We start from the raw sequence: 80,879 nt of genomic DNA, 5'->3' as shown, positions 1-80,879 counted from the left end.
ACACCGGTTCGCGTGAAGAAAACGCGTCAAAACAAGAATCTAGAGCTTCGGTTCTGATTCAATCAGAACCGAAAATGCTCTGGTGCGCAGATTCACGCGGAGCGAGAACGAATTGCGGGGAGGGAAGGCCGCGTGTGGATGCACTCTGCGCCAGCCAGAACAACACGAATTGCGTCTTACGCAATTCTCAGCGTGAGGTCGTTCGCTTCCGTCTCGGCAAAGCCCGCCTGCAGCACCTCTTCGCGCTTGTGGCGCAGATGCGCGCGCAGAATATGGGAGAGTCCGGCGCCATCGCGCCTCTGCAGCGCGTTCAGGATGGCTTCGTGTTCCCTCACCGCGAGCGCCCACCGCTGCGGCGTCATCGGCGTGACATAACGCGCGCGGCGGATGCGCGCCGTCACGGATGTGTAAAGCCCCGCGAGCACGGGGTTTCCGGCCGCCGTGACGATGGCTTCGTGGATGGCGCGGTTGCCGCGATAGTACTGGATCAGATCACCCTCGCGATAATGCTGCACCATGTCCGCATGCGCCGCGGCGATCGCGTCGATCTCCGCGTCGGTGATGCGTTCGCAGGCGAGCTCGCCGGCGAGGGCTTCGAGACCCTGGCAGACCTCGAACAGGTCGCGCATGTCCTTGTCGGTCAGTTTCGCCGCGCGCGAGCCGCGATGCGGCAGCAGCTGCACGAGACCCTCGGCGGCCAGCACCTTGAGCGCCTCGCGCAGCGGCGTGCGGGAGATCTCGAGCCGCTCGCACAGCTCGCGCTCGGGAATTCGCGCGCCCGGCGGGATCTCGCCGTCGAGCAGGATGGCGCGGATACGCCCGACGACCTCCTCATGCAGCATGGGATCGGCACTCCAATTTGAATGCAAAGCTTGGATATTGGTCTGAAATCTGGAAGTTCCAGCTTGCTAATCGCAAATTTTGCATTCAAAAATGAAAAAAAAAACGAGGATATGAGGAAATGGACCTGGCGGCGGAGGCGGACGACCTCGTTTTTGAATGCAATGACGGTATCGGGCGGGTCACCTTCAACCGCCCGCAGGCGCGTAACGCCTTCACCTTCGCCATGTATGAGCGGCTCGCCGCGATCTGCGAGGAAGCCAATCGCGACCATGCGATCAAGGTGCTGGTGCTGCGCGGGGCCGGCGACAAGGCTTTCGCCGCCGGCACCGACATCAATCAGTTCCGCGAATTCAGGACGCCCCAGGATGCGATCGACTACGAGAACCGCATCGATCGGATCCTGACCACGCTCGAACAGTGCCGGGTGCCGACGATCGCTGCGATCAACGGCTTCTGCACCGGCGGCGGGGCCGGAATTGCCGCGGCCTGCGACCTGCGCATCGGCACGAAGAGCGCGAAGATGGGTTTTCCCATCGCGCGAACGCTCGGCAACTGCCTGTCGATGTCCAATGTCAGCCGTCTCATCGCGCTCATTGGTGCCGCGCGCGTCAAGGACCTGATTTTTACAGCGCGTCTCGTTGACGCCGCCGAGGCCGCCAGTGTCGGGCTGCTCGGCGAGGTGGTCGAGGATCTCGCCGCGCTGGACAAGCGGGCTGACGAGGTCGCCCGGCTCGTCGCCAGTCACGCGCCGCTGACGCTGAACGCGACCAAGCAGGCGGTCGCCCGCCTGCAACAGCGGCTGACGCGCGACGAGGGCGAGGACCTCATCCTGATGTGCTACACGAGCCAGGATTTTCGCGAAGGGCTCGATGCTTTCCTCAACAAGCGCGCGCCGCAATGGCGCGGCCAATAGGACGCCCCTGATGCAAAGCCCGCCATCCACCTCTCGCCATCAGGGACCGCTCGCCGGCCTCAAGGTCATCGATCTCACTCACGTCATGGCGGGACCGACCTGCACCCTGATGCTCGCCGACATGGGCGCCGACGTCATCAAGATCGAGAAGTCGCCGAACGGCGACGACACCCGTCATTCGGTGCCGCCGAAAATCGGTGATGAAGCGGCCTCCTTCCTGATGATGAACCGCAACAAGCGCGGCATCGTGCTGGATCTCAAGACCGATGGCGGCAAGCAGGTGCTGCGGCGCCTGATCGCGGACGCGGACGTGCTGGTCGAGAACTTTGCGCCGGGCGCCATGGAGCGCCTCGGCTTCGGTTATGAAGAGCTGCACAAGCAATTCCCGGCACTGATCTATTGCTCGCTGTCCGGTTTCGGCCGCACCGGTCCCTACAAGCACCGCCGGGGATTCGACCTCGTCGCGCAGGCGATGAGCGGCATCATGAGCTTCACCGGCGAACGCCCGGACGGCCCGCCCGTGAAATGCGGCCCGCCGCTGTCCGACATCACCGCCGGCCTGCTCGCGAGCATGGGCATTCTCGCTGCCTACACGCACCGCCTCAAGACCGGGGAAGGGCAGTGGGTCGAGACCTCGCTCTACGAGGCTGCCTTGGTGCAGACCTATTGGCAATCGACCATCGCGCTCGCCGCGGGTACGGCGCCACGCGCGATGGGCTCGGCCCATCCGCTCAACGCGCCGTACCAGGCCTTTGAGGCCTCGGACGGCTGGCTCGTGGTCGGCGGCGCCAACAAGAAGCATTGGTTGTTGATGCTGGAGGCGCTCGGCGCCGGCGAGCTCGCGGCCGATCCGCGCTTCGTCAATGGTTCCGACCGCATGGCCAACCTGAAGCAGCTCGAAGCCGTCCTGAGCGAGCGCTTCCGCACCAAGTCGCGGGCACACTGGCTCGCGGCGCTGGGCGAGAAGGGTGTGCCCTGCGGCCCCGTGCATGACATGCTGGAGGCCCTGAGCGATCCGCAGACACTGGCGCGCGAGATGGTCGTCGAGGTCGAGCACTCCACGCTCGGCCCGGTGAAGACGATCGGGCTTCCCGTGAAGTTTTCGGAGACCCCAGGCAAAGTGCTGTCGGGCGCGCCGGTCTATGGTGAGCATACGCGCGAAGTGCTGGCCGAGCACGGGTTCGATCAGACGCAGATCGAAGCGCTCGAAAAAGAAGGCGCAATCGTCTCGGCCCTGGAAAGACGCGAGGAACGCGTCGCCTGACCGGACGTCGATGCGACGAGACCAAACAGAAAAATACAAAAGACAAAAATCAGCTGGAGGAAATCATGGGTCGGACGTCAACATTTCTGCTCTCCGCAGCCGCGACCGTGCTCGCCGGCACGATGCCGGCGCTCAGTGCCTGGCAGCCGCAAAAGCCGATCGAGTTCGTCGCCACCGCCGGCCCCGGCGGCGGCACCGACAACCTCGCGCGCGCCGTGCAGAACATCATCACCAAGCACAAGCTGACGGAGCAGCCGATCGTCGTCGTCAACAAGGGCGGCGGCAGTGGCGCCGAAGGCTACGTCTACGGCAAGGCGTCCTCGGGCGATCCCTACAAAGTGATCTTCGGCACCTCGAACGCCTGGCAGCAGCCGCTCGTTTCCAAGGTCGCGTTCAACTACACCGATCTCACCCCGATCGCGGCGATGGCTCAGGACGAGTTCCTGCTCTGGGTCAAGCAGGATGCGCCCTACAAGAACGCGGGCGACTATCTGAAGGCGGCCGCGTCGGGCGAATTCAAGATGGGCGGCGCGCAGTCCAAGGACACCGACGAGGTGCTGACGCGCATGATCGAGAAGGCCGGCAAGGTCAAGCTGACCTACATCCCCTTCAAGAGCGGCGCCGAGACCGCCGTGCAGCTCGCCGGCGGACATCTCGACTCCCACGTCAACAATCCCAGCGAAAGTCTCGGCCAATGGCGCGGCGGCACGCAGCGCCCGCTCTGCGTCTTCAGCCCCAAGCGCCTGCCGCAGGGGCCGAAGGTCACCGCGAGCGAGGGCTGGAGCGACGTTCCGACCTGCATCGAACAAGGCCTCGACATCAAGCAATATGAACAGCCGCGCACGGTGTGGCTGCCCGGCAAGGTCACCCCGGACCAGGCCGCGTTCTATGTCGACCTCATGAAGAAGGTGCAGGCAACGCCGGAGTGGAAGGACTACATCGAGAAGACGTCCCAGGTCGACACGTTCCTGACCGGTGCCGAGTTCGACAAGTTCATCAAGGAGGACCTCGAGCACGTCAAGCAGGTCGCGGGCGAGCAGGGCTGGCTGGTCAAGTGAGGCGGGGTTATTGCAACGACGGGGACCGGTTGGGCAGAACCGCGCCACAAATGTCGTCCCTGCCTAGCGCGCAATTGCGCGCGGAGGCGCAGGGACGACGGCGAACCCGGGGGAAGATGCGTGCCTACAGCCGGCAATTGCCCGACGTCTGACCGGAGCCCTCCATGATCTCGCGCCGCGCCCTCGAGCTCGCGACTGCCGTTCTCACCGGCGGCTTTGGTGTCGCCGTGGTGGTCCAGAGTCTCGACAACGGCATCGGCTGGTCCAGCGCGGGCGTCGACGCCGGCACGTTTCCGTTCCTGACCGGCATCATCATCGTGCTCGGAAGCCTCTACAATCTCGCGCGGGGCGTGCTGCCGGTTGCGACATTGGCAAACGTCCCCATCGCGATCACGCCGATCGAGCTGCGTCGGCTCGCCGGCTTGTTCGTGCCGGCCGCGATCTTCGTCGCCGCGATTCCGCTGGCGGGGATGTACGTCGCCTCCGCGCTCTATGTATTTGCGGTGCTGGCGATTCCGCGGCACCAATCCTTGCCTCGAGCCCTCGCCATGGCGGGGGCAACGGCGCTCGCGCTCTACGTCGTGTTCGAGCGCATGTTCCAGGTCAGCCTGCCGCACGGCGCGCTCGCCGCCGCACTCGGCTTCTGAGGGCGAGTCCGATGGACAATCTCGGGGAACTCCTGCACGGCTTCAGCATCGCGGTCACCGTGCCGCATCTGGTGCTGATGGTCGTCGGCGTGCTGCTCGGCATTCTCGTCGGCGTGCTGCCGGGGCTGGGCGCACCCAACGGGGTCTCGCTGCTGCTGCCGCTGACCTTCGGCATGCAGCCGGTCTCGGCCATCATCCTGCTCTCCAGCATGTATTGGGGCGCGTTGTTCGGCGGCTCGGTCACCTCCATCCTGTTCAACATTCCCGGCGAGCCTTCGTCGGTCGCGACCACCTTCGACGGCTATCCCATGGCGCGCGACGGCCGGCCAACCACGGCGCTCGCCACTGCCTTCGGCTCGGCCGCATTCGGCGCGCTGGTCGGCGTCATCCTGATCACCTTCCTGGCGTCCTGGGTGGCGCAGGTCGCGCTTGCTTTCGGGCCGGCGGAATATTTTGCGGTCTATTTCCTGGCATTCGCCAGCTTCGTCGGCATGGGTGGCGCCGCGCCGATCAAGACGGTCGTGGCGCTCGCGATCGGCTTCGCCATTGCCGCGATCGGAATCGATACCGTCTCCGGCAGCGTCCGCCTCACCATGGGCGTCGACGAGCTCGTCAAGGGCGTCAGCTTCGTCGTTGCCGTGATGGGCCTGTTTGGAATCGGCGAGCTCCTGGTTGCCGTCGAAGAGGAATTTCATGCCCGTGCGGTCTCCTCCAAGATCGACTGGGCCGAGGTGTTTCGCGCCGTCGGCCGCCTGCCACGCCATGGCGTGGCGCTGCTGCGGAGCGCTGCGATCGGATGCTGGATGGGGATCACGCCGGGCGGTCCGACCGCGGCCTCGTTCATGAGCTATGGCATCGCCCGCCGTTTCTCGCGTCGCGGCCGCTATTTCGGCACCGGCGAGGTCGAGGGCATCATCTCGCCGGAGACCGCCGATCATGCCGCTGGCACCAGCGCGCTTCTGCCGATGCTCTCGCTCGGCATTCCCGGCTCGGCGACCGCGGCCGTCATGATGGGCGGCTTGATGATCTGGGGCCTCAATCCCGGGCCGATGCTGTTCGTGGACCAGAAAGATTTCGTCTGGGGCCTGATCGCCTCGATGTATGTCGGCAACATCGTCGCCGTCGCGCTGGTGCTGCTGACCGTCCCGGTCTTCGCCGCGTTGATGCGGATCCCCTTCGTGGTGATCGCGCCGCTGATCGTGATCATCTGCGTCGTCGGCGCCTATTCGGTGTCGAACTCCTATCTCGACGTCGTCATGATGCTCGGCTTCGGCGTCATCGGCTATCTCTTCAAGAAGCTGTTCTACCCGCTGGCGCCGCTCGTGCTCGCCATCGTCATCGGCGACAAGGCCGAGGATGCGTTCCGGCAGTCGATGCTGATGTCGAAGGGATCCCTCGGCATCTTCTTCGCCAACAAGCTGGTGACCTGCCTGATCGTGGCCGGCATCGCGCTCTTGCTGCTGCCGCTGGTGTTGCAGCTCGCGCGCCTCTGGCGCAAGCCCGCAGTCCCCGCGGCCGACACAACAGCCCAGGAGAAGGTGATCATATGACCGCAAAGCCGCTCATTGCGTTGGCAATGGGAGATCCCGCCGGCATCAGCCCGGAGCTGACGGCGAAGCTCACGGTGCAGCAAGATATCCGTGCGAGCTGCCGGCTCGTCGTCATCGGTGACCGCCGCGTCTTCGAAGAGGGCGCGCGCATTGTCGGCGTCAAGCCGGAGCTGACCATGGTGGAGCAGGGGACCGACCATCGCGCGGCGCAGGGCGATGCGTTGTTTGTCGATCTCCGCCACCTCGATCCCAGAGACGTCGAGCCGAAGACCGCCACCCTTGCCGGCGGGAAGTTCGCCCTGGCCAATTACAGGCACGCGCTCGAGCTTGGTCGCGACGGACGTGCCGATGCGGTGTGCTTCACCCCCTTCAACAAGCAGGCCATGCGGCTCGCCCGCGCCGAGTACGACGACGAGATCGCATTCTCCGCGGAGGTGGTCGGCCTCAAGACCCCGGCGAGCGAATTCAACGTGCTGGACCGGCTCTGGAACGCACGCGTCACTTCGCATATCCCGCTCAAGGACGTCGCCGAACGACTGTCCAGCGACCGCATCCATCGCGCGCTCGAGCTGACCGACGTCTGCATGCGCAAGGCCGGCTTCGCGCGGCCGCGCATTGCAGTTGCCGGTCTCAATCCGCATGCCGGAGACGGCGGCAATTTCGGTCGCGAGGAGATCGACGTCATCGCGCCCGTGGTCGCGGCCGGTCAGCGCGAGGGCATCGCCGCGGAGGGACCGTTCCCCGCCGATACCGTGTTTCTGCGCGCAAAGAGCGGCGCCTTCGATGCGGTGCTGACGATGTATCACGACCAGGGTCAGATCGCGATGAAGCTGATGGGCTTCGATCGCGGCGTGACGTTGCTCGGCGGCTTTCCGTTCCCGATCTGCACGCCCGCGCACGGCACCGCCTACGACATCGCAGGCCAAGGCATCGCCTCGATCGGCGCCAGCCGTGCGGCGGTATTGCTGGCGGCGGAGATGGCCGCCGCCGGAAGGCGGCTTGGGTGAACGCTACTTCGCGATCGGCGTCGTCAGCTCCTTGTCCGTCGTGTCGACCACGAAGACGGCAAGCAGCTTCGCAGGCTCGGTATCGCTGGCATTGGCGCTGACGGCATGGCGGTCACCGGGATGTTCGGAGAAATTCTCTCCCTTGTGAAAGACCTTAGCGGGGCCGTCATTGACCTGACTGCGGATCGCGCCTTCCAGCACCGTGGCGTAGATGAAAGCGGAGGGCGCGTGGATGTGGGCCGGCGACGAGCCTCCGGGGCCGTACTCGACCAGCACGCCCTTCATGCTCTTGCCGGGAACGTTGGGCAGTGGCTGGTCGAACACGACCGTGACTTTTGCCAATGGCGCCGCCGGCTCGGCTGCGTGGGCCGTCAGCAATGAGGCGGCATAAATCGCTATCGCGGTCAGCAATCTGCGCATGGGAGCTCCTTTTCTGCGGTGTCTTGTGATCATCAGTCTCAGAGGCGCGCGAGCCATGTTGCGAGCGGGGTTGTTCCGAGCCGTGCCTCGCCGAGCGGGTTCAGCGATTTGTCGTCAATGAGACCGCCGTAGTACGGCGCCTTCGGGTCTCCAACCACGGGTCGGGTGTCGCCGGACGCCTTCAGGCGGCGTGCGATGAATTCATTGAAGGGAGCCTTCTCAGGACCTGCGATGTCGATCGTGCCGTTGAGCGGCCTGGCTGTTGCGACCTCGGCGAGGCGGGCGGCGACGTCGTCGGCCGCGATCGGTTGAAACATTGCCGAGGGAACGACGATCTTGCCGTCAGTCGCGCCCATTTCGGCGATGGCGCCGAGGAATTCGAAGAACTGGGTGGCGCGCACGATCGAGTAGGGGACTGTGGCAGCCTTGATGATTGTCTCCTGGGCGAGCTTGGCACGGAAATAGGCGTTGTCGGGCGACCGTTCGGTTCCGACAATCGACAGGGCCACGTGATGCTTTACGGCCGCCGCAGCTTCTGCAGTGACCAGATTCTTGCTCGAACGCTGGAAGAACTCGAGCACGGCGTCCGGCTCCCAGGACGGCGCGTTGGCGACATCGACGACAACATCCGCGCCCGCCAGCGCCGCAGCGAGGCCTTCCCCTGTCACGGCATTCACGCCTGACTTCGGTGAGGCGGCTACGGCCTCGTGGGCTTGCTGCCTGAGCCGCGCCACGAGCTTGGACCCGATCAATCCGGTTCCGCCGATCACGACGATCTTCATGGCTGTCTCCTTGGCATGTGACGAGCGCGAGATGGCCAATGCCAGTGCGAATTCGCGCGCTCACGTCGATGAACGTGATGCGAAGCGACTCTATTCGAACAAGGGCGCCGGGCTCTTGCCCGTAACGGGCGCGGCTTGCCGGAAAATGCTTCAGAAGGCGGGGTGTGATTTCACAAAGCCGCCAGAGCGTTTTCGAGCGAAGCGGACACCGGTTCGCGTGAAGAAAACGCGTCAAAACAAGAAGCTAGAGCTTCGGTTCTGATTCAATCAGAACCGGAAATGCTCTAGGGGCATCCCCTCGTGCCGCAACACACTCCGCGATGATCGCAGATTGCCAGTGTTTTGCCCGTCGTGTCAAAATCTTCGGAAAATCAGGCGGAAATTTCAGCTGAAAAGATCAATGAAAACAACCCTCTGGCTACTGTGCATGGGGTTGTTTTCGCATTTTTTGCTAGCCTGCCGCTTCACGCCCCGCAGATGATCACGCCGTACCAGCCCAGGCCCCGATAGGTCTCGTAACCCGGCGTCGCGTGGAAGGCGACCAGCGCGCCCGTGCGGTCGTGATAGAAGCCGGAGCGCTGGCCGTTCAGCGAGATCGAGATGCGCTCGCTGAGGATGCCCTGGCCGTCGGACGCCGCGATGACGCGCAGATTCGAATCCACCAGCAGCACGCGGGCCTTGTCGCTGTCGCCGACGCGCACGCCCTGGACGATGGCGCGGGCCTGCGGTTCCCAGTCGAAATGGATGGCGAGCACGCCGATCGGGGCACCGCTCGCCTGGCCGCCGGCGCGGACGCTGGCGCAATAGGTCGCGACCTGCGCGTTGCCGAGCAGCGGCTGGTTCTCCACGTCGCCGGCGACGTAGTCGTCGCCGGAGCGCAAGCCCTTCGCCTCGCGGAACCATTTGGTGTGGGCGACGTTCTGGCCGACGACGCGGAAGCGGTCGGCGCGGCCGTTGGCGATGACGTTGCCGTCGAGGTCGCAGAGCCAGAGGTCGAGGTAGACCGTGTAGGCGCCGAGGATCACGCCGAGGCGCTGCGACGCATAGGTCACCGCGGCCGGCGCCGGCGAGGCCGCGCATTCGACCACGGCGGAATCGGTCGCCCACCAGCGCACGTCGCAGGTGCGCTCATAGAGGTTGCGGTCGATCAGCTCGACCGCGTTCAGCGACAGGTCCATCATGCGCTCGCCGCGCGAACGCTGGCTCATGCGCTCGATCGAGGAGACGAGGTCGCCGGTGCGCTTGGTCAACTGGGTCTCGAGCTCGCGTGCGATGGTCTCGACCTGCTGGCCGACGCCGCGCACCTCCTGGGCTACCACCGCAAAGCCCGCACCTTGCGCGCCGGCGCGCGAGCTCTCGATCAGCGCGTTCAGCGCCAGCATCTTCATCTGGTTGGTGATCTGCTGGATCGACTTGGTCTTGTCGACCGCGATCTGGTTGACCTCCGCGGTGAGGCGATTGATCAGCGCGGAAATGTCGGAATCGTCGTCAGCGGGTTCGGTGGCGATCGGCTTGGCCTTCAGACCCAGCGCAGCAGACATCGGGGATTTCCCTTTGGCAATGAGGTCTGATCTGCAATGAACCCGGAACCAGAAATTACAGATCGAATACGATTCTTTTTCGAGGATTCCACCTAACGCCTGCTTAATTTGCTGTTCTGTGGAATGCCTAAATGATAGTCAGGCGGCGCCGCAAATCAGCAATCCACCGCTTTGTGCGGCGCGGAGATTGCAAATCCCTGGGGATTCCGGGTCAATCGTCCTGCAAGCCGGACCGACGCGATACCGTCGATTGCGGGTTCCTCAAACCAACTGCAACCCATGACGCCGCCTGCAACCGCCTTGCCCGTCGAAGCGCCCCAGGCGTTTCTCGGTGTCGCGCGCTCGCTGACCGACAAGCTCTGGCGCGACCGGCTGGACGCCCGCGGGGCGGCCCAGGCGCTTGCCATCGTGCAGCGGCACCAGCTGCCGGAACTGCTGGCGCGGGTGCTGGCGGGCCGCGGTGTCGACATCGACGCGGTGCCCGACTTTCTCGATCCGACCATCCGCAAGCTCATGCCGGACCCGTTCACCGTGACGGAGATGGAGGCCGCGTCGAAGCGGATCGCGGATGCCGCCGTGAAGGGCGAAAAGGTCGCGATCTTCGGCGACTATGACGTCGATGGCGCCACCTCGGCCGCGCTGCTCGCCTGGCACCTGCGCCATTGCGGGCTCGATCCGCTGATCCACATTCCCGACCGCATCTTCGAAGGCTACGGGCCCAATGTCGAAGCGGTTCGCGGGCTGGCCGCAAAGGGCGCCACGCTGCTTGTCACGGTGGACTGCGGTACCACCAGCATCGAGCCGCTCGCCGAGGCCAAGCGCCTCGGCATGTCCGTCGTTGTGATCGACCATCACCAGGCCGGCACGGAGCTGCCGGAGGTGGACGCGCTGGTCAATCCGAACCGGCTCGACGATCTCTCCGGCCTCGGTCATCTCGCCGCTGTCGGCCTCGTGCTGGTGACGCTGGTCGCGGTCAACCGCGAGCTGCGGCAGCGCGGCTTCTGGAGCGCGGAGATGCCCGAGCCGGATCTGCTCGGCATGCTGCATCACGTCGCGCTCGGCACGGTTGCCGATGTGGCGCCCCTGATCGGCCTCAACCGCGCCTTCGTCGCCAAGGGCCTGATCGCGATGCGGCGGCGCGACCATGTCGGCCATACCGCGCTGATGGATGTGGCGCGGCTCAACGGGCCGCCGGAGGCCTGGCATCTCGGATTCATGCTGGGGCCTCGCATCAATGCCGGCGGCCGCATCGGCCGCGCCGATCTCGGCGTGCGGCTCTTGCTGGAAGGCGACAGTGTCGAGGCCGCCCGGATTGCCGCCGAGCTCGACCGCCTCAACAGCGAGCGCCGCGTCATCGAGCAGGCCGCCGAGGCGCAGGCCGAGGCCGAGGCGCTGGCCTCGATCGGGCTGGAGGACAAGCTCGGCGTCATTGTCACGGCGTCCGAAGGCTGGCACCCCGGCGTCGTCGGCCTCGTGGCCTCGCGCCTCAAGGAGAAGTTCTCGCGGCCCGCTTTCGCCATTGCGCTCGAGCCCGGCGGCATCGGCACCGGCTCGGGGCGCTCGATCGCCGGCGTCGATCTCGGCAAGGCGGTGCGGCAGGCGGTCGCCGACGGCATTTTGCTCAAGGGCGGCGGACACGCGATGGCCGCGGGCGTGACGCTGCGCAAAGAAAAACTCGCCGAATTCCGCGCCTATCTCGAGAGCGCGCTGGCGCAGGACGTCGCCGAGGCGCGGCACGTCAACGAGCTCTTCATCGACGGCGCGGTCTCCGCGCGCGCGGTGACGACCGAGCTTGCGGCGACGCTCAATCGCGCAGGTCCCTTCGGCAGCGGCAATCCGGAGCCGGTGCTGGCGCTGCCGGCGCATCAGCTCGTTTTTGCCGACGAGGTCGGGCAGGCGCATCTGCGTCTGCGCTTCAAGTCGGGCGACGGCGCGATCGTCAACGGCATCGCATTCCGCTCGATCGGCCAGAAGCTCGGCAATGCGCTGCTCGCCAATCGCGGCCAGCAGCTGCACGTCGCGGGCTCGCTCTCGGTCGATCGCTATCAAGGCGCAGAGCGCGTGCAATTCCGCGTCATCGACGTCGCGCTGCCGGACCAGGGGCCATCCGTGATTAGATAACGCAAGATCCCTCGCGACAAACGCGGTACGCGTTTGCGCGGAGATCATGCCTCGACAATAGATCGCGCAAACAACAAAAAAGGGAGTCAACATGGCAGGGCAGGTTGAGGGCAAGGTCGCGCTGGTCACGGGCGGGGCTTCCGGTATTGGCGAGGCCATCGTCGAGCTGTTCGCGCGCGAGGGCGCGACTGTTGTCATCACCGACATCGACGAGCTGCGCGGGCCCGAGCTCGCCACGCGCGTGACGAAAGCCGGCAACAAGGCGATCTTTCTCGAGCAGGACGTCACCAGCGAGGAGCGGTGGATCGAGATGGTCGCCGAGATCGCCAAGCGCTATGGCCGGCTCGACATTCTCGTCGCCAATGCCGGCATCGGCATTGCCGTGCCCTCGATCGTCGACATGACGCTCGCCGACTGGCGCAAGCAGAATGCGATCAATCTCGATGGTGTGTTTCTTTCGGTCAAGCACTGCCTGCCCCTGATGCGCAAGACCGGCGGCGGCTCGATCGTCATGATGTCCTCGCTCGCAGGCCTGCGCGGTTCGCCGGGCCTCTCGGCCTATTCGTTGACCAAGGGCGGCGTGCGGCTGTTTGCCAAATCGATCGCGATGGAGTGCGCGGCGGCAGGCGACGGCATCCGCGTCAACTCGGTTCATCCCGGGATCATCGACACGCCGATCTGGGGCAAGATCCCGACCGGGGCGACCGGCGCCGGCCAGAACGCGCCGATCGATCCGGAGGAGCGGGCAAAGCTCGTAACCCCGCTCGGCCGCGCCGGGCAGGCCGCGGAGATCGCCAGCGGCGTGCTGTATCTGGCCTCCGATGCCTCGCGCTACGTCACCGGCAGCGAGCTCGTCATCGACGGCGGCATGAATGCCGGCGGCGTGCCAAGGCGGGCCTGAGCCGCGCAGGGCAGGGTGGCAGGCGCGGGGGCTGACGCGCAGGCGTCGGCCCTGTAGAACGCGGGGGAGCTTTCCGACCGACAGAGGTGTCCTTCGCCATGGCGCACAGCCTTCACGCTTCCTCACCCGCGTCAGCGCCATTCCGCTCGAACCGCCCGGACCTCGCCAGTGATGCGATCCGCACCGCGCGGGAGGATTTGGCCGCCTGCTTCCGCATGGCCGCGCGCAACGGGTTCGAGGAAGGCATCTGCAACCATTTCTCGGCCGTCGTGCCCGGCCATGACGATCTGTTTCTCGTCAACCCCTATGGCTACGCCTTCCGCGAGCTCACGGCCTCGAAGCTCTTGATCTGCGATTTCCACGGCAATGTGCTCGACGGCGAGGGCGTGCCGGAGGCGACCGCGTTCTACATCCACGCCGAGATGCACAGGTTGCTGCCGCGCGCCAAGGTCGCGTTCCACACGCACATGCCCTATGCCACGGCGCTGTCGATGACCGAAGGCGAGCCCTTGATCTGGGCCGGCCAGACCGCGCTGAAATTCTACGGCCGCACGGCGGTCGACCGCGACTACAACGGCCTCGCGCTCGACAACCAGGAAGGCGCGCGCATCGCATCCGCCGTCGGCAATGCCGACATCATCTTCATGAAGCATCACGGCGTGATGGTGCTGGCCCCGACCATCGCGGAAGCCTGGGACGATCTCTATTATCTCGAGCGCGCCGCCGAGGTGCAGGTGCTGGCGATGTCGACGGGGCGGAAAGTCCTGCCGGTCGATCCTGCTGTCGCGGCCGAAACCTACCGGCAAATGCGCGAGGGCGATTCCGAATCCGCGCGGCTGCATCTCGCCGCGATCCGTCGGCAGCTGGATGCCGAGGAGCCGCAGTACCGGCATTGACCACGGTGTCATTCCGGGGCGCGCCACTTGGCGCGAGCCCGGAATCCATTTTTCCGCGTCGCTTGCTGCCCAATGGATTCCAGGTTCTCGCTACGCGGGCCCCGGAATGACGGCCGCGGCCTACGATCCCTGCCGCAGCTTCGCCAGCACCTTCAGTCCGCCATAACCGTCCGCCGGTGTGATGCCTGCGCGCTGCTGGAAATCCTTGACGGCCTTCATGGTGTCGTTGCCGACGCGGCCATCGGTGCCGCCGGTATCGAAGCCGGCCTTGGTCAGGCGTGTCTGCATCTCCTGCACCTCCGCCAGCGTCAGTGCGCGCTCGGAGCCCGGGAAGGGCTGGATGAAAGGCGGCGCTCCGAGGCAGCGGTCGCCGAGATGGCAGATCGCCAGCGCATAGTTCATGGAAGGATTGTAGCTCTTCACCGAGTAGAAGTTCGGTCCCAGCAGAAACGTCGGTCCGCCCGCGACCGGCGTCCACATCTGCGCGGATGCATTCGGTTGCGGAAAGGGCTGGCCGTCGGCGCGGGTGACGCCGGCCGCCTGCCAGGCCGCATAGGTCCGGCTGCCGCTCATATTGCCGGCCGCGCGCACCTCGTAGCCCCAGTGCTCGCCGCGACGCCATTTGCCGCGATTGACGAGATATTTGGCCGTCGATCCCAGCGCGTCGTCGGGCTTGCCGAATGGCGACACCTTGCCGTCGCCGTCATAGTCGATGCCGACATTGAGCCAGACTTCCGGCATCCATTGCGAATGGCCCATGGCGCCGGCCCAGGATCCCTGCATCTGCTCCGGCGTGCTCCAGCCCTTGTCGACGATGCGCAGCGCGTTGATCAGCTCGGTTTCCCAATAGGCCTTCCGGCGCGGCTCGTTCCAGGCGAGCGCGGCGAGCGAGGGAAACACCGGCGTCATGTGGTTCTGTTGCACCAGGGGATCGCCATAGGCGGATTCGACGCCCCACAACGCCAACAGCGTGCCGCGCTCGACGCCGAAATCGCGCTCGATGCGTGCGAGCAGCGCCTCGTTGTTCTTCAGGGCAATCTTGCCGTTGATGATGCGCCAGTCGGAAACGCGGCGATTGATGTATTGCCAGACCTGCTCGTGGAATTCGGGCTGGCTGCGCATCTGCTTGAACACGCTCATGTCGGGCTCGACCCGCGCCATCGCGCGTTGCCAGGTTGCGGCAGAAATTCCCTTGGCCATCGCCCGTGCGCGAAAGGCCTCGCGCCATTCATCGAAGCCTGGAGGCGCGGCGAGGACGCGTGCCGGTGAGGCGAGGACAGCGGCCGCGCCGAGCACGGACTTCAGCAATGTGCGCCGCGTGTGATGGGCCGAGGAATCAGCTTGTTTCATGGGTCCAGTCTAGCCGGAAACATGACCGGTGTGAGCCGGTTCCGGGTACGCCGGAACAGGCCGTTCATGCGGAACAAAGTGTCGCAGTCCTGCATTCCCTCCCCACGACAACGAGGAGGACAAGATGAGGAAATATCTGTTTGCCGCCGCCATGGTGACCGTCATTGCGGCCCCTGCATTCGCCGATGAAGTTGGTGTTCACGTCGGCCCGGTCGGTGCCGGCGTCACGGTCGGCCAGTCGCCGGACTATCGCGTCCGCGAGCGTGACCGCACCACAGTCATCCGGGAACGCGAGCCGTCGAGCCGCACCACCGTGATCAAGAAGGAAGACGAGTACGGCAATCGCAGCAAGACCGTGATCCATCACGACAACGACTGACGGAATTGGCCCCGGCACGAGCGCCGGGGCCGCTCCCTTTCATCGAGAATTCGGCGTGGAATGAAGATACGCGCGCATGCGGAAAGCCACGTGGTCGAGCTCGACGACGGGTCGCAATGGCAGATCTTTCCCGGCGATCTCGCGACAACGCTGAGCTGGAAGCCCGAGACCGATTTGCACCTCGAGCAAAGCGGCGACCGGGTGAGTTCGCATGTGCTGGTGAACGGCGCCGACCAAAGCCGTGTGCGAGTGATCGCGGCGGGCGAAGCCTGGCCCGACGGTGAAGTCGAAAAAGCATTGAAGGGCGGCTAGCCCAACATCTACTCCTCCTGCAGCTCCGTCGCGACGTTGGCGAGCCAGCGGCGAATGCTCGCCTCGGCCTTGGCGTCGAGGCCGCTGGCCAGCCGCTTTTCCAGCGCGATCACGCGTTCCCGGCACGCAGTCAGCAGCGCCGTCCCCCGTTTGGTCAGCGTCCATTGCTGGATGCGGCCGTGGACGGGATGAGGCGTCATCACAATCGCGCCGTCGCGTTCGAGGTTGCGGATGATGACCCCGACCGTCTGGGGGGTGAGGAAGGTGAGGCGGGCGACGTCGGCGCCCGATAGGCCCGGATAGGCGTTCAGCATCGTCAGCACGGCAAATTGCGGCGAGGTCACGCCGAGATCGGCGAGCGTTCGCTCCAGCGTCAGGCGAACCGCGGCGTGGGCCTGGCGCAGGAGATAACCGAGATAGCCGTCTTCGCCGCGCTTGCCTTCGCCCGGGGCGGGCACGTGCACGGCCTCCGGCCCGGCGGGTTTGCCCCGGGATTTCGATCTCGTGATGGCGGACGCCTTGCGCAACATATAAGTGCTCTTATAATATGTAAGCAGTCTTATAATAGCACGAGGTAAACGGCAATGTCACACGCCCGCAGCGAGTACGAGGATTTCAAACGGATCGCGCCCGATGCGTACGATGTGGTGCTTGCGCTGGGCCAGCTTGCGGCCAAGGCCGGCCTCGACAAGCAGTTGCTCGAGCTCGTCAAGCTGCGCGCCTCGCAGATCAATGGCTGCGCCTTCTGCGTGCAGCATCACATTCTCCTCTCTGAACGCATCGGCGTGCCCGTGGACAAGCTCAATCTGGTCGCGGTCTGGCGCGAGGCACCGATGTTTTCGCCGCGCGAGCGGGCCGCGCTGGCCTGGGCCGAGGCCCTGACTTTCCTGCCCGACGGCGTCAGTGACGAGGTCTATGCGCAGGCTGCCCGCGAATTTTCCGAGACCGAGCTGATGTACCTGACCTCGGCGGTCGCCTCGATCAACGTCTGGAACCGGTTTGGTGCTGCATTTCGCTGGACGCCGGCGGCCCGGCCGGTGGCCGCGAATGCCGTGGCATCCTGATCAGCACGAGGGGAGGTCGTCATGACAGCAATGAGCCTGGCCAACCCGCAACGCCCGGTGCCGTCGCGCGCGATGGCATTGGCCGCTGTCGCGGGGCTCTCCTGCGCGCTTGCGATCGGCAAGGCGCTGCCCGTGACCATGGATGCGATATCCAGTGCGTTGGTCCCACTCTGTGCCACAGCTGCGGAGAGCTCGCCTCTCGACAAGGTCGAGCCGATCGGCTCCTACGCGCTGCCCAATGTTCCGGGCAAGCGCGTCACGGTCGTTCGCGTATTCTACGGACCGGGCGGATTTTCGCGCCCGCACCGTCATGCGGGATCTGTTACCGCCTACATCACCAAGGGCGAGATCCGCTCCCAGCTCGGCGGCGGCCCGGTCGAGACGTTCGGCGTCGGCCAGTCCTTCTTCGAGCCACCGGGCTCGACGCATCTGGTGTCGGCCAACGCGAGCATGACGGAGCCGGCGGAATTGATCGCCGTGTTCGTTGCGGATGAGGGCGCGCAGCTCACGACGCTCCTGGAGTGATCCGTAGCCTGGATGGAGCGCGGCCGGCCGACTGCGCTCCGGTCAGGCCGAACGCGATCGCCTCAGCCGTTTCCAGGCCGGCGCGAGGCCGTATTCGACGGCCGGGATCGCAAGCGCACCTATCATCAATCCAAACACGCCTGAGATGGCCGCCTCGACCGACCATTCGACGATGCCGGCAGCGGATGGAAGTGCGTGTGCCGCAGCCTCGGTCGCGGCATGAACCATGCGGCCGACCACCGGCGGGCCGTATTTTTCGATGCCGTGCAGGATGATGCCGCCGCCGACCCAGATCATGGCGGCCGTGCCGATGGTGCTCAGCACGGTCAGGAAGGGAGGCATGCCGCGAACGAGCGCGCGTCCAAGTGCGCGGATCGCGGCGCCAATGGCTGAGGCACCCTCATAGCGCGCAAGGGCCAGCCCGGCATCGTCCGCCTTCACGATCAGAGCCACCACGCCGTAGACCCCGACCGTGATGCCGAACCCGACCAAAGCCAGCACCAGCGCCTGCGTCCAGATGCTGCCCGACGGGATTGCCGCCAGCGTGATCGCCATGATCTCCGCCGACAGGATGAAATCCGTCTTGATGGCGCTCGCGACCTTCTCGTCCTCGACCGTCCCGGCATCCACCGCAATCGGTTGCGGTTGAGCTGCGTGGGCGTGCGCATGATGCGGCATCACGGCTTCGAGCACCTTCTCGGCGCCCTCGTAGCAGAGAAAGGCTCCGCCCAGCATCAGCAGCGGCGTGACCGCGGCGGGAAGGAAATAGCCGAGCAGCAGGGCAATCGGCAGCAGGATCAGCAATTTGTTGCGCAGCGATCCGATCGCAATCTTGCCGACGATGGGCAGCTCGCGCGTCGAGGCAAAACCGATGACGTAGTTCGGCGTGACGGCCGCGTCGTCGATGACCACGCCTGCGGCCTTCGTGCCCGCCTTGGCAGCCTGGCCCGCGACATCGTCGAGCGAGGCTGCTGCCACCTTTGCAATCGCCGCGACATCGTCGAGGAGACCGATCAATCCGACACTCATCAACCCGGTCCCTTCTTGGTTCGAGCTGGCGGTGTCCGCGACTGTCCGCGCTTGCACCGCCCTTCATTGGAGCGTGCAAGCGCTCAGTTCTCCTCGCCGCTCGCTCCCTCGCGCAGGTCCGGCTTGATCACGTCGTCCGGCAGCGCATGGGCGACCGGCTGGGCCGTGACTGCCATCTCCGGGCCGACCTCGCGGCCGCGGGCGTGGATCAGGCGTTCATAGGCGGAGACCAGGGTGACGTAGGGGCTCACCCAGATCCAGCCGTCGCGGGTGAACACCTGCACGTCGAAATGCAGATGCATCGACGTTCCCGCGGGATGGTCGAGATAGTTGGAGATCACGCCGATCTTCTCGCCTTCGGTGACAAGGCGGCCATTGAGCACGCCATCGGCGTTCATCGCCTGCGGGTTCATGTGCATGTAGCGAAAGCGGATGTGCTCGGTGCGGCTGTTGACGTGAAGCGTCGCGGCCTGGTCCTTGGCTCCGCGGATCACGATCGCGTCGCGCACGGCGACGACGGCACGCTGCTTGGGATCGCAGGGCTCGCGGCCTTCGCCGGGGGGCGGGCAGTCCGCGGCGCGGATGTCTTCGCCCTGATGGCCGTAGCCTCCGCCACATTGCCAGACCTCGAAACTGCGCGACTCGCAGAAATTGTCGCGCCAGGGATAGGCGGTCGGACCTTCGCTCTTGTCGCGCTTGCCGTAGGATTGCGAGCGCACGAAGGCCGGGGCCTTTTCGAGCGGAAAGCGGATCTGGGCATAGGCCATCACGTCGGGATGACCGCCTTGCTTGCGGTAGCCGGTGTTCGGGATGATGTCGCCGCTCGGCCGGTAGCTGAAGTCGGCTGAACGCTCCGCCGGACGATCGAGGATGTTGGAGGCGATATCCGCCAATGGCCGCATGCGCTGGCCGCCGGCGACGCGGAGGGCCTTCAGGAAGCGCTCGGCAACCGGATAGGCTTCCTTGCAGGCGAGCCGCCGCGGCTTGGCGACGCTGTCGAGGCACTGGATCGAGACCACATAGGCAACGCCAAAGCGCGTGAAGGCGTAGCGTACATAGCCCTCGCGGATGAACTTTCGCAGGTCCGGATAGAGCGCCGCGAGCGGCTTGACCTGCTCGCCCTTGCCCCCCGAGGGATCGGCGATGTCGTAAACGAGCGCAGAGCCCGTGATCTGCACTTCGACCGGCCTTGCGAACACCCGGGCCGGCATGCCGTCGCCGGCGCCGGGCTCGAGCGAGAAGGTCGCGCTGTAGCCGGCGGGGCCGGCATCGAACATATCGACGGGATTGAAGTCCGCCTGGTAGCGCGAGAGTGCAAGTATCGCCGGCGCGCCGCTGCGCTGCGCCTCGAGGTAGGCGGCGGCGTCGAACGGCAACAGCACGGGCACCGGACTGCGGGTGATGCCCGTGAAGAAACGCGAGGAGACCGCGTTGAGCTGCACCAGTGCGGGCGTCGCGCGCGGATCGTAGCGCGGCACTGACCGGCGAGGTACGAAGGTGAAATCCTCCGCGACCCGGGGACGGCTGCCGATCTCGGTGCGGAGCTGGTCGAGCGCTGCGCGCCAGTCGACGCGCAGGGCTGTGAGCGAGGGGCTGCGGAATTCATCCGCAGCGAGCGGAGAGGCCGTGAGGAGCGAAAGCAACGCCAGAACTTGCGAGACGAAGCGGAAACCCTTCCCAACCACTGTCTCGCCCCCCGGCGCCACCTGTGCGACCGCTCTGTTCCCCGTTAGTCCTTGGCGCGCTCGGAATAGGAGCCGTCTTCGGTCATCACCACGATGCGGGTGCCGACCGAGATGTGCGGCGGCACGGTGGTGCGCACGCCGTTGGACAGCACCGCGGGCTTGTAGGAAGACGAAGCCGTCTGGCCCTTCGTCACCGGCTCGGTCTCCACCACCTCAAGCGTCACGCGCTGCGGCAGTGCGATCGACACCGGGTTGGTGTCGTGCATCGACAGCTTGACGGTCATGTCCGGCGCAAGATAGGCAGCGGCATCGCCGACGACGTCCTTGGAAACCTGGACCTGGTCGTAGGTCTCGGGGTTCATGAAGTGGAAGCCGTCGCCATCTTCATACAGGAAGGTGTAGTTGCGTTCCTCGATCGTGGCCTTTTCGACCTGGTCGGTGGTCTTGTAGCGTTCGGAGATCTTTACCCCGTCCGAGATTCGGCGCATTTCGATCTGGCTGACGGGGGTGCCCTTGCCGGGATGGATGTTCTCGGCGCTGACGACGACATAGAGCTTTCCGTCTTGCTCGATCACGTTGCCCTTGCGAATAGAACTGGCGATGACTCTCAAAGTTGTATTTCCTGCTTGCTTGGCCCGGCACCGGCCAGGACGTGATCAATTCGATGGGGGACTTGGGGCCTCAAATCGGACCTCGGCGCCCGTTTCGGGCCGCAACATACTGATTTTGCCGTTAGATGCCAGCGTTTTGCGTGGGGCTGGGGCGGTGGGTTAATGGCTGGGGACAAGCCCATTTCACCGTTCTGGTCGCCCGACCGGCACCTCGACCGGCGGCCTTTCCTGAGGGCGCGGGGGGCCATTATTGCAGCAATACGGGGCTTTTTCGCCGAGCAGGGCTTCGTTGAGGTCGAAACCTCGGTCCTCCAGGTCTCCCCGGGCAACGAAACCCATCTGCACGCCCCCCGAACCGAGCTGATGCGGCCGGACGGCAGCCGGGTCAGCCGCTATTTGCGGACCTCGCCGGAATTCGCCTGCAAGAAGCTGCTGGCGGCGGGCGAAACGCGCATTTTCGAGCTCGCCCGGGTGTTCCGCGACCGCGAGCGCGGCGACCTGCATCTGCCCGAATTCACCATGCTGGAATGGTACCGGGCCGGCGCGCCCTATGACGCCATCATGGCCGATTGCGTTGTCGTCATCGCCCGTGCGGCGCAGGCGACCGGCATCGGGACCTTCTCCTTCCGCGGCCGGACCGCCGATCCCTTCGCCGAACCCGAGCTCCTGACGGTCGCGGGCGCCTTCGAACGGTTCGCCGGCATCGACCTGCTGTCGACAATCAGGGGCGGGGAGGGTAACCGTGCCGCGCTCGCCGAGGCGGCCAGTGGCAAGGTCCGGGTGGCCGGGGACGACACCTGGTCGGATATCTTCAGCAAGGTCCTGGTCGAGCATGTCGAGCCGCATCTGGGGCAGGGGCGTTTGACCATCTTGTTCGAATACCCATCTCCGGAGGCGGCACTGGCGCGGGTGACGACGGCGGATCCCAGGGTCGCCGAGCGCTTCGAGGTCTACGCCTGCGGCGTCGAGCTCGCCAACGGCTTCGGGGAACTGACCGATGCCGAGGAGCAGCGAAAGCGCTTCACGGACTCGATGACGGAGAAGCAGCGCCGCTACGGCGAGGCCTATCCGCTCGACGAGGACTTTCTGGCCGCGGTCGCCGCAATGCCGGAGGCGAGCGGCGTCGCGCTCGGCCTCGACCGGTTGGTGATGCTGGCAAGCGGCGCATCGCGGATCGATCAGGTGGTGTGGACACCGCCTGCGGGTGAGAAATGACGAAGAGTAGTCTTGCACGGACATTGCGCGAGCCGGCCGAGCTCGTGGCCGAAGGTCTGGCGCCGGCGGCTGCGCTGCCCGCGCTCGAGCGCGTGGCCGCGCGCTATGCGGTGGCCATCACGCCGGCACTGGTCGAGCTGATCGATCCGTCCGACCCGGACGATCCCATCGCCCGGCAGTTCGTTCCGACCGCCGCGGAGCTGGAGATGCAGCCGGGCGAGAACGCCGATCCAATCGGCGATCACCCGCACTCGCCCGTATCCGGCATCGTGCACCGCTATCCCGATCGCGTCCTGTTCAAGCTCGTTCACGTCTGCGCGGTCTATTGCCGCTTCTGCTTCCGCCGCGAGATGGTGGGCCCGGGCAAGGAGAACGCGCTGTCGGACAGCGCCTATCGCGCTGCGATCGATTACATCCGATCGCATCACGAGATCTGGGAAGTGATCCTGACCGGCGGTGATCCGCTGATGCTGTCGCCGCGACGGATGGGCGAGATCATGACCGAGCTCGCTTCCATCGATCACGTCAAGATCATCCGCCTTCACACCCGCGTGCCCGTGGCCGATCCCGCGCGCATCAGCGACGAGATGGTGGCGGCGCTCAACGTCGAGGGCGCGACCACCTGGGTGGCCGTGCATGCCAACCATGCGCGCGAACTGACTGGGCCGGCGCGCGCCGCCTGCGCGCGGCTCGTCGATTCCGGAATTCCGCTGGTGAGCCAGTCCGTGCTCTTGCGCGGAATCAACGACAACATCGCCGCTCTCTCGGATTTGATGCGAGCTTTCGTCGAATGCCGGATCAAGCCTTATTATCTGCATCACGGCGATCTCGCCCCGGGCACCGCGCATCTGCGGACGACGCTGGCGGAGGGGCAGGATCTGATGCGGCAGCTGCGCGGCCGCGTGTCAGGCTTGTGTCAGCCGGACTATGTCATCGATATTCCCGGCGGCGCCGGCAAGTCGCCGGTGGGGCCTAGCTATGTGTTGGCGGAGCAAAATACCGCAGCCGATGCACGTGAAGCGGGAGCGAAAACGAGCTATCGTATCGTCGATTATTGCGGCGACGTTCATCTCTATCCGCCCGAGACGTGAGCGGTGAGAAGCGCCGGTTTGAGAATGGAGGATCGGACATGAAGAAGATCATGCTGGCAGCATCGCTCGTGGTCTTGCTCGGCGGCACGGCGATTGCGCAGACCGGCGCCAAGGGTTCGACGTCGAGCGGTGCGAGCTCCGGATCCTTGCCGCAAGCTCCCGTGGGCCATCGTCAGCCGCGCGCCTCGGACGTGCCGAGCGAGAAGAATTTGACCGATCCGAACGATCCGCTCAGCAAGGAAAACCAGGCGCTCGACAAGAAGATCAAGAGCATCTGCCGCGGCTGCTGATCCATGATGGTTGCGGGCAGGGCGCCACGACTCGCCCCGCCCGCATTCGCTTCCAGCCTTATGCCGACCGCTCGTGCAGGCCGGCGCGCCGGACGTTGCGGCGGACCTCGACCGCGTCGGCGAGCTGCTCGAGTACGGTCGCCGTAGACGCCCAGTCGATGCAGCCGTCGGTGATGCTCTGGCCGTAGACGAGCGGCTTGCCGGGCACGACGTCCTGGCGGCCGGCAACGAGATTGCTCTCGATCATCACGCCCATGATGCGGTTCTCCCCGGCGGAGATCTGGCTGGCGATGTCGGCCGTCACGAGCGGCTGGTTCTCCGGCTTCTTGCTCGAATTGGCGTGGCTCGCATCGACCATCACCAGCGGTGCGACGCCCGATTTGGTCAGCTCGTTGCAGGCCGCCGTGACGCTTGCCGCGTCATAGTTCGGCTTGGCTCCGCCGCGCAGGATGATGTGGCAGTCCTCGTTGCCCGCGGTCGAGGCGATCGCCGAGCGGCCGAGTTTTGTGACGGCCATGAAATGATGCGGGTGTGAGGCCGACTTCACCGCATCGGCGGCAATGCGAACATTGCCGTCGGTGCCGTTCTTGAAGCCCACCGGACACGACAGCCCCGAGGCGAGCTCGCGATGGATCTGGCTCTCGGTGGTGCGCGCCCCGATCGCGGCCCAGGACACGAGGTCGGCGATGTACTGCGGCGTCGTCATGTCCAAGAACTCCGTGCCGGCGGGCAGGCCGAGATTGTTCACCGCCGACAGCACGTTGCGCGCCAGCCGCAGGCCCTTGTTGATGTCGAAGCTGCCGTCGAGATCGGGATCGTTGATCAGGCCCTTCCAGCCGACGGTGGTGCGCGGCTTCTCGAAATAGACCCGCATCACGATCTCGAGCTGATCGGCGAGATCCTCGCGGAGCTTTGCGAGGCGCTCGGCGTAATCGAGCGCAGCCCGGGGATCATGCACCGAGCAGGGACCGACGACGACCAGAAGACGGTCGTCCTGGTTGTTCAGGATGGCATGGATGGCATTGCGTGCGGCCATCACGACGCGCGTGGCGGTGAGCGTGCGCGGGACCTCCCGCATCACCTCTTCCGGGGTGCTCAGTTCTTTCAGTTCGCGGATGCGAAGATCGTCGGTCGTGCTCAGCACGGCGGGCTCCTGTCAATTTGAGAACCTGCCGGCCAATAAAAAAAGCCGCCAGGTCTGGCGGCTTGTTCGGACGTTTGCTTCAATATTCAGATTGAGCGCGATCCTCCTGCCGCCAGCGAGCTGTCGTAGCTAAAGTACCAAAAATAGCTGGTGGCGACAGTGATCATGGCAGGCCATATAGCGCGCCATTGGCGGCTTGTCACCCCCCCCATCGGCGCGGCAGGCGACGAGGTGCCTCAGGTGTTGCTGTTGCGCGCCGCCAGCGCCATGCCGATCAGGCTGGCGCCGCCGAACAGCAGATTGATACCGACGAGGATGCCGATGGCCCATTCCGCCGAGCTCGGCAGCCCCGTGATCACCATGAACGAGATCGCGATGTCGACGAGGCCAGAGATGAGCAGCCACGACCAGCGGCTGCTCAGCTCGCGGCGGTGCTCCAGTGCGTACATGATGGTGGCGACGCCCTCGGCGAGGAAGTAGGCGCCAAGCACGATGGTCAGCGTCAGCACGGCCTGGATCGGGCGGGCCAGCAGCAGTATGCCGGTGAGCACGGCGAGCGCGGCCGAGATCAGCGACCACCAGAAGCCCGGCGTGCTGCGCGCCCAATAGGTCACGATCAGCCCGCCGATGCCGCTGATCAGGAACATCCAGCCGAGGAAGATCGCGATCGCAAGACTCGCGAGCGGCGGCAGGATGAGCGCTGCGACGCCGAGAACGACGAGCAGGATGCCTTCGAACAGGAAGGCCTTCCAATGCGTCTTGACCGTCCGGCTCATGACGGATTGCAGCCGTGAGAAATCATCGGGCGAGGTCATGGGCAGGCTCCAGGTCGAAAGGTCGACGCTCAATCTACTATGCGCGCGGCGCGCTCACCATCCCGCGAGCTCACCCGCTGCCGGGCGCCGAGGAAAAACCTTCCGCGCTGGTACGGATGCGGTTGCGGCCGAGAATGTAGATCGCGGTCGTGACAACCAGAAGCGCGAGGCCGAGCAGGATCGACACGAAGCCGATCGGGATCAGGGCCAGCGTCAGGTTGCGCTCGGGATTGATCAGCCAGTGATGGATCGAGGTCAGCACGAAGGCGAGGCCGAGAAAGCCGACCCCGCCGCCCGCCAGCAGCAGCGCCCACATCCGGCGGAGCTGGCTGAGCCGCTCCCGCGCAACATCTGTCCGGGGCGCGTGGTGGCGGGCGACGCGCCGGACCAGGCGGATCGCGAAGGCGATCGAGCCAAAGCCGACCAGCAGGCTCGCAGCCCCCAGCCACATCCGCAACGTCGGATCGAGATCGGGCATTCTTTGCAAGGTCAGCAGCGGAAAGTCGAAGGCCGAATGCAGCGCGAGGGGGCCGGCGAGCATCAGGAGGCGGCTGGAGAGGCGGGCCCAATCGCGATGGTGGCGGTTCGCGCCGAGCGCCGTGCCGGCGCGCGCGATCGTGAGGTAGGCGCCGGCGATGATGCCGAGCGCGCCGTGGAACGGCACGGTCAGCACGCTGCGCAAGGCGGCCAGCGAGCGCCACATCTCGGCGTGCTGAACCAGATAGGCGAGGTTCTCATAAGCGGCGAAGCCGAGGCCGACCGCGGCGCCATAGACCACGGTGTCCATCGGATTGGCAAAGGTCCGCCGCTTGGTCGAGGAAATCAGAACGATGGCGATGACCTTGACGGCCTCCTCGGGCAACGCGACGCCGAAGATCGAATGCATGGCCAGGGCTGCCCAGGGGTTGTCGGGTGCGGCGACCATCTTGGCGAAGGGGGCGCGGGCCAGGCCCAGCAGCGAGATGCTGGCGGCGCCGAGCAGGAAGGCGGTCCAGACCTGGGCGGGTGGCCCCGGGCGTTCTTCGGCGGCGATGACGAGCCACAGCATCAGCAGCGCCGGGGCGATGGCAGCAGTTCCGATGACGGTGGGCAACGCTTCAATCAGGTACATCGGCGCCGAAAATAGGTTCCATTGGTCCGCTTATCCACATTTTACCGATGCGACCATGTGTCATGCGCCCGCTGTCGGCTCGCTTAACGCGCACGACAGCTTCCGTTCATCTGCCGTCGCCGCGAAAACGTAGAATACAAGCGCAATCAATTGCATGACAGAACTCGTTCGTCATCCATGGCAACGATCGCGCGACGTCCGTTCGGGCGTGATTGGTAAGTCAGATCAAGGAAGTGCAGAGGTTTTTTCGATCTGCCGCTTAGATGTCTCTTCGAGGCAGCCAACGCAGGATTGGCCGGCTAACGGCGGGCCGTTGGGCGCCCAGGGGGTGGCGAGGCGATCCGGCGCATCCGCGCCTGCTCGAGCTCCCAGAAGGCGCACACGAGGCACGTGCCAAGGCAGAACACGATGAGGAGCAGCAGGAAGGCTTGGTCGACGGCGGGGATGTGCATCATGGGATTGACAAAGCAACGCGCATGCCATGCGTTCCCGCAATGGAAGCCGCTTTCCGCCGTCAGTGGGCGGTGAACGGCGGCGGCGCGCCGGGGGCGACGTCGAAGGCACCGAGATGGAATTCCTCGCCAAGGGATGGATCCGGCTCGCCCGGTTGCGCCAGCAGCGTGAAGGCGGCTTCGGGGTAGAGCTTCCAGATCTCGAGATCGCCGGCGGTGATGGTGAGCCAGCCGAACGTGTACATGTAACGCCCGGGCTCGGAGACCCGGCCGACCCTGTCCCAGGTAATCTTGTTGACTGCCATCCGGTCCCCCGATCGCAAGTCCGCAAATCACGTCCGGCGTGAGGCACGGACGTGCAAAAGCTGATCCTGCAATGGGGCCGCGATAGGGCGGCGATGCGGAGGCCAGACGGCCGGGCGGCGGCCGCTGCCTGCCGGCTTAGTCTAGCGCGCGAGGGACCTCACCTTCGGCGTTCGGTTAAGAAAGAGTCGAGGCTGACCCGGTTCAGGCCGACTGCTGCAGCGGCGAGCGCACAATGAGGCGCACGAGGTCGTCTCGAGACTGCTTCTCGGCGAATTTGACGGCAAAGCCATTGTCGAATTTGCGGATGACGCGCCCGACACAGGCGCCGACGGCAAGCGCGGTTCCCACTGGCGGGTCGTACTCGCAGGATATGGCGACGCCGGCCGTGGAGACGTCGATGATGAAGCAGGGATGGATACTGCCGTCGGCAAGAGTCAGGAGGGTGTGCGAGACCTGGGGAACGAAACGGGCGTCGCGCCGCAGTTCCTTGACGCTGTCATCCTTCTGCTTCTTCTCGAGCCAGGTGAGCTTTTCCGACATCCAGGCGCGCCGCGCCCGCGTCATGTCGAGCTCCATCAGGAAGCCCGATTTCAGCGTCGCGCTGATGGTGCACTGGAATTCGCCGAAATCCTGGAAGTAGGAGGTCAGGCGTTCGCCGACCTTGCCGACGACAGGGACGTCCACGATCATGCGGAAGGGCGAGACGCGTTTGGTGCGACAGGCAAAGCTGCGCAGCTTGCCCTCACAATCGTACCAGCGCGGCAGCGAGTAGCTGCCGTTCACGCTGACGTCCACTGCGCGCTGCCTGAGGAACTCTGCGACGGACATGAGGTGCCAATGATGTTCGGGATCGCTTCCGTATTTCCACGGTACCGGTCAAATTCTAAGTAAATGATACCAGCACTCAAAAGCGGGGGTAAATTTCCGGTAAACGCGCGCCTCGGCCACGCACCGAAAAGCGCGGCATTTGGACCCTTTTTGCCGGAGGACTGCTCACAACATCGTCATCTTGGGGCGATGAAGCGACCGCACAGCGCGACGTCTAGGGAAATCCGGACAGCACCAGCAAAGCGAGCGCGCCAACGGCCATGGCGAACTGGATCATCGCCCATGTCAGGCCGTTCGGGCTGATCTCCACGCCCAGCGGCGGCAAGGCGCGTCGCATTCCGAACGCCGTGAATGCTTCGACGACGGCGAGCAGAAGGCCAATGCCGGCGAGGGAAGGCCAAGACTCCGCCGGAGGCATCCAGGGTGCGAGCCAGGCGGGGACGGCGCCCCTCAACAGGCCGAGTAACGCGAACCATCCGAACCAGAATGGGAAGCGCTTGATGATGTCGGCGCCGATCGTTTCGGACTCGAGCCGGATACCGATCATTGCGAGGACGCTCTCAATGCGCTCGCCGTTGGTCAGGAAGACAAATGCGCCGAGACAGAGGGGAACGCGCGACTGGAAGATCGAGGCGACGACACCGAACAGGATGACGTGGCCGACGACCTCGCCGAGAATGTCCTTGGCGCTCTGGCCTGACGTCGCAGCCGCGGCTGGCGCAAGATCTGCCCGACGCTGCGGACGTGATCTGACGCGCGCCATGTGCTCCAGCATTTTGGCGCGCCGGTCCGCCGAATATGGCGCCGTGCGGCGCATCCATGCCGGTGGCGCGGTCGTAACGGAGGGGAGGCCGGACTGACTTTCCGGGGCCGACTTGCCTTGCTCCATGGCCAACCAGATCCCCTTCAATCCGTGATGCCGATCGTGGCGGGCGACGCGGCTTCTTTCGGACGTTGGTCGGAGGTGAGGGCCGGGAAGGTTCATGCCGGGTGGCGGATATTTGCCGCTGGTCGCCCCTGGCCGAGTACGAGTTGGCGCCCGATTTCCGCAAATCCGCAGGGTCTGATTTCGTGCCGCTCCGGAAAGGTCCTCCTTCATGGGCCCGACGCCAGACATATCCAGCTTGTCGACGATCTTCCTGTTGCTCTCGCTCCCCAGTTGCGCTTGAGTGCCGACAGGTCTGGGGGGACCATATTGATGTCTGATTTCTTGGCTGCGGCGACTTGGGCCGCCGCGAAATATTTTGCGGTCGATTTCAGTTCCGGCAGGCTCAGTGCGACCTGTGTCTTGCCATGGATTTGACCGTCATGTCCGGCTGCCTGTCTCCGCGGAAAGCAGGTATTCTCGATCACGCTGATCGCATGGCCACGGATCGCGTGGCATGGCGCGGGAAGAACAGCTTTTTCCACGCCGAGGATGAACGCTATCTCCGGTTTCTGATTCCGCCGGGAAGTCGCGTTCTCGACATCGGCTGCGGCATTGGCGATACGCTCGCAAGCCTCGCGCCATCACATGGCGTCGGGGTCGATTTCTGTCGCAAGCAAATCGCGATCGCGCGACAGCGCCACCCCGATCTCACTTTCGTCGAAGGCGATGCCGAGGATCCCGCCACGCTCGACGCGCTGCAAGGTCCGTTCGACTATATCCTCGTCCTCGATACGATCGGCTCGATGGAGGATTGTCAGAAGTTCATCGCGCAGCTGCATCCGTTCTGCACGCGGGATACACGGCTGGTGATCGGCTATTTCTCGCATCTGTGGTATCCCCTGCTGAAATTCGCGGAGCTCGTTGGCCTGCGGATGCCGCAACCGGACCAGAACGTGCTGTCGCCGCCTGATCTGCGCAACCTTGCCAGGCTTGCGGATTTCGATCCGGTGAAGTCGGAGCAACGCGTGCTCTCGCCGGTCCGGATGTTCGGGCTCGGGCGATTTCTCAATCGTTTCGTCAGCGTGCTGCCGGGAATCCGCCAATTGGCGCTTCGGCATTATCTGGTCGCACGGTCCAGCCGCAGGGCGAGGGAAGACTTTGCCTCGGCTACCGTCGTCGTCCCGGCGCGCAACGAGCGCGGCAATATCGAGCCTGCGGTCCTGCGAATTCCCGACTTCTGCAACGATGTCGAGATCATCTTCGTCGAAGGCCACAGCCAGGACGGTACCTTCGAGGAGATGGAGCGGGTCAGGCAGGCCTATCCATCCAAGGACATCAAGGTGATGCGCCAGCCCGGCAAGGGCAAGGCCGACGCCGTCTTCGCCGCGTTCGACGTGGCGCGCGGCGACGTGCTGATCATTCTCGACGCCGACCTGACCATGCCGCCGGAGCAGATTCCGAAATTCGTCGAAGCGCTGCTGGCGGGCAAGGGCGAGTTCGTCAATGGCTCGCGGCTGGTCTATCCGATGGACGATGGCGCGATGCGCTTTCTCAATCTGATCGCCAACAAGATCTTTTCCTACCTGTTCTCCTGGCTGCTCAATCAGCGTTATACCGACACGCTGTGCGGCACCAAGGTCCTTCGCCGCAGCGATTATCAGCGCCTGAAGGCCGGCAAGGCCTATTTCGGCGATTTCGATCCGTTCGGTGACTTCGACCTGATCTTCGGCGCATCGAAGCTCAACCTGAAGTCGGTGGATCTGCCGATCCGCTACGCCGCGCGCACCTATGGCGAGACCCAGATCTCCAGGTTTCGCCATGGCTGGATGTTGTTGAAGATGGTGGCTTTCGCCTTCCTCAAGATCAAGGCGATCTAGACACGGAAGCCACGGTTGGGCGACGATGATCTCAGACCATTACTGTTTTCCCGACGCCCGCGTGAGCGGAAGGATCAGAACGCTGCTGATCCTCATCGTGCCGTCGCTGTATCTGGCGGCGACGCTGCTCTATTCGGCCCATCAGGCCGTCTGGGGCGTCCAGGTCGATCCGGAATCGGCGTACACGATGAACGGGCTGGCGGCGGCGGCGGGATACGGCTCGCTGAAATTCGATCATCCGGGAACGACCACGACGCTGCTCGTCGAGCTGATCGTCAGGGGCTGGGCCGTGATCGCCCGGGCCGAGGATATCGTCGCGTTCGGGCTCGAGCATTACGACGCGATCACATGGGCGGCGCGCACCGGCGAGGCGCTGGTGCTCACCGGCGCGCTGCTGGCCGGAGGGCTCGTCGTCGGTCGGACGACGCAGAGCGCGATCGCCGCGATGCTGTTTCAGGCCGGCGCGTTCGTGCATCCCGATGCGTTTCACTTCCAGACGGTGCTTGCGCCGGAAAGCCTGATGGCCGCAATCGCCCTGTTCGTCATGGCGATCGTGATCAAGGCTGCGCTCGATGCGCATCCGCCGGCGACGAATATCGGCGTCGGGTGCGGGATCATTTTCGCGCTCGGGTTCTCGACGAAATATCTCTATCTGCCGCAGGGGCTGCTCGCGGTGTGCTTGCTCAGAAACAGGCGCGCCTTCGTCGCTGCCGTGATCACCGGGGCGATCGGGTTCGTCGGCTTCAGCCTGATCTTCAATCCGGGAACGGTCACGCGCGGGTTCGGATGGCTTGTGCAGATCGCCACCCACAAGGGAAATTACGGCGAGGGCGAGCCGGGGTTCATCGATTTCGGAATATTCTGGTCGAACATGGCCGAGATCGTCAAAGCCGCGCCGCTCGTGCTCGGCGTGTACATCGCAGCGGCGGCCGTGGCGCTGGCTTGGTGCGTCAAGAACCGGAGCTGGCGGGATCCGAACAGCCTGACGCTCTGTGCTGCCACTCTCATCTATGCCGCGCATCTGGTGGCGACATCGAAGCACTACGCGCTCCATTACATGATGGCGCCCTGGGTCCTGACCGGCGGCGTGCTGGTCCTGGTCGTGGTGCAGCTCAAGCGGCTGGCCCCGGCCGTTCCGTCGACCGTGTTGAGCTTGGTTGCGGGCGGCCTTTGCGCCGCCATGAGCGCGGCGACGCTGATCGACGCCCGTGCCGCAGCGCTGCATGCGTTCCGCGCGAATGAGATCGGGGCCCGGCTTTCGAAGGCCGTGGCCGCGGCGGGTCCCGCCTGCGCCAATGTCTCCGGCATGTTCGTGCGCGCGCCGGAGAACGACATGAACCACGGCTGGGACATGACGGTGCAGCTCTGGGGCGACCAGGCGATGCGGGAGCGGTTCTCCACGGCCTATGCGAACGCTTTTCCGGCCCGGCTGCTGGACCACAACACCTACACGCGCGTCCTCAAGAACAACTTTCGACCGTACAGCTATGCGACTCTCGGTGCGGACTATCCCTGCATCGTCGTCCGCTCGGCCGTGGCGCTCGAGGCCGACAATGCGATCGGACTCCTGGCGCTCAATCCGGACCATTGCGTCATCGAGGGGATTCACGTCTATACCGTCGGGCTTGCCTGCGCGAAGGTGCGCAGCAGCTTTCTGGAGCAGCGGGGAGGGGAACCCGGGCTGGGTGGCGCTCCCTAGCGGAATCGAACCGCTCTCTCCACCGTGAAAGGGTGGCGTCCTAACCGATAGACGAAGGGAGCAACGCAGGGCCCCGCCGTTTTCCGGCACGGCCACTGGCCGGCCGAACAGGGCCCGGCGGCTTGCAGCGGGCGAACGTATAGTGGCCTTTCCGCCTCCGGGCAAGCCGTTCGGGACGGTCTTTTGGGGCCGGTGGATAGTGTTGCCCCCGGAATGATCTGGGGGCGATTTCAACGGTTTCTTAGGGTTCCGTGAGTAGCGCTGGACTGGGAGATTTCCAATGCCACCGCCGAAAAAGCGCGCAGCCCGCAAGCTGCTGTCGCAGCACGCCTGGATCACGCTCGACGGCGGCTTCGCCGCGCGTCATTGCCTGGTCCAGGACATTTCAGCTTCGGGCGCCAAGATCACGCTGGACGAGGATGCCGGCCAGCTCCCGGGCGTGATCCGGCTCGCCTTCGCACGCGATGCGCGCACCGGGCGGAGCTGCCAGGTGGTATGGCGCCGCGGCAAATCGGCCGGCATCAAGTTCATCTGATCGCGGCCGCGGGAGGCCCGATGGCGCGCGATGTCCGTCCGGGCTAGAACGCCGCCATGCGTCTGCCGCTTCTCATCCTGATCCCGTTGCTCGCCGGATCCGCTGCCCCTGCCGCAGCCGAGGCCCTGCGTCTGCCGCCTGCGGAGCGGCCCAAGACGGGCACGACCGTGCCGCTGAAGGGGGAGGCCGGCAAGGCCCGCGCCGGCTCCTGCGCCTCCTATGGCCCGCGCTTCGTCATGGTCGAGGGCACCGGCACCTGCGTCAAGGTCGGCGGCTCGATCAGCGTCGACACCACCATGAGGCGCTGATGCCGGCGGATCTGCTGCGCCTCGACCTCATTGTTCCCGTCCTGATGTACTGCGCGCTGCTGTGGTGGGTCGGCCGCGGCCTCAGCTGGACGGCGCGGTTGGCGACCGCGGCGGTGACCTTGGTGCTGATCGTCTGCGTCCTGCTGGTCGAGCGCGGCTGGGGCTGAGCCAAAACAAAAAACGCGAAAACAACCCCATGCACAGTAGCCGTCAAGCGCCGACGTGACGCACCCGGCTTGCGCCGAAACACGGATTCATCCCGCGCTCAGCACAGCTTACGCCGCGCCGCCGGCTCACGACATCGGCGGTGCGACAAACTGTGCAAAGCCGGGCCGCTTGCCGAGCTCGGCGAGCCAGCGGGTCAGATGCGGCTGTGCCGGCCGGGAGATGCCCTCGACGCCGAGCCAGCGCCGTGCATAGGAGCCGAGCGCGATGTCGGCGAGCGTGAATGCATCGCCCTCCATGAAGCGGCGCGAGGAGAGCAGGCGGTCGGCGATGGCCCAGACCTCGGCGGCGGCATCGGCATCGCGCTGCACCTGGATCATGTCGCGCTCGGCGGGTGCGGTGCGCACGATGCCCCAAAACACCGGGCGGTCGACCGGCTGCACCGTCGACAGCGTCCAGTCGAGCCAGCGGTCGACCGAGGCGCGCAGCTTCGGCGCTTCGGGATAGATCGCCGTGCCGCGTCCATGCGCGAGGCAGAGATAGCGCATGATCGAATTGGATTCCCACAGCACGAAGTCACCCTCGACCAGCGTCGGGATCCGTGCATTGGGGTTCATCGCCAGATACTCGGCCTCGCGCGTCTTGCCGTAACTCATGCCGGCGTCGATGCGCTCGTAAGCGAGGCCGAGCTCGGTGAGGCACCACAGCACTTTCTGCACGTTGACCGAATTGGCGCGGCCCCAGATCGTCAGCTTGGTGTCCGGCATGAGGTGTCTCCCGCGGCCTTGTCTCTTGTCGCGGGTGATAGCGGAATTCGCACGTCGGAGCGATGCGCGATTGTCGCGCGCCCCTCATGCAAAAAGCTCCGCCCGGGGCGGAGCTTTCATTGCAACGTCGAAGCTGACGTCAGCGGCCGAAGAACAGCCACAACAGAATGATCACCGGGATCGGCACGCCCAGTAGCCACAGCAAGATTCCGCGTCCCATGGTTTTCTCCTCCAATCGCATTGTCGGAGAGTGAACGCGGGTGGCGAAGGCTTGTTCCAGAGACGAGGGGCTACCAGTGGCCGGTGTTGGGCATCGACAACCACGGTTCCTGCGGCGGCTTCGGGTCGCCCTTCTGCAACAGCTCGATCGAGTGCAGGTCCGGCGAGCGCACGAACGCCATGTTGCCGTCGCGCGGCGGGCGGTTGATGGTGACGCCGGCCTTCTGCAGCCTCTCGCAGGTGGCGTAGATGTCGTCGACCTCATAGGCGAGATGGCCGAAGAAGCGATCCTCGCCATACTTCTCCTCGTCCCAATTATAGGTGAGCTCGACCAGCGGCGCGCCGCGCGTCGGCGGCTGCTTCTTCAGCGCCTCGAGATCGTCCGCCGAGCACAGGAACACCAGCGTGAATCGCCCCTTGTCGTTCTCGATCCGCCGCACCTCCTTCAGCCCGAAAGCATCGACATAGAATTTCAGCGCGACATCGAGATTGCGCACGCGCAGCATGGTGTGGAGGTATCGCATGGGTGGGGCTCCCTGGGTGGTGGAGGGTTTTGCTTTCGGCCGGGACGGCGGGGGTAGGAGATAGCAGGAAAAGAGGAGGAGGGGCAGGGGGCAGATCGCGGCGGAGTAGTGCGCGCTAAGTGCGCCGGAGCAGCTTACGCATCATCACGTGCGGTATCCCTGCATCATCGAACTCAGCTCCTTCTTCGACGTATCCAAGTCGCTCATAAAATCCGCGTGCTGTAACTTGCGCACCGAGAATGATTTCGTCGGCGCCAGCGCCAAAGGCAGCGGCCGCTGCGTGCTCCATCAATTCTCTTCCAATCCCTAGCTTCCGTGCGGAAGCTAGAATCGCCATTCTACCGATCTTGGCCTTTCGTTCATGGTACACGATACGTAGCGTTCCAATGACTTCGCCATCAGAAAGTGCAGCAAGATGAACGGCGACCTTGTCGTCTTCGTCGACTTCAAGGTCTTCTGGAATTCGCTGTTCGACGACGAACACCTCGTGTCGCAAGGCATAGACTGCAGACATCAGTGGATCCGAGGCGAGGATCTCGACGATCTTACTCATTTTATCTGCTCTCGCCCGTCCAGTGCCTCACACAGTGTCGAACTTGCTTACCTTGAGCAAGGAGAACGCGTTGGAAGAGGTCAGAGTTGGCCTGACTCAATCTGTATTTCTTGCGCGCACGCACGGGGCGGATCCACTGAGACACGGAAATTGCGGCCGAGGCGGTCGCGGTTGGACCCCAACTCCAACGGCGGAACTCATCCATATGCTCCAGGCCTTGCTCGGCGCAATCGTGGATAGTTATCGTTAACAAGCTCGACCTGAGGGACCAGGGGCAGCTTGACGATTTCGAAGCCGAAATTTCAAGCGCTCGATCGACCGACTAGGCCGCGCTCATCAGAAAGTGCTCGGACCAATTGGCGATGCAGAATTCGGTTTTCTCCCCGAGCATGTCGCTGGCGGACATGTACCAGCCGATCTCCAAGTCCAGTTCGTCGTCGATATCGAGGTCCGGCCGCGATGCCTTCAGCGCCGCGACTGTGTTCGACAGTAGCCCGGTATCGATAGACAGGTTGACCGCGTAGCCGCCTTCTGCGAGCAGCAGGTGCGGCGGCAGCTTTTCATGGTCGCTCCAATCGACCGTGTACTGATGCGCGAGCGGTTCGATGAAGTCATCGTAGACGTTGCTGGTCGCGTTCGTGAATCCATCCTGCAGCCGGCATATCCTCTCGGAGTAGACCCGGATCGTGATGGGGCCGATTTTTGGAACCATATCGTCCGAAATCTCATCTTCGCCGCGCTCGTAGAAATCGGCGAGGAAATTGTGCTTGAGCGTTGTGACGCGGATATTGCGCGCGGTCGCTACGATGCGAATCTTGCCATGTCGCTTGATGACCGCACGCTGCTCCAGCGCGCTTGAGTATTCCGCTGCGGTGACGTTGTCCCTGCTGTAGCGGAAGATGTCGCCGATCGCCACGACCCTCCCGGCCCAACTCGAATCCAACAGAAGCTCATTCCGGGATCGGCGCGTCAAGGCGAAGATCTCTTTCATCAATTCCCAGGCATTGTTCCCGTGAATGACGGCGCCCGGGTAGCGAAATCCTTGCGCGCCGGGTGTGATGCTGTTTTCGTCGACGGCGACCACGATCGCGGGCGAATTGTATGCGGTGGCGACGAGCTGGGCGAGGTTGCGGGCCTTGTCCGACAATGACGTTCCCTTCACGTAGAAGTACGCGTCGTCCGTCGACGTGAGATCGTCGATCGAGGGCAGGCTGAAATCCAGGCGTTTTTGCCAGGGATTGCCCTTGTGGTCGGCCATTTCCTTCAGCTGGCGTCTGATCTCCCGCGCGGCGGCTTCGATCGCGTACTGGGGTGTCCGAAGTCTTTCGAAGCACAGATTCCAGCGTGCGAGCGCCTTGTATTCCGCAAGCGTCTTTCGCGGTGGCGGATCCGGATATTTCGCCATTTCCAGATCCAGCGCATATCGTTCCGCCGCCTGCCGGTTCACCAGCTCGTCGTCGCCGGGCTCGCTGGTCAACCCGTGCGCCAATGCCGTGTCGACCTGGATCTGGGCGATGCCGATCGAGCCGTTGATCTTCCAGGCTTCCTGCAACTCGTCGATCCAGTTGATCTGCGCCAGCTCGTTGAGGACCACGACGGCCAACAGGTCCGGCGGAATCTTTTGAGACCTGGCGCTTGCGTTGATCTGGGCAATGTAGCCACCGAGCTTTCGCTGATACCAGGCGAGGCGGTCCTTCGCGGCCATCTCCTGAACCGTGCGGGTCTCCATCCGCTCCAGAGTGATCTGCGGGAGCGGGCTGCCTTGCTGCTTGGACTCCTCGATCGTCGGTTCCTGCTTGGGAAGAGTCTCGAACCCGAGATCGAGTGCGCTCTCGTCGCCGTCGACGAGATGCTCCGAGATTTCCTTGAGATCGCTGGAGTAGATCGCCTTCGCCATCGAACCGGCCCCCCTGCCGGTGCGGACGAGAATCGCCGCCTCGGGAGGCCATTTTATCCGTGTATCGGAAGCCGCTTTGCGGCAGATCAAGGATTGCTGTGACGGTCCAGCACTGTCGGTGGCGACGGTGTTAGCAGCGCCGGAAACAGCGGGCCGATGACGTCGAGAGCACTATGCCTGCCCAACTGCGGGTTTATCTCTCGAGCGATTACGGCGCACTGTCTCCGTAGTTGGTTCGCATTTGACCGCGCAAATTTCCCCTACTTGCACTCAAAGCTCGCCGCGCTCTCCGGATCGCCTTGGCCCTTGTACTGCGCATGTTGCGGATAGGCGCACAGTGGCCGAGTACGGCCGGGAAAGGCTGGTCCCGTCGCGACCACCGCATCGGGTGCCTTGCCGTCTTCCACCCAGTTCACCACCGCGCTGAGGAGATCGAAACGGTCGAGCGTTGCGCCGCTCGAGCAGTGGCCCATGCCGGGGACGAGGAAGGCCCGGCTCGATTTCTCCCGCACCAATTCCATGCCGCCGGAATCCGCCGCCATGCGCTCGTAGTAATTCACCGTGTCGTGCGCCGAGAACCAGGGATCGCTCACACCGTGGTAAAACAGCAGCTTGCCGCCATGGCCGAAGTAGCTCGACAGGTTGGTCCAGTAGGCGGTGTTGGTGAGTCGTTCCAACCCGCTCGCGTTGACCCGGTCTTCGAGTTGATCGACGTTGATGCTTTCCCAAACCGGCGGTCCGACCGGACTGCGCGCGCCTGTTGTCAGGATGCCGGGAATGGCAACGCCTTCGGCGGCTACGCCGCTGTCCCACGGGAACGGCGGGTAGACCTGCGTGCCGCGTGAATTCTTCGGTCCGGCAAAAGCTTTCTTCAAGGCGTCGACCTGCGGCGGCGCCAGGCAGGAATCGGTCTTGTCGCCGTTGCAGGTGAGGACCGCGGGATCGAATTGACAGGCCTTGCCGTCGAAGATCAGGCCATCCTTGACGCCGTCCTTGGCGTCGCAGGCATCGAGGATCGCCTTCGTGATCAGCTTGCGCTCGTCTGCGGAGAAAGTCCTGGCGGGCTCCGGCTTGCCGGACGGATCTTTCGGCGCGATCTGGCTGAAGGCCGCGTTGGCCCAGGCGAGACCGATATTGGAGTTGCCGGTGCGCATCGCAGGCGCGCCGGCGACAATGCCGTCGAATTGTTCGGGATAGCGCGCCGACGCCAGCATGCCTTCGCGGCCCCCGGTCGAGCACCCCGTGAAATAGGAACGCTTTGCCGGCTGGCCATAGTAGTGCGCGACGATCGCCTTGGCGGCCATCGTCACCTTGCCGACGGATGCATTGGCGAAGTTGAGCGCGGCTTCCTGGTCCTTCAGGAACGAGGCATCGAACACCGCGCCCTGATGACCGCTATCGGTCGTAACAACGGCAAAGCCGCGCGCCAGCGCCGGCACCTCGCCGGCCGCCTGGTAACCCAGCGGCGGCCGGATCGAGCCGTTCAAGCCGCCGCCGCCCTGAAACAGAAATCGTCCATTCCAGCGATCGGGCAGGGCAACGGCAAAGCCGATCGCGTAGGACTTGCCCTCGACGCCGACGCGCTGATCGATCACGCCATCCGCGCGGCAGTTCGGCGGCAGCGCCACAGAGACGGTGGCCGGTGCCGGCGGCGCCGGCTGCACGGTCCCCGGCGCTGCCTCCGGCACCATTTCGGCCTTGATGACCGTTGCCGTCGATCCCGGCATCTTCCAGCCGGTCAGGTCAGCGCATTTGAGCGCGGGCGGTATGTTGGCTGAATCGTCGGCGCTCGCCGGCGCGATCGCCATGACCATGATGGCCGCGACCAGACCCAGGCCAGCCATCGCATCACCAAGCGCCACGTTTCCTTTTCGCCGCATCGTTCCTCCCTGCCGCTTTCTGGTTTTTATTGCGGCGCACTTAACTTACGCTGGCCGCCGTCCGATCTGCTGCACTGACCTGAACTATCTTGTGTTATTCGAAAGGTGCAGTCCAGCGGCGCAGGCTTTCATCTTTGCCCTTGCCGATGAAGTCGATCAAATAGGAGGGCGGAATGCTACGCCGCTTGCAGACGTCGGTTACAGAAGGACGCCGCAATTTTTCCAGCTGATAGGATCAGGAGAGCACTTGCGAAACCCGTCATGTTTCGTCTCGCAACAAGGCTCGATGGGTTCCGCTTCGCTCGCCCCATCCTACGTGCTCGAGGCTGCCTGGTGGAAGATTGACATCAGAAAAAATGCCGTGCCAGTGCACTCAATTGACGCTGTCCCTGAAGGTTGGAGCGAAGGCGAGAGCCAGCAGGCCACTATGGAGACGGCTAGCAACGCCTGGAGTCTGGGAATCCCGGGTACGAAATTGGGGCAGGACGGCGTGGCAAAGCGATAAGAACGTGGTAGATTCGAATAATGCCAAAGGAAAAGCAACAGGCCGGAAGGACCGGCAAGGGTGGCTTCGTGGTTGGTCGCGCCGGCTTTGCGAAGATCAGCGCGGTCGAAGGCATTCGGCTGAAGCCGGCGATGACGAAAAGGGCCGCCGAAGCCACCGCCAAGGGCCTCTCCGCAGAAGAGTATCGCCGCACAATCTTGCGCAGCTACCGCAAGAGCTAAGCGCAATCGCATGTACGATGCGGTTGACGATCCCTACACCTACGAAAATTCCACTGTTCTCGTTAACAAGCTCGACCTGAGGGACCAGGGGCAGCTTGACGATTTCGAAGCCGAAATTACAAGCGCTCGATCGACCGAGCCGTTGCCCGAAGGAGCGTTGGATTTCGCTCACTACTGCGCGGTTCATCATCATCTTTTCCAGGACGTCTACGAATGGGCAGGGACACCGCGAACGGTTCGCATCTCCAAGCAAGGTAGCCCATTTTGCTTCCCTGAACATATCGGAGCCCAGGCGACCAAGCTTTTTGAAGAACTGAAGTCCAACCGGTTCTTCGAAGGCCTTCCCGTAACAGAATTCGCAGCGAAAGGTGCGCATTTCCTTTCTGAATTGAATGTCATCCACGCGTTCCGTGAAGGAAACGGGCGGTCTCAACTGTCGTTCTTTGCGATGTTGGCTGAGCATGCCGGCCATCCGCTCGATCTGGAAAGGCTCAACCCTGATGCCATGCTGAATGCCATGATTGCGAGTTTCGACGGGGATGAAACCGATTTGGCCCAGATCATAGCTGACCTCGTCACAGCCTAACGTGGGGCGACGGCGGAGGATCTAGACCGTCGCGATGGACGAGCCGTGGTCGAGTTGGCGCGGCGCGTTGCCTCAGACGACCGTGATGGCGGTCACGGCGCCGGCACGCCGATATCGGCACGCTCCAGCGAACCGAGTGTGTCATGCGATATGCCGCGATCGCCTTGCTTGGTCTCGCCAGCCTCAGGCTGTGCGCGGCGGATATCTCAGGGCTCCGCTCTTCGTTCTCCTGGCGGTGGACGGTTGTGTCGGCACGATCGTGCTGAGGACGTCATGATGGATCTTTACGCCACGGCCGTCTTCGATATCGCGGTCCGAGGGGAGTAACCAGACTCCGTGATCTGCGACGACGCGGTTGAACCCCAACTCCGCCGGCACGACCAATTCTCATGCTTCAAGCCCTGCTCAGCGCGATCGTGGAAATTCTGCTGTCGGCCGCATGGAGCGCCGTGGTCAGGTTCTTCGGTCTGGAAAACGTCGTCGAGATCGCGGCGGCCATCTTCGGCCTTGGCTGCATCGTGATCGGCTCTGCAGTGTTGCTGCTGGGCCACGGATGAGGAAAGCGCCGTGAAGACGATCACGCTGCTTGCCGTGGCGGCCATGCTGCTGCTCGAGGTCTTCGGCCCGACGTCGAGCGTCGGCGGCTCGATGAGCTTCATGCTGGTCTTCCTCGTCGTGACGCTGGCGGTTGCGATTGAAGAGGCGTGGTCGAACGGGCGCGGGGCGTTCGGATGGATCGTCAATGTCTTTGCGTCAATCTTTGGCGGCCTGACAACGATTGCTCTGGTCGGAATGGGGATGGAGGCGATCCTGCCGTATCTCCACTTCGAAGGCTCGCTCGCCTCGTCGCAGCAGCCGCTGAAATACGTCGTGGTCGCCGTGATTGCGATCTTGATGGTGGCGGGATCGTGGATCCCGCTCCAGATCGTCAACCGGCTCCGCTGACAAGGCGCTCGGCAGCCCACGGAGACAGCCAAGGCCGAACCTTGGCCGCCTGCAGTTACGCCGCAATCCGCTGTTCGACCGGAGCCGTCAGGATCTTGAGCGCCTGGGCATGCTGCAGGTCGGGGACCGCGACCGCCGTATGGCTGTAGACCGCATGCGTCCTCGAATTTGCAATCGTGTCCAGGATCTGTTTGCCCTTGATGACATGGAGGCCCATGCCTTCGTCGATGGGGAAGATCGCCAGCACCACGTCATAGGCGGCGATGATGGCTCTGAGCGCTTCGGCCTTGTCTTCGGCGAGCTCGACAAAAACACGAACATCGGCCGCGAGTTCACGCAGCTCGTCAAAATCCAGCACTGTGGGGGTACTCCAACGCAACGAGACTGGTTGGAGCTTGGCGGCGTTGGGTTACTGAAGTGTCAACAAGACGGGCGGAGCCACAAGTTTCACGACGAGGTGACGTCACATGCTAGCGTTTGGCTTCCGTCTTGCGAAGCCGGGCCTCGGCGGCCTCGTCGACGAGGTCCAGGGCGAGGCCGTCATAGCTCAGCTTGAGCCCGCGTCCGACGATCCACATCCAGCCCTCTCGGTCCTTGATGGCTTGCGCGTTGAACTGCTCGGAGATCGATTTCACGGCACTCTCCTGCGACCCCGCATTCTTCACCGTTGCATTGACGCGCCAGATCGGGCGTCTGGCGTCAGTCCCGTCGCTGTCGACAGTGACCTTGGCGCCGTTGATGTCACATTCGAGGGTGTCCGAACCGCGGCCCTGGCGGCAGAGATAATGGCGTTGGCTGACGAGCTTGCTGGTCTCGTCGAATGTCATCCCGGGCGAGAAGCCGAAGATGTCGGACTTCTTCACGAGGGCGAGGGAGGCAGGCTTCAGGAAGCTCGGCTGGAGCGCGACGATGGCTGCGACAGCAACGACGATCAAGCCTGCAATGACGATAGCGACCTTCATGAGCCCCCCGCGAGAAACCTTCAGACATTACAGGCCGCCGGGGCGTTCTGCCATGCCCCGAAAGCGAAAACCCCGCCTGGGGGAAGCGGGGCTCTCTGGTGGGGTGAAGCTTGGGGACTTCATGAGTAAGACGCGTCAGCGGCAAAATGGTTCAAAAGGAAATTGCGTGTCCCTGCGGCATCTTGCACAGGAAGTCGGGAACCCCGGGAGAACCCCTGCTTGCGTTTTGAGCCTCGATAGGCTCTAAGCCCGGTCACTTCATGACCTCTGGCATGAATCAGAAGCGCGCCTCCGCGGTCCGGCCGCGTCACGGCAGAGTTGTTCGCGCGCACCCTTCAAAGGAATTCAGACATGGCGAAGATGACGAAGACCCAATTGATTGATGCGATTGCCGAGGGCACGCAGCTTTCGAAGAACGACGTGAAGTCGGTGATCGAATACATGGCCACCGTCGGCTACAAGGAGCTCAACGAGTCCGGTGAGTTCGTCATTCCCGGCTTCGTGAAGATGTCGGTCGTCAACAAGCCGGCGACCGAGGCCCGCATGGGCGTCAATCCTTTCACCAAAGAGCCGATGCAGTTTGCGGCCAAGCCCGCGAGCAAGTCGGTGAAGGCCTCGCCGCTGAAGGTTGCCAAGGACGCCGTCTGAGGCGCAGACGCCGTTGTCGCGGCCGGGAGATGCCGCACGCCAGGACTGAAGACAGGGCGATGCTCGGCGATTGCGATGCCGAACATCACCGTGACGATCGGGACGAACCACAGGGCCCGCCGCACCATTTCAGCCAGACACGGCTTCAAAAGAAAAACCCCGCGCTTTCGCACGGGGCTCTTCTGGCTGACGGCGTTGGGATTTCAGCGCCTGGCCGTCAGCCATCTCTAACAAGATATCTGGCTCTAACTTAAGGTTGAAAATCCAAAAGGCAACAGCGCCGCGATGACGGAATATGTTCGTCCACCGCGGCGCTGCCCTGTGACTGGGCGCTGAAATCCCCAGCTTGCATGGGTCCGCGACGCGCCGAAAAGGTTCAAGGCGACATCTCCGGAGGAAATCGCGCAAAGGGCTGGACTTTTTGTTCTCATTTTGTTCTAATGAGTTGCTCTGGTAATCCCTTTCTGATGTTCCCTTGGAGGCTACTCATGACCGTCGAGAAACAGCGCGAAGTGATCAGGCTCTGGAACGAGCTGAGAAAGCTCGAGGGCCCGGCCGCAGAGGAGCTTCGCATTCAGATCCTGGAGTGCTTCGCGAAAGAGGGCAAAGCGAAGCGGGCGGCCTGATCTGCGCCAGCGAACGCCGACGACGTCCCCGGCACGCGCGGTCTCCTTCTGGAGCAGCGCTTGAGCGGCGTTAAAGGGGGCGCGGGGAGGCACGACATGATCCATCCGAGGCCCGCTCTGGCGTGTGTCGTTGGTCGGCCGTAGCCATTCGCCACCGATCACTGAGGAGCGAACGTGCAGGAACGAACACGTGTCGTCAGCGTTCGGCCTGCATGACATGCGCGTGATGCGCCCAGCCGATGACGGCGATCTCCGCCAACAGCTTTCGATGCGAACCCTGCCGCGAGATCGTCATCGTGTTTGCGGTCGTGTCGAAATTCCTGTCGCCGAAGATTGTGCCGACGACCGCTGAAGACGTTGCGTCGCGCGCCTTCATCGATCGTTAGGAATCGCCCAGCGCCGATTTTTTCGACTCCGATTCGTTCTTCGAGAACGAAATGGAGTCGGATGCAGAACAAGTCGCGCCTGTCGGCGACGAAGTGGCGCCGTGTGTCAGAACGAGCCAGCGTGAGGCTTCGCACAGTCTCGTCCACGCCTCTTCGTTAAGGGGTGAGGCGAGGAGAGCGACATGGATGCGTGCTGGTTTCTCGCCGAGATCGCGAAAGTGTTTTGGTACGATCGGCATCCGCGCTTGCGCAGAGGCAAGCCGTCGGTGCCGCAAGTGCCGGCGCCCGCGTCGACGTCTCCGGATGCCAAATCTTCCGACGCCAGATCTTCCAATGCCAAATTTTCCAAGGCCAATTCTTCCAAGGCCGGGTCTTCTGATGCAACGTGATGGGATCGCTGCGTGCTCCGCATGTTTTGTTAAGAACTGCTCCGCACCGGTTTCCTGAAGTCCGATTCGTTCTTCGAGAACGAATGGTGTCGAAACTGGAACAAAGCCGGTCGGCGGGCCGCGGACCGTCGCAGCCTCGGCGTCGTGCAACTCGGCGTCGTGCAATAGGAAGGCGGATCGTCGCGATCGATAGGCGCCGCAAAACGCCTAACGATTGCTTGCGCGGAAGCCGATAACCCTATTCGGTTAGGTTAAAAGCCCAATCGCGTTGCGCTTGCCGCGGCTTGCGGTAGGTGTCTGGCAAAGACAAGCAAGAAGCGACTTTGCCAAGAAGCCATTTTGTCATGACACCTTTTTCAGAGCCGTCCTTCTACCAGGGCGACCGGCACACCTATCGCCGCGTCGCCATCGTCGGCACGCTGTTCTGTCTCGCTTTCGTGGTGATCAGCTTTTCGCTGCGACCGCAGATCGAGGACACGCGCATTGCGGTCAAGGCCGACCGGCTGGTGCGGACGGCGGGCCAGGCGCCGCACGCCAATTAGCGCGCTGCACGCCGCTCAGCGCTCGCCGCAGACGTGATCGTCAGCCGGCGTCTGAGGGCTCGCGGTCCCGCGCGAGGCGAGCGCCACGAAGCCGGCATAGCCGGACAGGTTCAGCAAGACTTCGAGCCACGCGGGCATGTCGGCCTCTTCCGATCTGCGCAAACGATCTGCGCGAAGAAGAATTCAACGTCCGCGCGCAATCCGGGGTTCCTTGCTCCCGCAAAGAAGCTCAAACCGGAGAGGACGGGTCGAGCCGACGCCCGAGGGTCGCAACGGATTCGCTCGACGGCTGCTCTCTCAGGAACTCGGCGATGGCCCGCGCCAGCTCGCGGTCGCTCATCGGCGTCGGCGGCGGGTGCAGGGTGCCGACCCCGAAGCTGCGGACGATCTCGTCGTAATGCCGATCGTCGGATCTGGGAACCATCCTGCGGATACGGGCCAGCAAAGCGGATAAGGGCAAGGCTTCCTCCTCCTCGATATTCCGCCCCGCTGGCAGCCGTCGGTTTCTGCTGCCACGCGTTCCCGTGAAACTGAAAACCCCGCCAGCATCGCGGAGATGCTGACGGGGTCTTCGTGCTGTTGCCTCAACCCGGATGGCGGAGGCTCCCGCACTTGGAAAGTCAATCTGCGCGGAGCGACTTCGTTCCGCAGGCCGCGAACTTTTTTCCAGGGGCCGGTTCCGCACCATGCGCGCAACCATCGCAGGTGCTCGTCGTTATCTCCAGGAGACGCGAAGGAGGAGAGCATGAAGAAGACACTGGCAGTTCTGGCCACCGTCGCAGCCGTCGGCGTGACCGCGGTTGCGGCCCCTGCGCCTGCCGAGGCACGCGGACGCGGCATCGGTCCGGGTCTCGCATTCGGCCTCGCCGCCGGCGCGATCACCGCGGGCGCGGTCGCAGCATCGCATCCTTACGGCTACGGTCCCGGCTACGGCTATTATGACGGCCCCGGCTATTATTACGGGCCTGGCCCATACGCCTATTACGGCGGCGGACCGTACTACCGGCACCATCACCACTGGCGCCATTGGTAACGACCAGCAAGCGAAAAGCCCGGAGCGATGCTCCGGGCTTTTTTCATGCGCGTTGATCAGAGGTGTCTTACGGCCAAAGCGAGGGCCGTTCGACCTTGCGGGCGTTCTCGAGCGTCGACACGAAATACTCTTCGCGCTCGCGCTTGAATTTCTCCTGCGTGGCACGGAAGGCGGCGACACGGGCGGCGATCTCGTCGCGCTCACGGGCTTTGCGTTCTTCGTCTTCTGTCATGGCCATCCCCTCGGGTTTACTTAACTACCTCAAGCACTGCCGCCGCATCATCTTGAGTCGCGTTCGCACATCCATTGGTGCTCCTGAATGGGGCGTCAATGGGGAGGAGGCATTGCAGGATTGTGATATGCGAAGGTCGGAAAAAATTGCCGAGCGCAACGCGTTAGCGCTTGATAACAGCGTCAACAATCTTGCCGCTTGCGCATGTTGCTGTCAGGCAAAACGAATCGGGAGATCGCAAATTGATTGCATCGGATCTGCAGAGCGGGGTCGAACGGCTCGGTGAGATGATCGCCGAGGCCAAGGTCATCGTGCCGTTCACCGGCGCCGGCATCTCGACCGAATGCGGCATTCCCGACTTCCGCTCGCCCGGCGGAATTTGGACACGCAACCGTCCGATCGAGTTCGGCGAATTCGTCGCGCACCAGGAGGCGCGCGACGAATCCTGGCGTCGCCGCTTTGCGATGGAGGAGGTGTTTGCAGCGGCAAAGCCCGGTCGCGGCCATCGCGCGCTGGCCTCGCTCTATCGTGCCGGCAAGGTTCCCGCCGTCATCACCCAGAACATCGACAATCTGCACCAGGCCTCCGGCTTCGCCGGCGAGCACGTGATTGAACTTCACGGCAATACCACTTATGCGCGCTGCATCGGTTGTGGGCAGGTCTATCCGCTCGATTGGGTGAAGCGTCGCTTCGACGAAGAGGGCGCCGCGCCCAACTGCACGGCCTGCGACGAGCCGGTGAAGACCGCCACGATCTCCTTTGGACAGATGATGCCTGACGAGGAAATGCAGCGTGCGACCGCGCTGTCGCGGGCCTGCGACCTGTTCATCGCGATCGGTTCCTCGCTCGTGGTCTGGCCGGCGGCGGGCTTTCCGATGATGGCGAAGGACGCGGGTGCACGTCTGGTGATCATCAATCGCGAGCCGACCGAACAGGACGACATCGCCGACCTCGTCATCCATCACGACATCGGCGAAGCGCTCGGCCCCTTTGTCGGCAATTGAGGCATCAATTTGATTCGCGGCTGTGCAAGCTGTTCATAGGTTCCGGCGAATCTCTTTTTTGTCTATGCCTCGCAACCGGGAGTGTTATCTTTTGAGTCGAAAGATTCGCGTCGCGTCCAATTGAGAACATTCTCTTAAGACGCGTGATTCGAGCGCCGCCGATGTGGCGGGTTGCATGGCAGTGTGGGGTCCGGGGTTATGGGGTCGTCGGACGGATTTGAGTCCAAGAAGCTCGGGGTTCCCGGGCAGGGGGTATCGTCCGGGCGGATCACGCCGGGCGAACACGGCGGTGCCGGTCGCGAGAGCGGACTCAGTCCTTTCAGCGGGCTCGGTGAGGCAAGCGCCAATCTCGTCGAAGTCCACGGCGTCATCAAGTGGTTCGACGCCTCCAAAGGCTACGGCTTCATCGTGCCCGACAACGGCTGGCCGGACGTGCTCCTGCACGTTACCGTGCTTAGGCGCGATGGCTTCCAGACCGCCTATGAAGGCGCCCGCATCGTCGTCGAGTGCATCCAGCGCGCCAAGGGATACCAGGCGTTCCGCGTGGTCTCGATGGACGAGTCGACCGCGATCCATCCGGCGCAGATGCTGCCGCCGCGCACCCATGTCACGGTCACCCCGACCAGCGGGCTGGAACGAGCCCAGGTCAAATGGTTCAACCGGCTGCGCGGCTTCGGCTTCCTGACCTGTGGCGAGGGGACGCCCGACATTTTCGTGCACATGGAGACGCTGCGCCGCTTCGGCATGACCGAGCTCAGGCCCGGCCAGTATGTCCTGGTCCGCTTCGGGCCCGGCTCCAAGGGCATGATGGCGGCCGAGATCCATCCCGAGACCGGATCGCCGGGATTGCAGTCGCACTAAGTGCGAAGAGACGCCGCGCGTCCCGACGACGCTCGAGTTACCAATTCCCGCAATCGTGAGCAGAGGCGCGTCGGCAGGCCGGCGCGCCTATGGCTTTTCCGGCGATCGCCGCGTAAGGACTGGTTCCTGTCCCACGCCTCGAGTGTTCCCCCATGAATCCTGATCGAAAGGCTGTCTGGTCCGCTCTCAAGGGTTGGCTTGCCGCCGTCCTCGTCATCGCCGGTCTTGCCGTCGGCGGCATGCCGGCCCGCGCCGCCAGCTTCCAGCCGCTGGAGATCGTCACCAAGAACGGCGTGCAAGTGTTCTCGGTCGAAATGGCGACGACCGAGGAGGAGAAGCAAACCGGCCTGATGTACCGCAAGGAGCTCGCGGACGGCAAAGGCATGCTGTTCGACTTCAGCCCCGAGCAGGAGGTGTCGATGTGGATGAAGAACACCTACGTCTCGCTCGACATGATCTTCATCGGCGCCAATGGTCGCATCCTGCGCATCGCCGAGAACACCGAGCCGATGTCGACCAAGATCATCTCGTCCCGGGGGCCCGCCCGGGCGGTGCTGGAGGTGGTGGCGGGAACGGCACAGAAATACGGCATCCGCCCCGGCGACCGCGTCGGCCACCCGCTGTTCGGCAGCAAATAGGGGCGCCTTCCGGAGGCGTTGCCAGCCTTGCTGGCGCCTTTGGAAGCGTGTATCGACGGGGCTCGCCGGACATTCGGGGTATAGCGCAGCCTGGTAGCGCGGCAGTTTTGGGTACTGCAGGTCGTTGGTTCGAATCCAGCTGCCCCGACCAGTCCCGGCGATGAATCCCTTTCATTTTCCTCGTGATTTCGACCTGTCCGGTATTCCGGGCGAGGGCGCAGATTCCTGCGCCTGCTTGGCCCGCCTGCCGCGTTGAAGGAGAGGGCGCACAACCGGCGCTGCGCCCGATATTTCCTTCAGGCGAGGTCTTCATGTCGATCAGTGCGATTGCTTCAGCCAGTGCGACCGCGACGGTGTCCCCGTCGGCCGCCACGACGTCGGCATCCCCGACGTCGGCAGCTTCATCGACGTCAGCGGCGTCAGCGACATCGGAGACGTCGTCCTCGCAATCGGCGAGTGGCAGCGCCGGATCGGGCGGCAGCGGCGCGGCCAAGACCATCGTCAGCGAGGTCTCCATCACCATCGACGGTGTCACCACCACGACGATTACCTATTCCGACGGCACCACCGAGGTGCAGACCTCGGCGAGCGCGCAGGGCAACCAGGGCGGTCAGGCGGGACAGACCTACGACGCGCAAGGCGTGCTTCAAGCCAATGGCCAGGCAACGTCCAGCGCCGGGGTCTGAGCGAAGCCGGTCAGAATGACCGAAGCGTCATCGAACCTTTGGCTGTCGCCGTAGACATATGTGTGTTGGGGATTTCAGCGCCCAATGTCTAAACGGACGCCGCCAAGCGATGATATTCCGCTTGCGCGGCGTTGCGCTTTTCCGGCGTCATTTTGGGAAACATCCGGCCAATCAGGCCGACGCGTGCCAGCCCGCCGGAAACGGGACGAACGGCCAGACCAAATGGTTGTCGTTCGCGGCTTTCGGCCGCTCTTGCGCCGGCGTCCTTGCGACCGGCGCAGGCGGCGTCGATCGCAGCGCCAGGCGCAGACGTGCACATTCCAAATTCATTGTGGTCGCCCCGACGAGTCTTCTCGAAAATTCAATCGCAAAATTAGGCGTCAGCTCAATCAATAATCCCGCCCCCAAGCTGGCGCGGCCGCTCTCAAATCGTACCTGCACTCTAGAATGGATCGGCGCCGGCTTTCAACCGCTCCGCTGACGTTGGCCACGGGAAGTAAGGTTGACCGGTTAGGTTAAGGACGAGCGGTCGTTGCGGCCGCTCCGGCGATCGGTATCAGATTGATCCCGGCTCCCGACGGGGCTTGCAATCCGTGCTCACACGAGATCGCAACTCATCGCGGCGTTCGCTCCGGTTGAGTTCTGCGCAAGTGAGTGCTGCGTCAGTGAGTTCTACGCCATGTCCATCGATCGCAATCTCCGAACCGCCGGTCCGCAATCGACCTGGAGCGAGGTCTGGCACCTCTGGACCGTGATCGTGCCGCGCCGCTCGATCAACGGTCGGCTCGTGTACGGCAAGGTCTGGCGCCGCCACGACGGCCGCGACTGGATCTACAAGAAGTTCACCGAGTTCGACGGCGAGGAAGCGGCTTGAGGCGCGATGAGCGGGGCGTGCCCCATCATCGCGCCTGGGTCATTGCCGACGCCGCGGCCTATCCCGGTGCCTGCACGCGCGGCAGCGGCAGTTTGAAGTGACGTTTCGCATAGGCGATGATTTCGGCGTCGGAAGGATGATCGGCCGCCTCCACCGCGGCAATCCGCCTGGCGATGTCGGGGGCGTGCGCACGAAGGTGGCTGGCCAGCTCCGTCTTCGCGCTCGCCGGACCGATGATGAGGATCTCACCGGCATCGGCGAGGGCTTTGCTCACCTCGGTGTAGAACGCCTTGTCGGGGGCGGCATGGCCGCTGCCGACCACGTTGGCCTTGTGATGAAGGTGACGCGTTGCCAGTTGCGGATGCAACGTGACTTCGTCGGAGCCGCTCAGGCCGAGATGGAAGATTTTGGCCTGCGAATGGTCGATCCATACTACGGCGTGAAAATGAGAGGGCATGTGCTTGGGCCTTGTCCGAGGGGAGGCCGCCGACATCTGTGAGGCGGCGCGTGTCGTGACGACATTAGGCCGGCCTGCGCGACGCCTGGTTGACGCAAGTCAATCGATTATCGCCCGAGCCGCCAAGGCGATTGCCCGGCGCGCTCCGAATGTCGGTCTTTCTCGGCTCAGGCAGCCTTCGCCGCACTGGCCGCAGGCTTGGGCGGCGGGGGCTTCAGCGGCTTGTCCTGCTTCTTCGACCACGAGATGTAATAGGCCACCGTCGTCATGATCGCGATGCCGGCGATGCTGACGAAGATCTGCGCGAACAGCGACCCCGAGCTCATCGACAGCTCGAAATGGCCGACGAAGGACAGGAACACGCCGACGCAGAACACGGCGAGCGATTGCTGGCCGCAGACGATCAGGGGATCGAACACCTTCCATTCGAGCCCCGGCCATTCCTTCGGCACGAAGCGGATCACCAGGATCACGATCACGACGAAGTGGATGAAGCGATAGGGCGCAAGGTTGGTCTTGTCGTTCGGGTTGAAGGCCGAGAACAGCCACTCCGGGAACATGCCGCCGAAGGCGGGGAAGCGGCCGGCCATGGTCATGACCAGCGCGAACAGGAGATAGCCGAGACAGAGATAGAGCGTGATCGGCGCGTTGATCAGCGTCATCGATCGCCGCGCCCCGCCCATCGCGCACCAGGCGCCGAACACGAACAGCACCTGCCAGCAATACGGGTTGAAGTACCACTGGCCGGCCGGATAGGCGTTCAGATTCCAGCCGAAGTGACGCGCCGCCAGCCACAGCACGATCGCCAGCACCATGGTCAGATCGGGCTTGCGCAGCATGAACCACAGCACCGGCGGAAACAGGCCCATCAGCACGATGTAGAGCGGCAGCACGTCGAGATTGAGCGGCTTGAAGCGCAGGAACAAGCCCTGGCGCAGCGTCTCGGTGGCGTTGTCGACGAGGCCGGCGACGTTGAACTCGTTGATCATCTCGCTATCGCCGAAGCGCAGCGCCAGATAGCTGATCGAGGCGATGTAGATCACGAACAGGATGATGTGGGCGACGTAGAGCTGCCAGACCCGCTTGGTCAGCCGGGTGGCGCCGACGATGAAGCCGCGGTCCAGCATCATGCGCGCATAGACGAACGAGGCGGTGTAGCCGGAGATGAAGACGAACAGATCGGCGGCGTCGGAAAAGCCGTAATTGCGCGTCGTGATCCAGTTCACGACGTTGTCGGGGATGTGGTCGAGGAAGATCGCCCAGTTCGCGACGCCGCGAAACAAATCGAGCCGGAGGTCACGGCCTTTTTCGGGGAGCGTGGCGTTGATGTTCAGGAAGGCCATGCGAGGGGAGCTCTCGGAGGGGGCGGACACACTGAGGTCGGGGAGGCAGTGCCACCGGGCGGGATCCCGGCGCCGAAGGCGGGTACGCAATTGTCACGGTGCAGCATAATGACTATACCGTCGCAGAGGCTACGGGGGCCGGAATCACCAATCAGTTCCCAACCGGTGTCTCTATACTATCCCCGAGGTTTGCACCAACTGCCACCCTGACGCATCGAAATCGAACGAAAAGACGAAAAACGAGGCCCGGCCCCCATGACCGCACGCATTTTCAAGCCCGCCAAGAACGCGATGCAATCCGGCCGGTCCAAGACGAAGGAATGGCAGCTGGACTACGAGCCGGAGCAGCCGCGTTCGGTCGAGCCGCTGATGGGCTGGACCTCGTCGGGGGACATGAAGCAGCAGATCACGCTGCGCTTCCACAGCAAGGAGGAGGCGGTCGCCTATTGCGAGCGCAAGGGCATCGCCTACCAGGTCATAGAGCCCCAGGATTCGATCCGCCGCCCGGTCGCCTATGCCGACAATTTCTCGTTCCGCCGCGGCGAGCCCTGGACGCATTGAGGCCTTACCGAACCGTCCCTGACCGGTCGCGCCGCCAAGCGAAGACACGTATCCGCCCCGGGCTGGAAGGCAGCCAGAAGCCAATCTCACCCGTCTTGAAGGGGGCATGAGGCTCGCGCTCGAGCATTTTCGGTTCTGATTGAATCAGAACCGAAGCTCTAGATTCTTGTTTTGACGCGTTTTCTTCACGCGAACCGGTGTCCACTTCGCTCGAAAACGCTCTAGCGAGACTTTGTGGGATGGGGAGAGCGTGCGCTCTACCCATCCCACGGCGCTACGTTGCCACCGTCCCGTTGCCGGCCGTCTCCAACCGAAACGCCGCCGCAAACAGCGCGCGGGTGTAATCCGTCTTCGGATTCTTGAACAGCTCGGCAGCCTGCCCCTCTTCGACCACCTTGCCGCCGCGCATCACGATCAGATGGCTCGCAAGCGAGGCGACGACGCGCAGATCGTGCGAGATGAACATGTAGGTCAGCTCGCGCTTGCGCTGCAGCTCGCGGAGCAGATCGACCATCTGGGCCTGGAACAGCATGTCGAGCGCACTGGTCGGCTCGTCCAGCACGACGAAATCCGGCTCCAGCACCACCGCGCGTGCGATCGAGATGCGCTGGCGCTGGCCGCCGGAGAATTCGTGGGGATAGCGGAAGCGGGTATCGGCCTTCAGTCCGACGTCCTCCAGCGCCTTGACGACGCGCGCCTCGCGCTCTTCCCGCGACAGCTTCGGCTGATGCACGGAGAGACCTTCGGCGATGATGTCGGCGACCGACATGCGCGGCGAGAGCGAGCCGAACGGGTCCTGGAACACGATCTGCATGTCGCGCCGGAACGGTCGCATCTCCTTGAAGCGCAGGCCCTGGATGTCCTTGCCCAGAAATACGATGCGTCCGTTCGAGGAGATCAGCCGCAGCAGGGCCAGCCCCAGCGTGGTCTTGCCCGAGCCGGATTCGCCGACCACGCCGAGCGTCTCACCCTTGCGCACGGCGACGCTGACGCCGTCGACCGCCTTGATATGGCCGACCGTCTTGCGCATCAGGCCACGCTTGATCGGAAACCACACTTTCAGATCACTGGCCGACATCACCACCGGCGCATCCGGCTGCGGCGGTGCCGGATCGGGTTTCGGCTCCGCTGCGAGCAGGTCGCGCGTATAGGGATGTTTCGGGGTCTTGAAGACCTGCTCGACCGGCCCCTGCTCCACGATCACGCCGCCCTTCATGACGCAGACGGTGTCGGCGATACGGCGCACGATGCCGAGATCGTGGGTGATGAACAACAGGCTCATGCCGAGCCGGGAACGGATCTCGGCGAGCAGCGCCAGGATCTGCGCCTGCACGGTGACGTCGAGCGCCGTGGTCGGCTCGTCCGCGATCAACAGATCCGGCTCGTTGGCGAGCGCCATCGCGATCATCACGCGCTGGCGCTGGCCGCCGGAGAGCTGATGCGGATAGCTGTTCAGACGCGTCTCCGGCTCGGGAATGCCGACCTGCGTCAGGAGCTCCAGCGTCCGCTTGCGCGCCTGCGCATTGCTGGTCGGATTGTGCAGCTGGATGATCTCGCCGATCTGCGCCTCGATCGTGTGCAGCGGATTGAGCGAGGTCATCGGCTCCTGGAAGATGATGGAGATGTCGCTGCCCCTGATCTCCCGCATCTGCTGCTCGGAGCGGTCGATCAGCTCCTGCCCCTTGAAGCGGATGCTGCCCGAGGGGTGCGAGGCGTTCGGATAGGGCAGCAGCTTCAGGATGGAGAGCGCGCTGACGGATTTGCCGGAGCCGGACTCGCCGACCAGCGCCAGGCATTCGCCGCGCTTGATCTGGAACGAGACCTTGTCGACCGCGAGCGTGGTGGCGCCGCCCTGGTGGAAGGCCACCGAAAGATCGCGGACGGCAAGCAGGGGCTGGTTGATCGCGTCCATGACCTTACCTGAACGTCTTGCGCGGATCGAAGGCGTCGCGCACCGCTTCGCCGATGAAGATCAGGAGCGACAGCATGATTGCAACCGAGAAGAAGCCGGAGAAGCCGAGCCAGGGCGCCTGCACATTGGACTTGGCCTGCGACAGCAATTCGCCCAGCGAGGGCGATCCCGGCGGCAGGCCGAAGCCCAGGAAATCCAGCGCCGTCAACGTCATCACCGAGCTCGACACGATGAAGGGCAGGAACGTCATGGTCGCGACCATCGCGTTCGGCAGCAGGTGGCGGAACATGATGACGGGATTGGAGACGCCGAGCGCCCGTGCCGCCTGGATGTATTCGAAATTGCGACCGCGCAGGAACTCGGCCCGCACCAGGCCGACCAGCGAGACCCATGAGAACAGCAGGAGAATGCCGAGCAGCACGAAGAAGCCGGGCACGAGCACCGAGGACAGGATCAGGAGAAGATAGAGCGAGGGAATCGCCGTCCATATCTCGATGAAGCGCTGGAAGATGAGATCGACCCGGCCGCCGAAATAGCCCTGCACCGCGCCGGCTGCAATGCCGATGACGGACGAGACGATCGTGAGGCAAAGGCCAAACAGCACCGAGATGCGGAAGCCGTAGATCAGCCGCGCGACCACGTCGCGCCCCTGATCGTCCGTTCCGAGCCAGTTGTATTCGAGGTCGCGGCAGCTCTTCAGCCCCTTTTTCTCCACCACCGGCTTGCATTGCGCTTCCGTGAGCATCCACGTCGGCGCCGACGGCGCCGGCGTCGGCAGATCGAGATTGTGGGTGTCGTAGGAGTAGCGGATAAGCGGCCAGAGGATGCTGCCGTTCTTGTCCTTGATCAGCTTCTGCAAATAGGGGTCGCGATAGTCCGCCGCGGTTTCGAAGTCGCCGCCGAAGGTGGTTTCCGAATAAGTCACGAAGGCTGGCCAATAGAGACGGCCGTCGAACTTGATCAGGAAAGGCCGATCATTGGCGATCAGCTCGGCGAACAGCGAGAGCACGAACAGGGCGATGAACAGCCAGAACGACCAATAGCCGCGGCGGTTCGCCTTGAAGTTCTGCCACCGCCGCTTGTTCAGCGGCGACGGCGCGAAGGGCTTGCGTGTGATCGGAACGATCTCGCCCAGCGGCGACTTTGCCGTGGTTTCGATCGGGGTCGGCGCGGTGATCGTCATCAGACCTCCCGCGCCTCGAAATCGATCCGGGGGTCGATCCACATATAGGTCAGGTCGGAGATCAGATTGACCACGAGGCCGACGAGCGAAAAGATGTAGAGCGTCCCGAACACCACGGGATAATCGCGGTTGAGAACGCTCTCGAAACTGAGCAGCCCGAGGCCATCCAGCGAGAAGATGGTCTCGATCAGAAGCGAGCCCGAGAAGAAGGCGTGAATGAAGGTGCTGGGAAAGCCCGCGATGACGATGAGCATCGCGTTGCGGAAGACGTGACCGTAGAGCACCCGATTCTCGCTACAGCCCTTCGCGCGTGCGGTCATCACATATTGCTTGCGGATTTCGTCCAGAAACGAGTTCTTGGTCAGGAATGTCATGGTCGTGAACGCGCCTAGCCCCATCGCGATCAGCGGCAGCGTCAAATGCCAGAAGTAATCGATGATCTTCCAATACCAGGGAAATTGTGACCAGCCGTCTGACGTCAGTCCGCGCAGCGGAAACCAGTTGAAGAACGAGCCGCCCGCAAACAGGATGATCAGGAGGATCGCGAACAGGAAGCCGGGTATGGCGTAGCCGAGCACGAGCACAGTCGACGTCCAGGTGTCGAATCGCGTTCCGTCCTTGACCGCCTTGCGGATGCCGAGCGGAATCGAGATCAGATAGGTCAGGAGCGTCAACCACAGGCCGAGCGAGATCGAGACCGGCAGCTTCTCCTTGATGAGTTGCAGGACGCTGACGTCGCGGAAATAGCTCTTGCCGAAATCGAAGCGGGCGAAATTCCAGACCATCAGCGCAAAGCGCTCCGGTGCCGGCTTGTCGAAGCCGAACTGTGCCTCAAGCTTCTTGATGAAATCGGGGTCGAGACCCTGCGCGCCGCGATATTTCGAGTTGATCGCATCGGCACCGGCTCCCAGTTGCCCCGGCGCGCGCTGAGCAAAATCGCCGCCACCCGAAATGCGCGAGGTGCCGCCGGTGTCGGCACCCGAGAGCTGCGCGATGACGCGCTCGACCGGGCCACCCGGCGCGAACTGCACGACGACGAAGGAGACGAAGAGGATTCCGAGCAAAGTCGGGATCATCAGCAGGATGCGACGGGCGATATAGGCGCTCATGATTATTTCGCCTGCTCGAGCTTGGCCGCCTTGGCGGGTTCATACCACCATAGGGTTCGTTCACCCACGCCACTGGCGTAGTCGGAGATCGCGTAACGCGGCAGGTTCGCTGGATGACCGAACTGGTCCCAATAAGCCAGCCGATGGCTGGTGTTGTACCATTGCGGCACCCAGTAGCGGCCGGCGCGGAACACGCGATCGAGCGCGCGACAGGCGAAGGTCAGGTCGCTACGCGTCTCGGCCGCCATGGCCTTCTCGACCAGAGCATCCATCGCAGGACTGGCGGCGCCCGCCAGATTGTACGATCCCTTCGTCGCCGCGGCTTGCGAAGTGAAATATGTCCGCAAGCCGTCGCCGGGCGTGGCCGACATGGTCAGGCGCTGCATGGCGATGTCGAAGTCGAACGCTTCGACGCGCGCGCGGTACTGGACCGCATCGACGAGGCGCAAGCTGGCCTCAATGCCCAGCGTGTTCAGGTTCTTCAGGAACGAGCCGTGGTGCGGCTGGAACGAGGCTTCATCGATCAGGAACTCTATGGTGAAGACATCCCCATTGGGCAATATCCGCTTGCCGTCTTTGGCCGTGAGCTTCGCTTCCTGGAGCAGTTGCTGCGCCTTGCGCAGAAGCGCGCGGTCCTGGCCGGAGCCGTCCGACACCGGCGGCACGTACGGTTCACCAAAGACCTCATCAGGCACTTGCCCGCGGAAAGGCTCGAGCAGCTTCAACTCCTCCGCCGACGGCGGTCCCTGCGCGACAAGATCGGAATTCTGGAACGGCGAGACTGTGCGGGCATAGGCGCCGTACATGATGGTCTTGTTGGTCCACTCGAAATCGAACGCGCAGTTGATCGCTTCGCGGACTTTTGGATCCTTGAACCTGTCACGCCGCGTGTTCATGAACCAGCCCTGGCCGCCCGACGGGGTCTGATCCGGCACCAGCTCTCGCTTGACGCGGCCGTCCTTGACCGCGGGAAAGTCGTAGCGCGTCGCCCAGATACGCGAAGTGAATTCCTCGCGGTACAGGTAGCTTTTGCTCGTAAAACCTTCGAAGGCGACGTCGCGATCGCGGTAGAACTCGTAGCGGATCACGTCGAAATTGTTGCTGCCCCGGCAAACCGGAAGGTCGGCGCCCCACCAATCCTTGACCCGTTCGAATTCGACGAAGCGATTGATCTCGTACTTTCCGACCTTGTAGGGACCGGAGCCCAGCGGCGTGTCGGTCGTCGTTTCGTCAAATGGCCGGTTCGCGTAGTAAGCCTTCGAAAAGATCGGCAGGCCCGCCGCGTAGAGCGGCACGTCGCGCGCGCGCCTCTCGGCAAAATTCACGACCACGGTGGCATCATCGAGCGCCTCCGCGCCCTTGACGTCGCGCATCTGGATCTGGATCAACGGATGGCCCTTGGCCTTCAGCGTGTTGATCGAATACGCGACATCATGCGCGGTCAGCTTCGTCCCGTCATGAAACCGCGCCTCGGGTCGTATGGTGTAACGATAGGCGAGCTTGTCGGCGGATATCTGCACCGACTTGGCGGCAAAGCCGTACATGGCATCCGGTTCATCGCCGGCATGCGCCATCAGCGTTGCGAAGGTCAGATCCATCCCCTGTGCGCCCTCGCCCTTCAGGATGAAGGCATTGAACGAGTTGAAGGTCTGGTAGGACTGATTATAGCCGCGCGTTGACGGAATGAGCGAGAACACGCCGCCTTTCGGCGCATCGAGATTGACGTAGTCGAAGTGGTGGAAGTCGGCGGGGTATTTGAGATCCCCGAACGCCGAGATGCCGTGGGCTTCGGCCGGCCCTTCCGACGCCGCCGCGCCGCGCGGCAGGGCGGCGCCGAGCGCACCGCCGGCACCCAGGACCAGCACATGCCGGCGTGAAAGCTGCGCCATGCGCACTCGCTTCCTCAAGATCGTTTTCCGGCGCGCGCCGCCTTGTCCGCGTCGTACCACCACAACGCCGGCAGGCCAGACCGGCCGTATTTCGGCAGCGGCTCGGCATGGCTGAAGCGGTCCCAACGGGCGTAGCGCGAGAACGGATAGGTGAACTGGGGCACTACGTAGAAATTCCAGAGCAACACCCGATCGAGCGCACGCGTAGCGGCGACAAGACCGGCGCGGTCCTTGGCGAAGATCACCTTCTCGATCAAGGCATCGACGGCCGGGTTCTTGATGCCGATGGTGTTGCGTGCACCGGGCACGTCCGCCGTCGCCGAGCTCCAAAACTCGCGCTGCTCGTTGCCGGGCGAAAGCGACTCACCCCACTGGTCGATGATCATGTCGAAGTCGAAGCTGCGCAGGCGGTTCTGGTATTGCGCGTCATCGACCACACGAACCGACGTATTGACGCCGATCCGCTCCAGTGACGGCTTGTAGAACAGTGCGATTCGCTCAGACGAGGGTTCCTGCACCAGGATTTCGACCGTCAGAACCTTGCCCGACGCGTCGACCAGCTTGTGATCCCGCACCTCGAAACCGGCCTCCTTCAGCAACTTTGCTGCCTCACGCAGATTGGCGCGCACGGCTTCGGGATTGCCGCCGACCGGATTCTGGTACGGCGTGGTGAAGACTTCCGGCGGCACCTTGTCCCTTACGGTCTCGAGGATCTGCAGTTCCTCGCCCTGGGGCAGGCCGGTCGCCGCAAGGTCCGTGCCTTCGAAATAGCTGCTGATGCGCTTGTATTGACCGAAGAACAACTGCTTGTTCATCTCTTCGAAGTCGTAGGCATAGTTGAACGCGCGCCGCACCCGCGCGTCCTTGAATTGGGGGCGCCTGTTGTTGACGACGAAGGCCTGCATGCGGCCGGAATCGTTGATCGGAAACTCTTGCTTGATCACCCGCTTCTCGGTCACCGCCGGGAAGTCATAAGCCGTCGCCCACTGCTTGGCTGAGTTTTCCGCGATCCAGTCGGCCTGATCGGCCTTGAACGCTTCCAGCGCGACCTGATTGTCGCGGAAGAATTCAAAGCGCAGTTCGTCGAAATTGTTGGTGCCGATCTGGCTCGGCAGATTGGCGCCCCAATGATCCTTGACCCGCTCCAGCTTGACTGAACGCCCCGCCACGAATTCCTTGATCCGATAGGGCCCGGAGCCGAGCGGGATTTCCAGGGTGGTCGCGCTGACGTCCCGCTTGCGCCCCTGCGCGTCGGTGCCCTCCCACCAATGCTTCGGCAGCACCGTGAGTTCGCCGACGATGGTCGGCAATTCGCGATTGCCCGGTCCATCGAACGTGAATTTGACGTCGCGATCGCCGACCTTCTCCGCCTTCGTCACGTGGCGATAGTAGGACGCATACATCGGGCTCTGCTGCTTGAACGTCTCCAGTGAGAACATGACGTCTTCCGGCGTCACCGGCTTGCCGTCATGCCAGCGGGCTTCCTTGCGCAGGCGGTAGATCACCCAGGAAAAATCGTCCGGATGCTGTGCGGCTTCGGCGAGTTCACCGTACTCGGTCGCCACCTCATCCTGCGCCCGGGTCATCAGCGTCTCGTAGATCATCGCAGCGGCCGGGGCGAGTGAGCCCTTGATGCCGGCGACCGCGAGGTTGAAATTGTCGAACGTCCCGATCGAGATCAGACGGGCGACGCCGCCCTTGGGCGCAACCGGGTTGACGTAATCAAAATGCTTGAAATCGGCGGGGTACTTGATGTCGCCGAACAGCGACAGCGCATGGCGCCAAGGCAGCTCGTTCGAAGACTGCGCCTGCGCCGCACCGACGACGGGGAGTCCCGCTACGGAACCGAGGACGGGAAGCGCTGCGACAGCAGTGCCGGTGAGCAGGAGATCGCGTCGGGTAATGGCCAAATCAACATCCCTGTCTTGAAGGAGGCTACTCCTTTAAGTTCCCAATATAGGCGAGGTTTCGACCGAATATGTTGCTTTTTCCTCATCTTGGAAGGCCGGGCGGCCTGTCGGATGCGGCCAAACGCCCCGATAACGTCATCGCGAGGCCCTGATAAGGAAACGGCCAGGCTTCTCAGCCTGGCCGCGTATTCCAAGACAGGTTCTCGAAGCCTTACTTCGACGCGGTCGGCAGCGGCTTCGGATGCTCCGACAGCGAGTTCAGATAGGCAATGACGTCGGCGCGCTCGGAATCCTTGGGGATACCGGCGAAGCCCATCGCGGTGCCCGGGACGAAGCCCTTCGGATTGGCGATGAACTTGTTGAGATCGTCGAAAGTCCATTCGCCGCCTTTGCCCTTCATGGCGGCTGAGAAGTTGAAGCCGCCGCGGCCCTGGCCCTTCGGCTCACCCACGACGCCATAGAGGTTCGGACCGACGCGATTCGGGCCGCCCTTCTCGAAGGTGTGGCAGGCGCCGCACTTCTTGGCGGCGGCGGCGCCCTTCTCGACGGAGGCGGTCTGGAGCAGCTTTTCGATCGGCTCGGAGGCTGCCGCGGCAGCGCCGCCTTCCTTGCCGTGACCGGCATCTTCCTTCACGGCGATCTCGAAGCCCGGTTTTTCCGGCATCTTGGGCGAGAACAGCGCGCTCGCGGTGAAGCTCGTCACCAGCAGGATGAGACAGGTGCCGAGCACGGCACCGAGAATCTTATTGAGTTCGAAAGAGTCCATTTCCGGCCAGGCCCCACACCGCAAGAAGGATCGAGCGGCCGGGCGGCCGCCAGGACGAGCCTCGGGAGAATCAAACGTTCCTTATTGTTTCCCCGAGTTTTGCCATTGAGATATCGGTTTGCCCGGGGTCTGGCAACCCGTATAAGCGACCCCGCTTGCGGCCCGTCCCCACTCCATTTCTCGGCGCGGAAAACGCCCTGTTTCCAGGCTCTTGACCCCAGACCTTTGGACCCAATGATCGATCCCCGCATCCTGGTGCTGATCCCGGCCCGCATGGCCGCCACCCGCCTGCCCGGCAAGCCGCTCGCCGATATCGCGGGCCTGCCGATGATCGTCCATGTCATGCGCCGCGCCGAGGCCGCCGCCATCGGCCGGGTCGCGGTTGCGACCGACACGCCCGAGATCGCCTCGGTCGTGACGGCCCATGGCGGCGAAGCCGTGATGACCCGCGCCGACCACCCTTCGGGTTCGGACCGCATCCACGAGGCGATGCAGAAGCTCGACCCGAACGGCAAGGCCGAGATCGTGATCAACCTCCAGGGCGACTTCCCCACCATCACGCCGCAGACCATCCGCGAGGTGCTGCCGCCGTTCGACGACCCTGGCGTCGACATCGTGACGCTGGCCTCGCAGATCCACACCGAGGAGGAGGACCTCGCGCCCAGCGTTGTGAAGGCCGTGGGCTCACCGATCGGGCCGCGGCGGCTGCGGGCACTTTATTTTACCCGCGCCACGGCGCCTTACGGCAACGGACCACGCTACCATCACATCGGTCTCTATGCTTATCGCCGCGCCGCGCTGGAGCGATTCGTGTCGCTGCCGCCCTCGCCCCTGGAACGCCAGGAAAGCCTGGAGCAATTGCGGGCGGTCGAAGCCGGCATGCGCATCGACATCATGATCGTCGACAGCGTGCCCCGCGGCGTCGACACGCCGCCCGATCTCGAAACCGCCCGCAGCATCCTTTCCAAATCCTGAGCGGCTGCTACAAGGCGCCGCAGGAGCAATTCGAGACATGACCAAGCTGAAGATCGCATTCCAGGGCGAGCCCGGGGCCAATTCCCACATCGCCATCGTCGAGGCCTATCCCGACGCCGAGCCGATGCCCTGCGCCACCTTCGAGGACGCGCTGTCGGCGATCTCGTCGGGCGAGGCCGATCTCGGCATGATTCCGATCGAGAATTCGGTCGCCGGCCGCGTCGCCGACATCCATCATCTGCTGCCGGCCTCCGGCCTCTTCATCATCGGCGAATGGTTTCTCCCCGTGCGGCATCAACTGATGGCGGTGAAGGGCACCAAGCTCGAAGACATCAAGAGCGTCGAGAGCCATGTGCATGCGCTCGGCCAGTGCCGTCGCATCATCCGCAAGCTCGGCATCAAGCCGATCGTGCACGCCGATACCGCCGGCAGCGCACGCGACATCTCGGAGCGCAAGGACAAGACGGTGGCCGCGATCGCCTCCCGCCTCGCCGCCAAGATCTACGGCCTCGACATCCTCGCCGAGGACATCGAGGACGAGGCCCACAACACCACGCGCTTCGTGGTGCTGGCGCGCGAGCCGAAATGGGCCGCGCAGGGCTCGGGACCGCTGGTCACGACGTTTGTTTTCCGCGTGCGCAATTTGCCGGCCGCGCTCTACAAGGCGCTTGGCGGCTTTGCCACCAACGGCGTCAACATGACCAAGCTCGAGAGCTACATGGTCGACGGCAATTTCTTCGCCACGCAGTTTTACGCCGACGTCGACGGCCACCCCGAGGACAAGGGCCTCGCTTTCGCCATCGAGGAGCTGAAATTCTTCTCGCGCGAATTCCGCATCGTCGGCGTGTATCCCGGCCATCCGTTCCGCGCGACGTTCAGCGAAGCCCAGCAGGATTGATCCTTCACCCTCCCCTGGAGGGGGAGGGTCGCTACGCATGGAGCACAGCGCAATGCGTAGCGGGGTGGGGTGACGGTCTCTCCACGTCCAACAGTGCCCGTGAGGAGAGATCACCCCACCCCGCTCGCGCTACGCGCGATCGCCCCTCCCCCTCCAGGGGAGGGTAAGCTAAGCCGCCGCCTTAAGCCCGAACGCCTCCGCCAGCAGCGAGTACGATCTCTTCCGCGCGTCGTGATCGTAGACCGCCGTGATCACCATCAGCTCGTCCGGCTTGCTCGCCTCGATCAGCGGCTGCAGCTTCTTCTGCACCGTGGCGGGGTTGCCGACGAACAGGCGCGAGCGGTTGCGCAGGATCGAGGTGCGCTCGGCGTCGGAATAGGGATAGGCCAGCGCCTCCTCGACGCTCGGCAGCGGCAGATATTGTCCGCGGTCGCGGCGCAGGCGGTTGAGATCGAACGAAGAGGCGAGCCGTTCCGCCTCCTCATCGGTATCCGCTGTGATGACGGCGACCGCGAGGATCGCGTGCGGGCTTGCACGCCAGGCCGAAGGCTGGAAGCGGTTGCGGTAATGCACCATCGCATCGACCGCATCGTGGGACGCGAAGTGATGGGCGAAGGCGAAGCCCATGCCGACCTGGGCGGCCAGTTCCGAGGAATAATCGCTGGAGCCGAGCAGCCAGATCGGCGGCAGCTTGGTGTCGTCAGGCATGGCGACGACGTTGTGGTAGGGATGGCCTGCGGGGAATTCGCGCGTCTCCCACAGAATCAGCTCGTGCAGCCGCTCCAGGAAATCGTCGCCCTCGCGGCGGTCGAGCCGGCTCCGCAGCGCGTAAGCCGTCGCACCGTCGGTGCCGGGCGCACGGCCGAGCCCGAGATCGATGCGGCCGGGAAACAGCGCCTCCAGCATCTTGAAGCGCTCGGCCACGACCAACGGGGCGTGGTTGGGCAGCATCACGCCGCCGGAGCCGACGCGGATATGCTTCGTGACGGCCGCGATCTGGCCGATCATGACGTCGGGCGCCGGGCTCGCGACGGAGGCGAGGTTGTGGTGCTCGGCGAGCCAATAGCGGACATAGCCGAGGCCATCGACATGGCGCGCCAGATCGATGCTGTTGCGCAACGCCGCGGCGGGCTTGGTGCCTGATGTGACCACGGAGAGGTCGAGGACGGAGAGCGGGATCATGGCGGCGTAACCTAATGGAGAGCCAAGCGGCGACAATGGGTCGGCTACGCAGGTCTGGGGTGTGCGGGCCACGAGCCGACGCGGCGGGCCAGCGCGAGCCAATGGGCAGATTAACGTCTAGATAACGAACACTTTGGCCTGCCCATCGACAAAACTTTCCGCCATCCGACCCTGAATTTTATACAATTTCTTGATATATATAGGCTTTCAGATCGTTTTCAATTTCCCACTCGAACTGAAATTGAAGCAATAATTCCACATCATTTGGTAGAAGTGGGCCACTTCCCACCATCGATGGGCTGTCGATCACCCTGCCTTTGGCTTATCTTGGGCCTCCAAGCGAGACCTGACCGTCGGCCGCCGAAACCTGGCGATAAATCTGGAGCAAGTGGTGCCATGACCGATCTGACGATCCCCGCCCGGACCAACGGGCAAGACGGGCACCTGAAGCGGCCTGCGATCTCCTTTGAGTTCTTTCCGCCCAAGACGGAAGACATGGAGCGCAATCTCTGGGAGACCATCAACCGGCTCGCCCCGCTCGACCCGAAATTCGTCTCGGTGACCTACGGCGCCGGCGGCTCGACCCGCGAGCGCACCCATGCGACCATCGCCCGCATCCTGAAAGAGACTGCGCTGCTGCCGGCCGCGCATCTGACCTGCGTCGGCGCCTCGCGCGGCGAGATCGACGAGATCGTCGACCGCTATCACGAGGTCGGCGTCCGCCACATCGTGGCCTTGCGCGGCGATCCCGTCGGCGGCATCGGCACGCCCTACTCCAGCCATCCCGACGGCTACCAGAGCTCCGCGGACCTCGTCGCCGGGATCAAGAAGCGGCATGGCGACATCGAAGTGTCGGTCTCGGCCTATCCGGAGAAGCACCCCGAAGCGCGCGACTTCGACGCCGACATCGACACGCTGAAGGCCAAGGTGGATGCCGGCGCGACCCGCGCGATCACCCAGGTGTTCTTCGATAACGACCTCTACTTCCGCTATCTCGACCGCGTCCGCGCGCGCGGCATCGACATCCCGATCGTGCCGGGCATCATGCCCATGCACAATTTCAAGCAGGCGAGAGCCTTCGTAACGCGCGCCGGCACCACCGTGCCGGACTGGTTCGCCGCGAAATTCGAGGGCCTCGACGACGACGCCGAGACGCGCAAGCTCGTAGCTGCCACTGTTGCAGCCGGGCAGGTACAGAAACTGGCAAAACACGGCATCGACACCTTCCATTTCTACACCATGAACCGCGCCGATCTCGTGTTCGCGATCAGCCATTTGCTCGGCATCCGCGCCAAGAGCGCCCAGAAGGCGGCCTAAGACAGCATGACCGTACCCATCTCTCCGAAGCGAACTGCCCTGCTCAACGCCGCCCGCGAGCGCATCCTCGTGCTCGACGGCGCCATGGGCACGATGATCCAGAACCTGCAATTCGACGAGGCCGCCTTCCGCGGCGAGCGTTTCAAGAATTTTCATCGCGACCTGCGCGGCAACAACGATCTGTTGATCCTGACCCAGCCGCAGGCGATCGAGGACATCCACGCGGCCTATTTGCGCGCCGGCGCCGACATCGTCGCGACCAACACCTTCTCCACCACCTCGATCGCGCAGGCCGATTACGATCTCACCGACATCGTCCATGAAATGGCGCGCGAAGGCGCCCGCCTCGCCGGCAATGCCGCCCGCCGCGTCGAGGCCGAGGACGGCAAGCCGCGCTTCGTCGCCGGCGCCATCGGCCCGACCAACCGCACCGCCTCGATCTCGCCTGACGTCTCCAACCCCGGCTACCGCGCCGTCACCTTCGACGATCTGCGCAAATCCTATGGCGAGCAGATCCGCGGCATGCTCGACGGCGGCGTCGACCTGCTGCTGGTCGAGACCATCTTCGACACGCTGAACGCCAAGGCGGCGCTCTATGCCATCGCCGAGATCACCGAGGAGCGCGGCATCGACATGCCGGTGATGGTGTCGGGCACCATCACCGACAAGTCCGGCCGCCTGCTCTCCGGCCAGATGCCGGAAGCGTTCTGGAATTCGGTGCGGCACGCCAAGCCTGTTACCATCGGCTTCAACTGCGCGCTCGGCGCGGAAGATTTGCGCGCCCATATCGCCGATATCGGCCGCGTCGCCGACACGCTGGTATGCGCCTATCCGAACGCCGGCCTGCCCAACGAGTTCGGCCAGTATGACGAGACGCCGGAATATATGGCGCGCCTGGTCGGCGAATTCGCGCGTGACGGCCTCGTCAACATCGTCGGCGGCTGCTGCGGCACCACGCCGGAGCACATCGCGGCAATCGCAGCGGCCGTGGCCCCGCACAAGCCGCGCATCGTGCCCGAGATCGAACCGCGCCTGCGGCTCTCCGGCCTCGAGCCGTTCGTGCTGACGGACGCCATTCCGTTCGTGAACGTCGGCGAGCGTACCAACGTCACCGGCTCCGCCCGCTTCCGCAAGCTGATCACCGCCGGCGACTACACGGCGGCGCTGCAGGTTGCCCGCGACCAGGTCGAGAACGGCGCGCAGATCATCGACGTCAACATGGACGAGGGGCTTCTGGATTCGGAAGCCGCGATGGTGACGTTCCTCAACCTCGTCGCCGCCGAGCCCGACATCGCCCGCGTCCCCGTGATGGTGGACTCCTCGAAATTCTCGGTGATCGAGGCCGGCCTGAAATGCGTGCAGGGCAAGCCGGTCGTCAACTCGATCTCGATGAAGGAAGGCGAGGAGAAGTTCATCCACGAGGCCAGGATCGCCCGCCGCCACGGCGCGGCCGTCGTGGTCATGGCGTTCGACGAGGTCGGCCAGGCCGATACATTCGCGCGCAAGACCGAGATCTGCAAGCGCGCCTACGACATCCTGGTGAACAAGGTCGGCTTCCCGCCCGAGGACATCATCTTCGATCCCAACATCTTCGCGATCGCGACCGGCATCGAGGAGCACAACAATTACGGCGTCGACTTCATCGAGGCGACGCGCTGGATCCGCCAGAACCTGCCGGGCGCGCACATCTCGGGCGGCGTCTCCAACCTCTCCTTCTCGTTCCGCGGCAACGAGCCGGTGCGCGAGGCCATGCACTCAGTGTTCCTGTATCACGCCATCAAGGCGGGCATGGACATGGGCATCGTCAATGCCGGGCAGATGATCGTCTATGACGACATCGACCCTGAATTGCGCCAGGTGTGCGAGGACGTCATCCTCAATCGCGATCCCGGTGCGTCCGAGCGGCTGCTGGCGCTGGCGGAAAAATTCCGCGGCAACAAGACCCAGACCAAGGAAGCCGATCTCGCCTGGCGCGAATGGCCGGTGGCCAAGCGACTGTCGCATTCGCTGGTGCACGGCATAACGGAATACATCGAGCAGGACACCGAAGAGGCCCGCAAGGCGTCCTCGCGGCCGCTCGACGTGATCGAGGGCCCGCTGATGGCCGGCATGAACGTGGTCGGCGACCTCTTCGGTGACGGCAAGATGTTCCTGCCGCAGGTGGTGAAGTCGGCCCGCGTGATGAAACAGGCGGTGGCCTGGCTGATGCCGTTCATGGAGGAGGAGAAGGCGCGCAACCTCGCCAACGGCATCGGCACCGAGGGCTCCTCGTCCGCCGGCAAGATCGTGCTCGCGACCGTCAAGGGCGACGTCCACGACATCGGCAAGAACATCGTCGGCATCGTGCTCCAGTGCAACAATTTCGAGGTCATCGACCTCGGCGTGATGGTGCCGGCCGCCAAGATCGTCGAGACCGTGAAGGCGGAGAAGGCCGACATCGTCGGTCTCTCGGGCCTGATCACGCCCTCGCTCGACGAGATGGCGTTCTTCGCCGGCGAATTGCAGCGCGAAGGCCTGAAGCTGCCGCTCCTGATCGGCGGCGCCACCACCAGCCGCGTGCACACCGCCGTGAAGATCGACCCGAGCTATCGCGCCGGCCCCGTCGTCCATGTCAACGACGCCAGCCGCGCCGTGGGCGTCGCCTCCTCGCTGCTCTCGCCCGATAAGCGCGAGGCCTATGCCGCCGAGGTGCGCGCCGAATACGCAAAAATCTCGGAGGCGCATCTGCGCGCGCAGGCCGACAAGAAGCGACTGAAGCTGGAGGCCGCCCGCGCCAACCGCGTGCCGGTGGACTTTGCCAAGAACACGCCGGTGAAGCCGACCTTCCTCGGCACCAAGAGCTTCGACGACTACGATCTCGCCGAGCTCGTGCCTTACATCGACTGGACGCCGTTCTTCCAGACCTGGGAGCTCGCCGGCCGCTTCCCCGCCATCCTCGACGACGCCAAGGTCGGCGAGGTCGCACGCTCGCTCTATGACGATGCACGCAAGATGCTCGACACCATCGTCAAGGAGAAGTGGTTCCGGGCGCGCGCGACGATCGGGTTCTGGCCGGCCAATGCCGAGGGCGACGACATCGCGCTTTATGCCGACGAAACCCGCACGAAGAAGATCGCGACGCTGCACACGCTGCGTCAGCAGCTCGAGAAGCGCGAGGGCCGCTTCAACGCCGCGCTCGCCGACTTCGTCGCGCCCGCGGGCGTGCCCGACTATGTCGGCGGCTTCGTCGTCACCGCGGGGATCGGCGAGGATGCCGTTGCCGACCGCTTCAAGATGGCCAACGACGACTACTCCTCGATCCTGTGCAAGGCGCTGGCCGACCGCCTTGCGGAGGCCTTTGCCGAGCGCATGCACGCCCGCGTGCGCCGCGAGTTCTGGGCCTACGCACCGGACGAGGCCCTCTCCAACGACGAGATGATCCTGGAGAAGTACTCTGGCATCCGCCCCGCGCCCGGCTATCCCGCGCAGCCCGACCACACCGAGAAGGCGACGCTGTTCGAGCTGCTCGATGCGGAAGCAACCTGTGGCGTCAAGCTGACCGAGAGCTTTGCGATGTGGCCGGGCTCGAGCGTGTCCGGGCTCTATTTCGCTGCGCCTGAGAGCTACTATTTCGGCGTCGGCAAGATCGAGCGCGACCAGGTCGAGGACTACGCCGCGCGCAAGGGCATGACAGTGGCCGAGACCGAGCGCTGGCTCGCGCCGGTGCTGAACTACATCCCGTCGCAACAGACCGACAAGGCCTTCGCGGCAACGCCGGCGAACGACGAGCCCCCGGCGGATCTCGCCTCGCATCCGCCGGGCTGCACCTGCGCGGTGCATCTGGTCTGGCAGAAGAAGCGCGCGGGGGCGGTGTAGGCCGCGCTCCAAAGCAAAAGTTGCGAAAACAACCCCATGCACAGTAGCCATGGGGTTGAAAGGGTTGAGCAATTTTTGCATGGCGTCGGGCGCGGTTTGCGACGTCGGGCAAAACAGGGGTATTGTTGCATCATTGGCTGCTGTGGCCACTGAAGCAGCGCCGGCAGCGGATTGCTATTTCACTCTTCCTACGCGCACGGTGCCCATCCTCCCCTGGAGGGGGAGGATCGGTCCACATGCAGCGAAGCGGAATGCGGACCGAGGTGGGGTGACGGTCTCTCCACATCCAACGCTGCCCGTGCGGAGAGATCACCCCACCCCGCTCGCGCTGCGCGCGATCGACCCTCCCCCTCCAGGGGCGGGTAAGAAACCTCACCCCTTCGGCGGGGCCAGCGGCTGCACGACCTCCTGGAACGGGGCCAACGCCTCGCAACGCTCGGCATGTGCCGCGAGCGCCGGATAGCGCGAGGCGTCGAACAGAAGCGGATGCGCCTCGCGGGTGAAGCGGACGACGCAGGCGACCGCGACATCGGCGTGGCCGATGCGATCACCCAGCCAGTACGGCGTGGCCACCCTGGCGCGCTCGGCCTCCAGCACCTTGAGCACGTCGCCGATCTGCGCCTGGCAACGCTCGACCCACAACACGAGCTGCTCCTTCCGTAGCACGCGCTCATAGAGCAGGCTGACCGCCTTGTCGCCGAGACCTGAGGCGAGCGCGCAAATGCGCAAATGCTTGCGCCGCTCGGCGCCGCTTCGCGGCAGCATCGCCTTGTCCGCGCCGACGCGCTCGTCGAGATAGTCGAGGATGATCATGCTCTCGATCAGCGCCTCGCCGTCGTCGAGCACCAGGGTCGGCACGCGCCGCAACGGGTTGTACGGCGCGATCTTGTCGGCATCGCCGAAAGTCGACCATGGCTTGTGCTCGAAAGCGATGCCGTAAAGCCGCAGCGCAATCGCGACGCGGCGGACGAAGGGGGAATCATATTGGCCGATCAGGAACATGGTTCTCGCTCTTCTCAGTCGTGGGACCCGGCAGGGCCGATCAGTCTCCACGACCGGCTCGGTGCGGCGCAACAAGAATCTCGGAAATGGAGCATTGCGCCGGCTGCAACGTCGCCCGCGACCACCTCAGGCGCTACCCGTCAAAGGCCGTCCTGGATCGAGCGCTTGATCGCGGCGATGGCCGTCTCGTTGCGCTTGTACATCGTCCACTGCTTGATCCGCTTGGCGCGCACCAGCTTGGCCGCCGTCAGCACCCGCATGTGCTCGCTCACCGTGGGCGCGCTGACCCCGAGCTTCTCGGCGATCAGCAATCCGCAGACGCCGTCCTCGACCAGGTCGCCATCGGCCTGCTCGCGAAAATGCCGCCGCGGATCCCGCAGCCATTCCAGGATCTGCAGGCGGCGTTCATTGGCGAGCGCGCGCAAGGCAACGGCGAACTTCATTTAGTTATTTTGCTAATTACCTAATTGATGTCAACTCTCCCATGCGCTAGTCTGGATTGCGTCATGACAGCAACCACGGACATCACGCGGGAGCGGATTGCGGCGACCGAGACGGTCATCCGTCCGCATCTCAGGCGCACACCGCTGCTTCGGGCCGATCTCGCCGATTTCGGCCTGCCCGCCGCGCCCGTCACGTTCAAGCTCGAGATGCTGCAGCATTCCGGATCGTTCAAGGCGCGCGGCGCCTTCGCCAATCTGTTGCTGCGGCAGGTGCCGGAGGCCGGCGTCGTCGCCGCATCCGGCGGCAATCACGGCGCGGCCGTCGCCTATGCGGCGCAGCAGCTCGGCATTCCCGCCGCGATCTTCGTGCCTGACATCACCTCGCCGGCCAAGGCGGAGCGGATCAGAGGATATGGCGCAAAGCTCGTGATCGCGGGAAGCCGCTACGCCGATGCGCTCGCCGCCAGCGAGGCGCATGTCGTGCAGACCGGCGCGCTGGCCGTCCATGCCTACGATCAGGCCGAAACCCTGCTGGGCCAGGGCAGCGTCGGCCTGGAGCTGGAGCAGGATGCTCCCGGCATCGACACGCTGCTCGTGGCGGTTGGCGGCGGCGGGCTGATCGGCGGCATTGCGGCGTGGTACGCCGGCAGGACGCGCATCGTGGCGGTCGAGCCTGAGCAATCGCCCACCCTGCACGCCGCGTTCGAAGCCGGCGCACCGGTCGATGCGCCGGCCGGCGGCATCGCCGCCGACAGCCTTGCGCCGCGGCGCGTCGGCGAGCTGATGTTTCCGGTCGCGCGGGCTCATGTCGAGCGCGTCGTCCTGGTCAGCGACGATGCGATCCGGCAGGCCCAAGCAGCCCTGTGGTCGCGCCTGCGTCTCGTGGCCGAGCCGGGCGGCGCAGCGGCGTTTGCCGCGCTGCTCTCCAGCCGCTATCGTCCCTCACCCGCCGAGCGCGTCGCGGTTCTGCTCTGCGGCGCCAACACCACGGCGGTGAATTTCGACAGCTGAGCGGGCATGGCATGAAGGCAACACGCAGACTGATGCTGATATCGATCCTGTTGCCGACGATGGGTGCCGCCCACGCCCAGGACAGCCCGATCGGCTTTCTGACACCGTCGAAGAACATTGCCTGCCAGTTCTTCACCGATAACGGCCAAGCCAACGATAGAGGTGTGCTCCGCTGCGACATCATGAACATGGACGCGCGCCCGCGCCGCCCCGCCGACTGCGACCTCGATTATGGCCACGCCTTCGAGATGAGCGCGAAGGGCGCCGCGGGGCGCATCTGTGCCGGCGACACCGTGATGGACGCCTCGCTGCCGGTGCTGGCCTATGGCGAGATCTGGCAGCGCGGGGGATTTACGTGCAGGTCGGAGCAGACGGGATTGACGTGCTTCAACGCGATGCAGCGCGGGTTTTCGCTGGCGCGGGGGAAGCAGGAGGTGTTTTGAGGCGAAAGGCCGTAAGCCTTCCTGCGGAGCGTTGGCAGAGGCAATGAAATCGTGCCCTTGACTGACGAGGATCGACACGATTGGGAAGACGATCACTCCGGCGCAACATGGAGGATGCCGCAGCCAGAGCCATATTTCATGCGCTCACCGATCGGCGGGAAGCAGGAAGATTGCTGCAAGAGCGCCCAAGACTGCTATTGACGCCGCGGTCGCAAAGATAGCCTCGAAGGCATGCCCGCCACCAACTACGGCCAGCGCAGCGATCCCAAGCGCGAAGCCACCCTGCCGCGCCACGATCGTCATGGCAGAGGCCATGCCGGAACGGTCTGCCGGGGCGAGCGCAAGCAGGGCACCCGAAAGTTGCGGGTGGGCGAGCGCCGCGCCGCTGCCGATGACGACCATGCCCGCGAGCATAAGGCCGAGGGTCTCGGCCGTGTCAGTACGCCAGAGGGATGCAAGCAAAAGGAGGTTACCGACTGCGAGTATTGCGAGAGAATGCGCGAAGTGCCAGCGCCAACCTATGCGCATGACGAGGTGGCCGCCAATTGGCGGTACGATGAGCATCGGCGCCGTTGCAGCAAGCAGCGCGAGGCCAGTACGATCGGCGTGCCACCCGAATGCGCTCTGCATCGCCGGCGGCAGATAGACAAGGATGGCCCAGTAGCTGACGGAGACCGCAATCAGCAGCAGGCCGACACCGATCATCGCGGGTGTCCCGAACACGGCCGGGTCGAGGAGCGGCACGACGCATCGACGCTGTTGAAGGGCGAAGCCTGCCAACAGCAGAAGCGCCGCGCCGCCGAGGCTCGCGGCACCGATCATATCGACACGTACGCGCAACGTCGCGTCAATCAGCAGCGCGAGTGCCATCGTCAACAGGACGACGCCGACAATGTCGAGCGAGCGCTTCTCCGCGGCTTGGCCCTCGACGACGAGCCGCGGCACCGCAATGGTGAGAGCCACGCAGAACGGCACGTTGATGAAGAAAATCCAGCGCCACCCGGTCCAAGCCGTAATCACGCCACCGAGCGTCGGCCCCACGGCCATTCCAACACCGGAGACGACGCCCATCAAGGCGAATACGCGCGCTCTGACGGCGGCATCCGGGAACGCGCTGGCGACGAGCGCCAAGGCGCCTGTGACGACGAACGCTGCGCCAGCGCCTTGCAGACCTCGGGCAAGCCACAACGACGGACCGTCCCAGGCAAGGCCGCAAGCAAGGGAAGCGACAAGGAATATCGCATTGCCGGCCAGCAAAGCGCGGCGGCGACCAAAGCGATCGGCGATTGCCCCAGCCGCCAGCAGCATGCCCGTGAAAGCGAGCGAATAGGCATCGATCACCCAGGCCGTCGCGGCCATGCCGAAGTTGAGGGTATGCTCCATCGCAGGCAGCGCGACGACGACGGCCGTGACGTCGAGATTGGTGAAGAACGCACCGAGGCCGAGTGTCAGGACAACGGAAAGATCACGAGCGCATAAGGAGGGGGCCGTCTTCACAAATCCTCTGCCGAGCCGGGAAAGTGCCGCGCAGAAGCGCTGCGATGCCCGCTTGTTATCATCGGCTTGCGCCCTCGGCGTATGCCGAGTGTTCAATTCAGCATGAATCTCCTTCATAATGTCGACATGACCGCTCAGCCTCCATTCGATACCCTGATTGCCTTCGAAGCCGTGCACCGTCTCGGCAGCGTCACCGCCGCAGCAAGCGACCTCGGTGTGACGCAGAGCGCAGTGAGCCACCGGTTGCGCCGGCTGGAAGACTTCATGGGTTTGCCACTGCTGATGCGGACTTCGGGCGGCATGCGCCCGACTCCCGCCGGTGAAGCGCTTGCATCCGGCCTCGCGGAACTCCTCACCGGCCTCGGAGAGCTACGCGCACGATGCCGCGCTGCCGCCAGCAATGGCCCGCTGCGCGTCGGCGTCAGTGCGGCGCTTGCGGACTATTGGCTCGTCGCACGCCTGCCGATGTTCAAGGCCTCATCGACACCGATCGAACTGATCATCGTCGAGAGCACGGCGCAAGCGATCCACCTCGATCTCGACATCACGATCCATTGGCTCCTCGAGGGCGAGGCACGCGAGACCTCGACGCAGCGCGTGTTGTTCCGCGAGCAGGTCTTCCCCGTCTGCCACGCGCAACTATTGCCGTCGGCGCCGCTCGACGACCCGATGCGCATTGCCGCGCTGCCGCTGATCCATAAGGGGGCTGGCGCAGACGCGAACGCGGGAACGGAGTGGTCCTGGGCGACGTGGTTCGCGCGACTTGGCCTCGATGCGCCGCCGCCGGTTGGACTACGTTACGCCAACATGGCGACAGCGATCGGTGCCGCACTTCAAGGCAGCGGCGTCGTGCTGACGCGCTCACTCCTCGCGCGCGACGCGCTTATCGACGGCCGCCTCGTGCGCGTGCTGCCTGAGACCTGGGACATGCCGTCGACGAAGGTACACCTCGTGCGTTGGCCCGCGGTCTTGGCAAGTGATGCTCGGGTGAAGGCATTCGTTGCATGGCTTTTGGACGAGGCTGACGAATGCGTCCAATAGGAGGCCCGCCCGGCACCGTCGCACATTGACGCGCTGACGGCCGCGTCGGCACGCTGTCGTTGCGAGCCAACGGGTCCGCGCATAGCGCGGCCCGATGCCGGGCTCCGCGCAGCAATCCGGAATCAGTCCACGGAGGCAACCTGGATTGCTTCGTCGCCAGAGCTCCTCGCAACGCGCTGTGGAGACAGCGCATGAGCGAGCCGACATGCGGGGATTTTTGTGAGCACTTCCCCGGATATCGCTTCGCTCATCCGGGCTGCGAGCTCGCACGCTATCCGATGATCGGCACATGCCTTGCCGCATCGCGCGGCGCGGTGCCGTCGAGGCGGGGATCGTCGGCGATCTCGATCTGGCGGCGGAACGGGCGGAAGCCGGAGCGCTGGTAGAAGGCGACGGCGGAGGGATGGTCGAGCGTGCAAGTGTGCACCCAGACGCGGCTGACGTCGCGCGACCAGGCCCGCTCCAGCGCGCGGTTCATCAGGAAGCGGGCGGCGCCGGTGCCGATCAGGCGACCCGTGACGCCGAAATAACCCAGCTCGCACTGGCCGGGTTCGCGGAAGTCGAGTTCGAGCAGGCCTTCGTCGCGGCCGTCCAGGGCCAGGGCGTAGACCTCGACCTCAGGCGCGTGGATGATCGCGGCGAGCTCGGCATCGCTCATGCGGGCGCGCGAGAACCACAGCCAGTCCTCGCCGACGCGGCGGAAGAGATCGCGGTACCAGGCAAGCGCGGGCGCATCGACCTTGCGCAGCGACCACGCACCCGGCGGATCGTCGCGGCGCGCGGGAGGCGCCGTCATTTCCAGATGGGTGACGACGGAGGCGATCTTGCCGGCGGGAACGTCGGAATAGCCGTCGGGGAGGATCATGGTTGGTTGCTTCCTTCGTTATAGGCAAGCGGGCGAGCCGTGCCGATTTAAAGAACGACGGGGGCTCAATACTCCGTCATTGCGAGCGCAGCGAAGCAATCCAGGATCTTTCCGCGGAGGGACTCTGGATTGCTTCGTCGCAAGAGCTCCTCGCAATGACGGTGGAGAGGCAATGACGGTGGAGAGAGTATGTGTAGCCCGGATGGAGCGCAGCGCAATCCGGGATTCTTGCCAGAGCCGGCAGGGGTCCCGGATTTCGCTGCGCCCCATCCGGGCTACGAGGCTCGCCCTGCCGCTACCCCTCCCCCTCGTCGCTCGCCAGAACGCCCTTCACCGCACGCGCCCAGCCCGCGAGCTTTCGCTCTCTTGTCGCCTGGCTCATGTTCGGCTTGAAGCGGTGCTCCAATCGCCAGTTGTCGGCGAATTTGGTCGGCTCGGGATAGACGCCGGCGGCAAGACCGGCGAGGTAGGCGGCGCCGAGCGCCGTGGTCTCCTGGATCACGGGACGATCAACGGGAGCATCCAGGAGATCGGCGAGGCGCTGCATGGTCCAGTCGGAAGCGGTCATGCCGCCGTCGACGCGGAGCACGACGCTGGCCGTCTCCGAACTCGGCCAATCCGCGCGCATTGCGGCCCAAAGGTCGAACGTCTGGTAGCAGACGCTTTCCAGCGCGGCGTGGGCGAGCTCGGCCGGTCCCGTGTTGCGGGTGAGGCCGAACAGCGCGCCGCGGACGCGCGGATTCCAGTAGGGCGCGCCCATGCCGACGAAGGCGGGGACGAGATAGACGCTCTGCATGGAGTCGGATTGATCCGCGAGCGGCCCAGTCTCGGCGGCGTGCTTGATGATGCCGAGGCCGTCGCGCAGCCATTGCACCGCGCTGCCGGCGACGAAGATCGAGCCCTCCAGCGCATAGGTGCGCTTGCCGTCGAGCTGATAGGCGACGGTGGTGAGCAGCTTGTTCTTCGACACCACCGGCGTGCTGCCGGTGTTGAGGAGGGCAAAACAGCCGGTGCCGTAGGTGGACTTCATCATGCCCGGGCGGAAGCAGGCCTGGCCGATGGTCGCGGCCTGCTGGTCGCCGGCGATGCCCGAGATGGCGATGGCGCCGCCGAACAGATCGGGCGTGCTCTCGCCGAAGCGCGCGGAAGAGTCCTTCACCTCCGGCAGCATCGAGCGCGGCACGCCGATGATCTCCAGGAGCTCGTCGTCCCACTGGCCGGTGTGGATGTTGAAGAGCAGTGTGCGCGAGGCGTTGGTGGCGTCGGTGGCGTGCACCTTGCCGCCGGTGAGGCGCCAGAGCAGGTAGCAATCGACGGTGCCGAACATCAATTCGCCGCGGGCGGCGCGGGCCCGCGCGCCGGGCACGTGGTCGAGGATCCAGGCAACCTTGGTGCCGGAGAAATAGGGATCGATGATCAGGCCGGTCTTCTGCGAGATCACGCCCTCGCGGCCGTCCGCCTTCAGTTTCGCGCAGATGTCGGCGGTGCGGCGGTCCTGCCAGACGATGGCGCGGTGCACGGCCTGGCCCGTGGCGCGATCCCACACCACGGTGGTCTCGCGCTGGTTGGTGATGCCGATCGCGGCGATGTCCTTGGCCTTGATGCCGGCCTGCTCGATCGCCTCGCGGCAGACCATCACGGTCGAGGTCCAGATGTCCTCCGGCTCATGCTCGACCCAGCCCGACGCCGGAAAATGCTGCGGAAACTCCGCTTGAGCCTTCGCCGCGATGGATATATCGCCGCGAAACACGATCGCGCGCGAGGAGGTGGTGCCCTGGTCGATGGCGAGGACGAAAGACATGGCGGCTTACCTTGGCGTTTTCCCTTGAGAGGATCATTGTGTCGCGCCAAAGGGAGCGGATTAGAGCGGCAAGGTCAAGGCGGCTCTCCCTTACCCTCCCCTGGAGGGGCAGGGGAATCGCATGTGGTTTTGAGGGTGGTATTGCGCGGTCCAGCGATATGGATTCTGAAGAGGACTCCCGATTCGGCGTGGGGGTCCTATGCGCAAGATTCGCAGTATCTTCAGTACGTTGCCCGATCCGCGTGCACCCAACGCACTGCACGACCTGCTGGATCTCATCGTCATCGCGCTGGCAACGGTGTTGTGCGGAGGACAGGGCGCGACGGATATGGAGGTGTTCGCGTCGTCCAAGGAAAAGCTGTTGCGGCAATTCCTTCGGTTGGAGCACGGAATCCCCAGTCACGATACGTTCAGCCGGGTCTTCAACGCGCTCGATCCGGGGGCTTTCGAACAAGCCTTCCGAAGCTTTATGGCAGCATTCGCAGAGGCCAACGGGATCAAGCTCACCGGCGTGGTGGCAGTCGATGGCAAAGCTGTTCGAGGAGCCTACGAACGCGGTCGCAGCGCCACGCCACTGCACATGGTCAATGTCTTTGCGACCGAAGCCCGCATGGCCCTGGCTGCATGCAAGGCGCCAGGCCGCAACGAGGCCCAAGGTGCCCTGGATGTGCTGCAAATGCTTTCGCTCGAAGGCTGCATCGTCACTGCCGACGCCCTGCATTGCAATCGTCCCTTCGCCAAGAAGGTGCTCGAGCGTGGCGCCCACTACGTGCTGGCTCTCAAGGAAAATCAAAGCAAACTGTTCGCGGAGGTCGAGCGCTGCTTTGCCCGCTCGGGCAAGCGCAGCGTGGCTCAACGACGCGAGCCGAGCACGCACGATCGATGCGAATCCCGGCGCGCCACCGTCATGCGCAACATCAGTCTGGGTACGACAAACCGCTTTCCCGGAGTGGCGGCCGTGGCTCGCATCACTTCGCGCCGACGACTGCATGGCAAACCCGCCGGCAAGCCGTCCGTGCGATATTACTTGTTGTCCAAATACCTGCCCGCAAGACGATTGTTGCAGGTCGTCCGAGGCCATTGGAGCATCGAGAATCAGTTGCACTGGGTGCTCGATGTCGTCTTTGGCGAAGACGCTTGCCGAACCAGAAAAAACAACGGCCCCGAGAACTTCGCGATCTTGCGGCGAGCTGCAATCAATCTCATTCGAGCCCACCCCGCCCGCATCTCCATGCGACAGAAGGTCAAACGAGCAGGCTGGGAAGACGAATTCCTTCTCAGCCTTATCGGTCACATGCGATAGCCCTGCCCTGGAGGGGGAGGGTCGGCTCACATAGAGCGCAGCGAAATGTGCGCCGGGGTGGGGTGACGGTCTCTCCGCGCCCGAGACGAGGGATCACCCCGCCCCGCTCGCGCTACGCGCGATCGACCCTCCCCCTCCAGGGGAGGGTAAGGAAAACTCAACCCGCCTGCCGTCAGCGCAGTGAGAAAATAAGGAAGGAAACCACCATGGCGTATGAGACGATCAAATACGAGGTCGCCGAGCAGATCCTCACCATCACGCTGAACCGGCCCGACAAGCTCAACGCCTTCAACGCGCAGATGCAGTCCGAGCTGATCGACGCGTTCGACGCCGCCGACAAGGACGACAATGTCCGCGCCATCATCGTGACGGGCGCAGGGCGCGGATTTTGCGCGGGTGCCGATCTCTCCTCCGGCGCCGACACCTTCGACCGCGACGCGCGGCGCGGCCCGGTGAAGCGCCTCGCCGACGGCAGGGTCGACTACAGCGATCCGCAGGTGCGTGACGGCGGCGGCCAGGTGACCTTGCGCATCTTCAAGTGCCTGAAGCCCGTGATTGCCGCGGTGAACGGCCCGGCGGTCGGCATCGGCGTCACCATGCAGCTCGCGATGGACATCCGAATCGCTTCCGACGCCGCGCGCTTCGGCTTCGTGTTCTCCCAGCGCGGCATCGTGCCCGAGGCGGCCTCGAGCTGGTTCCTGCCGCGCATCGTCGGCATCTCGCAGGCACTGGAATGGTGCTATTCCGGCCGCGTCTTCCCGGCGCAGGAAGCGCTCGCCGGCCGCCTTGTCAGCAAGGTCGTCGCCCCCGATGATCTGCTGCCGACCGCCCGCGCGCTCGCCAAGGAATTTGCCGCGAAGACCGCGCCGGTCTCGATCGCCCTGATCCGCCAGATGATGTGGCGCATGATGGGCGCCGATGATCCCATGGAGGCCCACAAGGTCGACAGCCGCGGCATCTACGCCCGCGGCCGCTCCGACGACGTGAAGGAAGGCGTGGTGTCGTTCCTGGAAAAGCGTCCCGCGCAATTCAAGAACAAGGTCTCGACCGACATGCCGGACTATTTTCCCTGGTGGTCGGAGCGGGAGTACAAGTGAGGACGCGTCCGGTGGCGTAGGCGAACGAAGCCTACGCCGCCTTGATGGCACGAATGAAGGTCTCGACGAACTGACGCATGTTCTCCGACTGACGCGTCAGTTCCTCGGAAGCATCGAACACTTCGCCGGCGGCGGCGCTGGACTCGCCCGAGCCGACCTTGACGCCCTGGATGCTCTGTGAGATTTCGCCGGTCCCTCGCGCGGCTTCCTGGACATTGCGGGCGATTTCCCGCGTGGCCGCGTCCTGCTCGACGACCGCGGCGGCGATCGACGAGGTGATCTCGTTGATCTCCTCGATCGTGGCCGTGATGCCGTGGATCGCGCTCACGGCCTGTCCGGAGCTGGTCTGGATGGCGGCGATTTGATCGCGAATGTCGTCGGTCGCCTTGGAGGTCTGCTCGGCGAGGCTCTTCACCTCGCCCGCCACGACGGCAAATCC

Annotated in this window: 88 protein-coding genes, 2 tRNA genes and 1 pseudogene (1 of these 91 only partly in view); 48 read left to right on the top strand and 43 right to left on the bottom strand. The window is 64.2% G+C overall.

The window, feature by feature from the left end:
- Positions 1–176: 176 nt before the first annotated feature.
- Positions 177–842, bottom strand: coding sequence for a GntR family transcriptional regulator (locus TSA1_RS13745; RefSeq protein ID WP_100176844.1), 666 nt, complete (start codon positions 840–842; stop codon positions 177–179).
- A gap of 119 nt (positions 843–961) precedes the next feature.
- Here TSA1_RS13745 and TSA1_RS13740 point away from each other — a divergent pair, with 119 nt between their 5' ends.
- The 6 genes from TSA1_RS13740 to TSA1_RS13715 all read left to right on the top strand — a co-directional run bounded on the left by TSA1_RS13740 (position 962) and on the right by TSA1_RS13715 (position 7,282).
- Positions 962–1,756, top strand: a complete 795-nt coding sequence (locus TSA1_RS13740) for an enoyl-CoA hydratase/isomerase family protein (protein WP_100176843.1) — start codon at positions 962–964, stop codon at positions 1,754–1,756.
- Between the two features lie 10 nt (positions 1,757–1,766).
- Complete coding sequence (locus TSA1_RS13735; RefSeq protein ID WP_100176842.1) at positions 1,767–3,020, top strand: CaiB/BaiF CoA transferase family protein; 1,254 nt, start codon at positions 1,767–1,769, stop codon at positions 3,018–3,020.
- Between the two features lie 65 nt (positions 3,021–3,085).
- Complete coding sequence (locus TSA1_RS13730) at positions 3,086–4,078, top strand: Bug family tripartite tricarboxylate transporter substrate binding protein (RefSeq protein WP_100176841.1); 993 nt, start codon at positions 3,086–3,088, stop codon at positions 4,076–4,078.
- Between the two features lie 164 nt (positions 4,079–4,242).
- Positions 4,243–4,725, top strand: coding sequence for a tripartite tricarboxylate transporter TctB family protein (locus TSA1_RS13725; protein WP_100176840.1), 483 nt, complete (start codon positions 4,243–4,245; stop codon positions 4,723–4,725).
- 11 nt (positions 4,726–4,736) lie between these two features.
- On the top strand, positions 4,737–6,275 hold the full coding sequence (locus TSA1_RS13720; RefSeq protein WP_100176839.1) for a tripartite tricarboxylate transporter permease: 1,539 nt from the start codon (positions 4,737–4,739) through the stop codon (positions 6,273–6,275).
- A complete protein-coding gene (locus tag TSA1_RS13715) occupies positions 6,272–7,282 on the top strand; it encodes a 4-hydroxythreonine-4-phosphate dehydrogenase PdxA (RefSeq protein WP_100176838.1) in 1,011 nt (336 codons plus the stop codon). Before TSA1_RS13720 ends, TSA1_RS13715 begins: the two co-directional genes overlap by 4 nt.
- Positions 7,283–7,285: 3 nt before the next feature.
- Here the strand turns inward: TSA1_RS13715 and TSA1_RS13710 are convergent, their stop codons facing one another.
- A complete protein-coding gene (locus TSA1_RS13710; RefSeq protein ID WP_100176837.1) occupies positions 7,286–7,702 on the bottom strand; it encodes a cupin domain-containing protein in 417 nt (138 codons plus the stop codon).
- A 38-nt stretch (positions 7,703–7,740) separates the two neighbouring features.
- Complete coding sequence (locus TSA1_RS13705) at positions 7,741–8,484, bottom strand: SDR family oxidoreductase (RefSeq protein ID WP_100181110.1); 744 nt, start codon at positions 8,482–8,484, stop codon at positions 7,741–7,743.
- Between the two features lie 31 nt (positions 8,485–8,515).
- Here TSA1_RS13705 and TSA1_RS38830 point away from each other — a divergent pair, with 31 nt between their 5' ends.
- On the top strand, positions 8,516–8,746 hold the full coding sequence (locus TSA1_RS38830; protein ID WP_145984304.1) for a hypothetical protein: 231 nt from the start codon (positions 8,516–8,518) through the stop codon (positions 8,744–8,746).
- A gap of 202 nt (positions 8,747–8,948) precedes the next feature.
- Here the strand turns inward: TSA1_RS38830 and TSA1_RS13700 are convergent, their stop codons facing one another.
- Complete coding sequence (locus TSA1_RS13700) at positions 8,949–10,025, bottom strand: methyl-accepting chemotaxis protein (RefSeq protein ID WP_100176836.1); 1,077 nt, start codon at positions 10,023–10,025, stop codon at positions 8,949–8,951.
- Positions 10,026–10,304: 279 nt separating this feature from the next.
- Between TSA1_RS13700 and recJ the strand changes: the two genes are divergently transcribed.
- The 3 genes from recJ (at position 10,305) to TSA1_RS13685 (ending at position 13,943) form a co-directional block, all read left to right on the top strand.
- Entirely contained in the window at positions 10,305–12,146 is a 1,842-nt protein-coding gene (gene recJ, locus TSA1_RS13695) for a single-stranded-DNA-specific exonuclease RecJ (protein WP_100176835.1), read from the top strand.
- Between the two features lie 91 nt (positions 12,147–12,237).
- On the top strand, positions 12,238–13,047 hold the full coding sequence (locus tag TSA1_RS13690) for an SDR family NAD(P)-dependent oxidoreductase (protein WP_100176834.1): 810 nt from the start codon (positions 12,238–12,240) through the stop codon (positions 13,045–13,047).
- 98 nt (positions 13,048–13,145) lie between these two features.
- Complete coding sequence (locus TSA1_RS13685; RefSeq protein WP_100176833.1) at positions 13,146–13,943, top strand: aldolase; 798 nt, start codon at positions 13,146–13,148, stop codon at positions 13,941–13,943.
- Positions 13,944–14,063: 120 nt separating this feature from the next.
- On the opposite strand, the gene TSA1_RS13680 is transcribed toward TSA1_RS13685, so the two are convergent.
- Positions 14,064–15,293: a lytic murein transglycosylase gene (locus tag TSA1_RS13680; protein ID WP_100176832.1), complete on the bottom strand. Its 1,230-nt coding sequence runs from the start codon at positions 15,291–15,293 to the stop codon at positions 14,064–14,066.
- 124 nt (positions 15,294–15,417) lie between these two features.
- On the opposite strand from TSA1_RS13680, the gene TSA1_RS13675 reads away from it, so the two are divergent.
- Positions 15,418–15,672, top strand: a complete 255-nt coding sequence (locus tag TSA1_RS13675) for a hypothetical protein (protein ID WP_100176831.1) — start codon at positions 15,418–15,420, stop codon at positions 15,670–15,672.
- Positions 15,673–15,732: 60 nt separating this feature from the next.
- Complete coding sequence (locus TSA1_RS13670; RefSeq protein WP_100176830.1) at positions 15,733–15,984, top strand: hypothetical protein; 252 nt, start codon at positions 15,733–15,735, stop codon at positions 15,982–15,984.
- 8 nt (positions 15,985–15,992) lie between these two features.
- Here the strand turns inward: TSA1_RS13670 and TSA1_RS13665 are convergent, their stop codons facing one another.
- Entirely contained in the window at positions 15,993–16,514 is a 522-nt protein-coding gene (locus TSA1_RS13665; protein WP_100176829.1) for a MarR family winged helix-turn-helix transcriptional regulator, read from the bottom strand.
- Between the two features lie 54 nt (positions 16,515–16,568).
- Here TSA1_RS13665 and TSA1_RS13660 point away from each other — a divergent pair, with 54 nt between their 5' ends.
- Positions 16,569–17,048, top strand: a complete 480-nt coding sequence (locus TSA1_RS13660; RefSeq protein ID WP_100176828.1) for a carboxymuconolactone decarboxylase family protein — start codon at positions 16,569–16,571, stop codon at positions 17,046–17,048.
- Between the two features lie 21 nt (positions 17,049–17,069).
- Positions 17,070–17,573 (top strand): cupin domain-containing protein, encoded by a 504-nt coding sequence (locus tag TSA1_RS13655; protein WP_100176827.1) that lies wholly within the window; start codon positions 17,070–17,072, stop codon positions 17,571–17,573.
- A gap of 42 nt (positions 17,574–17,615) precedes the next feature.
- Here the strand turns inward: TSA1_RS13655 and TSA1_RS13650 are convergent, their stop codons facing one another.
- The 3 genes from TSA1_RS13650 to efp form a co-directional block, all read right to left on the bottom strand.
- A complete protein-coding gene (locus TSA1_RS13650; RefSeq protein WP_100176826.1) occupies positions 17,616–18,602 on the bottom strand; it encodes a DUF808 domain-containing protein in 987 nt (328 codons plus the stop codon).
- A gap of 83 nt (positions 18,603–18,685) precedes the next feature.
- A complete protein-coding gene (locus TSA1_RS13645) occupies positions 18,686–20,308 on the bottom strand; it encodes a peptidase M23 (protein WP_100176825.1) in 1,623 nt (540 codons plus the stop codon).
- A gap of 23 nt (positions 20,309–20,331) precedes the next feature.
- Positions 20,332–20,898: an elongation factor P gene (gene efp, locus TSA1_RS13640; protein ID WP_100176824.1), complete on the bottom strand. Its 567-nt coding sequence runs from the start codon at positions 20,896–20,898 to the stop codon at positions 20,332–20,334.
- A gap of 162 nt (positions 20,899–21,060) precedes the next feature.
- On the opposite strand from efp, the gene epmA reads away from it, so the two are divergent.
- The 3 genes from epmA to TSA1_RS13625 are packed head-to-tail and all read left to right on the top strand — an operon-like array spanning position 21,061 to position 23,494.
- A complete protein-coding gene (epmA, locus tag TSA1_RS13635; protein ID WP_100176823.1) occupies positions 21,061–22,113 on the top strand; it encodes an EF-P lysine aminoacylase EpmA in 1,053 nt (350 codons plus the stop codon).
- The gene (locus TSA1_RS13630; RefSeq protein ID WP_100176822.1) at positions 22,110–23,204 is read left to right on the top strand and encodes a lysine-2,3-aminomutase-like protein; all 1,095 of its coding nucleotides are present in this window, start codon (positions 22,110–22,112) and stop codon (positions 23,202–23,204) included. The genes epmA and TSA1_RS13630 overlap by 4 nt, the downstream gene beginning before the upstream one ends.
- A 38-nt stretch (positions 23,205–23,242) precedes the next feature.
- Positions 23,243–23,494 (top strand): hypothetical protein, encoded by a 252-nt coding sequence (locus tag TSA1_RS13625; RefSeq protein WP_100176821.1) that lies wholly within the window; start codon positions 23,243–23,245, stop codon positions 23,492–23,494.
- Between the two features lie 58 nt (positions 23,495–23,552).
- Here the strand turns inward: TSA1_RS13625 and TSA1_RS13620 are convergent, their stop codons facing one another.
- From TSA1_RS13620 to TSA1_RS13595, 6 genes are all read right to left on the bottom strand, one after another.
- The gene (locus TSA1_RS13620) at positions 23,553–24,638 is read right to left on the bottom strand and encodes a 3-deoxy-7-phosphoheptulonate synthase (RefSeq protein ID WP_100176820.1); all 1,086 of its coding nucleotides are present in this window, start codon (positions 24,636–24,638) and stop codon (positions 23,553–23,555) included.
- A gap of 236 nt (positions 24,639–24,874) precedes the next feature.
- Entirely contained in the window at positions 24,875–25,453 is a 579-nt protein-coding gene (locus TSA1_RS13615) for an HdeD family acid-resistance protein (RefSeq protein WP_100176819.1), read from the bottom strand.
- Positions 25,454–25,523: 70 nt separating this feature from the next.
- Entirely contained in the window at positions 25,524–26,564 is a 1,041-nt protein-coding gene (locus TSA1_RS13610) for a PrsW family glutamic-type intramembrane protease (RefSeq protein WP_100176818.1), read from the bottom strand.
- 514 nt (positions 26,565–27,078) lie between these two features.
- Positions 27,079–27,321 (bottom strand): hypothetical protein, encoded by a 243-nt coding sequence (locus TSA1_RS13605; protein WP_100176817.1) that lies wholly within the window; start codon positions 27,319–27,321, stop codon positions 27,079–27,081.
- Between the two features lie 202 nt (positions 27,322–27,523).
- Entirely contained in the window at positions 27,524–28,150 is a 627-nt protein-coding gene (locus tag TSA1_RS13600) for a PilZ domain-containing protein (protein WP_100176816.1), read from the bottom strand.
- A gap of 214 nt (positions 28,151–28,364) precedes the next feature.
- The gene (locus tag TSA1_RS13595; RefSeq protein WP_245448233.1) at positions 28,365–29,249 is read right to left on the bottom strand and encodes a hypothetical protein; all 885 of its coding nucleotides are present in this window, start codon (positions 29,247–29,249) and stop codon (positions 28,365–28,367) included.
- A gap of 194 nt (positions 29,250–29,443) precedes the next feature.
- On the opposite strand from TSA1_RS13595, the gene TSA1_RS13590 reads away from it, so the two are divergent.
- Together TSA1_RS13590 and TSA1_RS13585 are read left to right on the top strand one after the other, a co-directional pair.
- Entirely contained in the window at positions 29,444–30,895 is a 1,452-nt protein-coding gene (locus tag TSA1_RS13590; protein ID WP_100176814.1) for a bifunctional class I SAM-dependent methyltransferase/glycosyltransferase family 2 protein, read from the top strand.
- Between the two features lie 61 nt (positions 30,896–30,956).
- Complete coding sequence (locus TSA1_RS13585; RefSeq protein WP_145984303.1) at positions 30,957–32,594, top strand: hypothetical protein; 1,638 nt, start codon at positions 30,957–30,959, stop codon at positions 32,592–32,594.
- Here the strand turns inward: TSA1_RS13585 and TSA1_RS13580 are convergent.
- Positions 32,582–32,656, bottom strand: a tRNA-Glu gene (locus TSA1_RS13580). The two genes, TSA1_RS13585 and TSA1_RS13580, sit on opposite strands and share 13 nt — an antisense overlap.
- Positions 32,657–32,874: 218 nt before the next feature.
- On the opposite strand from TSA1_RS13580, the gene TSA1_RS13575 reads away from it, so the two are divergent.
- Genes TSA1_RS13575 through TSA1_RS13565 form a run of 3 tightly spaced genes read left to right on the top strand, consistent with a single transcriptional unit; the run spans position 32,875 to position 33,604 of the window.
- Positions 32,875–33,129 carry a PilZ domain-containing protein gene (locus tag TSA1_RS13575; RefSeq protein ID WP_100176812.1) on the top strand — a complete coding sequence of 85 codons (255 nt, stop codon included), beginning with the start codon at positions 32,875–32,877 and terminating at the stop codon, positions 33,127–33,129.
- Positions 33,130–33,185: 56 nt separating this feature from the next.
- A complete protein-coding gene (locus TSA1_RS13570) occupies positions 33,186–33,437 on the top strand; it encodes a hypothetical protein (protein WP_100176811.1) in 252 nt (83 codons plus the stop codon).
- Positions 33,437–33,604, top strand: coding sequence for a hypothetical protein (locus tag TSA1_RS13565; RefSeq protein ID WP_100176810.1), 168 nt, complete (start codon positions 33,437–33,439; stop codon positions 33,602–33,604). Before TSA1_RS13570 ends, TSA1_RS13565 begins: the two co-directional genes overlap by 1 nt.
- A gap of 126 nt (positions 33,605–33,730) precedes the next feature.
- Here TSA1_RS13565 and TSA1_RS13560 read toward each other — a convergent pair whose 3' ends face one another.
- The 6 genes and pseudogenes from TSA1_RS13560 to TSA1_RS41125 form a co-directional block, all read right to left on the bottom strand.
- Positions 33,731–34,369 carry a glutathione S-transferase family protein gene (locus tag TSA1_RS13560; RefSeq protein WP_100176809.1) on the bottom strand — a complete coding sequence of 213 codons (639 nt, stop codon included), beginning with the start codon at positions 34,367–34,369 and terminating at the stop codon, positions 33,731–33,733.
- 290 nt (positions 34,370–34,659) lie between these two features.
- Entirely contained in the window at positions 34,660–35,112 is a 453-nt protein-coding gene (locus TSA1_RS13555) for a VOC family protein (protein ID WP_100176808.1), read from the bottom strand.
- A gap of 115 nt (positions 35,113–35,227) precedes the next feature.
- Positions 35,228–35,665: a GNAT family N-acetyltransferase gene (locus TSA1_RS13550; protein WP_100176807.1), complete on the bottom strand. Its 438-nt coding sequence runs from the start codon at positions 35,663–35,665 to the stop codon at positions 35,228–35,230.
- 322 nt (positions 35,666–35,987) lie between these two features.
- Positions 35,988–37,562 carry a hypothetical protein gene (locus TSA1_RS13545; protein ID WP_100176806.1) on the bottom strand — a complete coding sequence of 525 codons (1,575 nt, stop codon included), beginning with the start codon at positions 37,560–37,562 and terminating at the stop codon, positions 35,988–35,990.
- A gap of 260 nt (positions 37,563–37,822) precedes the next feature.
- Positions 37,823–38,281 carry a tannase/feruloyl esterase family alpha/beta hydrolase gene (locus TSA1_RS41130; protein ID WP_488226054.1) on the bottom strand — a complete coding sequence of 153 codons (459 nt, stop codon included), beginning with the start codon at positions 38,279–38,281 and terminating at the stop codon, positions 37,823–37,825.
- An 87-nt stretch (positions 38,282–38,368) separates the two neighbouring features.
- A pseudogene (locus TSA1_RS41125) lies at positions 38,369–39,253 on the bottom strand (tannase/feruloyl esterase family alpha/beta hydrolase); the annotation flags it as partial.
- Between the two features lie 714 nt (positions 39,254–39,967).
- Here TSA1_RS41125 and TSA1_RS13530 point away from each other — a divergent pair.
- The 4 genes from TSA1_RS13530 (at position 39,968) to TSA1_RS13520 (ending at position 41,699) form a co-directional block, all read left to right on the top strand.
- Positions 39,968–40,168 (top strand): hypothetical protein, encoded by a 201-nt coding sequence (locus tag TSA1_RS13530; protein ID WP_097662672.1) that lies wholly within the window; start codon positions 39,968–39,970, stop codon positions 40,166–40,168.
- A 10-nt stretch (positions 40,169–40,178) separates the two neighbouring features.
- Entirely contained in the window at positions 40,179–40,754 is a 576-nt protein-coding gene (locus TSA1_RS13525) for a Fic/DOC family protein (RefSeq protein WP_100176803.1), read from the top strand.
- Positions 40,755–41,143: 389 nt separating this feature from the next.
- Positions 41,144–41,311, top strand: a complete 168-nt coding sequence (locus TSA1_RS39310; protein WP_161497224.1) for a hypothetical protein — start codon at positions 41,144–41,146, stop codon at positions 41,309–41,311.
- A 10-nt stretch (positions 41,312–41,321) separates the two neighbouring features.
- A complete protein-coding gene (locus TSA1_RS13520; protein ID WP_100176802.1) occupies positions 41,322–41,699 on the top strand; it encodes a hypothetical protein in 378 nt (125 codons plus the stop codon).
- A 55-nt stretch (positions 41,700–41,754) separates the two neighbouring features.
- Here TSA1_RS13520 and TSA1_RS13515 read toward each other — a convergent pair whose 3' ends face one another.
- Positions 41,755–42,057: a hypothetical protein gene (locus tag TSA1_RS13515; RefSeq protein ID WP_100176801.1), complete on the bottom strand. Its 303-nt coding sequence runs from the start codon at positions 42,055–42,057 to the stop codon at positions 41,755–41,757.
- 112 nt (positions 42,058–42,169) lie between these two features.
- Positions 42,170–42,661: a hypothetical protein gene (locus TSA1_RS13510; RefSeq protein ID WP_100176800.1), complete on the bottom strand. Its 492-nt coding sequence runs from the start codon at positions 42,659–42,661 to the stop codon at positions 42,170–42,172.
- 351 nt (positions 42,662–43,012) lie between these two features.
- Between TSA1_RS13510 and TSA1_RS13505 the strand changes: the two genes are divergently transcribed.
- The 3 genes from TSA1_RS13505 (at position 43,013) to TSA1_RS39660 (ending at position 43,935) form a co-directional block, all read left to right on the top strand.
- A complete protein-coding gene (locus TSA1_RS13505; protein ID WP_018323108.1) occupies positions 43,013–43,309 on the top strand; it encodes an HU family DNA-binding protein in 297 nt (98 codons plus the stop codon).
- A 75-nt stretch (positions 43,310–43,384) separates the two neighbouring features.
- A complete protein-coding gene (locus tag TSA1_RS39305; protein WP_161497223.1) occupies positions 43,385–43,540 on the top strand; it encodes a hypothetical protein in 156 nt (51 codons plus the stop codon).
- 257 nt (positions 43,541–43,797) lie between these two features.
- Positions 43,798–43,935, top strand: a complete 138-nt coding sequence (locus TSA1_RS39660) for a hypothetical protein (protein ID WP_174718893.1) — start codon at positions 43,798–43,800, stop codon at positions 43,933–43,935.
- A 196-nt stretch (positions 43,936–44,131) separates the two neighbouring features.
- Here TSA1_RS39660 and TSA1_RS13500 read toward each other — a convergent pair whose 3' ends face one another.
- The gene (locus TSA1_RS13500) at positions 44,132–44,311 is read right to left on the bottom strand and encodes a hypothetical protein (protein ID WP_100176799.1); all 180 of its coding nucleotides are present in this window, start codon (positions 44,309–44,311) and stop codon (positions 44,132–44,134) included.
- Between the two features lie 192 nt (positions 44,312–44,503).
- Here TSA1_RS13500 and TSA1_RS13495 point away from each other — a divergent pair, with 192 nt between their 5' ends.
- Positions 44,504–44,710, top strand: a complete 207-nt coding sequence (locus TSA1_RS13495) for a hypothetical protein (protein ID WP_100176798.1) — start codon at positions 44,504–44,506, stop codon at positions 44,708–44,710.
- A gap of 344 nt (positions 44,711–45,054) precedes the next feature.
- A complete protein-coding gene (locus tag TSA1_RS13490) occupies positions 45,055–45,252 on the top strand; it encodes a hypothetical protein (protein ID WP_100176797.1) in 198 nt (65 codons plus the stop codon).
- Positions 45,253–45,267: 15 nt separating this feature from the next.
- On the opposite strand, the gene TSA1_RS40930 is transcribed toward TSA1_RS13490, so the two are convergent.
- Entirely contained in the window at positions 45,268–45,390 is a 123-nt protein-coding gene (locus tag TSA1_RS40930) for a hypothetical protein (RefSeq protein ID WP_145984302.1), read from the bottom strand.
- A 91-nt stretch (positions 45,391–45,481) separates the two neighbouring features.
- Positions 45,482–45,712, bottom strand: a complete 231-nt coding sequence (locus tag TSA1_RS13485) for a hypothetical protein (protein ID WP_100176796.1) — start codon at positions 45,710–45,712, stop codon at positions 45,482–45,484.
- Positions 45,713–45,997: 285 nt separating this feature from the next.
- On the opposite strand from TSA1_RS13485, the gene TSA1_RS13480 reads away from it, so the two are divergent.
- Positions 45,998–46,285: a hypothetical protein gene (locus TSA1_RS13480; RefSeq protein WP_100176795.1), complete on the top strand. Its 288-nt coding sequence runs from the start codon at positions 45,998–46,000 to the stop codon at positions 46,283–46,285.
- 67 nt (positions 46,286–46,352) lie between these two features.
- On the opposite strand, the gene TSA1_RS39655 is transcribed toward TSA1_RS13480, so the two are convergent.
- Positions 46,353–46,517 (bottom strand): hypothetical protein, encoded by a 165-nt coding sequence (locus TSA1_RS39655; protein WP_162832225.1) that lies wholly within the window; start codon positions 46,515–46,517, stop codon positions 46,353–46,355.
- A gap of 242 nt (positions 46,518–46,759) precedes the next feature.
- Between TSA1_RS39655 and TSA1_RS13475 the strand changes: the two genes are divergently transcribed.
- From TSA1_RS13475 to TSA1_RS13450, 6 genes are all read left to right on the top strand, one after another.
- A complete protein-coding gene (locus tag TSA1_RS13475; RefSeq protein ID WP_174718892.1) occupies positions 46,760–47,521 on the top strand; it encodes an SIR2 family NAD-dependent protein deacylase in 762 nt (253 codons plus the stop codon).
- Positions 47,522–47,719: 198 nt separating this feature from the next.
- A complete protein-coding gene (locus TSA1_RS13470) occupies positions 47,720–48,382 on the top strand; it encodes a cold-shock protein (protein WP_174718891.1) in 663 nt (220 codons plus the stop codon).
- 152 nt (positions 48,383–48,534) lie between these two features.
- The gene (locus tag TSA1_RS13465; protein ID WP_100176793.1) at positions 48,535–49,020 is read left to right on the top strand and encodes a DUF192 domain-containing protein; all 486 of its coding nucleotides are present in this window, start codon (positions 48,535–48,537) and stop codon (positions 49,018–49,020) included.
- A 74-nt stretch (positions 49,021–49,094) separates the two neighbouring features.
- Positions 49,095–49,171, top strand: a tRNA-Pro gene (locus TSA1_RS13460).
- Between the two features lie 160 nt (positions 49,172–49,331).
- Positions 49,332–49,706, top strand: coding sequence for a hypothetical protein (locus tag TSA1_RS13455; protein WP_100176792.1), 375 nt, complete (start codon positions 49,332–49,334; stop codon positions 49,704–49,706).
- Between the two features lie 679 nt (positions 49,707–50,385).
- A complete protein-coding gene (locus TSA1_RS13450; protein WP_100176791.1) occupies positions 50,386–50,580 on the top strand; it encodes a hypothetical protein in 195 nt (64 codons plus the stop codon).
- Between the two features lie 58 nt (positions 50,581–50,638).
- On the opposite strand, the gene TSA1_RS13445 is transcribed toward TSA1_RS13450, so the two are convergent.
- On the bottom strand, positions 50,639–51,037 hold the full coding sequence (locus TSA1_RS13445) for a translational machinery protein (protein ID WP_100176790.1): 399 nt from the start codon (positions 51,035–51,037) through the stop codon (positions 50,639–50,641).
- Positions 51,038–51,204: 167 nt separating this feature from the next.
- Positions 51,205–52,380 carry an OpgC domain-containing protein gene (locus tag TSA1_RS13440; RefSeq protein ID WP_100176789.1) on the bottom strand — a complete coding sequence of 392 codons (1,176 nt, stop codon included), beginning with the start codon at positions 52,378–52,380 and terminating at the stop codon, positions 51,205–51,207.
- A 255-nt stretch (positions 52,381–52,635) separates the two neighbouring features.
- Here TSA1_RS13440 and TSA1_RS13435 point away from each other — a divergent pair, with 255 nt between their 5' ends.
- Positions 52,636–52,941 (top strand): ETC complex I subunit, encoded by a 306-nt coding sequence (locus tag TSA1_RS13435; protein ID WP_014495449.1) that lies wholly within the window; start codon positions 52,636–52,638, stop codon positions 52,939–52,941.
- Positions 52,942–53,215: 274 nt separating this feature from the next.
- On the opposite strand, the gene TSA1_RS13425 is transcribed toward TSA1_RS13435, so the two are convergent.
- From TSA1_RS13425 to TSA1_RS13400, 6 genes are all read right to left on the bottom strand, one after another.
- Positions 53,216–54,853 (bottom strand): ABC transporter ATP-binding protein, encoded by a 1,638-nt coding sequence (locus tag TSA1_RS13425; protein WP_174718890.1) that lies wholly within the window; start codon positions 54,851–54,853, stop codon positions 53,216–53,218.
- 4 nt (positions 54,854–54,857) lie between these two features.
- On the bottom strand, positions 54,858–56,036 hold the full coding sequence (locus TSA1_RS13420) for an ABC transporter permease (protein WP_100176787.1): 1,179 nt from the start codon (positions 56,034–56,036) through the stop codon (positions 54,858–54,860).
- A complete protein-coding gene (locus TSA1_RS13415; RefSeq protein WP_100176786.1) occupies positions 56,036–57,145 on the bottom strand; it encodes a microcin C ABC transporter permease YejB in 1,110 nt (369 codons plus the stop codon). The genes TSA1_RS13420 and TSA1_RS13415 overlap by 1 nt, the downstream gene beginning before the upstream one ends.
- A 2-nt stretch (positions 57,146–57,147) precedes the next feature.
- Positions 57,148–59,034: an extracellular solute-binding protein gene (locus TSA1_RS13410; protein WP_174718889.1), complete on the bottom strand. Its 1,887-nt coding sequence runs from the start codon at positions 59,032–59,034 to the stop codon at positions 57,148–57,150.
- A gap of 14 nt (positions 59,035–59,048) precedes the next feature.
- On the bottom strand, positions 59,049–60,944 hold the full coding sequence (locus tag TSA1_RS13405) for an extracellular solute-binding protein (RefSeq protein ID WP_100176784.1): 1,896 nt from the start codon (positions 60,942–60,944) through the stop codon (positions 59,049–59,051).
- A gap of 211 nt (positions 60,945–61,155) precedes the next feature.
- Positions 61,156–61,710 (bottom strand): c-type cytochrome, encoded by a 555-nt coding sequence (locus TSA1_RS13400; RefSeq protein WP_100176783.1) that lies wholly within the window; start codon positions 61,708–61,710, stop codon positions 61,156–61,158.
- A gap of 234 nt (positions 61,711–61,944) precedes the next feature.
- Between TSA1_RS13400 and TSA1_RS13395 the strand changes: the two genes are divergently transcribed.
- Together TSA1_RS13395 and TSA1_RS13390 are read left to right on the top strand one after the other, a co-directional pair.
- Entirely contained in the window at positions 61,945–62,685 is a 741-nt protein-coding gene (locus TSA1_RS13395) for a 3-deoxy-manno-octulosonate cytidylyltransferase (RefSeq protein WP_100176782.1), read from the top strand.
- A gap of 37 nt (positions 62,686–62,722) precedes the next feature.
- Positions 62,723–63,583: a prephenate dehydratase gene (locus TSA1_RS13390; protein WP_100176781.1), complete on the top strand. Its 861-nt coding sequence runs from the start codon at positions 62,723–62,725 to the stop codon at positions 63,581–63,583.
- Positions 63,584–63,751: 168 nt separating this feature from the next.
- Here TSA1_RS13390 and TSA1_RS13385 read toward each other — a convergent pair whose 3' ends face one another.
- The gene (locus TSA1_RS13385; protein WP_100176780.1) at positions 63,752–64,765 is read right to left on the bottom strand and encodes an LLM class flavin-dependent oxidoreductase; all 1,014 of its coding nucleotides are present in this window, start codon (positions 64,763–64,765) and stop codon (positions 63,752–63,754) included.
- Positions 64,766–65,161: 396 nt separating this feature from the next.
- Here TSA1_RS13385 and metF point away from each other — a divergent pair, with 396 nt between their 5' ends.
- Both metF and metH read left to right on the top strand, forming a co-directional pair.
- Positions 65,162–66,082 (top strand): methylenetetrahydrofolate reductase [NAD(P)H], encoded by a 921-nt coding sequence (gene metF, locus TSA1_RS13380; RefSeq protein ID WP_100176779.1) that lies wholly within the window; start codon positions 65,162–65,164, stop codon positions 66,080–66,082.
- 6 nt (positions 66,083–66,088) lie between these two features.
- Positions 66,089–69,937, top strand: coding sequence for a methionine synthase (gene metH / locus TSA1_RS13375; RefSeq protein WP_100176778.1), 3,849 nt, complete (start codon positions 66,089–66,091; stop codon positions 69,935–69,937).
- Between the two features lie 372 nt (positions 69,938–70,309).
- Here the strand turns inward: metH and TSA1_RS13370 are convergent, their stop codons facing one another.
- Both TSA1_RS13370 and TSA1_RS13365 read right to left on the bottom strand, forming a co-directional pair.
- On the bottom strand, positions 70,310–70,939 hold the full coding sequence (locus TSA1_RS13370) for a glutathione S-transferase family protein (protein ID WP_100176777.1): 630 nt from the start codon (positions 70,937–70,939) through the stop codon (positions 70,310–70,312).
- Positions 70,940–71,079: 140 nt separating this feature from the next.
- Positions 71,080–71,382: an ArsR/SmtB family transcription factor gene (locus TSA1_RS13365; protein WP_028177302.1), complete on the bottom strand. Its 303-nt coding sequence runs from the start codon at positions 71,380–71,382 to the stop codon at positions 71,080–71,082.
- A 27-nt stretch (positions 71,383–71,409) separates the two neighbouring features.
- On the opposite strand from TSA1_RS13365, the gene TSA1_RS13360 reads away from it, so the two are divergent.
- The gene (locus TSA1_RS13360) at positions 71,410–72,393 is read left to right on the top strand and encodes a threonine/serine dehydratase (protein ID WP_100176776.1); all 984 of its coding nucleotides are present in this window, start codon (positions 71,410–71,412) and stop codon (positions 72,391–72,393) included.
- Positions 72,394–72,404: 11 nt separating this feature from the next.
- On the top strand, positions 72,405–72,836 hold the full coding sequence (locus TSA1_RS13355) for a DUF6636 domain-containing protein (protein WP_100176775.1): 432 nt from the start codon (positions 72,405–72,407) through the stop codon (positions 72,834–72,836).
- A gap of 144 nt (positions 72,837–72,980) precedes the next feature.
- On the opposite strand, the gene TSA1_RS13350 is transcribed toward TSA1_RS13355, so the two are convergent.
- Positions 72,981–74,510, bottom strand: a complete 1,530-nt coding sequence (locus TSA1_RS13350) for an MFS transporter (RefSeq protein WP_145984300.1) — start codon at positions 74,508–74,510, stop codon at positions 72,981–72,983.
- Between TSA1_RS13350 and TSA1_RS13345 the strand changes: the two genes are divergently transcribed.
- Positions 74,460–75,374 carry a LysR substrate-binding domain-containing protein gene (locus TSA1_RS13345; RefSeq protein WP_100181107.1) on the top strand — a complete coding sequence of 305 codons (915 nt, stop codon included), beginning with the start codon at positions 74,460–74,462 and terminating at the stop codon, positions 75,372–75,374. The genes TSA1_RS13350 and TSA1_RS13345 overlap by 51 nt on opposite strands.
- A 271-nt stretch (positions 75,375–75,645) precedes the next feature.
- Here the strand turns inward: TSA1_RS13345 and TSA1_RS13340 are convergent, their stop codons facing one another.
- Positions 75,646–76,239 carry a GNAT family N-acetyltransferase gene (locus TSA1_RS13340; protein ID WP_100176773.1) on the bottom strand — a complete coding sequence of 198 codons (594 nt, stop codon included), beginning with the start codon at positions 76,237–76,239 and terminating at the stop codon, positions 75,646–75,648.
- Positions 76,240–76,534: 295 nt separating this feature from the next.
- Entirely contained in the window at positions 76,535–78,040 is a 1,506-nt protein-coding gene (glpK, locus tag TSA1_RS13335; RefSeq protein ID WP_100176772.1) for a glycerol kinase GlpK, read from the bottom strand.
- Positions 78,041–78,239: 199 nt separating this feature from the next.
- Between glpK and TSA1_RS13330 the strand changes: the two genes are divergently transcribed.
- Both TSA1_RS13330 and TSA1_RS13325 read left to right on the top strand, forming a co-directional pair.
- Positions 78,240–79,343: an ISAs1 family transposase gene (locus TSA1_RS13330; protein WP_100175217.1), complete on the top strand. Its 1,104-nt coding sequence runs from the start codon at positions 78,240–78,242 to the stop codon at positions 79,341–79,343.
- 206 nt (positions 79,344–79,549) lie between these two features.
- Positions 79,550–80,440: a crotonase/enoyl-CoA hydratase family protein gene (locus TSA1_RS13325; protein WP_100176771.1), complete on the top strand. Its 891-nt coding sequence runs from the start codon at positions 79,550–79,552 to the stop codon at positions 80,438–80,440.
- 31 nt (positions 80,441–80,471) lie between these two features.
- On the opposite strand, the gene TSA1_RS13320 is transcribed toward TSA1_RS13325, so the two are convergent.
- Positions 80,472–80,879: the 3' end of a methyl-accepting chemotaxis protein gene (locus tag TSA1_RS13320; RefSeq protein WP_100181106.1), read on the bottom strand. It continues 1,638 nt past the right edge of the window; 408 of the gene's 2,046 nt are visible here — the last part of the coding sequence; its start codon lies off the right edge, out of view; the stop codon is at positions 80,472–80,474.

This window comes from Bradyrhizobium nitroreducens, assembly GCF_002776695.1.
In the GTDB taxonomy this organism is placed as follows: Bacteria; Pseudomonadota; Alphaproteobacteria; order Rhizobiales; family Xanthobacteraceae; genus Bradyrhizobium; species Bradyrhizobium nitroreducens.
The sequence above is the reverse complement of the archived record's forward strand: the minus strand, read 5'-3'. Positions and strand labels throughout refer to the sequence as shown.

Coding starts and splice junctions, on each gene's coding strand:
- TSA1_RS13745 (WP_100176844.1), bottom strand. CDS start 842: ATGCTGCATGAGGAGGTCGTCGGGCGTATCCGCGCCATCCTGCTCGAC.
- TSA1_RS13740 (WP_100176843.1), top strand. CDS start 962: ATGGACCTGGCGGCGGAGGCGGACGACCTCGTTTTTGAATGCAATGAC.
- TSA1_RS13735 (WP_100176842.1), top strand. CDS start 1,767: ATGCAAAGCCCGCCATCCACCTCTCGCCATCAGGGACCGCTCGCCGGC.
- TSA1_RS13730 (WP_100176841.1), top strand. CDS start 3,086: ATGGGTCGGACGTCAACATTTCTGCTCTCCGCAGCCGCGACCGTGCTC.
- TSA1_RS13725 (WP_100176840.1), top strand. CDS start 4,243: ATGATCTCGCGCCGCGCCCTCGAGCTCGCGACTGCCGTTCTCACCGGC.
- TSA1_RS13720 (WP_100176839.1), top strand. CDS start 4,737: ATGGACAATCTCGGGGAACTCCTGCACGGCTTCAGCATCGCGGTCACC.
- TSA1_RS13715 (WP_100176838.1), top strand. CDS start 6,272: ATGACCGCAAAGCCGCTCATTGCGTTGGCAATGGGAGATCCCGCCGGC.
- TSA1_RS13710 (WP_100176837.1), bottom strand. CDS start 7,702: ATGCGCAGATTGCTGACCGCGATAGCGATTTATGCCGCCTCATTGCTG.
- TSA1_RS13705 (WP_100181110.1), bottom strand. CDS start 8,484: ATGAAGATCGTCGTGATCGGCGGAACCGGATTGATCGGGTCCAAGCTC.
- TSA1_RS38830 (WP_145984304.1), top strand. CDS start 8,516: ATGGCCAATGCCAGTGCGAATTCGCGCGCTCACGTCGATGAACGTGAT.
- TSA1_RS13700 (WP_100176836.1), bottom strand. CDS start 10,025: ATGTCTGCTGCGCTGGGTCTGAAGGCCAAGCCGATCGCCACCGAACCC.
- recJ (WP_100176835.1), top strand. CDS start 10,305: ATGACGCCGCCTGCAACCGCCTTGCCCGTCGAAGCGCCCCAGGCGTTT.
- TSA1_RS13690 (WP_100176834.1), top strand. CDS start 12,238: ATGGCAGGGCAGGTTGAGGGCAAGGTCGCGCTGGTCACGGGCGGGGCT.
- TSA1_RS13685 (WP_100176833.1), top strand. CDS start 13,146: ATGGCGCACAGCCTTCACGCTTCCTCACCCGCGTCAGCGCCATTCCGC.
- TSA1_RS13680 (WP_100176832.1), bottom strand. CDS start 15,293: ATGAAACAAGCTGATTCCTCGGCCCATCACACGCGGCGCACATTGCTG.
- TSA1_RS13675 (WP_100176831.1), top strand. CDS start 15,418: ATGAGGAAATATCTGTTTGCCGCCGCCATGGTGACCGTCATTGCGGCC.
- TSA1_RS13670 (WP_100176830.1), top strand. CDS start 15,733: ATGAAGATACGCGCGCATGCGGAAAGCCACGTGGTCGAGCTCGACGAC.
- TSA1_RS13665 (WP_100176829.1), bottom strand. CDS start 16,514: ATGTTGCGCAAGGCGTCCGCCATCACGAGATCGAAATCCCGGGGCAAA.
- TSA1_RS13660 (WP_100176828.1), top strand. CDS start 16,569: ATGTCACACGCCCGCAGCGAGTACGAGGATTTCAAACGGATCGCGCCC.
- TSA1_RS13655 (WP_100176827.1), top strand. CDS start 17,070: ATGACAGCAATGAGCCTGGCCAACCCGCAACGCCCGGTGCCGTCGCGC.
- TSA1_RS13650 (WP_100176826.1), bottom strand. CDS start 18,602: ATGAGTGTCGGATTGATCGGTCTCCTCGACGATGTCGCGGCGATTGCA.
- epmA (WP_100176823.1), top strand. CDS start 21,061: ATGGCTGGGGACAAGCCCATTTCACCGTTCTGGTCGCCCGACCGGCAC.
- TSA1_RS13630 (WP_100176822.1), top strand. CDS start 22,110: ATGACGAAGAGTAGTCTTGCACGGACATTGCGCGAGCCGGCCGAGCTC.
- TSA1_RS13625 (WP_100176821.1), top strand. CDS start 23,243: ATGAAGAAGATCATGCTGGCAGCATCGCTCGTGGTCTTGCTCGGCGGC.
- TSA1_RS13615 (WP_100176819.1), bottom strand. CDS start 25,453: ATGACCTCGCCCGATGATTTCTCACGGCTGCAATCCGTCATGAGCCGG.
- TSA1_RS13610 (WP_100176818.1), bottom strand. CDS start 26,564: ATGTACCTGATTGAAGCGTTGCCCACCGTCATCGGAACTGCTGCCATC.
- TSA1_RS13605 (WP_100176817.1), bottom strand. CDS start 27,321: ATGGCAGTCAACAAGATTACCTGGGACAGGGTCGGCCGGGTCTCCGAG.
- TSA1_RS13600 (WP_100176816.1), bottom strand. CDS start 28,150: ATGTCCGTCGCAGAGTTCCTCAGGCAGCGCGCAGTGGACGTCAGCGTG.
- TSA1_RS13595 (WP_245448233.1), bottom strand. CDS start 29,249: ATGAAGGAGGACCTTTCCGGAGCGGCACGAAATCAGACCCTGCGGATT.
- TSA1_RS13590 (WP_100176814.1), top strand. CDS start 29,444: ATGGATTTGACCGTCATGTCCGGCTGCCTGTCTCCGCGGAAAGCAGGT.
- TSA1_RS13575 (WP_100176812.1), top strand. CDS start 32,875: ATGCCACCGCCGAAAAAGCGCGCAGCCCGCAAGCTGCTGTCGCAGCAC.
- TSA1_RS13570 (WP_100176811.1), top strand. CDS start 33,186: ATGCGTCTGCCGCTTCTCATCCTGATCCCGTTGCTCGCCGGATCCGCT.
- TSA1_RS13565 (WP_100176810.1), top strand. CDS start 33,437: ATGCCGGCGGATCTGCTGCGCCTCGACCTCATTGTTCCCGTCCTGATG.
- TSA1_RS13560 (WP_100176809.1), bottom strand. CDS start 34,369: ATGCCGGACACCAAGCTGACGATCTGGGGCCGCGCCAATTCGGTCAAC.
- TSA1_RS13555 (WP_100176808.1), bottom strand. CDS start 35,112: ATGCGATACCTCCACACCATGCTGCGCGTGCGCAATCTCGATGTCGCG.
- TSA1_RS13550 (WP_100176807.1), bottom strand. CDS start 35,665: ATGAGTAAGATCGTCGAGATCCTCGCCTCGGATCCACTGATGTCTGCA.
- TSA1_RS13545 (WP_100176806.1), bottom strand. CDS start 37,562: ATGGCGAAGGCGATCTACTCCAGCGATCTCAAGGAAATCTCGGAGCAT.
- TSA1_RS13530 (WP_097662672.1), top strand. CDS start 39,968: ATGCCAAAGGAAAAGCAACAGGCCGGAAGGACCGGCAAGGGTGGCTTC.
- TSA1_RS13525 (WP_100176803.1), top strand. CDS start 40,179: ATGTACGATGCGGTTGACGATCCCTACACCTACGAAAATTCCACTGTT.
- TSA1_RS39310 (WP_161497224.1), top strand. CDS start 41,144: ATGCTTCAAGCCCTGCTCAGCGCGATCGTGGAAATTCTGCTGTCGGCC.
- TSA1_RS13510 (WP_100176800.1), bottom strand. CDS start 42,661: ATGAAGGTCGCTATCGTCATTGCAGGCTTGATCGTCGTTGCTGTCGCA.
- TSA1_RS13505 (WP_018323108.1), top strand. CDS start 43,013: ATGGCGAAGATGACGAAGACCCAATTGATTGATGCGATTGCCGAGGGC.
- TSA1_RS39305 (WP_161497223.1), top strand. CDS start 43,385: ATGCCGAACATCACCGTGACGATCGGGACGAACCACAGGGCCCGCCGC.
- TSA1_RS39660 (WP_174718893.1), top strand. CDS start 43,798: ATGACCGTCGAGAAACAGCGCGAAGTGATCAGGCTCTGGAACGAGCTG.
- TSA1_RS13500 (WP_100176799.1), bottom strand. CDS start 44,311: ATGAAGGCGCGCGACGCAACGTCTTCAGCGGTCGTCGGCACAATCTTC.
- TSA1_RS13495 (WP_100176798.1), top strand. CDS start 44,504: ATGGATGCGTGCTGGTTTCTCGCCGAGATCGCGAAAGTGTTTTGGTAC.
- TSA1_RS13490 (WP_100176797.1), top strand. CDS start 45,055: ATGACACCTTTTTCAGAGCCGTCCTTCTACCAGGGCGACCGGCACACC.
- TSA1_RS40930 (WP_145984302.1), bottom strand. CDS start 45,390: ATGCCCGCGTGGCTCGAAGTCTTGCTGAACCTGTCCGGCTATGCCGGC.
- TSA1_RS13480 (WP_100176795.1), top strand. CDS start 45,998: ATGAAGAAGACACTGGCAGTTCTGGCCACCGTCGCAGCCGTCGGCGTG.
- TSA1_RS39655 (WP_162832225.1), bottom strand. CDS start 46,517: ATGACAGAAGACGAAGAACGCAAAGCCCGTGAGCGCGACGAGATCGCC.
- TSA1_RS13470 (WP_174718891.1), top strand. CDS start 47,720: ATGGGGTCGTCGGACGGATTTGAGTCCAAGAAGCTCGGGGTTCCCGGG.
- TSA1_RS13465 (WP_100176793.1), top strand. CDS start 48,535: ATGAATCCTGATCGAAAGGCTGTCTGGTCCGCTCTCAAGGGTTGGCTT.
- TSA1_RS13455 (WP_100176792.1), top strand. CDS start 49,332: ATGTCGATCAGTGCGATTGCTTCAGCCAGTGCGACCGCGACGGTGTCC.
- TSA1_RS13450 (WP_100176791.1), top strand. CDS start 50,386: ATGTCCATCGATCGCAATCTCCGAACCGCCGGTCCGCAATCGACCTGG.
- TSA1_RS13445 (WP_100176790.1), bottom strand. CDS start 51,037: ATGCCCTCTCATTTTCACGCCGTAGTATGGATCGACCATTCGCAGGCC.
- TSA1_RS13440 (WP_100176789.1), bottom strand. CDS start 52,380: ATGGCCTTCCTGAACATCAACGCCACGCTCCCCGAAAAAGGCCGTGAC.
- TSA1_RS13435 (WP_014495449.1), top strand. CDS start 52,636: ATGACCGCACGCATTTTCAAGCCCGCCAAGAACGCGATGCAATCCGGC.
- TSA1_RS13425 (WP_174718890.1), bottom strand. CDS start 54,853: ATGGACGCGATCAACCAGCCCCTGCTTGCCGTCCGCGATCTTTCGGTG.
- TSA1_RS13420 (WP_100176787.1), bottom strand. CDS start 56,036: ATGACGATCACCGCGCCGACCCCGATCGAAACCACGGCAAAGTCGCCG.
- TSA1_RS13415 (WP_100176786.1), bottom strand. CDS start 57,145: ATGAGCGCCTATATCGCCCGTCGCATCCTGCTGATGATCCCGACTTTG.
- TSA1_RS13410 (WP_174718889.1), bottom strand. CDS start 59,034: ATGGCGCAGCTTTCACGCCGGCATGTGCTGGTCCTGGGTGCCGGCGGT.
- TSA1_RS13400 (WP_100176783.1), bottom strand. CDS start 61,710: ATGGACTCTTTCGAACTCAATAAGATTCTCGGTGCCGTGCTCGGCACC.
- TSA1_RS13395 (WP_100176782.1), top strand. CDS start 61,945: ATGATCGATCCCCGCATCCTGGTGCTGATCCCGGCCCGCATGGCCGCC.
- TSA1_RS13390 (WP_100176781.1), top strand. CDS start 62,723: ATGACCAAGCTGAAGATCGCATTCCAGGGCGAGCCCGGGGCCAATTCC.
- TSA1_RS13385 (WP_100176780.1), bottom strand. CDS start 64,765: ATGATCCCGCTCTCCGTCCTCGACCTCTCCGTGGTCACATCAGGCACC.
- metF (WP_100176779.1), top strand. CDS start 65,162: ATGACCGATCTGACGATCCCCGCCCGGACCAACGGGCAAGACGGGCAC.
- metH (WP_100176778.1), top strand. CDS start 66,089: ATGACCGTACCCATCTCTCCGAAGCGAACTGCCCTGCTCAACGCCGCC.
- TSA1_RS13370 (WP_100176777.1), bottom strand. CDS start 70,939: ATGTTCCTGATCGGCCAATATGATTCCCCCTTCGTCCGCCGCGTCGCG.
- TSA1_RS13365 (WP_028177302.1), bottom strand. CDS start 71,382: ATGAAGTTCGCCGTTGCCTTGCGCGCGCTCGCCAATGAACGCCGCCTG.
- TSA1_RS13360 (WP_100176776.1), top strand. CDS start 71,410: ATGTCAACTCTCCCATGCGCTAGTCTGGATTGCGTCATGACAGCAACC.
- TSA1_RS13355 (WP_100176775.1), top strand. CDS start 72,405: ATGAAGGCAACACGCAGACTGATGCTGATATCGATCCTGTTGCCGACG.
- TSA1_RS13345 (WP_100181107.1), top strand. CDS start 74,460: ATGACCGCTCAGCCTCCATTCGATACCCTGATTGCCTTCGAAGCCGTG.
- TSA1_RS13340 (WP_100176773.1), bottom strand. CDS start 76,239: ATGATCCTCCCCGACGGCTATTCCGACGTTCCCGCCGGCAAGATCGCC.
- glpK (WP_100176772.1), bottom strand. CDS start 78,040: ATGTCTTTCGTCCTCGCCATCGACCAGGGCACCACCTCCTCGCGCGCG.
- TSA1_RS13330 (WP_100175217.1), top strand. CDS start 78,240: ATGCGCAAGATTCGCAGTATCTTCAGTACGTTGCCCGATCCGCGTGCA.
- TSA1_RS13325 (WP_100176771.1), top strand. CDS start 79,550: ATGGCGTATGAGACGATCAAATACGAGGTCGCCGAGCAGATCCTCACC.